Source organism: Mycobacterium sp. FW102-FHT13B02, from assembly GCF_058790275.1.
This window is the reverse complement of sequence record NZ_JBYTCM010000021.1, coordinates 1-113,336: the sequence shown is the minus strand read 5'-3', so window position 1 is coordinate 113,336 and position 113,336 is coordinate 1. Positions and strand designations below refer to the sequence as shown.

The following is a 113,336-nucleotide window of genomic DNA, read 5'->3' as shown; positions in this document are numbered from 1 at the left end:
GACAACACATCGCTGAACCGGTTGTCTACGAATTGCGTAAAGGTGGGCTTGTGCTCGATCTGTCCCGATTGGGCGAATGCTTCAGCGAGTTGCTGCTCGGAGGCGGTCACCGCATCGGTGACGGGAATGGCCAGACGCAGACTTCGTGATTGCGCCAATTCGGCGACGGCCGGGTCGATTCCGATTGCCGCAGCGTACTTTTCGTACCACTGCTGTGGATGGGCCTTGGCCCAGAGGGAGGCGCGCGCGATGCGCTGCACGAGGTCGGACAGCGCGGAATTGCGTTTGGCATCCTCGAGCGCCGCGACCGAGGCGATCCCGAATCCGTAGCCGTTGCTGACGCCCTGCGCGGTGACCAAGGTGCGGACCTTGAGTTGCTTCTGCGCGAGGGCGGTGTAGGGGTCCCAGATGGCCCAGGCATCGGCCTGTCTCTGGCTCAGCGCCGTGACGGCGTCGGCCGGCTGGAGGAACACCAGCTGGATGTCCTTGACCGACAGGTTGGCCTTCTGCAGCTGAAGCAGCAGGTGTCCGTGCGCCGAACTGCCTTTGCCGACGAGGACCTTCTTGCCGCGGAGCTCGGCCACGGAATGGATGGGAGAGTCGGCAGGTATGAGGATCTGGTCGCCGCCAGCTTCATTCGAATACGCCGCTATGACACGGATTTTCGCGCCGGCCGCCGCGCCGAAGATCGGCGGGGTGTTTCCGGTGACGGCGAAGTCGATCTTGCCCGCGGTCGCGGCTTCGACCTGCGGCGGCCCCGAGGTGAACGTCGAGAACTGGACCTTGTAGGGGACGCTGTCGAGCTCCCCGGCGGCGCGCAGTAGTGCTTCGGTGCCGCCTTTCTGGTCGCCCACCTGGAGCGTCAGCCCCGACAGGTCCGATGCCGGAACCGACTGGGGGACAGCAAGGTCACTCTTGGTGTCGCGGCTGGAAACGCAGGCCGTCAGCATGGCGCCGACGGCGAGAAGGGCTACCAGTCGGGATATTCGGGAGTGCGTCACGGTCTCTCCTGTCAGACGCCGAGCTGCGTGAGCAATTCGGCGCGGTAGTACTCGGTGCGCCGGTCGCGCTGCCCGTGCGGTTGGCGGGGGTTTTCGATGTGCAAGGTGTGGGCCACGCGTCCGTGGTCGAGCACCACGATGGTGTCCGCCAGCGCGATCGCCTCGTCGACGTCGTGAGTGACCAGCAGTACTCCGAAACTGTGTTGGCTCCATAGGGTCAGCAGCAGGCGGTGCATGGAGAGCCGGGTCAGCGCGTCGAGCGCCCCGAACGGCTCGTCGAGCAGCAGCAGTTGCGGCTCCGCCACCAGCGCGCGGGCCAGTGAGACCCGTTGTGCCTGACCACCTGACAGGGTCAGCGGCCAGGCCTCGGCCTTGTCTGCCAGCCCGACTTCGGTCAAGGCCTGATCTGCGCGGGAAAGCGATTCGGCGCGGGACAATTTTGCGCGAGTCAGGCCGTAGCGGACGTTGTCGCGAACGGATCGCCACGGGAACAGCCGGGGCTCCTGGAAGGCGACGGCCGGCGCGCCCTGTACTGTGCGCCGACCTCGGTGCTCGCCGGCCAGACCGGACAGCACTCGCAGCACCGTCGACTTTCCGGATCCGCTCCGTCCGACCAGCGCGACGATCTCGCCCCGCTTCACTCGCAGGCTGACGTCATCGAGCACCCGATTGCGGCCGTACCATTTGGACACCGAGTGCAGCTCCGCCACGAGTGGCTCGGACACGGCAGGAGACTCGACGTGGGCCTCGTAAAGCGCTGTCATGGAATGCCTTTCAGATTCGATACCGCAGCGCACGACGCTCCAGAATGCGCACCAACCCATCGGTGACGATGCCGAGCAGCGCATAGATGACGAGCCCGAAGATGATGACGTCGATGCGCAAGAAGTCGCGCGCGTTGTTGATGAGGTAACCGACACCTGAGTCGGCGTTGATCTGCTCGGCCACGATCAATGTGAGCCAGGAGATGGCCAGGGATTGACGCAGCCCGACGAGAACCTGCGGAGCGGCGCTCGGGATGACGACGGTGCGCAGCCGCTGCAATGGCGAAAAACCCAGTACGGCAGCGGTTTCGAACAACTTTGGATCGACCTGGCGGATTGCCGACGAGGTATTGAGGTAGAGCGGGAACGCCGCGCCCAATGCCACCATGAGCACCTTGGGCAGTTCGCCGATCCCGAACCAGACGATGAAGAGCGGGATCAGGCCGAGATGAGGCAGGGCGCGGACCATCTGCATCGTCGGATCCACGGTGGCGTCCGCCCACTTCGAGAAGCCCACGAGGGCGCCGAGTACGGCGCCGATGATTCCGCCGAGCAGCAGGCCTTCAGCGGCGCGGATCCCGGAGATGCGCAATGCCTCTGCGAGCTGGCCATTCCCGATCAGTTCGATCCCGGCCTCCGCAATGGTCTGTGGCGCCGGCAGAATCTCGGGATCGATGAGGCCCCACGCGCTTCCGGCCTGCCAGGCGAGCAGAACCACCAGCGGGGACAGCCAGCGGACGATATCCCAGCGCCGCGCGTGAACCCTGCTGCGCCAGTGCGGCACTGCAGGTTCGGCGGCGGGGGCCACCGGCGTTACAGCGGCTACCGGGGCCTCGCGGGTCGTCATCACGCTCCTCACGTCGTCAGCGGTCGGTCAGGCGGGTACGCCATGGCACCGAAGGTAGGGGGCCGCGGACGGGCAGCGAAGAGTTACCGTCGCCCTGATTCCACGGGAACGGGGAAGATGGCACCATCGGTAGACGTGACATCGATGGACCGGCCCATGCCGCCGATGAATGCTGACGAACGAACGACGCTGGAGCGCTGGCTGGACTTCTATCGCGCCACGCTGGCCGCCAAATGCGACGGGCTGAGTGATGAGCAGTTGCGTACCGCGTCGGTGCCGCCGTCGGAGCTGACCTTGCTTGGCCTGCTGCAGCACGTGGCGGAGGTGGAACGGAATTGGTTTCGCCGAGTGCTGGACGGCGAACAAGTACTGTCGATTTACGGGCAGCGAGACCATCCCGAGGGCCACGACGGGGGATTCGAACTATCTCCGCGGTCATCACACGGGGCCGCAATGGACATCTGGCAGAACGAGATCGCACAGGCACGCGCCAACTGCGCTACGCGTGTACTCGATGACGCGATCCCGTTCATGGGCGGCGAAGTCACTCTGCGGTGGATCTACACCCACATGATCGCCGAATATGCCCGGCATTGTGGACACGCCGACCTGATCCGTGAACGTATTGATGGGGCCGTCGGCGTTTGAAATCGAGCAGGGCTCCCAGCCGAATGTAAGTTGATCAGAGGCGCGGCCGGGAAAGCGCCTCAGAGCCGGTACATTTCGCGGGCCATGGCGGCCTCTTCGAACGACGCCTCGCGCCGCGGTGGGTAATAGTCGGCCGGGTGCTGGGGCCAGTGCGTGCGGGTCCGGATCCAGATGCCCGCGCCGCTGACTGCGGCGACGAACTCCTGCGCGTTGTGGTGGAGCCATTCCCTCAGCATTTCTGCGGGGGCCGGGACATGTGCCTGTGTCATGCCACCGACGCTATGAAGATTCCCGGTCGCCGGCATCGAGCCACGGACTGCTCTTGAAGTGATACCGCAGTAGGACTTGAGGGTCGCCCCTGGACGGACACCCGGAGATGGCGGCGCGAGGCTAGGCCTGCCTCCTGCTGACGAAATCGTTTAGTGCCGAGCTGATTTCGGCTTCGTGCAGCGAACTCTTTGTCGCGCGCACCCGTCAGTCGGCCCGCAACGCGATTCGAAGCAGTATTCACGGGGCTCCAGGGGCAGATGCGTGTCGCCGGACTGGCGGGAATTCCCGAATATATTGCTCTGATCAGGCACTTCGTCCCTTGGCTGCGAAGTTTGGGCGATCGTATTGAAACGCCCCCGAAGAGTGGCGTAGATCACTATCATGCTCCGCGGGTGCTCTAATTTCAACGGAAATGGTGCCGATGAGCGAACGGGAAACCACCGCGGATTCTGCAGCGGACGACAGGCTGGAGTGGCTGCGAAAATCGGTGGGGGAGGGGCAATCGGGGGCGGCCCGCGCGGCGTGGAGTTGGATCGTCGAGCTGTCCACGCTTGCCGACAACGACGCCGACTCGGCCGAGGCGCAGCTCGACGGGCTCTTCCGGCTGGGCAGCCCACCACTCGATCTGGACGGCCCGACCGAGGGCATCTTGGTCATGACGACGACGAATCCCGCCCTCGACACGGTGACTCGAGCCATCACCGCGCTCTGGATGCCGTGGCAGGGCAAACGCTTCGACTCCGGCAGTGGCACCGGCGACAATCGGCTGACCCGGAGCACCGGATTGGTCGGCAAACTGCTGTGGCCGCTGTACTCGATGCGCGATGCGGAGTCGGGCAAACTCGCCTTCGATTTCGCCACGTACGTCGAAGCGGGCAAGGACGACCCCGACCGCCAGGTGATGGTCATCGATTACGCCAACGTGGAATCCAATCCGCGCCTGGTGATCCGCAGCATCCGCGACGAGCTGGTGGAGCTGGTACCGGGTGTCTACCTCGGCAAGATTCTGTTCCACACCGGCGCCGACCGGTACAGCAAGATCGGATATTTCGCGCTGCGCACGCATCGCTGACGGACCCCAGATCATTCGACGACCACCTGAAACCTCGAAAAAGAAATGGTGACAACATGATTCCGTCCCAGTGGCACGAATACCCCTCGCTCCTGCTGCAGCTGAATGCGCTGTCGAAGACCCGGGACGAGTTGCGCGAGCACAACCTGTACGAGGCGTACGGCATGCGGCCGTCCACTGACCTGGGCCAGCCCACCGACGAGGTGCGCCGCGCTCGTCAGCCCGACGGCACCTGGAACGACCTCGAAGACCCGCACATGGGGGCCAAGGGCACTGGTTTCGGCCGCAACGTGCCGCTGTCCATGACCGTCACTGACGTCAAGCGTCTCCTCAAGCCGGACCCGCGCGTGATCAGCCGCAGGCTGATGGCCCGTGACGACTTCAAGCCCGCCGGCATCATCAACGCCCTCGCCGCCGCGTGGCTGCAGTTCGAGAACCACAACTGGTTCTTCCACGGCGACGGCGTCCCGGACAAGACCATCGACATCCCGCTGAGCGCGGATGACCAGTTCCCCGAAAACCCGATGAAGATCCGGTGCACCATCCCCTTGCGCGGCGAGATCGCCGATGGTTGTCCCGCACCGGTTTTCGCCAACGCGGAGACCCACTGGTGGGACGGCTCCCAGGTGTACGGCAGCGGCAAGGAACGCCAGGCCGAGATCCGAACCTTCGTCGACGGCAAGGTCAAGGTCGACCCGAGCGGCCGCCTGCCCGAGAGCGACATCCCCGGCATCGACCTCACCGGGATGAAAGAGAACTACTGGGTCGGCACCGGACTGCTGCACACCATGTTCGCGCGTGAGCACAACGCCGTGTGCGACGCACTGAAGAAGGCCTACCCCAGCTTCGACGACCAGCGCCTCTTCGAACTCGGCGTGCTCGTGGTGTCGGCGCTCATCGCCAAGATCCACACCGTCGAGTGGACGCCGTGCGTGCTGCGTCACCCCGCGCTGCAGATCGGCATGAACGCGAACTGGTATGGCGCGCTTGGGGAAACGTTCCGCGACAGGATCGGCCGGATCGGCGACAGTGAAGCCCTCTCGGGCGTCGTCGGTTCGTCGGCCGACCACCATGGCGTTGCCTTCTCACTCACCGAGGAGTTCGTCTCCGTCTACCGGATGCACCCGCTGATCCCCGACGACTGGAACTTCTTCTCGCTGGAGTCCGGTGAGCACCTGGTCAAGGCGGACTTCACCCAGCTGCAGGGCAGCTATACCCGGGGGTTCATGGACAAGATCCAGATGGGTGACATGTGGTACTCGTTCGGTCTGGCCAATGCCGGCGCGGTGTGCCTGCACAACTACCCGAACGCGCTGCGCAACCTCACCCGCGTCGACGGCCAAGTCACCGACCTCGCGACCCTCGACATCGTGCGCGACCGCGAACGAGGGGTGCCGCGGTACAACGACTTCCGTGAAGCGCTGCGGATGCCGCGCCGCAAGACCATCGACGACATCACCCCGAACAAGCAGTGGGCCCGGGAGATCAACGAGGTCTACAACGGTGAAGTCGACGCCGTCGATCTCCAGATCGGCATGCAGGCCGAGCAGCCGCCGAAGGGATTCGGGTTCTCGGACACCGCTTTCCGCATCTTCATCCTGATGGCCTCGCGCCGGCTCAAGAGCGACCGCTTCTTCACCAACGACTTCAAGCCCGAGGTGTACACCCAGGTCGGCTTCGACTGGGTGAACACCAACACCATGAAGGACGTCATGTTGCGGCACTACCCAGAACTGGAGCCGGTGATCGGTGACGTCGAGCGGGTGTTCGCGCCATGGCCGAAGCTGGGTGCGCCGGTGCCGGGGAAGAAGAACCCGGTGGTGCAACTGGCCGACTCCGTCCGCGCTTACCTGCCCTGGGGCTGACGGACAATGGCCGAGGGCTTTCCGCACGCATCCATCGTCGAAGGCGTTCGGTTCACCGCTCAGATCGGGGTGCCGAATGTCCTTCTGGGACTGTTCAACAAGAGAGAACTCCCCACCCGCATCGCGTCCGGTTTGAGTTCGGACTACTTGGGGTACCAGCTCGTCGAAGGCATGGTCCGCAGTTACGGCCCCAGTCCGTTCTATGTCCGGGTCGTCGCCGACGAGGCATTGCTGGTGCATCACCCCGACGACCTGGAGTTCGTGTTGAGTGGATCACCCGACCCGTTCGCCTCCGACCCGAAGCCCAAGCGGGACGGCATGGCGGCGTTCCAGCCCGACGCACTGACCATCTCCCGCGGTCAGCCTTGGGAGGACCGGCGCCGGTTCGCCGAAGCCGTGCTGGATACCGGGCACCCGGTACACCGATTGGCGCAGGCGTTCGTCGAGAAGGTTGCGCGCACGGTGGCGGGCCTCGGTTCCGGTGCGCTGCGGTGGTCGGACTGGAACGCCGCATTCCAGCGGTTGACGCGGTGTGTGGTCTTCGGTGACAAAGCTGCCGACGATACCCGGCTCACCTCACAGCTCGGCGAACTGATGTCCGCCGGCAACGGGATGCCAGGCGAGCCCGCGGCCGGCTATCCGGAATTCTTGGCACACATCGAGTCCTACCTGCATAACCCGGAGCCGGGCAGTCTGGCCGCGCTCATCGCGGAAACTGCCCCGCCGGAGACCGCGAGCCCCGCGAGCCAGGTCATCCACTGGCTGTTCGCGATGGGGGACACGCTGGCGGCCAACGCATTCCGGACGCTGGCGGTGCTCTCAACGCACGCGGAGAACCTGAATGAGGTCCGGGCGGAGATGGCCTCCGCCGACATCAATTCGGGGCAGGGCATCGCCTCGCTGAAGTACCTCGGCGGGTGCCTGCTCGACACCATGCGGTTGTGGCCGACCACGGGATTGTTCGGACGGGTCGCGACGCGGGATATCGAATTCCCCAGTGGCGCAGTGCTGCCCGAAGGCAAGCAGGTCCTCATCTACAACGTGTTCAACCACCGAAATCGCGACCGGATCCCCTACGCCGACCGGTTCTCACCGGGCGAGTGGGTCAGCGGGGATGCCGGAAGCGACTGGTCGTACAACTTCTTCAGCCACGGCCCGCAGGGTTGTCCGGGCGCCGGATTGTCGGTGTTCCTCGGTGAGGCGTTCCTCGCACATGTGCTGAGCGAAACCGCACCGGTGCTGCGCGGCGCTACGCTGAACCCACAGAAGTCACTGCCGCACAGTATTGATCTGTACGGAATCAGCATCGAACGCTAGATGGACCATTCGGTCGTCAACGCGACCGTGCGATGGAGGGGACCTTTGTGACGACGACCGCCGGACATCTCCGCTACGCCCTCGATGGACGTTGGCGCGAGGTGAAAGACCTTATTCGGCAAGAACTTTCCGTTGACCTGTTCAAACCGCACTACACCCCGGACACGGCGGTGGCCCGAGCCAAGGTCACCGAGCAGATGAAGTACATGGCGTCGCGCGGCGCCGCCGAGGACGCCTTCGCGAAGGGCCACGGCGGCACCGGCGATGCGGGCGCCACCATCGCCCGCATCGAGATGCTGGCCATGAGTGATCTGTCGTTGATGGTCAAGGCCGGGGTGCAGTGGGGTCTGTTCGGCGGCGCGATCGATAATCTGGGCACGGAACGTCATCACGAGGCATACGTGCGCAAGGCCATCGATCTCGATCTCGTCGGCTGCTTCGCCATGACGGAGACGGGGCACGGCAGTGACGTGCAGTCCCTGGAGACCACCGCCACGTACGATCCGGCCACCGGAGAATTCGTCATCGATTCACCGACCCGCACCTCGCGCAAGGACTACATCGGCGGTGCGGCCGAATCAGCCGAGGTGGCAGCAGTTTTCGCGCAGCTGATCACCAAGGGCGAAAATCATGGCGTGCACTGCTTCGTGGTGCCGCTGCGCGACGAGTACGGCAACGACCTGCCCGGCATCCGCACGTCGGACTGCCACTACAAGGGCGGGTTACCCGGTGTCGACAACGGCCGCATTCAGTTCGACCATGTGCGGATCCCGCGGGAGAACCTGCTCAACCGCTACGGCGACGTCGCCGAGGACGGGACCTACTCGTCCCCGATCGACAGCCCCAACCGGCGGTTCTTCACCATGCTGGGCACGCTGATCCGCGGCCGGGTGACGGTCGGCGGGAGCGCTGCGGCGGCGGCCCGTGTCGCATTGGATATCGCGACCCGGTATGCGCTGCAGCGCAGGCAGTTCGAGGCGCCGTCAGGGGCAGGCGCGAAGCGACCGGGGGATACGACACAGACCGACGAGGAAGTCCTCATCATGGACTACCTGGTGCATCAGCGTCGGCTGCTGCCGTTGATCGCGAAGTCCTATGCGCTGCAGTTCGCCCAGAACGAGCTGGTGTCGGACCTGCACGATCTGACAGCGGTCGCGGAACCCGACGGTGAGGTGCAACGCGAACTGGAGGCGCGGGCCGCGGGCCTGAAGGCCGCCGCGACGTGGCATGCCACCAAGGCCATCCAGGAGTGTCGCGAGGCCTGCGGTGGTGCCGGGTATCTGGCGGAGAACCGGTTGATCGAGCTGAAGGCCGACACCGACGTGTTCACCACCTTCGAAGGCGACAACCACGTCCTGACGCAGCTGGTGGCCAAGCACCTGCTCACCGAATATGCCGACGACATCAAGGGCATGAGCCCGTTCGAGTGGGTGAAGTTCGCCACCAGCACGGCCCGGGAGCGCGTCCGCAGGAGCACCGGCACCGAGACCATCCTGCAGAACCTCCTCGACACGCGGCAGGACAACGAGGAGGAGGGCAGCCTTTTCAACCGCGGCACCCAGGCCAAGATGTTCGAGGACCGGGCCGACTACCTGCTGTCGACAGTGGCCCGCCGCTTGCAGGCCAACTCCAAAGAGATGAGCCCCTTCGAGGCGTTCAACTCCGTGCAGGATCATGTGCTGCATGCGGCGTCGGCGCACATCGACCGCATCGTGTTCGAGTCCTTCGCCGCCGGGATCGACGCGTGCACGGATCCTGAGACCCGAGAGACCTTCGGCCTCGTGTGCGATCTGTATGCGCTGTCGGTGATCGAAGAGGACAAGGCCTGGTACATCGAGCACCGCTTCCTGTCCATGGACCGGGCCAAGGCCGTCACCGCCGGGATCAACGACCGCTGCCGCAAGCTCCGGCCGTACGCCGAGGTGCTGGTCGACGGGTTCGGGATTCCCGAGCAGCTGCGCTACGCCGAGATGCTGCATCCGGAGCGCATCCCGGAGATCTAGAAAGTCGTCCTGAAAAAGTGTCGGAATAGCGATGGCTGATTGCTCCTAGCTGGTGAACGGCGCCCACGGGGGCTCCGACCAGCCAAGGAGAACGCCATGACCGCTGTATCCGTCCGCCGCCGCTCAGCCGCTGCTGCCGCCCTGCTTGCCGCCGGAGCGATCGCCGGCGCGCTCGGCTCGGCCGGCCCGGCGAGCGCCGGTGTCAACAGGTACCTCGCCATCGCGTTCTCGCCGGCGACGGGCCAGTGGGGCTACACCCAGAGCCTGTTGGACGCGAACCAGGCCAAGTACGACGCCGTCGGGTACTGCCTCAACAAGGGCGGCACCGACTGCCGCATCGTGGTGTGGGGCGACAACGAATGCGCGGCGCTCGCAACGAGTCCCAACCCGTTCAACCACAGGCTCCTATGGGGCACCGGCGTGGCTCAGACGCAGAAGGAGGCCGAGACGAAAGCCCGGTTGTCGACGTCGTTCGGCGGCACCGTCGTCCTGTCGTTCTGCTCGCTGGGGACCGAGCACTGACAGGGGCAGGAGCCCACGAAATTGCGCGAGTGGCGGTAGCTTCGTCCACAACGAGTTGCGGACGGCGAGAGGAAACCGCCATGGATCTGAAGAAGGCGATGCTGTTCGCGGCCGCAGGCGCGGCGGCGGGGGTGCTCTTCGCGCCCGGTGCCCAGGCCGACATCTGTGACCCGTCGGTGACCGTCTGTCAGGGCGGTGAAATCAGCGGCCCGACGTCGGTGCCTGCCGCGTCGCCGTCGGTCATCGCGAGCGATGACGAGTTCCCGTTCGGCGATGACGAGTGGTACCTGTATCCCGGCACCGGCGTCATCAACCACTGGGGCGGCGGCGGACACCGGTAGCCCACGCGCTCAGTGCGCGTCGCCGGTGCTCGCGATTTTCCTGGCCAGCGCGGCAAGTTTGTCGTCCAATGGGAGTGCCGCCTTACGTAGCGGCGGACTGTCGTCGACAACCATCATCGACGCGACGGCTTGACGGAGGTCAGGCTGCTGCGATTGTCATCCTCGTCCGTCAGAAGAATCTAGGGACACGATGCAGGTCACTTTCGCAGGCTGATCGCCGAGGCTGCGCTTAGGAGTCAAATCGGTTGTGCGATTGGCGCATAAGCTCATTCTCGGCGGTTGTATTTTCGCGGCCCCAACTTGTCGTACCCCTCTGCTTTGATGGTGTTATGTCCACGACGGCAATGGCTTTCGATGTTGAGACGCCGTCGCCGTGTGAGCGTCTTGATGCGTTCGTCGTGGAGATCGGTGAGTTGATCGGTCAGCGCAACGCGATCGATGGCCGCCTGGTGGAGATTGTTGCCGAGATCGATCGCGACGCGTTGTGGGGCGCGACGGGGGCGCGGTCGCTGAGCTCGTTGGTGGCGTGGAAGACCGGGGTGTCGCCGCGTAATGCGGAGGTCATGGTGGCGGTCGCGCACCGGATCGAGGAGTTCCCGCGCTGTGGCGAGGCGATGCGTGCGGGCCGGTTGTCGCTGGATCAGGTCGGCGTCGTTGCCGAGCATGCCGCCGAGGGTTCTGATGAGCATTACGCCCAGTTCGCCGAAAGTGCCACGGTCACCCAACTACGGACTGCGGTGAAGCTCGAACCGCGCCCCGATCCCGAGCCGGAATCGAAGCCGGAATCGGAGCGGTCGATCCGCAAGACCACGCATGAGGACGGGTCGACCACATACAAGGTTCGGTTGCCGAAGTTGGAGGCCGCGAAGTTCGACGTGGCGATGGCGTCCCATCAGGATGCGTTGGTCGCGGACTGGAAACGCGACCGCGACGATGAGCAACCCTCGGAGCAGGCGGCGCCGTTCCCGAACCAGGTGGACGCGTTCATGAGCCTGGTCGAGGCCGGCTGGGACACCGACGTCGCCCTGCGCCCGCACGGGCAGCACACCACCGTGGTCGTGCACGTGGACATCGACCATGACAGTGCCGCGTTGCACATGGGGTCGGTGCTCACCGACGAGGAACGTCGACTGCTGTTGTGTGACGCGACGTGTGAGGTGTGGCTGGAGAAGCATGGTCAGCCGTTCGGTGCCGGCCGGTCCACGCGCACCATCAGTCGGCGGCTGCGTCGCGCGTTGGAACATCGGGACCGCTGCTGCCGGGTCCCGGGGTGTGGGGCGACCCGTGGTCTGCATGCGCATCACATCATTCATTGGGAGAACGGCGGGGTCACCGAGCTGCACAACCTGGTGCTGGTGTGCCCGTATCACCACCGGCTGCACCACCAGCGGGTCATCACCATCACCGGCCCGGCCGATCGGCTGGTGGTCACCGATGCCGCGGGCCGACAGCTCAGTGGAGGGTCGTTGGCGCGGCCACCGACGGCACCGTTTCCTGATGTGCGGCCGTGTCCCGGACCGACCGGGGAACGCGCCCAATGGTGGTGGTACCAACCCTTCGAACCACCACCCACAACGTCGACCAACTAGACGCGGCTTGCCCTGCAACGCCGCGGGCTAGATGCGGGCCAATGGCCACATTGGTCACTCGCACACCAACTTTGGCCCCCGATTGGCGCTTATTGACTTGGTCGCACTATTTTTTCTGAGGTGATCTCCTCAGCTGTTGGCGTCGTTGCCCGCTGGTCTGCTCCCCTCCTGGCTGTCGCGGCCGTGGCTGGCGTGGGCCTGTCCGTCGACCCGGCGCCGCGCGCCGACAACCCGGCGATCCGCCTGGTCGACGACAGCAACCCGCTGGCCGGCCGGCCCTTCTACGCCGATCCGATCTCGAAGGCCAGGGCTGCCGCGGCCCAGTCCGACCCACCCAGCCCCGAGCTCACCGCCATCGCCAACACGCCGCAGGCCTACTGGCTGGACCAGGCGTTCCCCGCATCCACCGTCGGCGGCACGGTCGCTGGGCTGGCCGGCGCCGCGAACGCCGCGGGCGCCACTCCCGTGCTGGTGCTGTATGGCATCCCGCACCGCGACTGCGGGAGCTACGCCGCGGGCGGATTCGGTTCGGCCGACAGCTACCGGGCGTGGATCGACAGCATCGCGGCGGGTCTGGGTGGCTCGCCGGCGGCGATCATCGTCGAGCCCGACGCACTCGCCATGGCCGACTGCCTCTCCGGCGGTCAGCGTCAGGAGCGCTTCGACCTGATCCGCTACGCCGTCGACACGCTGACCCGCGATCCGGCCGCAGCGGTCTACATCGACGCCGGGCACTCGCGCTGGGTGAGCGCCGAGACCATGGCGTCGCGCCTGAACGATGTCGGTGTCGCCAAGGCGCGGGGCTTCAGTCTCAACACGACGAACTACTTCACCACCGGTGAGGAGATCGGCTACGGCGAGGCCATCTCGGGCCTCACCAATGGTGCGCACTACGTCATCGACACTTCGCGCAACGGTGCCGGCCCGGCCGAGGGCGACCCGATGTACTGGTGCAACCCCGATGGCCGCGCACTGGGTGCCGCACCTACGACCGACACCGCCGGTGCGCACGCCGACGCGTACCTCTGGGTCAAGCGGGTCGGTGAGTCCGATGGGTCGTGCGGCCGCGGGGAGCCCGGTGCGGGCACCTTCGTGAAGTCGTTCGCCATCGATCTGGCTCGCAACGCGGCACATTGATTCCGCGGTGGCCTGACGGACGATTGGCCGGTCGCCTATGGAGTTACTGGCCCATCACGTATTTGACGGTGGGGCCGGTCGTCCAGCCGCCGTCGACCGCGATCTCGGCGCCGGTGACGTATGAGGCTGCGCGCGACAGCAGGTAAGTGACTGCGCCGGCGATCTCGTCGGCCTCGCCCACGCGACCCATCGGCGTGTTGGGGTAGTTGCCCTCGCCCAGCTGGATGCCGACCTCCGCCGTCATCGGCGTGTAGGTCATGCCGGGATGCACGGAGTTCACCCGGATGCGGTCGGTGCCCAGTTCGACGGCAGCGATCTTGCTCAGGCCGCGGACCGCCCATTTGGAGGCGCCATATCCGGCGGTCAAGGCCAGGCCCATCAGGCCGGCGGCCGAGGAGATGTTGACGATAGAGCCGCCACCGGCCGCGCGCATCGGCGCGATGACGGCCTGAATGCCGTTGAAGACACCGACCAGGTTGACGTCGAGCACGGTGCGGAAGTGCTCCAGCGGCTCGTGCTCGATGAACTGTCCGGTGGAGATACCGGCGTTGTTGACCAGGCCCGTGATCTTGCCGAACTCCGCGACCGTCAGCGCGACGGTCGCGTCCCACTCGCCACGATCGGTGACGTCGAGATGCGTGTAGCGCGCCGCGTTCCCGAGCTCGGTCGCCAGTTGCCGCCCCTCGTCGTCCAGCACGTCGGCGATCACGACCTTGCCGCCGCTGGCCACAATGTGCTGCGCCATCGACGCACCGAGACCGCGTGAGCCACCGGTGACGATCGCCACCACGTCCGACAAGCTATCCGAATCTGCCATCGCAGCACTCCCTTTCGACGCCTCAGGGCGCGGATCGCCATCGGGTCCGCCCGCGTGAGCAGGCAATCACATCTATTCGTCACCGGCGGGTGAGCTCCCACCCCGTGGGACTCGAATTGGTCGATGCCGGATCGGCGCCGTGATGTTGGGTAGCCAATCCGTGACTAATCTTTGACCGAAATATTGACGCGCCGTACGGATTTGGGCGATCCGCGGCCCATACCATGACCGTGTTCAACCATGCGGCCAGCGACAAAGGGGTCGGATATATGCGGGTGTTAGTACACGGCGTCCTTGCTGTGGTCGTGGTCGCCACGACCACCACTGGCGGCGCGCTCGGCATTGAGACGGCAGGCATCCGATTGCCGTTGGGCTCGATCATCGAGTCGACGCAGCCGACGCAGGGCCTTCCGGTCGGCGTCGCACATCCCGTCGTGGTGACATTCAAGCAGCCGATCACCAACCGCGCCGCCGCCGAGATGGCCTTGGACGTGACGTCGACACCTGCGATGTCCGGCAAGTTCGAATGGCTGGATAACAAAGTGGTGCAATGGGTTCCGGATGGATTCTGGCCCGCGCACAGCACCATCAAGCTGACCGTCGGTGGTCAGCCGATGGCCTTCACCACGGGTCCGGCCGTCGTCGGGACCGCCCACGTGGCGGACCACACCTTCACCGTGACGATCGACGGTCAGACGCCACCGGATATGCCGGCGCCACATCATCTTCCGCACCTCGGCGAGTCGGGCGTTCTGCTCGCGACCATGGGCCGGCCGGAGTATGAGACACCGGTTGGCAAGTACACCGTGTTGGCGAAAGACCGCAATGTGCTTATGGATTCGAGCAGCGTTGGCATTCCCGTCGATAATCCGGACGGGTACATGACGGACGTCGAGTTCGCGGTACGGATCAGCCGGCGCGGACTGTTCGTACATTCGGCGCCATGGGCCGTCGAGTCGATGGGTTTTGAGAACGTCAGCCACGGTTGTATTGGTTTGGCGCCCGCGGCAGCCGAGTGGTACTTCAACACCGTCAACATCGGCGACCCGGTCATCGTGGAGCCTTAGCCTTAGCCCTGCGTCGCAAGACAATTCGTCCTTGCCCATCCGTTGACCCTGTGTCTACGGCGGTCGTTACTCGCAAAAGTTGGCCCTCGGCGCAGGGTCAATGGGCTGGCTGGCGTTTGGGTGGTTGAGGCTGTGTCTGTGGCGGACGTTGCTCGCAGGAGTTCGCTCTCAGCGCAGGGTCAACGGGCGGAGAGCCCTCAGCGCGGGGTCACCGCGACCAGACGCATGAAGCACCCGAGCCGCGCGGGCTCGGGTGCTTCAGTGAAAGCGATTGTGCAGCTAGATGGTTCAGTTCTGCGGGCCCGGCTGGGTCGGCAGGTTGGGGGTGGGGCCGCCGGCGTCGACGGGCCGCAGGGTCCGGGCTTCCTTGCCCTCCGTGATACCGCCCATGTCCATCGGGATCGCAGCGGGCGCCGCGGCAATCGGGATGGGTGCGCCGATGGGTAGGCCCGCGGGGATGGGCGGGACGATCGGGGGCACCGCAGCCGGCACAGGCGGGACGACGGCGGGAACCGGCGGGACCGCGGCCGGGACGACCGGCGCGGCGGCCAGGGGGCCGATGATGCCCGAGGACTCGACGGCAGGGGCGGCGCAGGGTACAGCCCCGGCAGCCGCGGCGGGTGCCCCAGCTGCAGGTGCCGCGGCTCCCGCGTCGCATGAATATCCGCCAGTCTTCAGTGGGACTGCCGCGGCGCTGGGGCTCACGGCCACGGCGGTAGCGCACACCCCAGCGCTGGCAACTATTTTCACAGCGATTCGACCAAAGCTGATCATCACCGGCGTCTCCTTGAATGTGCCCTTAAATTACAGCGCCGAAAATTTGCGCAGCTGAACCGTAGGGCACCGCGAGAGGCTGGGTCTAGACATGTTTTCAATCGGATGCGTGCTCGACATGGGACTGAGCCGCGAACGTGACCGCACCGTTTCAATCGCCTCAAAGTCCTCACAGAAAGGTCTCAAGGGGCAATCGGGCGGTGCTGGAACCCGTTGCGAGGCTAGCAAACTCGACGACGCACCGCGCGAAGCCGGGCTAGCGGGCCGCGTCTCCGGCCAATAGCCTGGCCAACTCCTCCTCGGCGCGACGTTCCACGAGGAGCGGGACGAAGTCCCGAATCGTGCTGTCGGCGAACTGGTCGCGCGCGCCCGCGATGACGGTTGTCACCCGAGCCGGGGGCAGGTCCGCAAACTTGGCCGTCAGGCGGTTCTCGATTTCGGTGAATACCTGCTCTTCTGTCTTGGCGGACATGCCGTCGATCCTTCTTGGCGGCGTTGACGGCTGTCAACGCAGACGGGGTGACGTGTAGGCGAACTAACAATTAAGGGCGCCGTGTGAGGCGGCGGAAATGTCGGAGGCCCTCCTAGGGTTGTAAACGACGGCGGGCCTAGCGGCCCCGTCCGGCCGTACCCCGTTGACGAGAGGCTCGCCCATGTCCGGCACCCCGGAGTCCCGACCGCCGTTCCCGCCGTTCGATGAAGTGACGGCACTGACGAAGGTGCAAGCGGCCGAGGATGCGTGGAACACCCGCAATCCTGAATTGGTGGCCACGGCCTATACCCCGGACTCGGTATGGCGTAACCGCGACACCTTTGTGACGGGCCGCGATGCCATTGTGGATTTCCTGACGGCCAAGTGGGAACGCGAGCTCGACTATGTACTCCGCAAGAGCCTGTGGGGCTTCCGCGGGAACCGGATGGCCGTCCGATTCCAGTACGAATGGCACGACCACGGCGGGCAGTGGTGGCGCAGCTACGGCAACGAGCTGTGGGAGTTCGACGACAACGGGCTCATGCGGCGCCGCGAAGCCAGCATCAATGATCTACAGATCGCCGAATCGGAGCGGCGCTGGTTCGGCGTCCGTCCGGATTCGGAACGCGGGCCGGGTCTCGATATTCCGCTTCAGTAGCTAGCGCTGCCGCAGCGCGCTGATGCCCTCATCCAGGGCGGCCTCGAGATAGGTGAGGTCGCCGGTGGCGAGCATGATCCCGACTCCGCCCTGGATGCCGGCCAGCAGCGCGGCAGCCGCACGCTCGGGGTCGACGGCACGAGCAATCTTGTCCTGCTGCTGCATCGCGGCGATTCCTTCGGCGATGGCGCTGCGCCAAGAGTCGATCAGCTCGGTGGTGACCGCCTGCGCGCCGGTACTGGTGCGGCCGATCTCGGACATCAATACGGCAATCGGACAGTTCTGGCCCTGCCGGCGGTACCGCTCGACCACCACGTCCCGCCAGCGTTGCCAGGCCGCCCATGAGGTGAGCGAGCTCAGATGGGGCTGCTGGTCGTCGAGCACTCGCTGTGATTCGAGAGTTGCGACGGCAAGCAGCAGCTGATCTTTCCCATGCGGAAAGTAATGGAATATCTGGCTTTTCGACGTACGGGTCCGTGCCATGACGTCTTCGATGGTGGTCTGTGCGACACCGCGCTCCCGGATTTCGGCTGCGGCGCCATCGATGATCCGGGCCCGGGTGGCCTGCCCCTTGGACGTCAGTTTTTGGACTTGCAGGTCCATTTTGTCCGGTGGAGCATGTGGACTCATGAGTCCAAAAGATACGCGATTGTCTGACCGCACAGCGCTGGTCACGGGTTCCACCGGAGGCCTCGGGGTGGCGATCGCCCGCAGGCTGGCCGACGAAGGCGCGCATGTCGTGGTCAGCGGCAGGAATACCGAGCGCGGCAACGAACTGGTTGCCGCGATCCGGGCGGCCGGTGGCGGGGCGTCGTTTGTCGCCGCTGACCTGGCGGGTGGCGATGGCGCCATTCGGGTTCTTGCCGAGCGCGCCACGGAGGCAGCGGGCGGGCGGCTGGACATCCTGGTGAACAACGCCGCCACCCTGCTGATGCCGACACCTACGGGTGATATCGCTCCCGCGGTGCTGCGAGAGGCGTTCGAGGTCAACGTCTTTGCGCCATTTCTGCTCACCGGTGTGATTGCCCCTGAGATGGTTCGACACGGTGGCGGGGCCGTGGTGAACATCGGGTCGATCACCGGACTACGTGGGGCCAGCGGTTCGGCGATCTACAACTCGAACAAGGCAGCGATCCATTCGCTCACCACATCCTGGGCCGACGAGTACGGACCCTTATCGGGGTTCGGGTCAACGCGGTGGCGCCAGGGCCGATCGCGACCGAGCGGCAACAGGAATTCGTCGATCACGTCCAGCCGGTGCTCGACCGGCTGCCGTCCCGACGGATGAGCACGCCGGAGGAGGTGGCTGCCTCGGTGGCGTTCCTGGTCAGCGATGACGCCGCCAACATCCACGGTGTCGTCCTCAGCGTGGATGGCGGTTGGGCGGCGGTCTGATGCCTGGACTTCTCATCTCTGAAACAGATGCATGCCATCGAAATCTATCGTTGGACACGATGTGGATCAGCCGGTGGGATAGGTGTCGTGCGCCGCGGTGGTGAATCGTGGGCACCGTATTGAGAAGGCCTGAGAGGAACGACGACCCGTGAACGGCTTCAGCAGAAGGCAGTTCGGCTTGATGGCGACCGCAGCGGTCGGTGCGGCGTCGTTGGCGGCGTGCGGGTCGTCATCCGCGCCGCCGCCGGTCGCCAAGACGACGCCTCCGCCCGCTCCGGAGCACAACCTGAATGCGGTCAAGCAGATTCGCGCCGGCGATCTCAACGTCGGTTACGTCGAAGCGGGACCGGCGGACGGTCCACCGGTCATCCTGTTGCACGGCTGGCCGTACGACATCCACAGCTACGCAGACGTTTCCGCGCTGCTGGCCGACCAGGGCTTCCGGGTGATCGTGCCGTATCTCCGCGGCTTCGGCTCGACCCGGTTCCTGGCCGACACCACGGTCCGCAACGGCCAGCAAGCCGCGCTGGCTGCGGACGTGGTGGCCCTGATGGATGCGCTCAACATCCCGCGGGCAATCCTGGGCGGTTTCGACTGGGGTGGGCGCACGGCCAATGCTGTTGCGGCACTGTGGCCGCAGCGGGTTGCGGGTCTGGTCGCGGTGAGTGGGTACATCGTGGTCAACCTGGCGGCCAACCTGCAGCCGTTGGATCCGAACGCAGAGTTGGGTTGGTGGTACCAGTACTACTTCGCCACGCCGCGCGGTGAGCTCGGCTACCGGCAGAACACCAAGGCGTTCAATCGGCTGATCTGGTCGCAGGCGTCGCCGCGGTGGCACTTCACCGATGCGGCATACGGACTGAGCGCAGCCGCGTTTGACAATCCCGACCACGTCGCCATCGTGATCCACAACTACCGGTGGCGTCTGAGCCTCGCGGCGGGTGAAAGTCGTTACGACGCAGATGAACAACGTTTGCAGGGCAGGCCGCTGATACATGTCCCCACCATCACGATCGCCAGTGACTTCGATGGTGGGGCGAAAGATGGCGCCGGATATCGGTCGATGTACACGGGGACATATGAACACCGCGTTCTCGATGGAATTGGCCACAACGTACCGCAGGAGGCGCCCGCGCAATTCGCTGCCGCGGTGGTTGACGTGAGCCGAATGTCATCCCGCTGATCGCCCCGAGAGAGATTGTGCAACAACCTGACGAAAGGTGACATCACCGATGTCAATGGTCGACGATCCGATCACCCGTAACCCGATCTCGTCGCTATCCGGATGGCGGCTGACCTGGACACTGGTTCTCGCAATCGCAATCAGCACCACCGCGGTGGCGGTGACTGTGGGTGGTGTGGCCGGGGCCAACGAGGGCATCCGGATCACCGCGCGGACCTCGGCTGTGTTGTTCCTGCTGGCATTCACCGCCTCGTCGGCTTACCGGCTGTGGCCCAACGACATCACCAAATGGGTGCGTCGCAACCGGCGTTATCTCGGCGTCGCCTTCGCCGGGTCGCATCTGGTCCACGCGGGATTCATCGTCGCGTCCGTGATTCTGAGCAGCGCGCGCTTCAAAGCCGGCGTCGCGCGCACCCCGGAGGCCGTGTACATCCTCGACACGATTGCCTACGGATTCATCATCGCGATGACTGTCACCTCGTTCGACCGGATTGCCGACCGGATGCAGTATGCGACCTGGCGACGGCTACATGTCACCGGCAATTACGTGATCTGGTTGACCTTCTTCGTCGCGTACTGGCGTCGCGGGATCACCTACCCGCTGTTCTACGGGCCGTTCTTGCTCATTGTTTTGGCGGCCTTGGTGATTCGTTCGGTTGGCAAGGTCAAGCGCAAGTCCGCAGCGGCGGAACGCTGACGGCTATCGGCCCGCCAGGCTCCGGCTGATCACCAGTCGCTGAATCTGGTTGGTGCCCTCGAAGATCTGCATGATCTTGGCTTCCCGCATGAAGCGCTCCACGCGGTAGTCGCGGGTATAGCCGGCACCGCCCAGCACCTGGACCGCATCGGTGGTCACCTTCATGGCGGCATCGGTGGCGACCAGTTTGGCCACCGAGGCGTTGCGCGAGTACGGCAGTCCGGCATCGCGCCGGCGCGCGGCATCCAGGTAGGTGGCCCGGGCCGAGTCGACGGCGGCGGCCATGTCGGCGAGTAGGAAGCCCAGCCCTTGGTGATCGATGATCTTGCGGCCGAAGGTCGTTCGCTCCTGGGCGTAGGCCACCGCCTGATCCAGCGCGGACTGAGCCAGACCGACCGCTACGGCGGCGACACCGAGCCGGCCGGCGTCGAGCGCGCTGAAGGCGATCGGCAGGCCCTGTCCTTCGGCGCCGATACGACGCTCGGCGGGCAGGAAAACGCCGTCGTAGTGCGCCGACGTGGTGGGCACCGCGTGCAGGCCCATTTTCTCCTCGGGCCGGCCGAAGCTGAGTCCCTCGATGCCCTTCGGCACCAGGAAGCATGAAATCCCTTGCGAACCTTCGCCACTGCGGGCAAATAGGGTGTAGAAGTCGGCGAGTCCACCGTGCGTGATCCACGCCTTCGAGCCGGTGATGCGGTACCCGTCGTCGGACGGAACGGCTTTGCACGCCAGTGCGGCGGCGTCGGAGCCGGCCTGTGGTTCGGACAAGCTGTAGGCACCGACCACGTTGCCGCTCAACATCTCTGGCAGCCAGCGCTCCCGCTGCTCGTCGGTGCCGAACGTCATCAGCGGGTGGCACGACAAGCTGTGCACGCTGACCGCGATGGCGACCGACGCCCACCGGGCGGCGAGTTCCTCGAGGACCTGGAGATACACCTCATAGGGTTGGCCGCCGCCGCCCCACTCCTCGGGGTACGGCAGGCTCAGTAGCCCCGCCTCGCCCAGGGTGGGGAACACCCCGTCCGGGTACGTCTCGTCCTTCTCGTGCTTGTCGACGATCGGATCCAGCACCTTGTCCGCGATGTCGCGGGTCAGGTCGATGAGCGCGTGGGCTTCGTCGTTGGGCAAGAGGCGATCAACAGGCACCGGGTACTCCACTAATACGTCGGACAGTACTGAATTACCTGACACAGTACTGTTTGAGTAGTACTGAGTAAAGGCCGGCAGTACTATGCCGATGTGAGCGCGCGCCCGTCCCCGGCATTCGGTACCCGCCGTCGCACCGAACTGTTCGACGCCCTGATCACGTTGTTCCTCGACGAGGGGTTCGCGCACCTCACGCTCGATGACATCGCCGGGCGACTGCGGTGCTCGAAGTCGACGCTGTACACCCTCGCCGGCAGCAAGGAGCAGCTGGTCCGCGCCGCGACCGTGCAGTTTTTTCGTCAGGCCACCGACGAGGTGGAGCAGCTCGTAGCCGGCGTCGATGGCGCCCGAGCCCGGATCACCGCCTACCTGTCGGCAGTGGGGACGGTGCTGGACGCGGCGTCGGACCAGTTCATGGCAGACCTGGACGCCTTCACCCCGGCCCGCAGCGTCTACGAGAAGAACACGCAGATCGCGGCTCGTCGGGTGCAGGAGATGATCGCCGAAGGTGTCGAAAGCGGTGAATTCCGTGATGTCCATGCAGCATTCGCCGCCGATGTGGCGTCGACCATGATGGTGCGGATCCAGCAGCGCCGGGTGCGTGAGAGTACCGGACTCGACGATGCGAGTGCATATCGCGAGCTCGCGGCGATTCTCACGGCGGGAATCAACGCCTGACCCAGCCGCCTGACGTCACCACCCGACGTCGTGTTTGTTGCAACTCGATAAGCATGGCCCAATAGTCCGATCAAGATCAGTAGCCTCGTGCGGTGGACCGCAGAACCGCTCTCAAGGTGCCGCTGCTGCTGGCAGCGGGTTCTGCCATGGCCGGATTTTCCGGGTTGGCCCCGGCGTCTGCCGCGGGAACGCGCTGGACGCCCGAACGCGCCAACAGTTGGTACCAGGGGCAGGGCTGGCTGGTCGGCGGGAACTACATCACGTCCACTGCGGTCAACCAGCTGGAGATGTTCCAGTCGGGTACCTACGACCCCGGTCGCATCAGCGCCGAACTCGGTGCCGCCCGCTGGTTCGGCTTCAACACCGTTCGGGTCTTCCTGCACGATCTGCTGTGGGCACAGGACCCACAGGGCTTCTCGCAGCGCCTGACGCAGTTCGTGAGCATCGCGTCGAACCACGGCATCAAGCCGCTGTTCGTCTTCTTCGATTCGTGCTGGGACCCGCATCCGACGCTCGGCGTGCAGCGGGCGCCGACGCCGGGTGTGCACAACTCAGGCTGGGTGCAGAGCCCTGGTGCGGACCGGCTCGGTGACCCGAAGTACCGAGCCGTCCTACAGAACTACGTCACCGGGGTGCTGAATCTGTTCCGCAATGACAACCGCATCGTCGGGTGGGACCTGTGGAACGAGCCGGACAACCCGGCCAACGTCTATCGCAAGGTCGAGCGCGGCGACAAGATGCAACTCGTCGCCGACCTGCTGCCGCAGGTGTTCGCCTGGGCGCGAGCTGTCGACCCGGTGCAACCACTGACAAGCGGTGTCTGGCAGGGCAATTGGGCCAACCCCGCGCAGCGCAGCGCCATCGCGTCGATCCAGCTGGACAACTCGGACATCATCTCGTTCCACAGCTATGCCAAGCCGGCCGACTTCTCGGCCCGGATCGACGAGCTCGCACCGCTGGGCCGGCCCATCATCTGCACCGAGTACCTGGCCCGCAACCAGGGCAGTACCGTCGAGGGCATTCTGCCAATCGCCAAGCAGCGCAACGTCGGTGCGTACAGCTGGGGTCTGGTGGCGGGAAAGACCCAGACCTACTTCCCCTGGGATTCGTGGGACCACCCCTACCCAGCGGAGCCGAAGACCTGGTTCAGTGATCTGCTCTACCCCAACGGGCGGGCCTTCCGCGACAGCGAAGTGCTCACCGTACGGAAGCTGACCGGAGCAACCGGCCAGACCTAGTGCGATCAGTGGGCGAGCAGGAGAATCAGTTGTGCCTGCAGCTCACCGCAGAGGAAACCGAGCGTGGCACCGAGCACGACGACGATCCACTCGTCATCCTTGAAGGCCGGGCGCAGCAGGTTCTCGAACGAGAGCGAATCAAGCAGCATCATCTTGGTGACCATGACGTTCTCCAGATCGAGGCGGTCCCGCATGTATCCCTCGATGTAGGTGGACGTTTCGGGCAGCTTGTCGATGATCGAATCGGTGATCTGCTTCTTCATGTCCACGTATTGGCGGCCGCCGACGGACTTGATGATCTTGCCCGTGAAGCCCATCTGGGTGTCGATGGTCTGGCTGATCTCGGTGGAGATGATGTCGAAGAACCGGTCTGACGACGGACCGTTCAGCATGCTCTCCATGATGGCCTGGGGCGTAAAAATCTCCCGGGCCATCAGCGCCGCATAGCCCTCGACGACCTGGGCGCGCTCGCGCTGGAAGACGCCCTGCCACTTGATGCCCAGGAAGACGTTCTTCCGCTCGAGCGGCCGGAAGATCATCTGCAGCGCAACGTAGTCCGTGAGACCACCGGTCAGCAGGCCGAACAGCGGCAGCGACCAGTGCCAGTTGGTGATGCCGAAGACGACGGCCTGGACCAGGCCGATCAGGAAGCCGAAGAGCAGGCCGGACATGATCAGGAACTTGAACGCCGGCTTGCCGATGTCCTGGAACACCGTGTTGAGCGTGACCTTGTCACGCACCAGGTTGGTGACGACCATGTGCTTGATGTCGAAGATCTGGTCGACCTGGCCGCGGAGCTTGTCGAACATCGCGGCCATCGCCACCGGGATGCGCTTCTCGACGTTCTTGACGACGACGTCCTTGATCTGGTCAGGCGTGGCGCGCCAGATCTGCGACTGGAACGACATCATGATGGTGTCGACCATTTCCGCGGAGGTCTGTCGGAGCGGTTCGGCGAGCTCTTTGACCAGTTCGTTCGGGTCGATCTTGTCGAACATCTCCTCGGGTTTGAGAATCTCCGAGGTCAGCGAATCCACTGCCACCGCTGCCATTTTCGGTGCGCGCTTGGGAATCTGACCCTGCCAGCCGAGGTAAGGCGGGATGCCCTTGAACTCAACGGGGTAGAACATCATCTTCAGGGCCATGATCTTGGTGATCCAGCCGACGAACGCGGCGCCCAACGGGATGGTGACGTACACCCACCACGGGTAGGCGAACGCATTGGCCAAGAGATGCTCCACCTGGCTGTCTCCCATCAGTCGCGTCCGGTGAATGGCTCGACTACGTTAACCGGCGACCCGTGGGTGAAGACTAATGGGCACGTTAAATCCGCAACGAGGGATCGCGTATTTTGCTCAGTTGACCAAACGGCGCCACGAATCGTCCACAATGCGACCCTTATCTACGCATGACAACGGCCGCAAGCGGACTACCGAGCGATGGCGCTGCTAGTCGAAGACCGTCGTGCCGTTTGCTGTGTCGTACCCGATGTAGATCGAGTTCGTCAGGAACGGCTGCGCCCCGGTGTTCATCAGTGATGCGTTGTAGGCATCGGTGGTGGCCACCGGTGAGTTCGTCGACGTCGTCTTGTAGGTGTAGAGCAGGTTGCCGCTGCTGTCGTACACCGCGATGACGGTGCCGTCGGCCAGGCCGGAACCGGCAATGGTCGACGGCAGGGTGCCGGTGACACCGCCCGAGTCGATGAGCAGGTTTATCGGGGTGTTCGTCCCGTTCACGGTGACCGAACCGATGACGTTCGGCGAGCCCGACGTCGTGACCCGGGCAGGCAGCGGGTTGGGGCCGAACTGCAGTGTCCCGGCGCGTTCGTCGATGTAGATGCCGTTCTTCAGGTCGCCCGGCAGCGCGGTGGTCACCAGGCTGGGCCCCGGTCCGACCGCGTTGGTCCCGATACCGAGGACGCCGACGACACCATCGGCCGACAGGAAGTTGTTGAAGGCTGTCTGCTGCGTCGGGTCGGTGATGATGTCGACGGTGGTGGACGCGGTGACGATGCCGTTCCCGAAGTCGACCGGGGTGTTGTACTCGCTGTAGTTGTAGGTCAAACCGCCGCTGTAGGCGCCGGTGCCGCTGCCGACGGCGTTGCCGAGGCCCGTCGCCCCGACGTTGTTACCGCTGATGACCAGGCCCGACGAGCCGGTGTCGACCAAGACCGGCACCTTCTGACCGCCGTTCACCGAGATGTACACGATGGGCTCGGTGCCGGCATACATGGTCAGCGGAACCGACCCGTAGACCCGGCCGTTGACGGCGGCCTGGGAAATCAGGGACTTGACGGCCGCATCGCTGGTGCCGGAGTTCGCGGCGCCCAGTGCCCCCACGGCATAGCCGGGCAGCGCCTCATTCCAGTTCAGGGCGGCGAGGGCGAAGCCGCCCAGCCAGCCGTTGGCGTTGCTCTGGTAGAACGACATCGCGCCCGGATTGCCATTGAGGTACGAGCTCAGCTCCCAGCTGGCGATCGACAGCTGGAACTGCGTGCCCGCGGCGGCGAAGCCCGCCCACCAGTTGCCTTTACCCCACGTGTCCGCGTTCAGCTGCGCCTGCGCGGCCGAGATTTCCTGCAGCGCGGTCTGTACGTACTGCGTCGTCGTCTCGGTCTGACCCGGCTGCCAGGTTGTGGTGGGAGCCGGCGTGAGAGCTGTTGCAGGAGTGGGGGTTCCGGGCGTGGCGAGCAGGCCTTTCAGGGTCTGGCTGGTGCCGACGGCCGCGGCGGCGAGGGTCTGCTCGGTGCCCAGGGTGGCAGTGCCCAGAGCCTGGCCGATGGCGGCGAACACGGACAGGATTCCCGAGATACCGGTGCCGGTCGACGGTGTCTTCGTCGTGCTCGTGGTGTTCGTCGTGTTCGTCGTGGTGCCCGCGGTGGACGTCACGGCAGCCGCGGATACCGGGGCGGTGGTGACGGTGGGCGTGACGGCCGGTGTGGCGGCAGGCGTGATGCTCGGCAGCGGAGTCGTCGGGGCGGCGACGCGCACCGCGGCGGCGTGCGGCAACGAGGGTGTCACGACTGCGGCAACCGGCTTAATGGTGGCGGCCGCTACTGTGGCTACGGCCTTGGGCGCGGGGCTGTCGTCGGTCGCCGCGACGGGGTGCTTCGGGGTGCTCTTCGGCGTCACATTGCTGACGATGGATTCCGCTGTATTGGACGGCTTTCCATGCGAGCCCGCGGCCGGCGCGTGTTCTGTTTTGGCGTCGGCTCCGGTCGCGTCGGCATCGGTCTTGTCCTTGTGCGCCGGCGTGTCCTTGTGCGCGGGCGTGCTACTGGAGTGTGCCGAGGAATCGGAATCGGGAGCCGCGCTCGCGACCGCGGCACTGCCGAGCAGCGCCGCACTCACACCGAAGGCGGCCACTCCGGTGCCCAGCCAGGTCGATACTGCCAGCGTCCGGCGCTCCGCGCGACGATGTTTGCCAGTCATTTTGGACCTTTCTACGTTCCGCCGCATGGTCCCTCGACCCGGCAACTGCAACAGTTTGCCGAATTAGGCCACAGAAGACTGTCCGCCCGAGGTAGAAGCACTGTACTGGTAGGAAACTGACAGCGACGAGTTGGTGTCGCGCAGCTTAGAGGTCGAAGACGGTCGATCCGTTCGCGGTGCCGTAGTCGATATAAATCCTGTTGTGCAGGAACGGCATTGCACCGGTGTTCATCAGCTCGGCGTTGTAGGCGTCGGAGGTCACCACCGGCGTGTACGACGACGTCGTCGTGTAGGTGTAGAGCAGGGCGCCGTTGCTGTCGTATACCGAGATGACGGTGCCGACGGGGATCGAGCTGCCCATGATCGTCTGCGGGAGGGTGCCGGTGACACCGCCGGAGTCGATCAGCAGGTTGATCGGCGTGCTCGGCCCGTTGTTGATGCGGACAGAACCGATCACATTCGGTGATCCCGATGTGGTCACGCGGGCCGGTAGGGGGTTGGGACCGAAGGTCAGCGTCCGTCCGGCTTCGTCGATGTAGATGCCGTTCTTCAAGGCGCCCGGCAGGGCGGTGGTGACCAGGCCGGGACCGGGGCCGACCGCGTTGGTGCCGACACCGAGGACGCCTACGACGCCGTTGTTCTGCAGGAACTGGGCGAAAGCGGCCTGCTGTGTCGGGTCGGTGATGATGTTGACCGAGGTCGGTGCCGTGACGATGCCGTTACCGAAGTTCACCGCGGTGTTGTAGGTGTTGTAGTTGTAGGTCAGGCCGCCGCTGTAGGCGCCGGTGCCGGTACCCACCGCGTTACCGAGGCCGGTCTGTCCGACGTTCTTGGCGTTGACCACCAGTCCGGACGAACCGGTGTCCACCAGCACCTTGATGCTGGGCCCGCCGTTCACCGAGATGTTGACGATCGGCTCGACGCCGGCGTACATGGACAGCGGGACCGAGGCGTAGATCCGGCTGTTGGTCGTGGCGTCGACGATGACGGCCTTGATGGCGGGATTGGCCGCCCAATAGCGCGCCGCCTTCAGCGCCGCGACGGCCTTACCGGGCAGCGATTCGTTAGCCTTCAGCGCGCTCAGGGCCGTCGAGCTGGTCGGGTTCGCCGCATAGTTGTCCATCAGGGTCTGCTGGTTGGCCTGGTACTTGGTGAGGTACGAGGTGGCGATGGACAGCTGATACCTCGAATACCAGGTGTCCCAGCCGGTACCCAGGAGTGCGCGCGCCTGCTGGATTTCGGCCAGCGCGGTGTTGACATATTGATCCGCGGTGCCGGTCTGGCCCGGCTGCCACGTCTCGGTGGGGGCCGGGGTGAGAGTCGCTGCGGCACTTGTCTTTTCCGTAGTAGTCGCCAGGGCGGGCGTAACGCCCAGCAGCTTGCTCACGGTGTTGGTGGTACCGACCACCGAGCTGGCGAGGGACTCCTCGGTGGCCAGCGTGGCGGCCCCGAGGGCCTGGCCGACGGCGGCGAGCACCGACAGCAGTCCGGAGATGCCGGCTGGAGCGGTCGGCGTCGCGACGCTGCTCAACGCCTTGACGGTCGTGTTGGGAATCGAAGTGATTGCGGCCGCTGATGTTTCAGCTGCGGCGACGGAGACATGCGGGGCGGTCGCAGCCGGCGGAGCCGGTGTCGACGCCGCCGCCGGTGTTGCCGACGATGAAGAGCTCGACGCGGCCTTGGTCTGGGTTTCCGTCGGCGGCTTGACCGCGACGGCGGTCTTCAGCGGGTTCTTCGTCGACGGACCGTTGGTCACCGCCTGGGCGGCGGTCGACGGCAGCTTCGCGACGGTCCCCGCTTTCGGAGCGGATGCCGGCCGGCTGTTGCTGTCGGACTTCGTGGGGCGATTGCGCGCCGGCTTTGCGTCGTTGTCGGTGTCCGCAGCCGCGTCGGCTGAGGCGCCGGTACCCGACGTGGCTTTGGTGTCGGGTGCGGTTTTGGAATCGATCGCGTCGGCCGCAGCCGCGGTGTCCTTCTTCTTGTTGCTCTTGGTGTTTTTCTGCGCCGGCGCCTTCTTGGGCGGTGCCGAATTCGATGACGAGGCGGAGGACGAATCCGAGTCGGTCGACGGCGTTGCACTCGCGATGGCGGCGCTTCCCAACAGTGCTGCGCTGACACCGACGGCGGCCACTCCGGTGCCCAGCCACGTCGACACCGCCAAGTTTCGGGGTTGCGGGCGACGGTGTGCACCAGCCATTTCGGGTCCTCCATAGTCACGCCGCGCGGCCACGAGACCCCGGCACGTCAACCGCCGCTGCGGCATTGCCGCGTAGCAGTGTGGCAGACCGGCGTCGCGCCGCAGTACGCACAGGAAATTAACAGCTTCGAACGAATGCCGCAGTGCTTCCGGCAAAGTGTTTGCCATAGCCGTCAATAGTTTCCGGCCACTCACCAGTTGTGGCTGCCGCACTGGGCACCTTCGCCTCACCCCGGCGGGACAGGCCCGGTGAGGTGGTTCGGGCAAATCGGCCGCGGGCTAACATCCCCCGACGTAAGTTGAGGTCGCAGCACACGGTTGCTGCCGAGGCATGCATTCGAGGGGGCTGTCGTGGCTGGGCTCATCGGCACATTGGGACGTCGGGTAGCCGTTCGAGCGTTGACCGCGTTGATTCCGTTGGCGGTGGTGTGCGCGTATGCGGCGCAGTTGGTGCAGCCGGTCGTCCACACGGCGGTGACGCCAACTTCGGAGATCGTCTCCGCGCCGTCGACCATCGGCATGGCCGACTCCAGCCTGTACGGCATGTCGCAGCAGGACATCGACACCACTCTCGACATGCTGCAGACCATGGGCGTCCAAGACGTCCGGGTCTACATCCCTTGGGTGTACACGCAGCCGCTGCCCAACCAGTACAACTGGGCGCCGATCGACGCGATCATGAACGCGGCCAAGGCCCGCAACATGGGCGTGCTCGCCATGGTCAACAGCACGCCCGTGTGGGCCGGAACCGCCGGAAACTTCCCCGGCGCAAAGACTCCCGACCCTGTCGCCTACGCGAACTTCATGAGTCAGGTCGCCACCCGGTACGGCAAAACGATCTCGGCCTACGAGGTGTGGAACGAAGTCAACTGCGTCTGCTTCTACGACCCGGTCTCACCGTCGAGCTACGCCGACCTGCTGAAGGCCGCGTATCCGGCCATCAAAGCCGCCGATCCGTCGGCCACGGTCATCGCGGCCGGGCTCGGCAGTGTCTTCACGGTCAACGGAGTCACCATGAATCCGGTGGACTACATCAACGCGATGTACGCCGCCAGCGCGCAAGGCTACTTCGACGCGTTGGCGTTTCATCCCTACCACGAGACGTTGATGTTCTCCGACGGCGCGGGTGTGCCGCTCTCGCCGCTGACCCAGATTCAGAAGATCTACGACCTCATGGTGGCCAACGGTGACGCCGCCAAGAAGATCTGGATCACCGAGTACGGGGTGCCGACCAACAACGTCAGCGAGCAGACGCAAGCCGAATTCATCAAGAACCTCATCGACACCTGGCAGACCATGTCGTTCGGCGGGCCGCTCTTCATCTACACGACCCGTGACGACCAGCCCGGCAGCGGAAAGTTCGGTGTCTTCTACGCGGACTGGATCCCCAAGGAAGCCGCTTTCGTCATCGCAGAGGAAATCCTGCGGCTCAATGGCGTCGGGGGTGTCGAGGGCATCGGAGCGCGAATCCTGGCCGCGGTACGGCTGGCGGTGGGGGCTGTCGTGGACGTCATCGCCAAGGTCGGGCAGGCTGTCGTGAAGGTCGTTGACGCCGCGTGGACCGCCTTTGTCAATGTCACCAAGGCGGTGACGCAGGCAGTGGTGAACACGGTCAAATGGGTGACCAACGCCGTAGTACAAGGGGTGAAGTGGGTGGCCAACACCGCGGTCGACGTGACGAAGGCCGTGATCGCGGGCATCTCGAACGTGATCCAGAAGATCGGCGACATCATTCGGCCCCCGGCCGCAGCGGTGACTCCGACCGCGGCGCTGAAAGCGGTGGCGGCAATGAAAACGGTTGCGGTGGAGCTGGACTCGCCCACGCCGACCGCTGCGACCAAGTCGGAGCCCGTTGCTGGCGCGGCCGGCCTGAAGATCGCGCCCGCCAAGGGCGCCGAAGTGAAGGGCGCCGACGCCCCGGCCGTGGTGAAGGAACCGGTCAAGGAGCCGACGAGGGAAACCGCGACCGAGCCCGAGGTGAAGTCCACGGACGAGCAGAAGTTGCCAAACGTGGACCCCGAGGCGAAGACGCCGGGGACCAAGGACGCCGGCAAGTCTGACTCTGACGGCAAAAAGACTGCGGATAAAAAGGATTCGAAGGACCCGAAGAATTCGACGTCGGACACCCCGAAGGGCGACGAGGGCGCCAAGGGCGCCAAGCCCGGCCAGCACAAGGACGGCGACGAGAAGCCGGCGAACGGCCGGGCGCCCGACGGCACGCCCAAGGGGAAAGCGCCGAAGCCTCAGCCGAAGCCCCAGGCCAAGCCGAAACCGCAGCCGGCGACGGCGACGGCCGCCACGGGCGACTCTGCTCCGGGCGCCAAGGCCGAACAGAACTGAGCCCCGACTGGGCCACTCGCAGGTAGGTTTCGGCTCAGCGCGATTCAATCCGGGTGAACCGAAGCAATTGCGCCCCGTCGACCTGCATCTTCGGTAATTGACGTCGCTGTACCCCAATCCTGTTGCGTTGACAGCAAACTGGTGCCTTCCTAACGTCCGGGCCAAGCTCGACAACGGAAGACACTGGGAGGCAGCTTGTGGCGCAACCGCTTCAGTCGCCTTCGCGCGCCTCCGCGCCGTGGGCGCGACCCGCAGTGGCGGTCGGCGACTTCATCGTCCTCAGCGGCGAGACGTGCGCCGCCATGCTGCGCCCGCCGTATGCCTGGCGTGAACTGATCGAGCAGATCTGGTTCGTCGCCCGGGTCTCTGTCGTACCCACCGTGGTCCTGTCGATTCCCTATACGGTGCTGATCGTCTTCACACTCAACATCGTGCTGATCGAGGTCGGCGCCGGCGATCTGTCCGGTGCCGGCGCTGCGCTGGCGTCGGTGACGCAGGTGGGGCCCGTGGTGACCGCGATCGTCGTGGCCGGTGCCGGCTCGACCGCGATGTGTGCCGACCTCGGCGCGCGGACCATCCGCGAAGAAATCGACGCCATGAAAGTCATTGGCGTCAACCCCATTCCGGCGCTCGTCGTGCCGCGCGTTCTTGCCGCAACCTTCGTCGCCGCGATGCTCTATTCGATGGTGGCCGTCGTCGGCCTGGCCGGCAGCTACTTCTTCGTCGTCTATATCCAGCACGTGACCCCCGGTGCGTTCATCGCCGGGATGACGCTGCTGACCGGCCTGCCGCAGGTGATCGTTTCGCTGGTCAAGGCGTTGCTGTTCGGTCTGTCGGCCGGACTCATCGCGTGCTACAAGGGGCTGTCAGTCGGGGGTGGTCCGACGGCCGTCGGCAATGCCGTCAACGAGACCGTGGTCTTCTCCTTCATGGCGCTGTTCCTGATCAACATCCTGGCGACGGCATTCGGCGTGAAAGTTGCGCCATGACAACGGATGTGGATGCCGACCGCCCCGCCCCCCTCGGCGAACTGGCAGACCAGGCAGTTGCGGCGACCCGACGGTTGGGGGAGCAGACGGCCTTCTACGGCAGCGCTTTGGCTGCCACGGCGGACGCCGTCCGACGGTATCCCGGCGAGGTGCTTCGCCTCATCGCGGTCATGGGCATGGGCACCGGGGCACTCGCGGTCATCGGCGGCACCGTGGTCATCGTCGGGTTCCTCACGCTGTCCACCGGCGCTCTCATCGCGGTCCAGGGTTACAACACGTTGTCGAACGTCGGAATCGAAGCCCTGACGGGCTTCCTGGGGGCCTTCCTCAATGTGCGCTTCATCGCCCCGGCCACGGCCGGGGTGGCACTCGCCGCCACCATCGGTGCCGGCGCGACGGCGCAACTCGGGGCCATGCGCATCAACGAGGAGATCGACGCCCTGGAGGTGATGGGCATCCGGGTGGTCACCTACCTCGCGGCGACCCGGATCGTCGCCGGCGTGGTGGCCGTTATCCCGATCTACACCGTCGCCGTGTTGATGTCCTTCCTGGCCACCCGGTTCGGAACGACGATCATCTACGGCCAGTCGCGCGGCGTCTACGACCACTACTTCACGACATTCCTGCACCCGAACGATCTCGCCTGGTCCTTCTTCGAAGCGCTTGCCATGGCTGCCGCGGTGATGGCGGTGCACACCTACTACGGCTTCACCGCGACGGGCGGACCGGCCGGTGTCGGCGAGGCCGTCGGCCGCGCGGTGCGTACCTCGATCACCGCCGGCGTGTTCATCCTGCTCACCATCACGCTGTCCGTCTACGGGCAGTCCGGCAACTTCCACCTGGCGGGCTGACCTCCGATGGCCAAGGGAACCAACGGAACTCGGCGTGCGCAGATCGACCCGATCTGGTGGGCGCCGGTACTCGTGCTGGCGGTCGTCGTCATGACCGCGATGACGTGGCTGTTCTTCTCCGGATCGCTCAAGGGATTTGTGCCTCTGACCCTGGTGTCCGACCGGGCCGGCCTGGTGATGGAAGACGGCGCCAAGGTGAAACTCCGCGGCGTACAGATCGGCGAAGTGGAATCCATCGGCAGCCGGACAGATACTGCGGGACACGTGCTTTCGACGCTGAAACTGCGGATGTATCCGGGACCCTTCGCACAACTGCCCGGCAATGTCGAAGCCCAGATCAGGTCCAGCACCGCATTCGGCGCCAAGTATGTCGAACTCAACGTGCCTGCGGCCGGCCCCGGTGCGGGCCACCTCCGGTCAGGAGCGGTGCTGCAGTCGAAGAACGTCACCGTCGAGGTCAACACCGTGTTCGAGAACCTGCAGTCTGTGGTCCAGGTCATCGACCCGACGAAGCTCAACTCGGTGCTGTCGGCGGTGGCCGAATCGCTACGGGGCAAGGGTGAAGTCATCGGCCAGGCCATCACCGATGCGAACCAGGTGCTGCTGGCCGTGAATCCGCGCATGGACACCGTGCGCAAGGACTGGCAGTTGTTCGGTCAGACCGCTCAGGCGTATTCGACTGCGGCGCCGGACATCGTGTCCACCCTGGATTCGTTCTCGACCACCGCCACCACCATCGCCGGCCAGTCGAAAGAACTGGACGGTCTGCTGTTGTCCGCGGTCGGCTTTTCCCAGGCGGGCATCGACACCATCGGCGCCAACCAGACCACCCTGGTGCGGGCGATGGAACTGCTCAGACCGACCACCGCGCTGCTCGACACGTATTCGCCGACGTACACCTGCCTGTTCCAGGGCGCCCAGTGGTTCTTGGAGCACGGTGGCCGATATGCCATGGGCGGCAACGGAAAATCGGTGATCATGGATGCCGCGCTGCTGGCCGGCGCCGACCCCTACCGGTTCCCCGACAATCTTCCTGTCGTCAACGCCAGTGGCGGACCCGGCGGCAAGCCGAGCTGCGGTTCGTTGCCCGACGTCAGCAAGAACTTTCCGGTCAAGTATCTGGTGACCGATACCGGCTTCGGTGACGGACTGGACATGCGGCCCAACCCGGGCATCGGCTTCCCCGGCTTCGCCAACTACTTCCCGGTGACCAAGCCGCAACCGGAACCGCCGCGGATTCGGTACCCGGGTGGCCCGGCGCCGGGGCTGCCCGGTGTCGACATGGGCGAGCCCCAGCCTGCTCCGGGGACACCATGAGAAGCCGGATCCGCGGGACCGCAACCCGTGTCGTCGTCTTCATCGTGGTCAGCCTGCTCTTCATGTTCGGGCTGCTGACGGTGTTTGGGCAGTTCCGGTTCGATTCGCGGGCCTCTTACCAAGCGGTGTTCAGCAACGTATCGGGGCTGAAGGGCGGCAACTTCGTCCGCATCGCCGGCGTGGAGGTCGGCAAGGTCGAGAGCCTCAACCTGCACAAAGACGGCACCGTCACCATCGACTTCGCGATCGACAGGCAACTGACGCTCACCGAAGGCACCACGGCGACCATCCGTTACGAGAACCTGATCGGTGACCGCTACCTGGCGCTCGACGAAGGCCCCGGATCGGTGCGCAAACTCCTTCCGGGCCAGACGATCCCGTTGTCCAGGACGTCGCCCGCCCTCGACGTCGATGCGCTCATCGGCGGCTTCCGTCCGTTGTTCCGCGCGCTCGATCCGGACCAGGTCAATGCGCTGAGCGGTGAGCTGCTCCGAGTGTTCCAGGGCCAGGGCAGCACCATCTCTTCGGTGCTGGCGCAGACCTCCGCGCTCACGACGACGTTGGCCGGGCGCGATCAGCTCATCGGTGAGGTCATCACCAACCTCAACACGGTGCTGGGGACTTTCGCGGCCCGCGACACGCAGTTCGCCGACGGCTTGGACAAGCTGTCACAACTCGTCCAGGGGCTGGCCGAGCGCAAGTCAGATATCGCCACTGGGGTGGCGAACATCGATACCGCGGCACGGTCGGTCGCCGACCTGCTCGCCGTAGCCCGCGAACCGATCAAACAGACTGTGCAGCAGACGGACCGGGTCTCAGGACAGATCATGGCGGATCACGACTATGTCGACGACCTGGTGAAGACCCTGCCCGACGCGTACCAGATCCTGTCCCGCAACGGTTTGTACGGCGACTACTTCGGCTTCTACCTCTGCGACGCGCTGCTCAAGCTCAACGGAAAAGGCGGCCAACCCGTGTACGTCAAGGTCGCCGGCCAGGATTCTGGGCGGTGCACGCCGAAATGACTCGAAAGACATGGAAAATCAAGCCACTTGCCGAACGTAACCGCGTGGCAGTGGGCGCGACCGGCATCGTGCTGATCGTCGCCGTCGTCGTCGCCGCGTTCAGCTACGACAAAATCCCATTCATCAAGGGTACGTCCGACTATCAGGCGTATTTCGCCGACGCCGGCGGCATCAAGACAGGCAGCGACGTGCGAGTCTCGGGGCTGGGCGTCGGACGTGTCTCGGGAATTCACCTGGCGGCCAACAAGGTTCTGGTGGACTTCACGGTGCGCGACGGCGTCGAACTGGGCGACCGCACCGAGGCCGCCATCAAGACCGAAACCGTGCTCGGTACAAAAGTGCTAGAGCTGACGCCGCGCGGCGAACGAAACCTGAACGGTCCCATCCCGATTGAACGCACCACCTCTCCCTACGACCTACCGGCGGCGCTGGGTGACCTGACGACCACCATCAGCGGCCTGGACACGACCCAGCTGTCCTCGGCGCTCAAGACTCTGGCACAGACATTCCAGAACACCCCGCCAGACCTGAAGCTGGCGCTGGAGGGCGTGGCGCGGTTCTCCGACACGCTCGGGACCCGCGACGCGAAGCTCCGCCAGCTGCTCGCCGACGCCAACAAAGTGACGTCGGTGCTGGCCAAGCGCAGCGACCAGATCGCGCGGTTGGTAGTGAACACCGATGCGCTGTTGGGCGAGATTCTTTCGCAACGCAATTCGGTCGAGACGCTGATGGCCAATATCAGCGCCGCCACCGTGCAGCTTTCGGGGCTGGTCAACGACAATCGGACGCAACTCAAACCGGCCGTCGACAAGCTCAATGGCGTACTGGGCATCCTCGACAACCGTAAGAAGGAGCTGCAGCGCACGCTGTACCTGCTGCGCCGGTACGCCATGTCGTTCGGCGAAGTGCTGGGCGCCGGGCCGTTCTTCAAGGCGTCACTGGTCAACCTGTTCCCCGGACAGTTCGATCAGCCATTCGTCGACGCTGCGTTCTCCGATCTGGGGCTGGATCCGAACGTCCTGCTGCCGTCGCAGCTGACCGAACCCGGTGCCGGACAGCCCGGTACTCCGCCACTGCCGTCGCCGTACCCGCGCACGGGCCAGGGCGGACCGCCGAATCTGACACTGCCGGATGCGATCACCGGCAATCCGGGAGATCCGCGCTATCCCTATCGCGAGCCACTGCCCGCACCCGCGCCGGGCGGTCCGGCGCCCGGGCCGCCGGCCCAGGGGCCGGCGCCGGGTGAGGTGCCCGCGCCGACGGTCCCACCCCCGACGCCGCTGCCGCCGTCGAGCAACTCGCCCAGCGGTTCGCCGGGTGTCGTTTCGGATCCGGTTTCCCCGGTGGGAGGGAGGTGACCATGGCAGTCGAACTCGGTACGAAAGATGCGCGCGGCCGGCGGATTTGGCGAGTTGTCATCGCGGTGAGCCTGGCCGTCATCCTCGCCGTCGCAGCCACCGGACTGGCCCGATCCTGGTGGGTCACCGCGCTCCGGAGCACCTACGTCGCGTACTTCGCCAACACCAACGGCCTGTACACCGGCGACGACATCCGGATACTGGGCGTCACCGTCGGCACGGTCGAGAAGATCGAACCACAACCGCGTGCCGCCAAGGTCACCTTCTCCGTGGATTCGCAATACGCGCTGCCCGCTGACGTCCGTGCCGCGATCCTGTCGCCGTCATTGGTCAGTGCGCGGGCAATCCAGCTGGTGCCCGCCTACACCAGCGGCCCGAAGCTTGCCGCCGGCGCCACGATCGCACTGGACCGCACTGTGGTGCCTGTCGAGTGGGACGACTTCCGCCAACAACTCGAGAAACTGACCGACTCGCTGCAGCCGACCAGCCCCGGCGGCCCCAGTGCAGTAGGCGAATTCATCAACAGCGCCGCGGACAACCTGCGCGGTCAGGGCGATACCGCGCGCGAAACCGTGATCAAGCTGTCCCGGGCGATGTCGGCCCTCGGCGACCACAGCACCGACATCTTCAGTACCGTCCGGAACCTGCAGATGCTGGTGTCCGCATTGTCGTCGAGCAGCGACCTGCTCGCGGCCTTCAACACCAACATGGCAGCCATCACCACCACGCTGTCGAGCACGCCGAACAACATCGCCGACGCCACCCGCAACCTGGACACCGCGGTCAAGGACCTGCGCGGCTTCAACGCCGAGAATCGCGAAGGGCTGGGGGCCGCCTTCGACCGTCTGGGCGCGATCACCACGGCGCTCAACGACAGCCGTACCGATCTCAAACAGGTCCTGCACATCGCGCCGACGGTGTTCCAGAATTTCACCAACATCTACGACCCCGCGCAGAGCGCGATCACCGGCATCCTGGCACCGGTCAACTTCGCCGACACCGTGCAATTCCTCTGTGGCGCCATTCAGTCCGCTGCGCGGGAGAACTTCGCCCAGTCCGCCAAGCTCTGCGTCCAGTACCTCGCCCCGATCATCAAAAACCGGCAGTACAACTTCCTGCCGATCGGTGGCAACCCGTTCGTCGGTGCAACAGCCCGGCCCAACGAGGTCACCTACAGCGAGCCGCGACTGCGGCCGGGCGGCGCGCCGGCGCAGGACGCCCCGGCGCCGGGACCGCTGCCGGCAGAAGCGCCGGCGGCGAAACCGACCGACCCGAGCCAGGGGCTGGCAGGGCTCATGGTCCCGCCGCAAGGGACGCAGCCATGAAGCGCCTCATGGCCGCGACGATCATCGTCGTCAGCGTGCTGGCGCTGCCGGGATGCCAATGGCGGGGCCTGAATTCGCTGACCCTGCCTGGGACCGTCGGCGACGGACCGGGCTCGTATGTGATCCAGGCGCAGCTGCCCGACGTCGTGGTGATCCAGCAGAACACCCGGGTGCGGGTCGGCGACGTCAACGTCGGCAACGTCACCAGGATCGAGGTGCAGGACTGGCACGCGCTGGTGACCATGCGGATCAACGGCGATGTCCATCTGCCCGCCAACAGCACCGCCAAGGTCGGGCAGACCAGTCTGCTGGGGTCGATGCACATCGAGCTGCGCCCGCCGACAAATGAAGCGCCGCAGGGCCAACTCGGCAATGGCTCGGTGATCCCACTGTCGCGTGCTGCCACGTACCCGACGACCGAACAGGCTCTCGCGTCGGCGTCGATCCTCCTCAATGGCGGTGGGCTGGCCCAGCTCCAGGAGATCAACCAGACCTTCGCGAAGGCGTTGGCAGGGCGCGAGAACGACATGCGCAGCCTACTGACCCAGTTCGACACATTCATCTCCCGGCTCAACGCCCAGACCGACGACATCATCTCCGCCACAGAGAATTTGAATTCCCTCGTGGGTCAGTTCGCGGCGAATCAGCGCACCGTCGACAAGGCGCTCACCACCATCCCGCAGGCGCTGGCGGTGCTGGCTGAGCAGCGCACGAAGCTGGCCGACGCGATCGACGCCGTCGGGCGATTCAGCGCGGTCGCGTCGTCGACGGTGCAGCAGACCAAGGAGAGCCTCGTCGCGAACCTGCGGAACATGGTGCCCGTGCTGCGGTCACTGGCCGATTCGGGGCCGGCGCTGACCAAGGGCCTCGACTTTCTGACGACCTACCCGTGGGTGAAGAGCAATCTCGGCAACTGGTTTCGGGGAGACTTCGCCAACATCACGATGATCATCGACCTGACGTTGAGCAGGCTCGACAGCAGTCTGTTCACCGGAACCCGCTGGGAGGGCAATCTTACCGAACTGGAGATGCAGTGGGGCCGCACCATCGGCCAGATGCCCAGCCCGTACACCGCGGGCAATCCACTGATCGCTCCCTACCATTTCGGGGGGTACTGACATGGTGCGTCTGCGCTTGTCCCGAACCGTTTGGATCCAGCTGGCAATCCTCGGCGCCGTCACCGTAATTGCCTGCAGTGTCATGGCATTCGGCTTCGTGCACGTGCCTACCCTGCTCGGATTCGGTCGTTACACCGTGACGGTCGAGCTGCCCGAATCCGGTGGGCTGTACCCGACGTCGGTGGTCACCTACCGTGGCACGGAGATCGGCCGAGTCGGCGCGGTCGATGTCACGGCGGGCGGAGTCCGTGCGGAACTGAACCTCGACTCCTCGATCAAGGTGCCCGCCGACGTGTCGGCCGCCGTCCACAGCCGCTCGGCTGTCGGTGAACAGTTCATCGAATTGATCCCCGCCCCAGGCCAATCCGATGCCGGTCAGGCACTGCACGGGGGCGCGACCATCCCGGTGACCAAGGTGCAGCTTCCGGCCGACATCGGCAACCTGCTCGATGCCACCAACAGGGCGCTGGAAGCCATCCCGCAAGAGAATCTGCGCACCGTCGTCGATGAAGCCGACAAAGCGGTGAGCGGACTGGGCCCCGAGTTGTCTCGCATCGTCAACGGGTCCGCGTCATTGGCCATCGAGGCGGGCAAGAACGTCGACCCGATCACGCAGTTGATCGACCAGAGCCCCGCGGTGTTGAACTCCCAAGTGCAGACCGCGGATTCCATCGCGACCTGGGCGCAGCGGCTCGCCTCCATCACCGGCCAGTTCAAGGCCCAGGATGCGGCTTTCGCCGAATTGCTCAAGCTTGGAGCACCGGCTCTCGACGAGGGCCGGGCCCTGTTCGACCGGTTCGCCCCCGCATTGCCGGTGCTGCTGGCCAACATGGTCAGCCTGGGTGAAATCGCCGTTGTCTATCGGCACGACATCGAGCAACTACTGGTGTTGTTCCCACAGGGCACCGCGTTGATGTCGGCCATCGCGCTCGCTGATTCAGACCTGAAGACCCCCTATCGGGGTATCTATCTGGACTTCAAGCTCAACATGAATCTGCCGCCGCCGTGCAATACCGGTTTCTTGCCCATCAAGCAGCAACGGATACCCACCGAAGTGGACTATCCCGAGCGGCCGGCTGGTGAGCTGTACTGCCGCGTGCCGCAGGATTCCGATCTGAATGTTCGTGGCGTGCGGAATATTCCGTGCGAGAACAATCCCGCCAAGCGGGCACCGACCGTTGAACTCTGCGAGAGCAATGAGCAGTACGTACCTCTCAATGACGGATATGTCTGGAAGGGCGATCCCAACGCGACCCTGACGGGACAGGGCGTCCCGCAGTACGCGCCGGGCAGCGATCCACGACAGCGCCCTGCTGCTGCGCCGGGACCGGCGCCCCCGATGCCGCCGGTGGCCGTGGTGCCCTACGACCCCGCAACGGGCGGCTACGTGGGTCCGGACGGCAAGCCGTACACCGACTCCGACCTGGCCGCCACCACGAAAGGCAAGACATGGCAGAGCATGCTGACTCAGAACAACTAGACGGAATTGTCAATCCCGGCGACACTCTCGTCGACTCGACCACGGAATCGAAACCGTCGCTCCGGCAACGGCTACCGCGGGTCGCGCCGGTGGTTGCGCTAGGGCTGCTGCTCGTCGCCACCGTCGGTGTTCTCGCGGGCTGGCTGGGTTTCCGTGCGCACGCGGCCCAGCAGCAGCAGGCGCTGCGAAGCCTATACGTGCAGACCGCCCGCCAGGCAGCGCTGAACCTCACGACCATCAGCTACACCGAGGCGGACGCCGACATCCGGCGGATACTCGATTCGACGACCGGCGCATTCCGCGACGACTTCCAGCGCCGAGCGGAGCCGTTCGTCGCCGTGGTGAAGCAGGCCCGATCGAAATCCGAGGGCACGGTCACCGAAGCCGGCCTCGAGTCGGTGAACGGCGATGGGGCGCAGGTGCTTCTCGCGGTATCGGTGCGGACATCGTTGGCCGAGGCGCCGGCCGGCCCACCGCGAAACTGGCGCATGCGGATCAGTGTCGCGAAAGACGGCGCAGGCGCGAGAATCTCCAACGTCCAGTTCGTGTCGTGAGTAGACCGGACGGCCAGGACAACGTGAAGGACCAATCATGACAGTGGATGTCGAAGAATGCATCGTCTCGCTCGATGAGATAGCGGTCGTTGAGGCGGAACCAGCAGTAGCCCAGACTGATTCACGGAGGCCGTGGGCTCGGTGGGCCGGCGCGGCACTGGCAACCGCGGCGATGCTGCTTGCCGTCGCCGCGGGATACCTCAAATGGGAGGATGGCTCGGTGCGGCTGGCAGAAGGCGCGGCCGCCGACTCGGTGCGGGCCGCCAGTGACGGCACCGTCGCCATGCTCTCCTATCGCCCTGAAACCGTTGACACCGAACTCCAAGCCGCTGCAGACCGGCTGACGGGAGGTTTCCGTGGTGAGTACACCAAGTTGGTCGACACCGTCGTAGCGCCCGGGGCCAAGCAGAAACACATCTCCGCGGTGGCGACCGTGCCCGACGCCGCCACGGTGTCGGCTACCGAAAACCACGCCGTGGTACTGGTTTTCGTCGACCAGACCACCACCGTCGGTACGGATGCGCCCACCGGCTCGACGTCGACCGTGCGGGTGACTCTCGACAAGGTGCACGATCGATGGCTGATCTCACAGTTCGACCCGGTGTGAGGCGGGGGTTGCTGACGTTGCTCGCCACGTCAGTTGGGTTCGGATGGACGGTCGCGGTGGTTCATGCCGATCCGGTGACCTACGTCAACAGCGTGAACGCTCGTCCCGGTATCAACTTCCCGAGCAGTGACGCGGCCGTCGCCTACGGGCGCGGCGTGTGCGACAAGATCGCCGCGGGCCGCAGCTACGAGCAGATCATCGGTGATATCGAGATCGGGGTCACCTACGGCGACGAAGGCCGGGCCAATTACCTTGTCGGACAGGTCATCAACGAACTGTGCCCCGAACTGATCGGGCCGCTGCGCAACTCTGCGGCCAACTACCGTCCGGGGGCACAGTGAGTACCCGATTGGCCTGGATGACGCTGGTCCTCTTCGGCGGTGGTCTCGCGCTGCCTACGGTCGCCCATGCTGACAACTCCCGCCTGAACAACAGCGTGGTCGCCAACGTCTACACCATTCAGCATCAGGCGGGGTGCACGAACGACGTCGCAATCAGTCCACAGCTGCGGGTCGCCGCGCAGTGGCATGCGAACGACGTGCTGAACAACCGCGATCTGGACGGCGACCTCGGTTCGGACGGGTCGACGCCGCAGGCTCGGGCCCAGGCGGCGGGTTTCCGGGGCAAGGTGTTTCAGACAGTGGCGATCAACCGGTCGATCGCGATCAACAATCTGGATGTGCTCAATCAGTGGTACTACGACCCGCCGACCTACGCCATCATGGCCAACTGCGCCAACACCGTCATGGGCGTGTGGTCGGAGAACAGCCCGGATCGATCGGTCGTCGTTGCGGTGTACGGTCAGCCGGGTGCGTAGAGGCTGACCGCCTGGGTCTTGCCCTTGAGGGGGACTGCCGGTCTCGCCACGGTGTTCGCGCGCGCCGCCGGGCTCAACAGCTCCCAGGTGTGCTGGCTCAGCAGGATCGTGTCTCCGGTCTGCCGCGTCGCCGATTCCACGCGTGCGGCGACATTCACCGGATCGCCGATGACCGTGAAGTCGAACCGTCCGGAGCCACCGAGATTGCCGGCCACGACGGTGCCTGAATTCAAGCCGATCCCGACTTCGGGATCACCGTCGCGGTCGTGCAGCGCCGCGGCGATCTCGCAGGCTGCCGTCAACGCCCGGTCCGCGTGGTCCGAACAGCGCTGTGGCACACCGAAAACCGCGAGCAGGCCGTCTCCGATGAACTTGTCCACGTAGCCGCCGTGCTTGCCGACGATCGGCACCACCGCGGCGAACAACCGGTTCAGCATGGCGACCACGTCCCGGGCCGGGTGCTGTTCGGAGTAGCCGGTGAATCCGCGGACGTCCATGAACAGCGCGGTGATCTCTGCTTCCTCACCCTGAGCCAAGCGACCGTCGCCGTCGGCGAGAATGTGCTCCACGATGGCGGCATCGTGGTAGGTGACGAACGCTGTCCGAATGCGTTCTCGCTCCGCCAGGCCTTCGGTCATCGCGTTGAATCCCTTGGCCAGCAAGCCGATTTCATCGGTACTGGTGATCGGGACCCGGACGGTGAAGTCACCGTCACCGATGCGGTCGGCGGCTCGACGCAGGTCGCGCAGTGGCTCGGTCACCGATCGGGTGACCAGGAGCAGCAGCGGCGAGGCGACGGTCACCGAAATGATCAGCGACAAGCCGACGCCGATGGCGAGGGTGCCGATGGTGTGCGGCCCGACGATTCCCGCGACGATGGTGCCGGCCAGCACCGCGATCAACGGAATGGTGCCGAGCAGCCGGTACGGCAATCCGACGCGAACCCGGACCGGTCCGCCGAATTCGGTGACGTGCCGGCTGATGTCGGCGAGGACGGGGCGCATCATCTGCTCGGTGAGCAGAGATCGCAACGCGAACCAGTAGAACCGGAACAGCATGGCGCCAGGGATGAACAGCAGGAACGTGATCGGCGGTAGGTGCAGCAGGCGGATCAGTACGACGATCCACAGAAAGTTCAGCCCCGCGAGAAAAACCAACGACACCGGCCGCAGCATCGGTGCCAACGGCACTTCGGCGGCGGTGCGCCACATCTCCGCAGCATCGGCGGGGTCTGGTTCGTCGAACCACTGCTGCAGCTTGCGGAGGTGCGGCGTGATCGCCGAGAACGTCACCAGGTCGTCGATCAGATAGATGGCCGCGCCGAGGCAGGTGAGGATCAACAGATCGGTGCGGGTGAGGCCGGGGGCGAACAACCGGACGAACTGCGGTCCCAGGATCGCCCACACCGACGAGGCGACGATATAGACGAGCAGGATCGCCCGCCGCTGCAAGCGGATGCCGCCGTAGCGGTACGGCCGCGCGAGCAGGCGCAGCAGTACCAGGCGGTCGGGCGGGTCAAAGGTGGTCAAGGCATCCTCCGGCTCAGGAGTGTTCGCCCATCTTCCCGTGGCGGCCCGTGGTTTGTCCCAGATCTAGACCAGGTCGCGTAGTTCCTCGATGAGCTTGACGCGGTCGGCGGACGTCGCGCCCATGGGCACCACGTTGAGTACCGTCACCCCGGCCTCGCGGAAGGCGGCGACCCGTTCCTTCACGAACTCCCTGCTACCGATCAGCGAGATGTCCCGAACCAGTTCGTCGGGAACGACTTTCGCCGCACCATCCTTGTCGCCGGCCAGGTACAGCTCCTGAATCCGGTCGGCTTCGGCGCCGTAGCCGTACTTGGTCGCCACGTTGTGATAGAAGTTCTTGCCCTTGGCACCCATGCCGCCGATGTAGAGCGCGATGTGGGGCTTGATGAATTCGCGCATGCCCTCGACGTTGTCGCCGATGGCGAGCGCCGGCCCGGCGTAGATGTCCATGGGCGGCAGCGAGGCGTCCCGCTTGGCGTACCCGGCCTCCAAGGCGTCGCCCCAGACGTCCTTGGCCCGCTCCGGCATATAGAAGATGGGCTGCCAGCCCTCGGCGATCTCCGCGGCCAATTCCACGTTCTTCGGCCCGAGCGCGGCCAGCAACACCGGAATCCGTTCGCGTACAGGGTGGTTGATGAGCTTGAGTGACTTGCCCAGCCCCGTGCCCTGGCCCTCGGGCAGCGGGATGGTGTAGTGCTTGCCCTGGTATGCGAGTCGCTCACGGCGCCACACCTGGCGGCAGATTTCGACGACCTCGCGCGTACGCCCGATCGGGTTGTCATAGGGCACGCCGTGGAAGCCCTCGATCACCTGCGGGCCCGACGCGCCGAGGCCCAGGATGTACCGGCCTTCGGACACGTAGTCGAGGCCGGCGGCGGTCATGGCCGTCAGGGTCGGGGTGCGCGTGTAGAGCTGCAGGATGCCCGAGGCCAGTTCCACCCGCTCGGTGGCGGCGGCCAGATAGCCGAGAGCGCTGACGGCGTCGAAAGAGTACGCCTCCGGGACGAAAACGACGTCCAGGCCGGCCTTTTCGAGGTCGGCGACCTCGGCCACGACCTCCTTGAAGCCGCCGGCGTAGTTGATGCCCAGGCCGATCTTCATGCTCACTGCTCCTTCGCGGCGAGCGCTGCGATGGCTTCGGCTGCCTCAGCTTGGATTTGGGGGAACTGGGCGGCCATCGCCTCGGACAGCGCGGTGGCGCCGGACAGTGGCCGGACCATCACCATGAAGTCGTCGATCAGGCCTTCGTTGTTGACGTGGATGAAGTCGCAACCGGTGATCTTCTTGCCGCCAACCGTGGTCTCGAAAACCAATGCGTGGCTGCCCGTTTCAGGGTCGTTGATCTCACGGATGTAGCGGAAGTCCTCGAAGACCCGCAGCACGCCGCGCAGGATCGCGGCGGTGATGGGCTTGCCGGGATAGGGCTTGAAGGCGACGGGGCTGGTGAACACCACGTCGTCGGCCAAACAGGCGGCCATGGCCTCGGCGTCGGCGGCCTCGACGGCCTTGCGGAATGCCTGCATCGCATACCTCGCATAGTCAATTTGTTGATTAGGTATCGGTGACGCTAGCCGGACAAGCTCGGCATGTCTATATGTGACTAATCACTTTGTTGACTACTACACTCTCCTGCATGGCTCTGCGTGACGCCGTCTTGGCGGCCCTGCTCGACAGCGAGGCCTCGGGGTATGACCTGGCCAAGGGCTTTGACGCGTCCGTCGCCAACTTTTGGATGGCCACGCCACAGCAGCTGTACCGGGAACTGGACCGACTCGCGGCCGACGGTCTGATCGAGGCCCGCGTCGTCGAACAGGAGCGCCGGCCCAACAAGCGACTGTTCACCCTGACCGAAGCCGGGCGGGCCGCGGTGCACGCCTTCACCGAAGCGACGCCGAAGCCCTTGGCGATGCGTGACGACTTGCTGGTTCAGGTGTCCACCGTGGACAGCGGTAACGCCGCGGCGGTGTGCGCGGGCCTGCGAGACCGAATCCAGTGGTCCACCAATCAGCTCGAACTCTATGAACGCATTCGCAACCGAATCCTGGGCGGCCGCAGCGAGGTGGCGTTCCTGGCCGAGGCGGATCGGATCGGGCCCTATCTGACGTTGATGCGTGGCATCTCATTCGAGCAGGAGAACCTCCGGTGGGCGCGAGAGGCGCTCGAGGTGATCGAGCGGCGGCAGTCCCGGCGCTAGTCATGAGGCCACGGCAGTCCACCTGATGCGGTTCAGTGCCGCGCGCACGTGACTGTGGGTAGGTTGGTCTGCAGTCGGCAGGGGAGGAACGCATGCGGAGTCTGGTCAACTGCGGAGTGGCGGTGGCGGTGGCGGTGGCGGTGGCGGTGTTGGCCGCCGGCTGCGGCGGCGGGTCACCGCAGTCCGGCCCGGCGACGTCGTCGGCGAAGCCGGTGACCTCCACGGCACCCCCTCCGCCGGCGATCGTCGCTCCGGCGCAGTTGAAACCGGGCGCCTACCCGACCAAGGCGCACGAGCCCTACGGCGCTGCGGGTACCCCAGCAATCGGCGCGAGAGTCGAGTCGCAGCAGTTGGCCGGCTACGTGGTGGGACCGTGGGCGGTCGACGGCACACTCACCGATCCTTATCTGTCAACGTATTTCGTGATCGACGAGCCTGGCGGGTTGGCCCAGTTCGGACCCGAGAGCATCGCGACCGCCGCCGGCAGGCACAACTTCATCGATGGGTTCGCCTCTGCGCGGGAGTCTGCGACCAAGGCCGTCCTGATCAATGGCGTACTGCGTTTCGCCTCGCCGGCCGATGCCGCCGCCGCCGCCGGTGAGATGAATGCGGCGGCCCTCCAGCTCAAGATTCGCGGTGCCGAGCCGAAAACCGTTGCAATTCCCGACCATCCGGATGCGCTGGCGTCGACGTACGACATGGATTCCCGCGGCGCGAAGTTGACCACCGTGCGGTCGTTCACCACGCACGGCCCCTATGTCTTGATCCAGCTGGCCCAATCGACAGCAGGTGCTGATCCCGCCATGGCGTTGGTGGCCAAGACCATAGGCGCGCAGATCGGTGCGATCGATCCGTTCAAGCCGGCTGCCGACCTGGCGTCGGTGCCGGTCGATCCGACCGGACTCCTGGCGTTGACGTTGCTGACCGATTCGCCACGAAACTCCCAGAACGCCGTCTACTCCGGTACCGGGGCCTTGCACTTCCAGAGCAACCCGATCTCCTCGGCCAGAGTGTTCCAGGACAACGGCGTGACGGGGTTCGCGCGGGGGAAGACCAGCGTGTATCAGGCGAAGGACCCGGCGTCAGCGGTCAACGTGGCGAACGCCTTCGGTAAAGAGGTCTCGGTCGACGGCACCGAGACCGCCGATCCGGTGCCCGGGCTGACACTCAGCCGATGCATCTTGTTGGCCAACCCCAAGCAGTTCTATTGTGTCGCGCCCGCCGGCAACTACGCCATCGAGGCTCGCGGTGCCGAACTGAAGGATGCCCACGAACAGGTTGCCGCCCAGTACATCCTGTTGACGGCTAAGCCCTAGCCGACCCGTCCAGCGATCGGCCGGTGGCCGACTGCAGCAGACAGATGACGGTGCTGGGCAGTGGTGTGTGTCCCGTGCGGTCCATGTTCGAGTCGATCAGATAGGTGGACGTGTACCGGCTGCTCTGACCGGTGTACTGCGCCAGGCCTGCCGCGCACCGCTGGTCGGCGACACCGGCAATGGCGTCGTTGACCGCCACATTGGCGCGGAGGAAGACCTCGGCGATATGCGGTGCGGCGCAGTCCACCAGCGTCACCTCGACGACGCTGGGGTCGGTGGGCGGGGGCGTGTTCAGGCAATCGCCAACCTGCAGATCGACCCATTTGGCCTGCCGTGCATTCGGTTTGATCGGCACGATCGGCACCGGCGACGGTATCAGTGTCGCGGTGGTGGTCTCCGCGGGCGCTGCGGTGGGTGTGCTCGACGCCGGTGTCGCTGACGTGTTCGAACTACAGGCCGCCAGCAGCGACGCTGCCGCGACCTGCCACACCAGCCGACGTGGGCGAACGGTCATGGTGCGCATGATAAAGCTTCGGGGTGGCAATCACCTTGATGTTCAACGTGATTGCCACCCCGGGATCAGCTGCGGCCGGCAAAGATCACCCTGCCCGCCGGCCAGGACGGTCTGCAACACCCGGGCCAGCTCACCCGGCGGATCGGGAGGCAGGGCCTCGGCACGCCACGCGATGAAGGCGTCTGGCCTGACGAGCAGCGCACCCGAGGGTTGCAGGCCGGTCGCGGCGAGCCACGCAGCCCGGTCATCAGCTGAAATAGCTTGTACGACAACAGTGTCCGGGGCGGCCTTGGCCCACGTGCCGCTGCTGTCCGTGGTCAACAGGGTGAATCCGGTGCCGACGAGATCCAACGTGGAGACGCGTCCGCACTGCAGCCAGATGTGTGGAACCCGGGTGCCCGCCTGCCCGCGCAACTCGGTGACGAGGGCCGGGGATGCGCCGGCCGGGGCGGTGTCGGAGACGACGGCCGCGGACTGGTACTGGTAGCCCACCAGCAGGGCGAACATCGGTTGCTCTGCATCGGTTTCGAGGCGGGGATAGGAGCCGATGTCGAGAAGATCGAGTATCGGTCCGGTCAGGGATTGCCGGCTGCTGAAGGCCCCGACGGGATGGCGCTCGTCGTGATAGGTGGCGAGCAGTTCGGGACCGGCCTGGCCGTGTAGTACCGCAGCCAGTTTCCAAGCCAGGTTGTCGGCGCTCTGGACCGCGACGTTGGCCCCACCGGCCCGGAAGGGCGGCATCGCGTGGGCAGCGTCGCCGACGAAGAAAGTGCGCCCGCACGCGAACGAGTCGGCAACCCGTTGGTACGGCTGCCAGGGTGTGATGTCGATGATGTCGATGTCGATCGGCTCTCCGACCGCCGCCAGAATCAGGTCCCGGCAGTGTTGTTCGGTGAACTCGGCGGCCGACTGCCCGCGGTGTGGGAAGTAGGTGGTGATGAAGACGCACAGGTCGCCGTCCGCGGGCACGAAGATGCCGTCCACGTCAGCGTTTTTCACTTGGACGCTGGCGCCGTCACCGAGGTGTGGGACGAATCGTTGCCACGGGCCCCGGAAGTAGACGAACACCACGTAGATGGGCAGAGCATCGCGGCCGGAGGTACTGATGCCGAGGACGTCGCGAAGGTGGCTGTGCACACCGTCGGCGGCGACGAGGTAGTCACTGCGGATCGAGGTCGTCGCCCCGGAGTCGATGTCGCGCACCACGGAACTGACGCCGGTCGCATCTTGGTCGAGTGCTGCCAACTCGGTTCCGTACCGCACTTCGCCGCGATGATTCCTGATGTGGCGCACCAGGATTGGTTCCAGCCGACTCTGTGGGCAGTACTGGATGACAGGCTCGGGGCTCAGTCCGTCCAGCCCGGCGAAGATGGCGGCGATATCGATGGCAGGTAACTGCTCGGGGCTGTTCAGCGCTGGTTTGACCACCATGTCGGGGGTGGCGGCGCCGACGGCGTGCACCTCCTCGGCCAAGCCGAGCCCACGCAACACCTCCAAGGTGCGAAAACTCAGGTTCCGCGCTTTCGGATAGCGGAAGACTTCCCGCCGTTTCTCGATGACCAGGGATTCGACGCCGTGTTTGGCCAGCAGCGCGGCGGTGGCCAGTCCAGCTGCCCCGGCGCCGGCGATCAGTACGGGCGTGTGTTGGGTTGCCATCCGACCTCCCCACGTTGAATGGAACTAGGCAGTTCCATTCAACAGTGACACGGCGGGCCATCGTGCGCAAGCCCCGATTGTCAGCCCGGCGAAGCGGCGGCCAGGGGCAACACCACGTCGTCCAACACGCGGCGCACGTAGATGCGGTCGATGGGACGCCCGGAGATCATTCGCAGAATGTTGAGGCCGAGGACCGCGTCGGGCAGCAGCGTCAGGTCCCTGGTGGCTGAGATCTCGCCGCGGGCCACTGCGCGCTCCAGGACCGATCGCAGTACCTGGCGCGGCACGCTGAGCACCAGATCGTCGAGAGCCGCCGACAGGCCAGGGTCGTGCATCGCCGCCGTCGCCACGCCGACCACCACACGAAACATGTTGATTTCCTCGACGTTGTAGTCCGGAACCGCTGCCACCAGCGCGTCCAGGTCGCCGCGCAACGAGCCGGTATCGGGAGCCGGTGCCGGGCCGAGCGAGCGGCGCCAGTGCGCGATGGCCTGCGCGACCACCTCGCCCTTCGACGACCAGCGCCGGTAGATCGCCGCCTTGCCGACTCCGGCGCGGGCCGCGACGTCATCCATCGTCATCCGGTCGTAGCCCAGTTCGGTGACGACTGCCAGTGTCGCGTCGAGGATGGTGCCCTCGAGTGCCGGATTCCAGCGCCCGGCGGCACGCTTGGGCGTTCGACTGGCCGGCATGGGTGTGCTCCTCGCGTGTGTGGAACCAACTGGTTCCGCAACTGTAGAGCGCGTCCTCGGCTGTGTCAGTGATCTCTCAAGGCCCTGTCGGGCCGACATCGGCGGCCATCGCCGATACCATCGCCGTACCAGCGACCTCAGGAGGCCGGCATGCCCGAATACACCGTCGGTGACTACCTGCTGGACCGGCTGGCTGAACTCGGTGTCACCGAGATTTTCGGTGTGCCAGGTGATTTCAACCTGGAGTTGCTCGACCATGTGATCGCGCACCGGGATGTCCGGTGGGTCGGCAGTGCCAACGAACTCAACGCCGGCTACGCCGCCGACGGCTACGGCCGGCTGCGGGGCATGGCGGCGCTCATCACCACGTTCGGCGTCGGAGAGCTCTCCGCGGCCAACGCGATCGCAGGCAGCTACGCCGAGCACGTCCCGGTGGTGCACGTCGTCGGCACCCCGTCCATCGATGTCCAAGGTTCCCGCCGGGTGATCCACCACTCGCTCGGTGACGGCGACTTCGACCATTTCCTCCGCATGGCCCGCGAAATCACCTGCGCGCAAGCCAAACTCCTGCCGGCCACCGCTACCCGGGAGATCGACCGGGTGCTGTCCGAGGTGCACGAGCGCAAGCTGCCCGGCTACCTGATGCTGGCCACGGACGTCGCCCGGTTCCCGGTCGAACCCCCGACCGGGCCACTGCCGCGATACACCAGCGGCACCAGCCCGCGAGCCCTGTCGTTGTTCACCGCGGCTGCTGCCCGACTCATCGGCGACCACCAACTGACCGTGCTGGCCGACCTGCTGGTGCACCGGCTCGAAGCCGTCCCGCAACTCGAGGCGCTACTGGCGGCCGACGTCGTCCCACACGCCACCCTCATGTGGGGCAAGAGCCTGGTCGACGAGTCCGCCCCGGAATTCCTCGGCATCTACGCCGGTACCTCCAGCCAGGAGTCGGTCCGCCGGGCCATCGAAGACGCGCCGGTGCTGGTCACCGCTGGTGTGCAGTTCACCGACATGGTCAGCGCCTCGTTCACGCAACAGATCGATCCGGCCCGGACCATCGACGTCGGGCCCAACCAGAGCACCGTCGCCGGCGAAGTCTTTGCACCACTGGACATGTCGGCGGCACTCGAGGCGATCACCGGCATCCTGCAGTCGCGGCCCACCCGGTCACCGGCGGTGTCCCAGCCCAGGCCCGACGCGCCTGGCCCGGAGCTCGTGCCGGACCAGTTGCTCACCCAAAGAGCGTTGTGGGACAAGGTCTGCGGGGCGCTCACCCCGGGCAACGTCGTCTTGGCCGAGCAGGGCACGTCGTACTACGGCATGGCCCGCCACCGGCTGCCCAGCGGAGTGGCGTTCATCGGTCAGCCGCTGTGGGCGTCCATCGGCTATACGCTGCCGGCCGCGCTCGGTGCGGGATTGGCGGCGCGAGACCGTCGTCCCGTGTTGCTGATCGGCGACGGTGCCGCGCAGTTGACCATCCAGGAACTCGGCCAGTTCGGCCGCGAGGGGGTGCCCGCGGTGGTGATCCTCGTGAACAACGACGGCTACACCGTCGAACGGGCGATCCACGGTCCCACCGCGCCCTACAACGACATCGTGAGCTGGCGCTGGCGCGATATCCCGGCGGCGTTCGGCGTACGAAACTCGTTGTCCCATCGGGTGACAACCTGCGGCGAGTTGGACGCCGCGTTGGCCGATGCCACAGCGCATCCCGACGATCTCGTCTTCATCGAAGCCGTGGTGACCGCAGAGGATGTGCCGCCGCTGCTGGAGGAATTGGCCGCGGCGATCGCCAAAGCGAACGAAACTACTTAGGGCCCACGTAGGCGTCGGCCCAGGCACCGATGATGCGCCCCGCCCGCTTGGCCTGCCCGGGCCCGGTGAGCAGGTGTTCGGTGCCCTCCAACGACACGAAGCTGCGCGGGTGGCGGGCGGTCCGGAAGATCTCGCTCGCATTCTCGATGCCCACCGTGTTGTCGGTGGGTGAGTGCATGATGAGCAGCGGCAGGTGTAGTTCCTTGATCTTGGCGTGCAGCTTGGCCGCGCGGACGTCCTCCACGAAGTCGCGCTTGAGGGTCAGCTCGCGCCCGCCGACCATCCACTGCGCGCTGCCGTTCGCCAGCACGCAGTCGAGGATGTCGTCGTACTGCTTTTCCACATGCGACGGATCGATGGGGGCTCCGACGGTGACGACCGCCCGGACCCCGGGCGCCTGCCGTGCCCCCGCCAGGACCGAGGCCCCGCCGAACGAGTGGCCCACCAACAACGCCGACGGCGTGCCGCGCTCGGTCATGAACTTGCACGCCTCGATGACGTCATTGGTCTTGTGAGTGAAGGAGCCGTCGCCCCAGTGGCCCTCGGAGTCGCCCAGGCCGATGGCGTCGAAGCGGAGCATCCCGATGCCGTCGGAGGCCAGCTGCTTGCAGATGCGTGCCGCGGCGGGGGAGTCCTTGCCGAGGGTGAAGCCGTGCGAGAACACGCCCCACCCGCGCGGGGTGCCCTCGGGTAGGTCGATGATGCCGGCGAGCATGGGGCCGGTGGAACTCTGGAACTTGACGCGTTCAGCCACGCGAAGGGTTTACCACGTGCGGCAAGCCGGACGTGGCCGATTCTTTGCTGGTGGCCATCGGTAAGGTGGAGGTTTCACGGGAAACGCGACCTGCGGGTCGTAGCGGTCAGTGACGCCTGCGCCCCGTATGTAGTCCTGAGATCCGGAGCAGAGTCGTGACCCTGAACACCATCGCCTTCGAACTGGTTCCGCCCAATATTGAGCGTGGCCCCCAGTTTGCGGTCGACGAGGCGCACAAGGTGCTGCTCACCGCTGCGGCCGTCGGCCTCGAGGGCCGCATCCGGCACGTGATGATCCCCGGGATGATCGAGGAGGACGGCGACCGTCCCATCGAGATGAAGCCGAAGATGGATGTCCTCGACTTCTGGCAATTGATGAAGCCCGAGCTGCCGGGCATGCGCGGACTGTGCACCCAGGTGACGTCGTTCCTCGACGAGGACGCCCTGTCGAGGCGGCTCAAGGTTCTGCAGGACGCAGAATTCGACGGCATCGCTTTCGTCGGGGTCCCGCGCACCATGAGCGATGGCGAGGGAGCCGGCGTGGCCCCGACCGACGCGTTGACGATCTACCGCGATCAGGTCCCCAACCGCGGCGTCATCCTGATCCCGACCCGTGACGGCGAGCACGGGCGCTTCAACTTCAAGTGCGACAAGGGCGCCACCTACGGCATGACCCAGTTGCTCTACTCCGATGCGATCGTGGGCTTCCTGAAGGAGTTCGCCGCAACCACCGAGCATCGCCCCGAGATCCTGCTGTCGTTCGGCTTCGTACCGAAGATGGAGTCGAAGGTCGGCCTGATCAATTGGCTGATCCAGGACGCCGGGAATCCGTTGGTCGCCGCCGAGCAGGAGTTCGTGGCGCGGCTGGCCGGCGAGGAGCCGGCGGCCAAGCGTGCGCTGATGCTCGACCTGTACAAGCGCGTCATCGACGGCGTCGGTGAGCTCGGCTTTCCGCTGAGCATCCACCTGGAAGCCGCGTACGGGGTGTCCAAGCCGGCGTTCGAGACCTTTGCCGAGATGCTCGCTTACTGGGCGCCGGATCGGGCCTGAGTTTCGCACCGACGTCGCCCGCGCCGGCGGGATTCGCCGGGCTCTTGCTCACCCCGTGATGTCGCGGCCGATCAGTTGGCGGGCGATGACCCACTGCAGCACCTCGTTGGCGCCCTCGAAAATCTCCAGGATTTTGGCGTCGCGGTAGATCTCTTCGAGCCGGTAGCTCTCGCCGGTCGCCGATACGCGCCGGGCGAACCCATAGCCGCCATGGATTTGAAGGGCATCGCGGGCGAGATCGTTGGCCAGGCGGGTGGCGTAGGACTTCGCCATCGACGCTTCCGGCTCGCCGGACCGATCGCCGCGGTCGAGGCGGACGGCCGCCTTCTGGTACATCGAGCGCGCGGCTTCGAGCTCGGTGGCCCTCTCGGCCAACTTGTACTGCCAGTACTGCATCTCGCCGAGCTTGCGGCCGAACAGTTCTCGGCTCCGAAGCCGGGCCACCGCCAGATCGAGGGCGATCTGCGCGACACCGACCCCGGCCGCCGCGATGCCGAGGCGCCCCGCGGCCAACGACGCCAACGCCGTGGCCAGACCCCGGCCGGGCTCGCCGAGTGCGTGGTCTGACGGTACCGCGACGTTGTCGAAAACGATGTCGGCGGTGATCTGGCCGCGGTGGCCCATCTTCAGATCCGGTTCACCCACGTGGACGCCGGGGCTGTGCATGTCGACCAGCAGCATGGTCGCGTTGCCGGTGTCGCCGTCGCGGCACAGGACGCAAACCCAGTCGGCCACAGTCGAATTGGTGATCCAGCGTTTGCGTCCGTTGACGGTGAATCCAGTTGGCGTTCGGGTGGCGACGGTTTTCAGCGCAGTCGGCGTCAGATCGCTCGATGCGTCGGGTTCGGTTGTCGCGAAGGCGAAGACGGCGTCGCCGCTGATGAGGCCAGGGAGCACCTGTTCGCGGATGTGGGGCTGGGCGAACGAGAGCGCGCGGGCATTGAGGATGCACTGACCGTCGTACACGCCGGCCAAACTTGAGCTCTCGTAGGCGATTTCCTCGGTGACGATGCACGTCGCCAGCATCGGGTGCTGCAGGCCCGCGCCGAACGGCTGCTCGAACGGCACCGCGAAACAACCGGCGCCGGCAAGGCCCTTGAACGCGCTCCAGGGGAACGAGTCGACGGACTCCTCACGCTGCGCGATCTCGCGCGCCACCGGCGCCAGGTGCGTCGCAACCGCGTCGCGCGCCATCGCGCGGACGTGCTGCACGTCGTCGGGCAGGAACACGTCATGCCACATGCGATCGGCGGTCCTGGTTATGGAGTCGGTGTCCATGCGCATCCTCCTGCGAGTTGTTGCGGCAGAGCGTAGGCAAATCCGGCTAAACTAGTCAACACTGACTAGTTTATGATTCGATGATGACGCAACCCCGACGTGCGCAACGCCGCGGCATCGCGGTGCAGGAGCGCATCCTGGACGCCGCCGTCCGTGCGCTCGTCGAGCACGGCTACGCCGGGACCTCGACGCTGCGCATCCAGGAGATGGCCGAGGTCAGTCGGGGCAGCCTGTTGCACCAATTTCCTTCGCGGGACGCGCTACTCGTGGCGGCCGTCCAACACCTTGCCGAAGCGCGATTCAACGAAATGAGTACGCGGACGGCGTGGCCGGACGATCCGCACGAGCGCATTCGCGCGGCCGTGACGTCGATGTGGTCGACCTATCAGCAGGACTACTTCTGGGCGGCGACCGAGTTGTGGCTGGCCGCACGGCACAACCCCGAACTTCGGACCAGCCTCGAGCAGCAGGAACGCGTGCTCTACAAGCAGGTGCGCACGGTGACCGACGCCATGTTCGGCGCGCCGCTCAATCAACATCCGGACTACGCCCGCGTCCGGGAAACGCTCAACACCAGCATGCGTGGCGTCGCCCTGACCTACGCCTTCGATCGCCGCAACGCGTTGCGGGACCCGCATCTCCAGGACTGGGTCGCCCTCGCAGCCAAGGTGCTGGTGGGCGAGTAGACCGCCTATCCTGGGACCAGTGTCCGACCAACAGCAGCGCGAACTGCGTGATCGTCTGGATGGTCTGACCATCCGAGACGCCGCGCGGCTGGGCCGTCGGCTGAAGAACCTCCGCGGCGACAACCCGGAGAAGATCGCCGAACAGATCGCGGCGGCCGAAGGTGTCATCGCGAGCCGCCTCGCGGCCGTACCCACCATCACCTATCCCGATCTGCCGGTGACCGACCGCCGCGCCGAGATCGCCCAGGCCATCAGGGACAACCAAGTGGTGATCGTCGCCGGCGAGACCGGGTCCGGGAAAACGACGCAGCTGCCCAAGATCTGCCTGGAACTCGGCCGCGGTATTCGTGGCACCATCGGCCACACCCAGCCACGGCGGTTGGCAGCGCGGACGGTGGCACAACGCATCGCCGACGAAACGGGCACCGCGCTGGGCGGCGCCATCGGCTATACGGTGCGGTTCACCGATCAGGCCAGCGACTCCACCCTGGTCAAACTGATGACCGACGGCATTCTGCTCGCCGAGATTCAGCGGGACCGCCGGCTGCTGCGGTACGACACCCTGATCCTCGACGAGGCGCACGAACGCAGCCTCAACATCGACTTCCTGCTCGGGTATCTGCGCGAGTTGTTGCCGCGGCGCCCCGATCTGAAGGTCATCGTCACATCGGCGACCATCGAGCCGGAGCGGTTCGCCAAACACTTCGGCGGAGTCGAACATGGGCGCAGTTTCGACGCCCCGATCGTCGAAGTGTCGGGCCGCACCTATCCGGTTGAAATCCGGTACCGGCCTTTGGAAGTCCCCGTCGTGGCGGACGACACGGACGATCCCGACGACCCGGATCACGAAATCGTGCGCACCGAGACGCGGGACCAGACCGAGGCCATCGTCGACGCGGTGCGCGAACTGGAAGCCGAACCGGCCGGCGACGTGCTGGTGTTCCTGTCCGGCGAACGCGAAATCCGCGACACCGCAGAGGCATTGCGTGACGCGCTATCCGGCGACACGTTCCCGACGGAGATCCTGCCGCTGTACGCCCGGCTGCCCACCGCCGACCAGCAGAAGGTCTTCAACGCCAAACCTGGGGGCCCGCGCCGGATTGTGCTGGCAACCAATGTCGCCGAGACATCCCTGACCGTGCCGGGCATCCGGTACGTCGTCGACCCGGGCACCGCGCGCATCTCGCGGTACAGCCGGCGCACCAAGGTGCAGCGGCTGCCGATCGAACCGATCTCGCAGGCGTCGGCGGCGCAGCGGTCGGGCCGGTCGGGACGTACCGCGCCCGGTGTGTGTATCAGGTTGTACTCGGAAGAGGATTTCGCGGCGCGGCCGCGCTACACCGATCCGGAAATCCTGCGCACCAACCTCGGCGCGGTCATCCTGCAGATGGCAGCCCTGGGACTGGGTGACATGGAGGGGCCCGCGGCGTTTCCATTTTTAGATCCGCCGGACGCGCGCAGCATCCGCGACGGCATCCAATTGCTCCAGGAACTGGGCGCTTTCGATGCCAAGGGCGCCATCACCGACGTCGGACGTCGGTTGGCCCGGCTGCCGTTGGACCCGCGCGTCGGCCGGATGATCCTGCAGGCCGACACCGAAGGCTGCGTGCGCGAAGTTCTGATCCTGGCTGCCGCACTGTCGATCCCCGATCCTCGGGAGCGGCCGTCGGACCGGGAAGAGGCCGCCCGGCAGAAGCACGCGCGATTCGCAGACGAACATTCGGACTTCGTGTCCTACCTGAACCTGTGGAACTACCTGCGTGAGCAGCGGAACCAGTTGTCCGGCAGTGCCTTCCGCCGGATGTGCCGCGACGAGTTCCTGCACTATCTCCGGATTCGGGAATGGCAGGACCTGGTTGGCCAATTGCGCAGCATCGCCGCGGATCTCGGCATCCGCGAGTCGGGCGACGACGCCGATGCGCTGCGTGTCCACACCGCACTGGCCGCGGGTCTGCTGTCGCACATCGGCTTGCGCGAGGGCGAGACGCGCGACTATCAGGGCGCCCGGAACTCGAGGTTCGTGCTGGCGCCGGGTTCGGTGCTGACCAAGAAGCCGCCGCGGTGGATCGTCGTCGCCGATCTGGTGGAGACCAGCCGGCTGTTCGGCCGCATCGCCGCCCGCATCGAACCCGAGACCGTTGAGCGGGTCGCCGGAGATCTGTTGCAGCGCACCTTCAGTGAGCCGCACTGGGATGCCCGCCGCGGCGCCGTCATGGCGTTCGAACGGGTGACGCTCTATGGCTTGCCGCTGGTGCCACGCCGGCGGGTCGGGTACGCACAGGTTGACCCCGTGGTCGCGCGTGAGCTGTTCATCCGACACGCGTTGGTCGAGGGCGACTGGCAGACCCGGCACCACTTCTTCCGGGACAACACCCGACTGCGGGCCGAACTGGAAGAGCTGGAAGAGCGCGCGCGGCGCCGCGACCTCCTCGCCGGCGACGACGAGGTCTACGCCTTCTACGACCAGCGGGTACCCGAAAGTGCGGTGTCGGCACGGCATTTCGACGCCTGGTGGAAAAAGCAGCGGCACATGATGCCGGACCTGCTGACCATGACGCGCGACGACCTGCTGCGCACGGACACCGACACTGATCAGCCCGACACCTGGCAGACCGGTGACCTGTCCCTGCCGTTGAGCTACCGGTTCGAGCCCGGCGCCGCCGATGACGGTGTGACAGTGCACGTTCCGGTCGAGGTGCTGGCCAGGCTCGGCGGCGACGGATTCGCGTGGCAGGTACCCGCGCTGCGCGAGGAGCTGGTCACGGCGCTGATCAAGTCCCTGCCCAAGGAGCTGCGTCGCAATTTCGTGCCCGCACCCGATACGGCGCGGGCGGTGTTGCCGGATCTCGATCCCGGAGACGGCTCGCTACTGGAGGAGCTGCAGCGTGAACTACGCAGGCGCAGCGGCATTCTGGTACCGATCGATACCTTCGACCTGAGCAAGATTCCGGACCACCTGCGGGTCACCTTCGCGGTCGAGAAAGGCGGGGCCGAGGTGGCGCGCGGCAAGGACCTGGGCGCGCTGCACGACAAGCTGGCCGGCTCCGTACGCCAGGCGGTCGCCGGAGCGGTCGCGGGCGATCTGCAGCGCACCGCCATGTTGGCCTGGCCCGATGACCTCGCGGAGCTGCCCCGCACCGTGGAGAGTTCGTCCGGTGGTCACACCGTGCGTGGATTCCCGGCGTTCGTGGATACCGGTGCAGCGGTAGATATCCGGGTGTTCCCGACAGTGGCGGAGCAGGCCGCGGCCATGGGGCCGGGGCTGCGGCGGTTGCTGAGGCTCGCTGCGCCGTCACCGGTCAAGGCTGCCGAGCGCGGGCTCAATCCCCGGGCGCGCCTCGCGCTGTCGACCAATCCGGACGGCAGCTTGGCGGCGCTGCTCGAAGACTGCGCCGACGCCGCGGTGCGGGTGTTGGCGCCCAAGCCTGTGTGGACCGCTGCTGAATTCGGGTCATTGCGGGCCGCTGTCGCGGCCAAGCTGGTACCGACGACACTCGACGTGGTCGGCCGCGTCGAGCGCGTGCTGACCGCGGCACATGCGGCACAGGTTGCGTTGCCCGACAGGCCTTCTGCGCTCCAGGCCGATGCGGTCGCTGACATTCGCGCGCAGTTGGGCCGCCTGTTGCCTGTCGGGTTCGTCGCAACGACGGGGGTGGCCCACTTGGCCGACCTGACCCGATACCTGACCGCGGTAGGCCGACGTTTAGAGCGACTGCCCCAAGCACTTGCCGCCGACCGCGAACGAATGGACCGCGTCCATGCCGTCGAAGACGCGTACGACGAACTACGGCAGGCGCTTTCACCGCTGCGCTGCCAAGGTGAAGACGTCCGGGACATCGCCCGGCAGATCGAGGAGCTGCGCGTCAGCCTCTGGGCCCAGCAGCTGGGTACCCCGCGGCCGGTCAGCGAGCAACGAATCTACCGGGCCATCGACGCCATCATCCCGTGATTTGTGCACGAATCGCTCAGGACGGAGAGGTGGGGGCGTCGGCGATCTTCACCAGCTGGACTTCGGGACGGTCCGGTACCTGATCCGTCAGGAACCAGCGGAACGCCAGGTTGCCCTGCGGATAGTCCAGCGTGGTAAGCGAATTCGGGTGCGCGTTGGTACCCCGAGACAGCACGACGGTGACGGTGCCATCCGAGTTGGGCACCGCACTGTAGCCGTTGAGTGAGCTGCGGGCGTCGCTGGCGCCCGGCGTGGCCATGAACTGGTTCCACACCACCAGGTTCCAGAAGCGACAGGCCGGCGGACGGTGCGTGATGACCAGAGCTTCGTCGTCGGCCAGGACGAAGCTGCCATAGGAATAGCATGCGTCGCGTGCCGACCAGCCGAAGTTGGCGTCCGGCACCTGGTAGGGCGCGGCGAATTCGTTGGCCAGATGGGCGGTTTCATGTCCGAGGCTGGCCTCATCGACCGCCCGGGTGCCGACCGGCATCGGCATGATGGCGAACAGTGTGCGGATCCAGGTGGCGCTGGACCGTAGCGCGGCAGCGGTCGCGGCGTCACTGTGCCGGAACGGTTCTGGTGGATCTAGCGCCTCGATGTGCCAGGTGACAGGACGTCCCGTTGTCGGGTCGGCCTGGTAGTCGCGGGTCAGGAAGACGGCCGCCTCGGGCAGGGGGCCGAGCTCGAAGGAGAAGTTGCCGTCGGCATCGAATTCGATGTCGGTGTCGCGGATTATCGCCACGACGTGGTTGGACCAGGCTCCGGGGGAGGGCTCGTTGTACGCGGTCAGCGAGAGATAGACACTGTCGCCCTTGTTGCCGAAGATCCGGTATTTGCGCTCCGGGTCGACCGGACACATGTGGTAGTACGCGTCGGTGTTGTCGCCGCCCCAGCGGCGGTCGTGCCGCGTCGGGGTGTTGACCGCGACGAACTGTGGCCGCCCCGGCTCCGGGAACAGGTAGCAGTCCAGGGCCACGCCGAGTCCGGTCGCGAGCATCCGGTAACCGTCCGCGATCTGCCTGTCGTCGGTGACCGCACGGGGGCCCTCCAGGAAGGACTTGTCGAGGTCTCGGAGAGTGTCGAGGAGTTCCCGCCATGCGGCAGCGGATTCGGTCATGCGCCAATACCTTTCAGAATCATTGTGGTGTTGCGGTCGATCCAGTCGTCGTCGGGGGTATCGCTGCGGGTGAGGGCGGCGAGCAAGGCGATGCCGGTGATGGTCTCGGTGAGGTCGGCGGCGGTGACGCCGGAACGGAGTTCGCCGCGTGCGGCAGCGGCATCGAGGCGGGCGTGTAACTCGGGGCCCAGTGCGTCGGCGAAGCGTTCGAGGAGGGCGCTGTGCAGGGTGGCGTCAGCGGTCATCTCGCCAAGCAGTCCCGGCAGTGCGGCGCGGGCCGCCGGGGTGCTGAGGACCGCGATGGTGCCGCGGACCATCGCCCGCACGTCGCCGGCCAGTGATCCGGTGTCCGGCAGGTCCGTGGCGATGCCGGCCGGGAACACGGCCTCGTGGACCAAGTGAGCCTTGCTCGGCCAGCGCCGGTAGATCGCCGGCTTGCTGGTGCCGGCCTGCTGGGCGATGGCGTCCACCGACAGTGCGGCATAACCGACCTCGCCGAGCAGTTCGGCGGTGGCGGCCAGGGCTGCGTTGTCGATGCGCGAATCACGGGGGCGTCCAAGTTCTTTCACCATTACGAAACTCATAGTAACATAATTAGTGTGACTGACACCACAGACGTTGTGCGGCTCGACGACCTGGCCGCTCCCACCTTCACGGCCGAGGCGCAGCAGCTCCGCGACATGATGGCGATGATGGCGGCGGACTGTCCCCTCGACGCGGACGCGCTGCACGCCAAGGCAAGCGCCGACACGGGTCTCGATGACTTCGGTGCCGACGACTACCGGGAACGCCTGGACGTGCTGCTGGGCGCGCTGCGGCAGATCGACGGTTTCAACGGCCCCGGCGTCGTCAACTTCTACGGCCAGCTGCTGCAGCTCTTGAAGAACCGGCTGCTGCTCACTGATTTGTTGAAGCGGCATCCCGAGATTCAAGACATCGAATTGCTGCCGCCAGTCGTGATTGTCGGGTTGCCCCGCACCGGGACAACTCACCTGCACAATCTGCTGGCTGCCGCCGGGACCTTCCGGACGCTGCCATATTGGGAGGCGGTGGAGCCGTTCCCCCTGCCATCCGAGGTCGGCGTGGAGCCGGACCCCCGGCGGACCCGGATGGATGTCGCGGTCAACGTGATGAACATCGTCATCCCGCATTTTCCGCTGATGCACGAGATGACCACCGACCATGTGCACGAGGAAATCCAGTTGCTGGCCAACGACTTCTCCACGATGTACTTCGAGACGTTGGCGGACGTGCCGGCGTGGCGTGACTACTACGAGTCGCACGATCAGACGCCGCATTACCGGCACATGGTGACCCAGCTCAAAGCCTTGCAGTTCCTGCGCGGCGGCCGCCGCTGGTTGCTCAAGTCGCCACAGCATCTCGAACAGCTACCGGTGCTGAACGCCGAATTGCCCGGCGTGGTCGGTGTTTTCACGCACCGCGATCCGGTTCCGGTGGTGCTTTCGATGATCGCGATGATCACCTACTCGGCACGCATGCACCGCAGCCCGGTTCCGGTCGAGCACATCGCGGCCTACTGGGTGCAGCGGCTGGAGCACATGCTCGCCGGACTGGTCCGTGATCGCGAGATCATCGGCCGGGATCGGTCCATCGACATCCGCTTCGACGACTTCATGGCCGACGATCTCGGCACGGCGGAGAGCGTGTTCGCCCTTGCGGAGGAACCGCTTTCGGACACTGAGCGCAGTGCGATGGCGGACTATCTGGCCGGCCACCAGCGCGGCCGGCTGGGCCGGGTGGAGACGTCGTGCGCGATGTTCGGACTCGACCCGGACGACCTGAAAGCCCGTTTTGCGCCCTACACGCGGCGGTTCTTGAGCTAGGGCTGCTCCATGGTCGCCGGGTCGGCCAACGGCACCACGAGATGTGACGCGTGCACGCCCCCTTGGGAAAGCCGGTAGGTTCCGCCTGCCAGCGCCGTCCGCTGCGGTCGGGTCGGCACCAGATGCGGGAAGTCGTAGGTCGTCAGCGTCAGCCGCAACCGGTGGCCCGGGGCGAGGAGCGCGGCCGTGGGGAAAACCTCGATGTCGTAGCGGGTCAGCTCGCCGGGCACGACGGGCTCGGCCGCCGATTTGGTGCTGAGGTGCTGCGGCCGGAGCGCGGCGCCGTCGGGCAACAGCCAGCTGGCCTCGGGATCGAGCGCCCGGTGCGAACCGAGTAGCGCCCCTTGCGTCAGCGGACGACTGATGCCCTCCAGGGAGAGGTCGTCGAGGTGTGCGACCCATAGGGTTTCACTGCGGTCGGCGGTGGCGAAGATGGTCAGCCCGACGGGCCCGGCCAGCAACTGCGCGGTGGCGAACGCCTCGCTGGTGTAGGTCAGCGCGTCGCGCTGCAGCCGGGTGTTGTCCTGGTCGTACCGGACGCTGCGGCCCGTCTGCGAGACCATGAAACTGCCCATGCCGAGGCTCCACTGCTCCAGGCTGCGCCCGGAAACCGGTCCGCGAGACAGGTATTGCAGCGTGGCGGTCGACTCCTGCGCGGACGGCGTGGTATGCAGGCCGCCGCCCAGGCCGAGATAGAGGCGGGTCGGCGTGGCTTCGGGGAACGGATAGGCATTGGTGCGGAACCACTTTGAACTCCCGATGGCCTGGAAGCGCACGGGCTGACCGGTGACGGACGCGGTCTCATCGTCTTTGAGCCAACGGTTGAACCAGCGCAACTGCAGAGCTTGCAGATGCTGCCCGTCGAGATCCGAGACGTGGTACCAGGGGCCGGCCATCAGCTGGAACTTGTCGGAGACGGGCTGGTCGGCCGTCATGGCAGCGCCGGCGGGACGGCCGGCGAAGGTGTTCTGCAGCGCGGCGTAGTTCAGTGGCGCACCCCGCTGGAACGCGTCATGCCATCCGGCCACCAGAAACACCGCGATGCCGTTCTCGACGATCTTCGGCAGCACGTCGGCCGGACGCATGGTGTCCCAGAACGCGCCGTCAAAGGCGGTGTCACCGCCGGCCATCGCGTCTTTGATCAGGCCCTTGAAGTAGCTGCGCTGATCACGGCCGCGTTGCCGCACGGCGGAAATGCCGCCGGCTCTTGGCCTTTCATGACCGCCGCGATGTGCGAACTCCAGTGCCGGGTTGACCACGTTCAGCAGCGAGTACGTGGCCCCATAGGCGCGCACCGTACGCATATGCGGGACGCCGCCCATGGTGACGACGTCGCGATAGAAGTCGTTGGCTGCCATCGCCGGGAAGATCGCCTTCAGCGGCGAGCCAGGGCCCACCGCAGCCGCCGTCATGAGTTGGTTGATGGCCAGGTAGGAAATCCCGAACATGCCGACGCGGCCATTCGAATTGGGCAGGGAAGCAGCCCAATTCACCAGGTCGACGCCGTCCTGAACCTGCTCGGACCCCAGCATTGCGAAGGAACCGCCCGACACGCCGGTGCCCCGCACGTCGACCATTACCTCGATGTAGCCACGACGGATCAGATACGGCGTTGCGCCGCCGCCGATCTGGGCGGCCGGTGGGGGCGCCTTCTTGCCGTAGGGCGTCATCGACAGCAGCACGGGGAAGGGACCGGTGGCGGGCTCGCCGGTCGCGAGGTCGGTCGGGTAATGGATATCGACCCGCAGCGAGATGCCGTCGCTCATCGGTACGGCCACGTTGTGGTGGACACCGACGCCGTACTGCGCAGGCGGGGCTTCCCAGGGCGGCAGTAGTGGCGATGGGCTGGTCTTTCGCGTGCGGGCGGCGGCCCAACCCGCTATCGCCTTGATCCGTGCGCCCATCCCTGGTGTCTCGACATTCGTCTCCACGCCTCGACCGTACGCCGAACCCGAAAGAAGTTATTGCTTCGTGACGGAAACGTGTCTGGGTGCTCGGCGGTGTTCCCAGGGTTGGTCCGTAGCATCCGATCAGTGACCAGTAGTCCGTGTGAAAGAACTGACGAGGCCAAGGGCGTCGGCTGCATCTCGCGCCGGCGCATGCTGAGAATGGCTGCGGCAGCACCGGTTCTGGTCGGCATGCCTGCTGTGGTGTCCTCGCTCACCGCGCCGATGGCGAAGGCGGCCGGCCTCTCGGGTGCCGTCGTGTTCCTCGACCCCGGTCACAACGGGGCCAATGACGCGTCGATCACCAAGCAGGTGCCCACCGGCCGGGGCGGTACCAAGGATTGCCAGACCAGTGGAACGTCCACGGCTGCGGGTTTCCCCGAACACTCGTTCACCTGGAACGTGGTGCTGCTGATGCAGCAGCAATTGGCGAATGCCGGGGTTCAGGTGCACCTGTCCCGCAGCAACGACAATGCCTTGGGGCCGTGTGTCGATCAGCGGGCGGAAATGGCGAATTCCCTGCGACCGAATGCGGTCGTCTCGGTCCACGCCGACGGCGGCCCTGCCGGCGGCCACGGTTTTCACGTCAACTACTCGGCGCCACCGTTGAATCAGGTCCAGGCCGGGCCATCGGTGAAGTTCGCCCAGATCATGCGCGACCGGATGGTGGCAGCGGGGCTGACACCGGCGACCTACATCGGTAGCAACGGCCTCTACGGCCGGGCCGACCTGACGGGCCTGAACCTCGCTCAGTACCCGTCGATTCTGGTCGAGTGCGGCAACATGAAGAACGCGCAGGAGGCCGCCGCGATGGCCACCATGGAGGGGTGGCAGACCTACGCGAATGCCATCTGCCAGGGCATCGCCGCGTTCATCCAGGGCAGCTAGAGCTCGGCCAGCGCGATCCCGGTGACGCCCGGGCCCAGTCGCGCCAGCTCGCGGTCGGTCCCGCCGGCGAGATCGACCACCCGGATGCCGCCGGAGCGCAGTTCGCTCACGTAGTACGTCGTGTACTCGGGCGTGGCCAGGCCGATTGCTTCCTGATACCCGCGGGACAGGATCGTGTGCGCCCCGACCACGGGCCGGACCTGACCGCGATTGAGCGTGTTGCCGTCCGGCTCGGCGCCGCGGTCCGTCCAGACCAGGTTCCCGGAATTGTCCAGATCGAGGTCGATGGGCTCGGGCAGGTCCTGCCACAGCAGCTCGATGTCATGGCGGTCGGCGGCCGTCTGCCCAGACGGAATTTCGGTGCCGCACCGGAAGATTCGGCCCTGGCCGCCATCGGGCGCGCCCTTCTGTGTCCAATAGACCAGCTTGTTGACCGGGTCGACGGCGATGCCTACGCAGTGATTGCGCGGATCCTGCTCGTCGGTACCCGCCACCACCAGCGTCTCGAGGCGGGAACCGTCCAACCGGCACCGCAGCACCTGCATGCCTTCGCGGTCGCACCAGTAGAGCAACCCCGCGTCGAAATCTGCGGTCAGCTGCTTGCCCGTGGTGAACGCACCCCGCGGGACGATGGTCCGTCGGTCCGATCCGTCCAGATTCACGCGCTCCAGCGATCCGTTGCGGGTGAAGAACGTCGAGAAGGCACCGCGTCCGGAGTCCGGGTCGGGCGTCCCCATGTTGGTCCAGTAGATATGGCCTTCAGCCTGGTCGACGACGATCCCGTCGGGCGTCTCGTCGACGTCGGTCACCAGCGTCCGCACGCGAGAACCGTCGAGGGACACAGCAAGGATCTCGCGCTTGGCGATGTGCAGCACCAGCAGTTCGGTCACGACGCTCCCCGTTCGGACGGCTCGACGCAGACGCTACTGAAATGTTTTTCCGGCGGCTAGCGTTGCTTCGACCCGTGAAATCATTGGAGGCTGACTGTGCACATTGATCTGACCGGCAAAACCGCACTGGTCACCGGGTCCACTCAAGGCATCGGACTGGCCATCGCCGAGGGGCTGGGTGCCAGCGGTGCGCGCGTGGCCGTGAACGGGCGCAGCGAGGAACGCGTGCAGGCGGCCGTCGCCGAGCTGGCCGGCAAGGGCATAGCCAACGTCATCGGCGTCGCCGCGGACGTCACCACCGCCGAAGGCGTATCGCAACTCACACAACAACTTCCGGATGTCGACATCCTTGTGAACAATCTCGGCATCTTCGGATCGGTCCCGGCCCGGGAGATCACCGACGAGCAGTGGCGCACCTACTTCGAGGTGAACGTGCTGTCGGCCGTACGGCTTATTCGTACCTATCTGCCCGGGATGACCGAACGTGGCTGGGGCCGCATGATCCAGATCGCCAGTGACTCGGCGATCGTCATTCCGGAAGAGATGATCCACTACGGCACGTCGAAGACCGCGCTGCTGGCGGTGACCCGCGGCTTCGCCAAGGACGCGGCCGGTACGGGCGTGACGGTGAACTCGGTGATCGCCGGGCCGACCCACACGGGAGGTGTCGAAGACTTCGTCTATCAGCTGGTCGACAAGAACTTGCCGTGGGACGAGGCGCAGCGGGAGTTCATGATCAAGTACCGACCACAATCGTTGCTGCGCAGACTGATTGAGCCCGAGGAGATCGCGAACATGGTGGTCTATCTCAGTTCGCCACAGTCCTCGGCAACCACCGGCGCCGCGGTGCGCGCCGACGGTGGCTACGTCGACTCGATCCTGCCCTGACTTGCGCAAGCGCATCGTCATCGCCGGGCTGGGGGACAGCGGCATCCTCGCCGCTGTCCGCCTGGCGCCGCACGCGGACGTCGTCGGCATCTCGGTCAAGGACGGCCTGGTCAGCGGTCAGGAACTCGGCATGCGCATCTCGCGGCCGGACGCCTGGGCGCGGGACTATTTCATCGGTTACCGACGGTTTCGTGGCCTGGATCGCGTGCGAATCATGCACGGCGCCTTGACGAGTGCCGACCTCGATGCCCGCACCGTCACTGTCGTGACGGCCGACGGAACCGAGACCGCCGAGCCATTCGATGTGCTGGTGATCTCGACCGGAACCACCAATGGATTCTGGCGCCGGCCGACGCTGCAGACGGCAGATGACGTCGCCGCGGATTTGAAGGACACCCACGAGCGGCTGGCCGGTGCACAGCGCATCGCCGTGGTGGGCGGCGGCGCCACCGCGGTGAGCAGCGCCGGGAACTTAGCCCGCACCTGGCCGGACAAGGTGATCGACTTGTATTTTCCCGGTGCCCGGATACTTCCGGGATATCACGTGGGAACTCAGGTACGCGTCGCGCAGCGGCTGGCGGAGTTGGGCGTCCGGCAGCACCTCGGCCACCGCGCGATCCTGCCTCCCGGCGGTGACGAGATAACGACCGGCCCAATCGAATTCAGCACCGGGCAACCGGACGCTGTAGTCGATGCGGCGCTGTGGGCGGTCGGGCGTGTGCAGCCGAACACCGGATGGCTGCCGCCCGAGATACTCGACGCCGACGGCTTCGTCCGGGTCACGCCGGCACTGACGGTGCCCGGGTACCCGGCTGTCTTCGCGGTCGGCGACGTTGCGGCCACTGATCCGCTGCGGACATCAGCACGTAACGGTGGTGGCGCACTCGTGGCCCGAAACATCTTGGCGCAGATGAAGTCTCGGAAGTTGCGCCGCTACCGGCCGCCGGCTGTGCGTTGGGGTTCGGTGCTCGGCCCGCAGCCCGACGGGCTGGAGGTGTTCACCCCGTGGGGGCAGGCGGTCCGGTTCCCGGCGTGGACGGTCGACCGGGTGCTGCAGCGGTTCGTCGTGCGCCGCCAGCTGTACCGGGGTGTGCGGGATTGACGGCCGGGGCCTACTGCCGTTGAGCCTGTAGGTACGGCGCCCGCTACTCGCGCTTTTGCGCCCTCACTTCAGGGTCAACGGAACTCACCAGGTATCGACAAAGCCGCGGCGCGGGGGCAGCCCTGCGGGCTCGGCCGTCGCCAGCGTCGCGGCGATCAGGGACCGGGTTTCTGCGGGGTCGATGACGTCGTCGATCTCGAACATGGACGCCGCATTGAGCGCCGCGGCATTGGCTTGCGCGGCCGCCGTAGCGTCCCGCACCGCTTGCTCGCGGGCGTCGTCGTCGGCGATGGCTTCGAGTTCCTTGCGCAGCCCGAGTCGTACCGCGCCCTCGAGTCCCATAGGTCCGAGATGTGCCCCCGGCCACGCCACCGTCAGCAGCGGTTCATGCAGGCTGCCACCGCACATCGCCTGTGCGCCAAGGCCGTAACCGCGACGGAGGATCACCGCGATGAGCGGGACCCGCAATGCCGCACCGGCGACCAACAGCCGCGACCCGCGGCGCACCAGTGCTTCGGCCTCGGCTGCGGGGCCCACCATGAAGCCCGGGCAGTCGACCAGAGACACCACGGGAATCCCGAAAGCGTCGCAGAGTTGCAGGAACCGGGCCGCCTTGTCGGATGCCGCGGCAGTGATGGCGCCGGCCATGACCATGGTGTTGTTGGCCAGAATCCCGACCGGCCGGCCCTCGATGCGGGCCAGCGCGGTCACCAATTCGGGCGCGAACTTCTGCCGCAAAAAGGTGACGGAGCCTTCGTCGGCGAGCGTCTCGATGATCGGTGCGACGTGGTAGGCCCGCCGGGCGCGCTCGGGAACAATTGTGCGCAAGGCGTTTTGGTCTGGTGCGGTGCCGGGTGTGGTTGGTCCGTGGAAATAGCCGAGCAGTTGCCGGGCCACTGACACTGCCGCGGCCTCGTCCGCTACCACCACGTCGACCACGCCGTTGGGTGCCTGCACCGAGAGCGGGCCGACGGCATCGGGTGCAATGTCACCGAGGCCGCCGCCGGCGATCATCGCCGGACCACCCATGCCGATCGAGGTGTCCTCGGTCGCGACGATCAAATCCGAACAGCCCGCGATCACGGCATTGCCCGCGAAACAGCGGCCCTTGACCACCGCGATCCGCGGCACCACGCCGGACAAGCCGGCCCACAACGCGAAGGCGCGGACGTCCAGTGACGACACCGTGGGATGGTCGGTGTCGCCGGGGCGCCCACCGCCGCCCTCGGCGAAGAACACCGTCGGCAACTTCATCCGCTCGATCAGTTCGAACAGCCGATCCTTCTTGAGGTGCCCGAGCGCGCCCTGCGTGCCGGCGAGCACGGTGTAGTCGTAGGACAGCACCGCGCAGGGCCGGCCGTCGACGTGGGCGGTGCCGGCCACGAGGCCGTCGGCCGGGGTGCGGGCGATCAGGTCGTCGAGCTCCCGGCGCGCCCGCTGTGCGGCGATCGCGAAGCGCCCGTATTCGACGAAGCTGCCGGCATCGACCAGGTCCTGGATGTTCTCCCGAGCCGTCCGCCCGCCGGCGTCATGCCGCCGCTGTACGGCGTCCGGCCGGGCGGCGTCCTCGGTCAGCGCACGGCGGCGCAGGAGCTCGGTGTGGTCGTCGCGCAACGCTTCGTCGGGCATGAGGACAGCCTGCCAGGCGTCGCGGGTGGCGGTGCGGCATGATCGGTCCATGCAATCGACCGCAACCACCACCGTTGCCCGCCCGATCGACGTGGTCTGGGCGACCCTGATCGACCACGAAGGCATGGCGAACTGGGGCCCGGGCATCAGCGTGACCATCGACCAGCCCGGCACCCCGGCGCCGAATGGCCTGGGCGCCGTCCGGCGTATTTCGGCGCCCGGACCGGCTCCGGCGATCGTCGAAGAGGTCGTGACGTTCGACGCGCCCCATGTGTTCGGCTACAAGGCCCGTTCCGGCGTGCCGTTCCCGGGCTACTCGGGTGAGGTGCGCCTGACCGCCGAGGGCTCGGGCACCCGCATCGACTACACGCTGAACTCGACCGCGTCCTTCCCTCCGGTGAAGCTGGCGCTGACGGCCATCAACCAGGTCCTGCTGCGACTGTTCGCCAAGGCCGCGTCGAAGGCCTGAGTTACGAGGTAACCGGGAGCTGCTCGGCGATCGCGTCGAGCAGCGCCGGGTACCGGTTCGCCTCGGGATGACCGCCGGGCTTGCCGCTGCTGACCACCGCGGCGGCAAGGTTCCGGGCCGGGTCGGCCCATACTGCGATGTTGGTCAGCCCGGTGTGGCCGAAGGCCTCGGGAGCGCCCCGGCCGAACGGGCCGAATCGCTTGGAGCCCAACATGTATCCCGTGCCCCAGCGCATCGGCTGGAGCCCGACGGCGATGTCGGGGCGCAACCGTCGGCACGGGGCGGTCGCTGCGCGCAGAGTTTCCGCACGTAGCACCCGAACGCCGTCGAGTTCCCCGCCGCGACAGAGCATCTCGGCGAAGCGGGACAGTTCGACGGCGTTGGAGACCGTGCTCGACGACGGCACCACACTGGTCAGGAAGTCCGGCGTGTTGCTGAACGGGATGATCTGGTTCGGGGTTCCGCCGACAGCTTTCTTGAACGCCGCCGCCATCGGTGCGGGCAGCGGCTTGCCGGTGACGTGGCTCGGCGCGACCAGCGGAACGTCTTCCGGCGCAACGCCGTAATTGGTCCAGCGGAATCCCAGCGGGTGGAGGATCTCGGTGGCCAGGATGTCGCGGATGCTGCGACCCGTTGCGGCCGAGACGATTTCGCGGATCAGCGGTCCCCAGGTGAGGCCGTGGTACATGTGCATCAGGCCCGGCCGGTAGATCGGCCGCAGATTCCCGAGCATCTCGCGGGCGTATTCACTGTCGTTCATCCGCTTGAGGTCGGGCCGCGGCCCGGTGGCCAGCGGAACCCCGGCGCTGTGGGTGACGACGTGCCGCACGGTGGTGCGGTCCTTGCCGTGGCTGGTGTACGTCGGCAGGTAGTCGCAGACGCGGGCGTCCAGGTCGAGCTCGCCGCGCTCGACGAGCATGTGCACCACGGTCGTGCTGATCGCCTTCGCGGCTGAATACACGCAGAACGGGGTGTCGACGCCGACCGGGATCTTCTCGGCGTCAACCGGATCGTCGGGCCCGTTGCCCCAGCCATGACCGATGGCGCGGTTGAGCACCACCCGGCCGTTCTGCCGCAGACAGACCTGGATTGCCGGGTGCATGCCGGCGGCGTACCAGTGTCGCGCCGTCTGCCAAATCCGTTCCACCGCTTGCGGATCGACGTCGGTGTGGTCTTCTGTGCCGGTGGCCGTCACCGAGTCCAGGTCGGCGGGGAGCCGGATGCGGCCGGTCTGGGGTTCCGTCATGCGTCCTTCCGATGCAGCACAGCCGCGAGGTGGTGGCGCAACGGGACGCCCACGGCGGCCATCCGGACGTTGTAGCTCAACGTGTCTCCGTCGAGCCGGTACCAACGACGAAGGGCGTCAACCTCTTTCGCGGAGTCGGTGCGTCCGATGTCAGTGGTGGACAGGTCCAGCACGAACTCGCCGTCGGTGCTGAGGGTGCCCTGCAGGGTCTCGGTGATGCCGGTGGGATGCGCCAGCACCCACTCGATGCGACCGGGCGCGGGGGCCCGAAGGTAGCCGGTCTCGGCGTGCAGGGGACGGCCGTCCTCAGCGGCGCGGGTCTTCTGGCTGTAGGCCAGGAATGGCTTGCCGACGTGGCTGAACGTGACCTCTTCGAGGTAGTCGAACGAGGCGATGGTCGGGTACTCGCCGGAGCCGGTGCCGGCCCAGGTGCCCAGCAGCGGGGCCAGGACCGCGATGTCAGGGTGCAGATCAGGCATATCGGCTACTTCGTTCCGACGGTCAGCAGGTCGGACACGACGAGCGTCCACGCCGGCCGCTTCACCCGGTGCTGCTCAGACACGGTGAAGCCGGCGCCCTCGAACAGCTTTTTCATCTCTGCGGGCGACGGGTTGTGGGCGGGGTTCAGAATGTGTGACGACAACACGTGAAATGGCAGCACCTGCCGTGGGCTGATGGTGGTGACGGCCGCGATCCCGCCGGGCTTGAGCACGCGGTGGAACTCCCGCAGGGCCGCCGGTTGGTCGAACCAGTGGAACGCCGACGTCGTGACCACGGCGTCCAGCGCACCGTCGTTGAACGGCAGCTCCTCGGCGGGCGCGGTGACCCAGTTGACCTTTGAGGACCGGGCCTTGGCCTGGGCCAACATGCCCTCGGACATGTCCACGCCGGTGACCACGGCATGGAGCTCGCGTTCGATCCGGTCGGCGAAAATGCCGGTCCCGCAGCCAATATCGGCGACGGTCAGGGCGCCGTGCGCGCGGAGCTGCGCGAGCACCTCGTCCTGCGCGGGCTGGTAGACGATGCGCTGGAGTACCTGGGTGTCATAGGCGGGGGCGGCGAAGCCCCAGAATCGGGTGACGGTGTCGTTGAATCCCCGGCGTTGAACCATGAACGTAAGCCTAGGCGTCGCCGCAGCTCGGACGCGGATAGCTACGCTGCCGCCTTATGAGTTCCTGGATCGCCCAACTTCTGGACTTCGCGCGCGACGGTGACACCTTCATCGCACCGCAGCCGACGGAGGGGCCCGGACGGTCCTTGTTCGGTGGGCTGATCGCCGCGCAGGCGCTCGGTGCGGCCGGTCGTACCGTCGAGCCCGACAAGCTGCCGCAGTCGCTGCACCTCTACTTCGTCCGCGGTGGCCAATACGGGGTCGACGTGGAGTTTCACGTGGAACGGACCAGGGACGGCCGGTCCTTCGACACCCGTCGCGTCACCGCGCGGCAGCACGGCAAGACGATCCTGGAGATGATCGCGTCGTTCCATGTGGCCGAGCCCGGCGCCGACTGGCAGCGTCCCGAAGTGGTGGGTCTCGAGTTCGACGCCGCCGTGCCGAAGGCGCCGAACCTGGCTGCCGCCGACCATTTCGATATCCGGGTGCGGCCGGAAGACGCCGGCGCGTTCGCCGTGCCGCCGTTCTGGATTCGCACCAGAGACCAGATCGAGGACGATGCGCTGATCCGGGCCGCCGCGCTGACCTTCATGTCGGACTTCGGCCCGGTGCCCGTCGCGCGGCCCGACGGAACGGATCTGCACGACGGATTCGCGGCGAGCCTGGACCACGCGGTGTGGTTCCACCGGCCGTTCGTCCCGCACGACTGGCACCGCTACGAGGTCACCCGGCTGAACAACACCGACTCCCGAGGGCTGGTCACCGGAGCCCTGTACGACACTGGTGGGGTGCTGATCGCCAGCACCAGCCAGGAAGCCCTGTGGCGGCTGTAGCCCGGAAGATCACTCAATGACCGTCCCGACGCCGACCTGCTACCGGCATCCCAGCCGACCGACGTACGTGAGCTGCAGCCGGTGCGGCCGTCCCATCTGCCCGGACTGCATGACGTCGGCTGCGGTCGGCCAGCAGTGCCCGGAGTGCGTCAATGAGGGCAAGCAGTCGGTGCGGCAAGCCCGGACCCATTTCGGCGGCCGGATCTCCAAGGGCTCGCTCGTGACCTACGCGCTGATCGCGGTCAACGTGGTGATGTTCGTGCTTCAGCACACCTCGGTGCAGATGCAGCAGGATCTGGTGCTGTGGCCGCCCGGGGTTGCCGTCTACGGGCAGTACTACCGCTTGGTGACATCTGCCTTCCTGCACTACGGCCTGGCGCACATCCTCTTCAACATGTGGGCGCTGTGGGCGGTGGGTCCGCAGTTGGAGCAATGGCTGGGCCGGCTTCGCTTCGGGATCTTGTACGCGCTCAGTGGCCTCGGTGGGGCGGTCCTGGTGTACTTGCTGTCACCGCTGAATTCGGGTACCGCCGGTGCCTCGGGCGCGATCTTCGGCTTGTTCGGCGCGACGTTCGTCCTCTTCCGGCGGCTGCAGCTTCAGGTCCGCGGTATCGCGTTGCTCATCGTCATCAATCTGGTGATCACCTTCGTGGTGCCTGCTGTCAGCTCGCAGGCGATCAGTTGGCAGGGTCACGTCGGCGGGTTGGTCACCGGCACCTTGGTGGCAGCAGTTTTCGCCTATGTGCCTTCGCGGCAACGGCTCCTGGCGCTGATCTCGGTGACCACGGTGTTGCTCGTACTGTTCGTGGGCTTGGTGTTGCTGCGGACGCAGCAGCTACAGACGATGTACGGGATGATCCCGAGTTAGGGGCGCAGCGCCATCTCCCGGGCGTTCTTGATCGCGGTGGCGACCTGCCGCTGTTGCTGGACGGTCAGGCCGGTCACGCGCCGGGACCGGATCTTGCCGCGTTCGGAGATGAACTGCCGCAGTATGGCGGTGTCCTTGTAGTCGAGGCGCTCGATCCCGAGCTTGGTGAACATGTTCGTGGTGGGCCGTTTCGCTTCGAGCGGCCGCCGAACGGTCTTGCGCTGTGCCATCACCAGCTCGCTTTCCGGATGCCGGGCAGTTGTCCTTCGTGCGCCAGTTCCCGCACCCGGACGCGGGACAGCCCGAACTTGCGCAAGTGGCCCCGCGGACGGCCGTCGACCACGTCCCGGTTGCGCACCCGCACCGCGCTGGCATCACGCGGCTGACGGGCCAGTTCCCGCATGGCCGCGGCCTGTTCGTCGGCGGTACTCAACGGGGACTTGATGATTGCCTTGAGTTCGGTCCGGCGCTCGGCAAAGCGCGCGACGGTCAGCCGGCGCTGCTCGTTCTTGGCGATCTTCGATTTCTTGGCCATGGCGGCTCAGCGCTCCTCTCGGAAGTCGACGTGCTTGCGGATGATCGGGTCGTACTTGCGCAGCACCAGCCGATCGGGATCGTTGCGCCGGTTCTTGCGGGTGACGTAGGTGTAGCCGGTGCCCGCGGTGGACTTCAGCTTCACCACGGGGCGGATATCGGTGCGGGACATCTAGATTCGCACCCCGTCCCGACGCAGCCGGGCCACGACGGCTTCGATGCCGTCCCGGTCGATCACCTTGATGCCCTTGGCGCTGACCTGGAGCCGGATTTGCCGGCCCTCCGAGGGCAGGTAGTAGGTCTTGCTCTGGATGTTCGGGTTCCACCGACGCGAGGTGCGCCGGTTGGAGTGGGAAACCGTGTTGCCGAAGCCGGGTTTGCGCCCGGTCACCTGGCAGTGCGCTGACATGTCTTCCGCCCTATCGTTAATGAAAATCGTTTTCGACAAGTGCCGGTCGCCACTGTAGCGTGGCGGCGACAGAATTGAAAATGATTATCGATAAGGAGTGGCGATGCGGACGCCGGTGATCGTCGTGGCTGGTCAGGGACCGACCGGATACGTGACCGAGGAACTGTTGAAGGGACCGGGCACGGTGCTCGTGGAGCATCAGTTCGACGGTCACGTCGTGCGCCGTCGCACCGTCACCGCACCGCACGGCATCGTCAACGAGACCGAAACGGCGCTGGAACTGGCTCACGGCTGCGTGTCCTGCACCGTCCGGGGCGACCTGCTGATCTACCTGCGCCTGCTGCACCGGCGCGACGACGTCCACCGAATCGTGGTGCACCTGGAACCGTGGATGGAGCCCGAGCCGATCTGCTGGGCCATCAACCATGTACGCGTCCACGTCGGTCCCGGATACATCGACGGCCCGGCCGCCCGGGACGTGGCGATTGCCGGCGTGGTGACGTGCGTCGAAGCCGCCGACTGGCTCACCGACGCGCTGGGCGACGACGAACTGCCCGACGGCCGGACCGTCGCCCAGGTGGCGGTGGGGCAGGCTGAGTTCGCCGACGTCATCGTGGTGACCCACGCCGAACCCGTGCTACTGGCGGTCTGTCGCCGGCTGGCACCGCGAGCGCAGCTGGTCACCGAGCCCGACATGGTCGAGGACGCGTTGCGCACCTTGCGGCCCGATGCCCGGCTGGGCCGCGGCGACGAACCGCACGGACCGCTGCTCGCCGGGCAGCCCAGCCTCAATGCTGAAGGGCCCGTTCAGATTGTCGAGTTCAACGCGCGGCGGCCGTTTCACCCCGAACGTCTGCACGACGCCATCGATCATCTCCTGGACGGCGTGATCCGGACGCGTGGCCGGATGTGGCTGGCCAACAGGGCTGATCACGTCATGTGGCTGGAGTCGGCGGGCGGTGGCCTGCGGGTGAGCAACGCCGGCCGGTGGGTCGCCGCCATGACGGTCAGCGAAGCGGCCTACCTGGACCTCGAACGCCGGGCCCTGGCTGACCTGATGTGGGACAAGGACTTCGGCGACCGGCACACCGCGATGACGATGCTGGTGTGCGGTGCCCGCCCCGCTGACGTCACCGCTGCGCTGGGCGGCGCCTTGCTGACCGACGAGGAATTCGCCGCGCGCGGCGCCTGGTCCGGCTACCCGGACCCGTTCGGGGACTGGCACCAGGAGCCGTGCACCGCCGGCGACGTGACCGTCGTCAGTGACGGCACTGATCACGGCGCGGCGTGAGTTGTTCGGGACTCGATATCCAAACGCCTTGGTAACGAGGCGATCACACCGCGCGTTGGTCGGCCGAGCCGGCGCGCCCCGGCGTTAGTTTTCACTACGTGTTGGCGACTCTGGTTGGCAAGAATTTCGGCGCGAAACTGCGCCGGCTCGCGGTGGCGGCCGTCGCTGCCCTGGCGGTCCCGGCAATGGCGATGCCCGCGGCACTGCCGCAGGCGCACGCTGCCGCGAAAGCGGTTGAGGTGCTCAATATTCCGTCGCCGGCGATGGGACGTGACATCAAGGTCGAGTTCCAGGGCGGCGGACCGCACGCGGTGTACCTGCTCGACGGACTGCGCGCCCAGGACGACCAGAGCGGTTGGGACATCAACACCGCCGCGTTCGAGTGGTACTACCAGTCGGGCATCTCGATGGTGATGCCCGTCGGCGGTCAGTCCAGCTTCTATAGCGACTGGTACCAGCCGGCCACCAACAACAACGGCGTCATCACCTACAAGTGGGAGACGTTCCTGACCCAGGAGCTGCCGGCCTGGCTGGCCGCGAACCGGGGCGTGCAGCCGGCCGGCAACGCCGTAGTCGGTCTGTCGATGTCGGGTGGTTCCGCGCTGACGCTGGCCATCTGGCACCCGGCGCAGTTCATCTTCGCGGGCTCGCTGTCGGGCTTCCTCAACCCCTCGCAAGGCCTGTGGCCGACCCTGATCGGCTTCGCGATGAAGGACGCCGGCGGGTACAACCCGACCCAGATGTGGGGCATCGCCAGCGATCCGGCCTGGCGGCGCAATGACCCGACCGTCAACGTGCAGCAGCTGGTGGCCAACAACACCGCCATCTGGGTGTACTGCGGCAACGGCATGCCGTCCGACCTCGATACGCCGGGCGACATGGGCATTCTGTACAGCGCGCAGTTCCTGGAGAACCTCACGATCAGCTCCAACAGGGACTTCCAGAAGCTGTACCAGCAGGCCGGTGGCCGCAACGCGGTCTTCAACTTCCCGCAGGACGGCACCCACAGTTGGGGCTACTGGGGCCAGCAGCTGCAGGCCATGAAGCCGGACCTGCTGCGCGTGCTCGGTGTCGGCGCTCCGGTACCGCCGCCGGCCGCCCCGGCTCCGGCTCCGGCTCCCGCACCTGCGGTGGCTCCGGTCGCGGTGCCGGCACCGGCTCCTGTCGCTGCCGCGGTCCCGGTCGCGGTGCCTGCTGCGGTTCCGGCCGCCGTCCCGGCTCCTGTCGCACCTGCTCCGGCCACCACCGGTGGCCTGGTGCTCGCGCCGACGGGCTAAATCCGCAAGACTCGGGGGTCGGAAACGACACCTGAAAGGGCGGGCAGCCGTGCAGACCACGATCATCTACGGGCCGGGCGACATTCGACTCGAGGAGCGCCCCGATCCGCAGATTCAGTCACCGGGAGACGCAGTGGTCCGGGTGGTGCGGACCTGCGTGTGCGGTTCGGACCTGTGGCCGTACCGCGGCGTCGCGCCGACGACTGCACCGCACCCGATCGGGCATGAATTCATCGGGATCGTGGAAGCCGTTGGCGCCGAGGTGAAGAACGTGCGCGTCGGGGATTTCGTGATCTCGCCGTTCACCGACAGCGACGGCACGTGCGTGCACTGCCGCAACGGGATCACCACCTCGTGCGTGAATTTCGGGGTCTGGGGCGGGGCCACCCGATCCGGTGAACCGCTCGACGGGGCGCAGGGACAGTACGTCCGCGTGCCCTTCGCCGACGGCACCCTGTTCACGGTGCCGGAAGCGCCCGACGCCGCGCTGTACCCGCACCTGCTGACCCTCGCCGACGTCATGTCCACCGGGCATCATGCCGCACGGGCCGGGAACGTCCACCCCGGCGCCACGGTGGTGGTCGTCGGCGACGGCGCCGTCGGGCTGTGTGCGGTGCTGGCATCGAAACGCCTCGGTGCGGAACGGATCATCGCGATGTCTCGGCACGAAGACCGGCAGAATCTGGCCCGCGCCTTCGGGGCGACGGACATCGTTGCCGAACGTGGCGATGAGGGGATCGCGGCCATCGAGGAAATGTTGGGCGGGATCGGTGCGGACTCGGTGCTGGAGTGCGTCGGCACCAAGGATTCGATGCGCCAGGCGCTCGGCGCGGTCCGTCCCGGTGGCCATCTGGGGTTCGTCGGCGTGCCCGCCGGCGCACCCGAGTTGCCGATGCGCCAACTGTTCAACACGAACATCCACGTCGCGGGCGGCATGGCGACCGTCCGGCCCTACCTCGACGAGCTGCTGCCGGACGTGTTGTCCGGGGCCATCGAGCCCGGCCGGGTTTTCGACCTGGCCCTACCGCTCGCACAGGTCGCCGACGCGTACACCGCGATGGATCAGCGCACGGCCATCAAGGTGCTGCTCGAGCCCTGATTGCCGGCGCGTGGGCCACAGGCAGGTGGCCGGTGCCTCCAATGTCATTGCCAGACTTGGCTCGTAGCGTTTGCGTTGAAGGCGTCTCCGGGGCGATGGAGGGACGAGCGATGCGCATCAACATCAAAACAGCCGGGCTGGTGATCGGCGGTGCGGCAGTTGTCGCGGCGGCCGCGCTGGCCGTCGGTCATGACGGCGGTGTCTCCGACGGCGGTATCACCTTGGCCAAGAACGGGGTCGCGGTCAGTTCGCAGTTTCCGTTCACTTCTCCGCCGCCGGCGAATGTCCGCGCCGGCGGATATGACTCGGGCCTCACCACGACGACCAATCCGCCCTAGGCGGGCAGGACCAGGTGGTCCGCGCCCCCGACGTACACGGTGTCACGCAGGTCGCGACCCCTGGCGGCGGTGGTGATGGCGGTGGCGAATTCCTCGATGGTCGGCAGCGGTCCTTGGCTGCGGCGTGCGCCGACGGCCTCGGGATCTCGGCGTTCGTAAAGGCGGGCGATGATGGTGCCTTCGATCATGTCGCCCGACACGACGGTGAATCCGATTCGGCACCGGTCGAATTCGGGTCGTAGCGCACGTAGCGCGTTCTCGCCGGCCCTCTTGCTGGCGGCGATGGGTCCGTATCTGTCGGGCACCGGCAGGTGCGGGTAGCAGTGGGCCTCGTGGCTGGTGACGAAGACGATCTGAGCGCCGGCGGGCATCAGGGGGAGTGCCAAGTCGACCAGTCGCAGCTGGGCATCGCGGTTCAGCCGCATCGCGTAGTCGGGTGCGGCGCCGAACTCCAGACCACCGGACGCATTGAGCACCAAGATGTCCAGGCGCCCGAAGCGGCTGTCGATCCGGTCGATCATTTCTTTGGTCGCGGCGGCGTCGGACACGTCGGCGCCGATGGCGGACGCCTGTCCGCCGGCTGCGCGGATGCCATCCACGATGGTGCTGGCACGCTTGGCCTTCTCTCGGTAGTTCACCAGGACGTGGGTGCCGGGTCCGGCCAGCTGCCCGGCCACGGCGGCTCCGATGCCGCGGGACGCGCCGGTGACGAGAGCGATCCTTGGGTGCATGAGACCGACCGTACCTCAAAAATAAGAAAGATAAGAGAAATTTAAGGTAACGGTAAGTGTGTCGGTCAGCCCGTCTCGAGGCGGGAGGGGCGGTCGCGATGGGCGGCCGCGCGCTCGCGAGTGGGACAGATAGTCCCGCTCGACTACCCTTTGGGCGTGATGTTTCCGGTGAGATCTGTGGCGCGATACGCGGCCACGCTGATCGGACGTCTCCGTTGATTCAACACGGACTCGTGGTGCTGTTCGCCCTGTGCGCGGCCGTGTGCGCTGCCGTTGGCATCGTGGTCCGGCAGCGCGCGACCATCGATGTGCCGCCTGAACACGGCGTCAGCGTCGTCATGCTGTCGACGCTGCTGAGCCGCCGCCTGTGGTGGGCCGGCACCGGCGCGGCAGTCGCCGGCTACGTCTTCCAGGCGCTGGCGTTGGCGCACGGGTCTCTGCTGTTGGTGCAGCCTCTGCTGGTCTCGGCACTGCTGTTCGCGCTGCCGCTCAGTGCCCATCAGGCGCACCGCCGGGTGACCCGCGGTGAGTGGCTGTGGGCCGGACTGCTGACCGTTGGGCTGGCGGGATTCGTCGTGCTGGCCCGGCCCGAACGCGATGAACACCTGGCCTCGCCAGGGGTGATCGTGCTGGTGGCCGCGGTGTGCGCCGCGCTCATCGTCGGGTGCGTGGTGCTGGCGCTGCGATGCAGCGGCTGGGCGCGCGCTGTCCTGTTGGCTGTCGGTGTCGGCGTGCTGTTCGGCGTCGTCGCCGTGGTCACCAAGATCTTCATGGCGATCCTCCAGCACCGGGGCTGGCTGGGCCTGCTCACGACGCCGGCGCCGTACCTGCTCATCATCTTGGGCGCGGTGGCGACCGTGCTGCAGCAGTCCGCATTCCACGCCGGTGCGCTGCAGACGTCGGTTCCGACCATGCTCGTGCTGGAGCCGGTGGTGGCCGTCGTACTCGGTGCACTGGTGCTCGGAGAGGGCTTCGACACGACCGGAGTCGAAGCCGTGGCGCTGGTCGCCTCCATCGGTGCCATGGCGGCGGCGACCATCGCCCTGGGCCGGGACGAAGGCGCGTACGAAACGCAGGCGGGCACGAAGGTGGTTCCGCCGATCACTCCGCAACCGGTGCAGCCCACCTCGGAGCGCTGAGCCGAGCAGTGCGGTTCGTCACAGACCCGGCTAGGCATATCTTTAGTTTTGCTAACGTTGTATTTGGCGACGCTGGTCGAACTGATAGTGATGAGGTACTTATGGCGAACGAACAGACCGCACTTCCTGACGAGCTGACGCAGCGCGTCGCCGACCTCTGCGCCACCGACCCTCAACTTGCCGCCGCGCTGCCCCTCCCCGGGGTCGCCGCCGCCCTCGGAGAGCCCGGCATCCGGCTGCCCGAGATGATCCGCGCCGTCATGGCGGCCTACGCCGACCGGCCCGCGCTCGGACAGCGCGCCGTCGAATACGTGACCGACGACGCCGGCCGCACCGTCTCCCGCCTCCTGCCGCGCTACGACACCGTCAGCTTCGGCGAGGCCTGGCGCCAGATCCAGGCCGTGGACAACGCGCTGCTCACCGGCACAGACGACAACGTCCCCGGCGGCGGTCAGCCAATCGTCGCCGCTGGCGACAGGGTCGCCATGCTCGGCTTCACGAGTGCCGAATACACGATCATCGATACGGCCCTGGCCCGCGCCGGCGTCGTCGCCGTTCCGCTGCAGACCAGTGCGCCCGCCGATCAGCTGCGCCCGATCCTCGATGAGACCGAGCCGCGGGCGCTGTTCGCCGACGTGAAGTTCCTGGACGACGCCGTGGAATTGGTATCCGGCGCGAGCGCCGCGCTGACCCGGGTGGTCGTGTTCGACCACCACGCCCAGGTCGACGATGAGCGCGAGGCCGTCGAGCGGGCCGCGACCCGGTTGGCCGAGCGCGGCGTGGTGGTCGAGACTTTCGCCGAGATGGTGGCACGCGGGACCGCGCTTCCGGCCGTCGAGCCCGCCTGGTCCGCCGACCCAGACCCACTGCTGGTGCTGATCTACACCTCTGGCAGCACCGGCACCCCCAAGGGCGCCATGTATCCCGAGCGGCTCGTCACCAACGCCTGGCGGACCGGCTTGGTGAGCCAGCAGCCCACGTTGCCCTCGATCGTCCTGAGCTTCCTGCCGATGAGCCACATGATGGGTCGCGGCACCGTCTACCGCACCTTGGCCAACGGCGGCACCGTGTACTTCGCTGCGAAGAGTGACCTGTCGACCCTGCTGGAGGACATCGCGCTGGTCCGGCCGACGCAGATGACCTTCGTGCCCCGGGTCTGGGAGATGATCCACCAAGAAGTGCAGAGCGAGGTCGACCGCCGGGCGCTCGACGGCGTCTCCGAGCAGCAGGTGCTGGACGAACGGAGCGTCAGCCTGATCGGTGGGCGACAGCTCGTTGCCATGACGGGGTCGGCACCGATCTCGCCCGAGCTGAAGGCCTGGGTGCAGAAGTTCCTCGGGCTGGAGCTGATGGAGGCCTACGGCTCGACCGAGGCCGGCGGCGTCATGGTCAGCGGCCACCTGAGCCGGCCGCCGGTCCTCGACTACAAGCTGGTCGATGTGCCAGAGCTCGGCTACCTCTCGACCGACCGCCCGTATCCGCGTGGCGAATTGCTCTTGAAGTCAACCGATTTGATCCCGGGCTACTACAAGCGGCCCGACGTGACCGCCGACGTGTTCGACGTGGACGGCTTCTACCGCACCGGCGACATCGTCGCCGAACTCGGCCCCGACCACCTGCAATATCTGGATCGCCGCAACAACGTGCTGAAGCTGGCGCAGGGCGAGTTCGTGACGGTGTCCAAGCTGGAAGCCGCTTTCGGCACCAACCCGCTGATTCGCCAGATCTACGTGTACGGCAACAGTTCTCGCTCCTACCTGCTGGCGGTGATCGTGCCGTCGGCTGAGGCCCTGGCCGGGGTTTCCGGCCCGGAAGCCTTGCGTCCCGAGCTGGCCGACGCGCTGCAGGCAGTGGCCCGCGAGTCTGGACTGCAGTCGTACGAGATTCCCCGCGACTTCATCATCGAGACCGAGCCGTTCTCGCTCGAGAACGGGCTGCTGACGGGTGTGCGCAAGCTGGCCTGGCCGAAGCTGAAGGCCCGGTACGGCGCCGAACTGGAGCAGCTGTACGCCGAACTGGCTGAAGGGCAGGCGGCTGAGTTGCGGGCGTTGCGGTCCCTGCGCACGTCCGACGCGCCGGTGCTCGAGACCGTGCTGCGTGCTGTCGGAGCGACCCTGGGCGCGGCCGGCTCGGACCTGACGGGCGATGCCCACTTCACCGACCTGGGTGGAGATTCGTTGTCGGCGTTGACCTTCGGCAACCTGCTGGAGGAGATTTTCGAGGTCGAGGTGCCGGTCGGCGTGATCGTCAGCCCGGCCACCGACCTGGCGGGCGTGGCGGCCTACATCGAAGGGGAGCGCGCGCCCGGTAGCAAGCGGCCGACGTTCTCCACGGTGCACGGCAAGAACGCCACCGAGGCGCGCGCCGCGGACCTGACACTGGACAAGTTCATCGACGCCGCGACGCTGGCCGCCGCGCCGTCGCTGCCCGGCCCAGCGTCCGAGGTTCGGACTGTATTGCTCACGGGCGCAACCGGATTCCTGGGCCGCTATCTGGCGCTGGAGTGGCTCGAGCGCATGGACCTGGTCGACGGCAAGGTCATCTGCCTGGTCCGTGGCAAGTCCGACGCCGACGCCCACGCCCGGTTGGACGCAACGTTCGACAGTGGCGACCCGAAGCTGCTGGCCCACTATCGGTCGCTGTCCGACCACCTCGAGGTCATCGCCGGCGACAAGGGTGAAGCCAACCTTGGCCTGCCGCACGAGGTTTGGCAACGACTGGCCGACACCGTCGATGTCATCGTCGACCCGGCCGCGCTGGTGAACCACGTGCTGCCGTACAGCGAACTGTTCGGCCCGAACGCCCTGGGCACCGCCGAGCTGATCCGCATCGCCCTGACCACCCGGATCAAGCCGTTCGCCTACGTCTCGACCATCGCGGTCGGCGGCGGCGTCGCGCCCGGCGAGTTCCTCGAAGCCGCAGATGTGCGCGTGATGAGCGCCGTGCGGTCGGTGGATGACAGTTACGCGAACGGCTACGGCAATAGCAAGTGGGCCGGCGAGGTCCTGTTGCGTGAGGCCAATGACCTTTGCGGCCTGCCGGTTTCGGTGTTCCGCTGCGACATGATCCTGGCCGGCACCACGTATGCGGGCCAGCTGAACCTGCCCGACATGTTCACCCGCATGATGTTCTCGCTGGTGGCCACCGGCATCGCGCCGAAGTCGTTCTACGAGCTGGACGCCTCCGGTCAGCGCCAGCGTGCCCACTACGACGGGCTACCGGTCGAGTTCGTCTCCGAGTCCATCTCGACGCTGGCGGTGCAGGTCGCGGCCGGCGAGTCCGACTCGACGTTCGAGACGTACCACGTGATGAACCCGTACGACGACGGTATCGGCATGGACGAGTTCGTCGACTGGCTCATCGAAGCCGGCTATTCCATTGCCCGCGTTGATGATTACGCCGACTGGCTGGACCGGTTCGAGACGGGTCTGCGCGGCCTGCCGGACCGGCAGCGCCAGGCGTCACTGCTGCCGCTGCTGCACAACTACCAGCAGCCCAGCTACCCGGTGCGGGGGTCCATTGCCCCGGTCGAGCGGTTCCGGGCTGCGGTGCAGAACGCGAAAATCGGTGCGGACAAGGACATTCCGCACATCGGTGCCCCGGTGATCGTCAAGTACATCACCGACCTGGAGTTGCTGGGTCTGCTCTGACTTGGTGATTTGTGCACGATTTGGTGCGGTCACCGCACCAAATCGTGCACAAATCACAGGGAACTGGCAGGAAGTCGCCGGAACAACGGTGGCCGCGCCAGCGTCATTCAATTAGTGGGCATGCAACGGGGCGTACCCATTCGAGATTTCGATTTTTTCGTGAGGTTTCTTCATGTCGATTGACCATGCCGACAGTGCCTCTGACGGGCTCGCCCGCCGGATCGCCGAACTATCCGCCAATGATCCGCAGTTCGCCGCGGCCGTCCCGATCGAGTCGGTGGCTCGGTCGGTCGAAAAGCCCGGTATGCGACTTCCCGAGATCGTCAAGACCGTTCTGGAGGGTTACGCCGACCGGACCGCGCTGGGGCAGCGTGCGGTCGAGTTCGTCACCGAGAACGGCCGCACCGTCAGCCGGCTGCTGCCGAAGTACGACACCATCACCTACGGCGAACTGTGGGAACGCGTCCGCGCCGTCGCCGCCGCGCTGCACGCAGACGGCGTGAAGACCGGCGACCGCGTCGCGATCCTCGGCTTCACCAGCATCGACTACACCGTCATCGACACCGCCCTCGGACAGATCGGCGCCGTGTCGGTTCCGCTGCAGACCAGCTCGGCGGCGTCGTCGCTGCTGCCGATCGTCGCCGAGACCGAACCGGTACTGATCGCCGTGAGCGCGGGCTATGTCGCCGACGCCGTCGAACTCGCCGTCGGTGGCCCGGCCCCGGCCCGGTTCGTGGTGTTCGACCACCACGCCGAGGTCGACGACGAGCGCGAGGCCATCCAACGGGCCCAGGCGGCATTCTCCGCGGCCGGCTTGAACGTCACGGTCGAGACGTTCGGCGACGTGCTCGCCCGCGGCCGTGAGCTGCCCTCGGTGCCCGTGCCGGTTTCCGACGAGGCCGACCCGCTGGCCCTGCTGATCTACACCTCCGGCTCGACCGGCGCGCCCAAGGGCGCGATGTACCCGGAGAGCAACATGACGAGCTTCTGGCGGCGCGCCAGCTCGGCATGGTTCGGACCGAGCGAGGCCTCGATCAACCTGGCCTTCATGCCGATGAGCCACGTCATGGGCCGCGGCATCCTGTACTCCACCCTGGCCAACGGCGGCATCGTCTACTTCGCCGCCAAGAGTGACCTGTCCACTCTGCTCGAGGATTTCGCACTGGCGCGCCCCACCGAACTGAACCTGGTGCCCCGCGTCTGGGAGATGCTGTACCTGGAGTTCCAGAGCCGCGTCGACAAGCTGGTTCCGGCCGGCGCCGGCGAGGCCGAGCGCGACGACGTCGAGCAGCAGGTGATGGCCGACATGCGGCAGAACCTGATCGGTGGCCGCTACATCAAGGCGATGACCGGATCGGCGCCCATCACCGATGAACTAAAGGCGTGGGTCGAGAAGTTCCTCGGCATCCACTTGTTGGAGGGCTACGGCTCCACCGAGGCCGGCATGGTCTTCTTCGACGGTGTCATCCAGCGTCCGCCGACGCTCGACTACAAGCTGGTCGACGTGCCCGACCTGGGCTACTTCCTGACCGACCAGCCGTACCCGCGCGGTGAACTGCTGGTGAAGACCGAGTACCTGTTCCCGGGCTATTACAAGCGGCCCGAGGTCACCGCGAGCGTCTTCGACGAGGACGGTTTCTACCGCACCGGCGACGTGGTCGCCGAGATCGGTCCGGACCAGATCCAGTACGTCGACCGCCGCAACAACGTGCTGAAGCTGGCGCAGGGTGAGTTCGTCACCCTGGCCAAGCTGGAGGCGGCATTCAGCAACAACAGCCCGCTGGTGCGGCAAATCTACGTCTACGGCAACAGCGCCCAGCCGTACCTGCTGGCGGTGGTGGTCCCGACCGAAGACGCCTTGGCTCGTTGGGATTCCGCGGAATTGAAGCAGCAGATCAGCGATTCACTGCAGGACGTGGCGAAGGCGTCTGAGCTGCAGTCCTACGAGATTCCCCGCGACTTCATCATCGAGACCGAACCGTTCTCGCTGGAGAACGGACTGTTGACGGGTATCCGCAAGCTGGCGTGGCCCAAGCTGAAGGCCCATTACGGTCCGGCCCTGGAAGACCTGTACGCCAGCCTGGCCGCGGGCCAGGCCGACGAGCTGCGCGCGCTGCGCCAGAACGGCGCCGACGGCCCGGCCCTGCCGACCGTCATTCGTGCGGCCGGCGCCCTGCTCGGTGCGTCCGGCGAGGTCTCGGCCGATGCGCACTTCACCGACCTCGGTGGAGACTCGTTGTCCGCGTTGACCTTCGGCAACCTGCTGGAGGAGATCTTCGGCGTCGAGGTGCAGGTCGGCATCATCGTCAGCCCGGCCAACGACCTGGCGGCCCTGGCGGCGTACATCGAGAACGAGCGCAGCGGTGGGGCCAAGCGGCCGAGCTTCACCTCGGTGCACGGCAAGAACGCCGTCGAGGTGCGCGCCGCGGACCTGACACTGGACAAGTTCATCGACGCCGCGACGTTGGCCGCCGCGCCGTCGCTGCCGGGTCCGGCGTCCGAGGTCCGGACTGTATTGCTCACGGGCGCAACCGGATTCCTGGGCCGCTATCTAGCGCTGGAGTGGCTCGAGCGCATGGACCTGGTCGACGGCAAGGTGATCGCCCTGGTGCGCGCCAAGTCCGACGACGAGGCCCGGGCGCGTTTGGATGCGACCTTCGATTCCGGTGATCCGAAGCTGCTGGCGCACTACCAGGCGCTCGCCGCCGACCACCTCGAGGTCATCGCCGGCGACAAGGGCGATGAGAATCTCGGTCTGCCGCAGGCGGTTTGGCAGTGGTTGGCGGACGAGGTCGACGTGATCGTGGACCCGGCCGCGCTGGTGAACCACGTGCTGCCGTACAGCGAACTGTTCGGTCCCAATGCGCTGGGCACTGCCGAGCTGATCCGCATCGCCTTGACCACCCGGCAGAAGTCGTACATCTACGTCTCCACTATTGGTGTCGGTGATCAGCTGAAGCCGGGCACATTCACCGAAGAAGCGGACGTCCGGGTGATGAGCCCGGTGCGCGCGGTGCACGACGGCTACGCGAACGGTTACGGCAACAGCAAGTGGGCCGGCGAGGTGCTGTTGCGTGAGGCCAATGATCTTTGCGGCCTGCCGGTTTCGGTGTTCCGCTGCGACATGATCCTGGCCGATACGTCGTACGCGGGGCAGCTGAACGTGCCCGACATGTTCACCCGCATGATGTTCTCGCTGGTGGCCACCGGTATTGCCCCGAAGTCCTTCTACGAGCTGGACGCCGAGGGCAAGCGGCAGGCCGCGCACTACGACGGGCTGCCCGTCGAGTTCATCGCCGAGGCCGTCGACACCCTGGGCATACGGCCCGCCGGTGAGTTCGTCACCTACCACGTGATGAACCCGCACTCCGACGGCCTGGGCATGGACGAGTTCGTCGACTGGCTCATCGAAGCCGGCTATTCCATTGCCCGCGTTGATGATTACGCGGAATGGCTGGCCCGCTTCGAGACCACGCTGCGCGGCTTGCCGGACCGGCAGCGTCAGGCGTCACTGCTGCCGCTGCTGCACAACTACCAGAAGCCGGAGCACCCGCACAACGGGTCCATCGCCCCGGTCGTGGTGTTCCGCGAGGCGGTGCAGGAGGCAAAGCTGGGCCCGGACAAGGACATTCCGCATGTGACTGCGCCGGTGATCGTCAAGTACATCACCGATCTGCAGCTGCTCGGCCTGCTCTGACCCGGGATTTGTGCACGGTTTTCCGCGGCTGCCGCGGAAAACCGTGCACAAATCGCTGACTACGGGGCGATCAGGACACCGGCATCGGATGCGGCCTGCTGCAGTTCGAAGATGTCCAGGCTGCCCCAGTCGTTGATCGACCCGGTGTAGGAGCCCAGCCACGGCACCACACCGGGATCCGGTGCCACGCCGAGGTTGTAGGCCTGCATACCGGGCAAGTGGTGCTCCAAGAAGTTGCCGAGGATGTCGACGGCGAAGACGATGTCGTTGATCGGGTTCGGGCCCCACAGCGTGGAAGCGTTGAGCAGCGGGTTCACGGCATTCGGGTCGCCGATCATCACGATGTTGCCGTAGTGCGGCTTGCTGCCGCCGGTGGGGTCGTAAGCCGGCATGAACGGTTGCAGCCCCGGGAGATCGGTGGAGAAGTACGCCGCGGTGTCGCCGTAGGTCTCCACGTTGACGAAATTCTGTGCTGCGCTGTTGTTGCCGGGCACCGACGTATTCAGGCCGGGACCTTCGAAGCCGATACCGCCGAGGCCCGTCTTCTGGGCGACGAACTGCGCTTCCCAACCCCCCAATGAGTGGCCGGTGACGAAGATGTCGTCGGCGGTGTAGCCCTGCGCGATGGCCGCGGCCTGGACCGTCCGCTCGAACGCCAGCGAGTCCCAGAACGCCTGCGGCGTGGTGTGGGTGAAGATGATCTGCATGTCCGTGAAGATCTGCGACAGCGCGATCAGCGGATGGAACAGCAGATTGGTGCCGCCCGTCGTGCCCTGGTAGGCGACGATGATCTTCCCCTCGGGTGTCACCCAGGCCTTGCCGACGGCGCCAGACAGTGGGTTGAACGTCTGCATCTGAAAACCGTTGACGGTGAACGGTTTCAGGTCACCGGGCTGGCTGCCGAGGACGTAGGCGTCGGCTGCGGCGTTCAGGAACTGGGACACCGTCGGGGTGTCTCCGCTGGCGGGACCGGTGTAGGTGAGCTCCGGTACCACGGGCGCCGAGGTGGGGGTCTTGCTCAGCCCGAGCATGTCCTCGATGCGCCGGAATCCCGCGAACAGCGCCTCGGAAACGGGTGACCAGTTGAACGGGCTCTTCGGGCCGCTCTGCGAGACCGTCAGGTCCAGCGCCTGCAGCACCGTGTTGATGATGCGACCGGGCAGCTGGATGATCTGAGCGATCGGGTTCAGCGGCTGCGGTGGCGTCGGCGTCGTCAGAGTGCCGACGGTGTTGGTGGTGGCGGCGGCGAGAGCGGCCGGCCGGGTGGTCGGCGCGGGCGTGGTGGCGGGTGCGGGGGCGGCGTTCGTCGCGGCCGGCGGCGCGGCGGCAGTAGGTGCGGCGGCTGTGGTGTCCTTGGCGGGGGCGCTCGCGGTGGCCGGCTTGAGCTTCGGCGACTTCGTGGCATCGCCGGCCGGTTTGACCAGATCCGATCCCTTTTGCGTGACGACGGGTTTCACCGGTTTGGTCGCGGGCTTGGCATCCGGCTCGACGCCCGGCTTCGTGGCGGGCTTCGGGTCGGGCTTCGAGTCGGGCTTGGCATCCGGCTTGACGTCGGTGGCCGAGGTGCCGGTGTCCTGCTTGGCGCTGGACTTGTCAGAGTCGCTGGCGTCTTTGTTGGAGTCCTTGCCGGCCATCTTGTCCTTGTTGGCCGGCTTCGGTGTGGGCTTGGGCGGCGCGTCTTTTCTCGGCGCACTTGCGTGCGCGGCACTCGACTGCGACGACGACGTGCCCGGCGAACCGGTGGTCCCGGTATCGGCCCACGCGACGTTTTGACTGGTCGCGGCCGCGATACCCATGGCCGCGGCGATCACCGCCAGGCGGTAGCGACCGGGTTTACGCAGACGGAGCCGCGACTGTGTCCCCACCGGTGTCCCCTTTGACATCCCTGGTGCCCGCCCGCGCGCGCACGAATCTGACGACACTATGACATCAGGTGATGTCAGTCACGATCAGGTTTGCCAAAGTCGTGGATCACTTCGGCGGGGTCAGCGCACCCGCGCCGCCACCGCCTCCGGCATCGGTTCATACCGGGCAAAGGACCGGGTGAACGACCCGGCTCCGTGCGACAACGACCGCAGTTCGATCGGGTACCGGGTCAGTTCGATCTCCGGAATCTCGGCGTCGATGCCGGTGCAGGAATCGCCTGCCGTATCGGTGCCCAGCACGCGACCTCGCCGCCCGGACAGGTCACTCATCACCGCGCCCACCATTTCGTCGGGCACCACGATGTGCACGCTGTCGATGGGTTCGAGCAGGTTCACCGAAGCGGCGGCGGCCGCCTCGCGCAGCGCCAGGCCGCCCGCGAGCTGGAAGGCGTAGTCCGACGAATCCACGCTGTGCGCCTTGCCGTCCAGCAGCGTCACGCGGATGTCGACCATCGGGTACCCACAGATGCCCCGGTCCATCTGCGCGCGAACACCTTTCTCCACGCTCGGGATGAACTGGCGCGGCACCGCGCCGCCCACCACCTTGTCGACGAACTCGAATCCGGCTCCTTCGGACAGCGGCTCGACGGTGATGTCACACACCGCGAACTGCCCGTGTCCGCCGGATTGTTTGACGTGCCGTCCGTGCCCTTTTGCGTTGCCGCCGAACGTCTCCCGCAGCGGTACCCGCAGCTCTGTGGTGTCGACCGCGACGCCGAACCGCCGCGATAGCGCGTCGAGCACCACCGCGGAGTGGGCTTCGCCCATGCACCACAACACGATCTGGTGGGTCTGTGGGTTCTGCTCGATGCGCAGCGTCGGATCCTCGGCGGACAGCCGGGCCAGCCCCACCGACAGCTTGTCCTCGTCGGTCTTGGCGTGCGGCACGACCGCCATCGGGAGCAACGGCGCCGGCATGGTCCAGGGTCGGCAGACCAGCGGGGATGCCTTGTCCGACAGGGTATCCCCGGTCTCGGCGCAGGTCAGTCGCGCGATCGCGCAGATGTCGCCGGCGATCACCTCGGCGGCCGGACGCTGCTTGCGGCCCAGCGGAAAAGACAGGGCGCCGACGCGCTCGTCTTCGTCGTGGTCCTCGTGTTCGGCACACCCTGCGGCCGAATCGACGAATGAATTGAAATGGCCCGACACGTGAACCGTCGTGTCGGGCCTGATGGTGCCGGAGAACACCCGGACCAGACTGACCTTGCCGACGTACGGGTCTGACGTCGTCTTCACCACCTCTGCCAGCAGTGGTGCGTCGGGATCGCAGGCGGGCGCGGGCGTTTCCACGCCGGCCGGGGTGAACACCTGCGGTGGCACATGCTCTGGGGGAGAGGGGAATCCGCGGACGATGACGTCGAGAAGTTCGGCGGCGCCGATCCCGGTCGTGCTGCACACCGGGATCACCGGGAAGAAGGAACCGCGGGCCACCGCTCGCTCGAGGTCGGCAACCAGCACCGCGTTGTCGATCTGCTCGCCGCCCAGGTAGCGCTCCATCAGAGTCTCGTCCTCGGACTCTTCGATGATGCCCTCGATCAGCGTCGCGTCGTCCGCGAGCAGCGAGACCAGCCCGTCCCCTTCCGGCAGATACAGCGGAATCACCTTGTCCCCGAAGGACTCCTGCGCGGACGCCACCGCGCCGGCGAACGTGGCGCGCGCGTGATCCAGCTTGGTCACCACCACGGCGCGCGGCATGCCGACGTCAGCGCATTCCCGCCACAACGCCTTGGTGGCAGCATCCACCGTGTCGTTGGCGGCCATCACGAACAAGGCACAGTCGGCAGCCCGTAGCCCGGCCCGCAACTCGCCGACGAAATCGGCGTAGCCCGGGGTGTCCAGGACATTGACCTTCACCGACCCGTGCTGCAGGGACGCCAAGGCCAACCCCACCGACCGCTGCTGTTCGACTTCTGCCGGCTCGTGGTCGCAGACGGTGGTGCCGTCGAGCACCGACCCCGCCCGCGTCAGCACGCCCGCATGGAGCAGCAGGGCCTCGACCAGAGTGGTCTTACCGGACCCAGATGGCCCGACCAGAACCACATTTCGGATCGACGCCGGACTGTCCGCGCAGGGTGCGGCGCCAGATGAGTTATTCGACTTGTCCGCCATGGCGTGCCCCTATCGACGACTCACGTCCACCATGCTCCTGACGCGAGGTCCGGCACAAGGCTCAATGCACTTGCCGCATTCTCCCCCGCAAGCGGGAGGTGCCCCCACATCGCGGCTCGTACCTCGCCGCTTGATCGTCATGCGGCTCAAGCGTGCCAGGAACTCCATCGGGTGATCGCCACCCGGATCACCGGGCCGTCCAGGGCCACCCGGTCGTACTGGTGGTACTTGGCCCGCAGCAATGAGTAGCCGATGGCCATCTCGTCGCCGCTCGGATGCACCGTGGCGATGCCGTCGGCCCGGGCCCACCAGAGGTGGGACCAGTCGTCGTCGTATTGCTCGGCCAGCAGGCTCACGCGCGGGTTGGCCGCGATGTTGTCCAGCCGCCGCAGATGTTGCGTCGACTTCCGTTTGGCGTCCACAGCCGTATAGAGCAGGTCGCCGCTGACCGCGAAGACCACGGGGACCACATGCGGCTGGCCCTCGCCGGACACCGTGGCCAGCACCGCGACGGGCGCGGCGGAGAAGAGGGCGGCGGGATCAGACATCAGCGGTGGTGCGGGTTCGGGGCGACGCTCATGGGCATCCGGGTCACGTTGATCTCCGGTCCGCGCGCCGTCGGGGTGGCCGACTCAGCCGGGGCATGCCCGGCAGGCGGCGCCGCTGCGGGCGGTGGCTCGGCCGGGGGTGGCGGGGGCGGGGGCACCGCAGTGGTGGTCGACGAGGTGAGCGGCGTGCCCGTCGTCGTTGTCGTGGTGGTCGTCGTTGTCGATGGCTCCACCGGCGTCGGCTGATCAGAACTGGAGTCCCGGCGCGTGGCCAGGACTACCAGCGAGACCACGAGGGCGACCACCGCCACCGCCACCGCGATAAGCAGCAGCCGCGCGTCTTTCCTCCGATACCAGGGCGGCGGCGGCTGACGGAAGCGCCAGGTGTCGGTGTTGAAGGCGTCGAAGGTGTCGCCCGTCGGCTCCGGCTCGGGGATGGCGAACGAGCCGGTCGTCGGGCCGGCAAACGGTCCGGTGCCATGCGGGCCCGGGTCGACCGCGCGGAACGGATCAGTGTCCGGGTCGCCGCCGGCCGCCTCGACGGACGATTCCAGCACTCCACCCGGTGATGGATCGCGCTCTGCGTCGTCGCTGTCAGCCACCTTCCAGATGCTAGGGGTGGCTCGCGCCAATTGCTCGGTATCGGCGCGCGTGTCCGCGCTTTAGACGTCCTTGACCGGTTCGATGCCGAGATCGCGGTAGCTGACCAGCGCGGCAAACGGCACGCCGCGCTTGGCGAAACGCTCGGTGGCGATGTCGCCCCGGTCGACCATCGGGATGACTCCGGTGACCACGGCGCCGACGGAGGTGACGCGCTCGTAGGCGATCTCCGTGGAGCCGCCGGTGCTGATCACGTCGTCGACCAGCAGCACCCGCATCCCGGGTTCGATGCGGGTGCCCTCGATCCACTGCTCACGCCCGCGCGACTTCTGTTCCTTGCGCACCGAGAACCAAGCCTTGCCGGTGACCATCGCGACACCGTGCGCCAGCGGGTCGGCGCCCATGGTCAGGCCGCCGACGGCGTCGAACTCGATGCCGCGCAGCGCGGCCAGTTCTGCCACCGCCTTGCTGACGACCGTGAGGCTGACGCCGTTGTCGATGGCGAACTTGCCGTCGATGTAGTCGTGGCTCAGCTGTCCGCTGGCCAGCCGGAACGGCTCCTCACGGCGTTCGTAGCCGCGGGTGCGGATCAGGTCGAAGGCGGCTTCCCAGCTTGCGGGGCGATCAGACATGGTGCGAATGCTATGCCTGCCGGGACAGCCGTGCCAATTCGGCCGTCGCCGAACGCAATTCGTCGATGGACTGCAGCGGCTCGGCGTATCCGATGCGGGTGTAGGCCATGCCTCGGGCGGTATTGACCCGCAAATCCAGGCCGTAGCGGTCGGCGCCGGTGCAGGTGGCCGACTCGGTGTCGGGGTATCCGCCCAGCACCCTGGCCATCGCCGCGAGCGAGTCCGCATGGTCGGCGTTGAGGTGCGCGATGGCCCCGGCCGCCGACGGCGTCACCGGATCTGGTTGGGCCGCTGCGTAATCCGCGCCCGTCGTCGAATCCATGCGGCCGTAGCCACCGACCCACCGGACCCGGTCGACGTGCAGCACCCACAGGGCGAAATCGCTGTAGTCGATGTAATACTTCGCGGCCGGGACCGCGGCCACGTGGGCGGTCCGCGCCGCGTCGCGCTGGTCATCGGAGGGTTGCGCCACCCGTCCGGCCAGGGTCACCCGGCCACCGGCCAACGGGTCCTTGTCGGTACTCGCCGCGATGATCGAGATGCTGGCCCGCTGATCACCGGCCAGATTGCGGCCGTGTTCGGCCAGATTCGAGACGCACAGCACCGGCGCGCCGTCCAACAGTCCATACGTGACCATCGACGCCCACGGGCCGCCGTCGGCCGTCAGCGTGGCCAGGGTTCCGGTGTTGGTCGAGGCCGCGATGGTGCGGGCTTCCTCGGCGGCCGACGGTCGCGTCGGATTGACGATTGCGGCCAGCGGCGGCGGGATCGTCGGGGCATCACCTGGGTCACCATGATCGCGCGTCGCCACGTTTGCACCCTACTCAGTCGCGGGTACGTTAGTGATCGATGGATGCCTCGGGCGGTGGTGTGGAACATCCAAGCGCCGCGGACTTCGGACATGCGCGGGTCCTCCCTGAGGACCGCACCTGGTTCAAGCGTGCGGTTTTCTATGAGGTGTTGGTCCGCGCCTTCTACGACTCAGACGCTGACGGCTCAGGTGACCTTCGAGGTCTGACCGAGCGACTCGACTACTTGAAATGGCTTGGTGTCGACTGTATTTGGTTGCCACCTTTCTACGACTCGCCCTTGCGTGACGGCGGCTACGACATCCGCGACTTCTACAAGGTGCTGCCCGAGTTCGGCACCGTCGACGACTTCGTCGCCCTGCTGGACGCCGCGCACCGGCGCGGAATCCGCGTCATCACCGACCTGGTGATGAACCACACCTCGGACACCCACGCATGGTTCCAGGAATCCCGCCGCGACCCCACCGGGCCCTACGGCGACTACTACGTGTGGAGCGACACCAGCGAGAAGTACCAGGACGCGCGCGTCATCTTCGTCGACACCGAGGAGTCCAACTGGACGTTTGACGCAGTCCGGAAACAGTTTTATTGGCACCGGTTCTTCTCGCACCAGCCCGACCTGAACTACGACAACCCAGCCGTGCAGGAAGCGATGATCGACGTGCTCCGCTTCTGGCTGAGCCTGGGCATCGACGGGTTCCGGCTGGACGCGGTGCCGTACCTGTTCGAGCGCGAGGGCACCAACTGCGAGAACCTGCCCGAGACGCATGCCTTCCTCAAGCGCTGCCGCAAGGTGATCGACGACGAGTTCCCCGGCCGGGTCCTGCTGGCCGAGGCCAATCAGTGGCCCGCCGACGTCGTCGAGTACTTCGGCGACCCCGATACCGGCGGCGACGAATGCCACATGGCCTTCCATTTCCCGCTCATGCCAAGGATTTTCATGGCGGTCCGCCGGGAGTCCCGCTTCCCGATCTCGGAGATCCTGGGCCAGACCCCACCGATACCTGACCTGGCGCAGTGGGGCATCTTCCTGCGTAATCACGACGAGCTGACCCTGGAGATGGTCACCGACGACGAGCGCGACTACATGTACTCGGAGTACGCCAAGGATCCCCGGATGAAGGCCAACGTCGGCATCCGTCGCCGCCTGGCCCCGCTGCTGGAGAACGACCGCAACCAGACCGAACTGTTCACCGCGCTGCTGCTGTCGCTCCCCGGGTCCCCGGTGCTGTACTACGGCGACGAGATCGGCATGGGCGACATCATCTGGCTGGGCGACCGCGACGGGGTCCGGACCCCGATGCAATGGTCGCCCGACCGCAATGCCGGGTTCTCGACCGCCAACCCCGGCCGGCTGTACGTGCCGCCGAGCCAGGACCCGGTCTACGGCTATCAGGCGGTGAACGTCGAGGCCCAGCGCGACACGTCGAATTCCCTGCTCAACTGGACGCGCACCATGCTCGCGGTGCGGCGGCGGCATGACGCGTTCGCCGTCGGCTCGTTCAGGGAACTCGGCGGGTCCAACCCGTCGGCGCTGACGTACGTGCGCGAGCACGCCGACGATGGTGAAGTGGACACTGTTCTCTGCGTCAACAATCTGTCGCGTTTTCCCCAACCGATCGAACTGAACCTGCAGCATTGGAACGGCTACACCCCGGTTGAACTGACCGGGCGAGTCGAGTTTCCCCGCATCGGGGACCTGCCGTACCTGTTGACGCTGCCCGGGCATGGTTTCTACTGGTTCTCGTTGCGCGCGCCTGTCGGTGAGGAGCCGTGATGGATCCAGAGTTGATCGAATACCTGACCCAGCAACGCTGGTACGCCGGCCGCAACCGCGAACTGACCGGCGTCGAACCGGCGCTGACGGTGTCCCTACGTGCCGACGTCGACCTGGTGCTGCTCGACGTCAGCTATGCCGACGGCCCCGGCGAGCGGTACCAGGTGCTGCTGCGCCACGACGACGGCGAGGTCGGTGATGCGCTGAGTGACCCTGAAGTCGCGCACCTGCTGCTGCGCCTGATCGCCGAGTCCGCGACGATCGGTCCGGTCTCGTTCGCCGCGGAACCCGATGCCGAGCTGCCGGCGGGCGAGACGTCGCGCGTGATGGGCGCCGAACAGAGCAACACCAGCGTCGTGTTCGACGAAGCCGCGATTCTCAAGGTGTTCCGCCGGGTGACGCCCGGGGTGAATCCAGACATCGAGCTGACGCGGGTGCTGAGCCGGGCAGGCAACCCTCACGTGGCGCCGTTGCTGGGCACGATGTCGCTGGCAGGAGGCCCGGAGACCGCGCTGGGCATGCTGGCCCGCTTCGCCGACAACGCCGCCGAGGGCTGGAACATGGCCGTCGCCAGTACCCGCGACCTGTACGCCGAAGGTGACCTGTACGCCGACGAGGTCGGCGGCGACTTCGCCGGGGAGTCGGAGCGGCTGGGGCAGGCCGTCGCGGCGGTGCACGCCACGCTGGCTGCCGAGCTGGGCACGGCCCCGGCGCTGTTCCCGGTGGAGACGATGCTCGAGCGGCTGGCAGCGGTGGCCGCGTCGGTGCCGCAGGTCCGCGAGTTCGCCGCAGCCATCGAGGGCCGCTACCGCGCGCTCGAGGGCCAGCCGATCACGGTGCAACGGATTCACGGCGATCTGCATCTGGGGCAGGTATTGAGAACCCCCGAGACCTGGCTGCTCATCGACTTCGAAGGCGAACCCGGGCAGGACCTGGATCAGCGCCGGGCGCCGGATTCCCCGCTGCGCGACGTCGCGGGCATCCTGCGGTCCTATCAGTACGCGGCATTCCAGCGGCTGACCGAGGGTGGCGGCAACGAGCAGCGCCGCAAGCAGCTCGCCGCGCGCGCCCGCGAGTGGGCCGACCGCAACCGGACCGCGTTCTGCGCGGGTTACGCGGAGGGCGGCGGTACCGATCCTGATGCTGAACTGCTCGCCGCCTACGAACTCGACAAAGCGGTGTACGAAGCCGGGTACGAGGCTCGGCACCGGCCGCACTGGCTGGACCTGCCGCTGGGGGCGATCGCGAACATCGTCAGCGGTTAGGTGCACTAACCGCTGACGATGGCCGTCAGGCCATGGACTTCACGACCGCCTGAGCCGGCTTCGGGGTCCAGTCGGTGCGGTAGACGCCGATGGATTCTTCGGGGTTGGCGCTGCCGGTGACGCGGTCGCGCGTGGTGTAGATGTACGCCGGGCCGGCGTACGGCAGGGTGCGCCACGTGGCCAGGAAGTCGCGGATGTAGTCGGCCTGGGTGGCCTCGTCGACGGCAGAGTTGGGCTCGCCGTACTCGGTGGCCCAGACCTTCTTGCCGCCGTCGCCGTTGGCGGCCATGGCCTGGTGGATGCCGTCGGTCTGGCTCATCGGCGAGTTGGGCACTCCGGCGCCGGCCGAGAACTTGAGGTTGTAGTGGTAGGGGTGGAAGGACACCGCGTCCAGGGAACCGGCGGCGCCGGCGGCGTACATCTGCTGGACGAAGGCCACCGGGTCCAGGGTCAGCGAGCCGAACGACACCACCGCGCCGACCACACCGCCGATCACGACGGCGCCGCGGTCGGCGGCCTTGATCTTCGGGTAGGAGGCCTTGAGCATCGCCGCGTAGACGGCAGGCTCGGGACCCTGCGGACCGGAGGTCCAGGACATCACGGCGTTGGGTTCGTTCCAGATCTCGTAGGCATCCACGCGGCCCCGGTAGTGGGCGGCGACCGCACCGGCGAAGTCGCCGTACACCGCGGCGGAGGCCGGCGGGCTGCTGATCGGGATGGCGCCGGGCGCCACCGCCCAGGCCGGCGTGGCGACGATGGCACCGACCACCGACATGTGGCGGGCATTGGCCGCACCGACGACGGTGTCGACCTGGCCCCAGTTGAAGCTGCCCTGGGTGCCCTCGATACCGGCCCACGGAATGATGATGCGGACGGTACGCACGCCCGTCGCGGACATCAGGTCGAAGGTGTGGTTGATGTCGTCGGCGTTCATGCCGTAGACGTCGGAATCGGCGAAGCCGACACTGCTGGCCGACTGGCTGATGCCCGTCGGGATGAACGGAATGGTGGCCGGGTTATTGGCCAGGGTTTCGGTGGTGGCGGCGGAGACTGCCGCGACGGTGAAGATGGTCGCAGCGATCTTGAGGGCGTTGCGCAACGTTCGTTCCAATCTGTGGCCTGATCTGCCGATTGGCTCGAACCTAACAGCTATTCAGGCCGCGGCAGGCAGGACTGCGCGATACAGCTTGGGGTCGACGATCATGTCGACACGGCCGAAGCGGGCGCACGTCAGTGCCAGTACTCGATCGAACTGCCGCCGATCGTGGGTATCGGCGGCCAACGCGTAGACCCGATCGGCGGGAAAGCCGTGGGTGATACGCACCAGCGAGCCGGGCTGCCGGGCGGTCACCACCACCCGGTGGCCGTCTGCCAGCAGGCTGTGGGCGGTGGCCAGTCCGGCGTCGGTGCCGGCGTCGAGGACGAGCGCGACGATGCTGTGCTTCATGACCACGAGTCAACCCGCGCCGCCTAGGCGCCGGATGAGAATCGATTAGGTGCTAGAACAGCGTCGCTCAGCGCACCAGCCGGCGCAGCAGGGCCGATGCCGCGGCGATGCCGACCACTGCTGCCACGGCCAGAACAGCGATGTCCAGCAGGGTGTTGCCCGGGGTGCCCAGCAGCAGCGAGCGCAGGGCATTCACTTCGTAGGACAGCGGATTCACCGCGGAAAGCGTATGCAGCCAGCCCGGCATGATGTCCACCGGATACAGCGCGTTGGACGCGAAGAACAGCGGCATGGTGATGGCCTGGCCGATGCCCATCAAGCGGTCGCGGTTGCGGACCAGTCCCGCCAAAGTCATTGACAGGCAGGAGAAGAACGCCGACCCCAGCATCACCACGACCATCGCGGCCAGGATGCGCAGTGGGTTGAAACTGAGATGGATGCCCATCAGCAGGGCGATCACCAGGACGCCGATCACCTGGGCTATCGATCGGACTCCCGCCGCGAAGGCCTTGCCGGTGATGAGCGCCGACGCGGGTGACGGGGTGACCATCAGTTTGGCCAGGATGCCGGCGTCGCGGTCCCAGACGATCTGGATGCCGTAGAAGATCGAGATGAACAGCGCCGACTGGGCGATGATGCCGGGCGCCAGGAATGACAGATACGGGACGTTGCCGGTGTTGATGACGTGCAACCGGGAGAAGGTCTGGCCGAAGATCAACAGCCACAGGGCGGGCTGAATCGTCCGGGTGACCAGCTCGGTGCGGTCATAACGTAGCTTCTGCAGTTCGACGAGCGCGAAAGCGCCCATCCGGCGGGCGAGGCCACCGATGCGCTTGACGCCCCGGGGCGCGATGACCAGTTCGACATCAACCGACACGGCGGGCCGTCCTCCTTCCGGCGCGGATGTCCTGCAAGGACTGGCGCTCGTCGTCCGCGGACAGGTCGGAGCCGGCGTAGTGCCGGAAGACGTCCTCGAGCGTGGCCGACGGGCCGCGTGCCGCCTTCAGGTCGGTGGGGGAGCCGACGGTCTGCAGGGTGCCGCGGTGCATGAGGGCGACCCGGTCGCACAGCGCATCGGCTTCTTCCATGTAGTGGGTGGTCAGCAGGACCGTCATACCGAACTCCTGCTGCATGTTCGCCACTTGGGTCCAGACACTGTCGCGGGCAATGGGATCCAGACCGACGGTGGGTTCATCGAGGATCAGCAGCGACGGCCGGTTCACCAGCGCCTGCGCCAGTTCCAGGCGCCGGACCATGCCGCCGGAGTACGCCTTGGCGGGGCGGTCGGCGACGTCGAGCAGCTGCATGGCGTCGAGCGCATCGTCGACTCGCGCTCGGCGTCCGCGGCGCGGCACGTCGTACAGGCGGGCGAACAGATCGACGTTCTGACGTCCGGTGAGGGCTGACTCGATCGAAAGTTGTTGCGGCACATACCCGAGGTTCTGCCGGATATCCATGGTGTAGCGCCCCGCGTCGAGGCCGAAGATGCGTACCTGTCCCTGCTGCACCGGGGTCAAGGTGGTGAGCAGCCGTACCAGGGTGGTCTTGCCGGCGCCGTTGGGGCCGAGAAGTCCCATGGTTTCACCCACACCGACGGTGAGACTGAGGTCGGCGACCGCGGTGAAATCGCCGTAGTGGTGCGTGACGTGGTCGCATTCGATGGCGGGGGTACTCATGGCCGGCCCTCCTCGAGCATCCGGGTCATTTCCGCCAGCACCTTCAAACCCTTTGCCAGATCGTCGATTTGCTCGCCGCTGAGCTGTTTCAGTACGACGTCGAGGGCGGCCCGGCGGGAAGTCCTGGTCTGATCGGCGAGCTGCTGGGCGGGTTCGGTCAGCCGGAGCCGGCCGATGCGTCGATCTTCGGGGTCGGGGCTGCGGACGAGCAGCCCGTCGGCGGCCAGCTTGGAGACCAGGGTCGACGCGGTATTGGCCGCCAGGCCGAGTTCCTGCGCGGCTTCCCGTACCGAGATGCCCGGCTGGCGGCCGACCAGTCGGAGCAGTTCCGCCTGCGATTGGGTGACGCCGGCGAAACTGCCTCCGGCGGTCCGGCGCAGCTGCCGGCGGAAGCGACCGACGGTGTGGAAAAGGTCGATGGTGAGGTCGGCTGTCAGGCCTGAGCGGGCGGGCACACCCTCACAATAGCTCTGTTGCAGAGGTATTGCACGGCCGTGGTTTACTCGGGCGGTGTTTCCCGAGTACCGCACGCTGCTGACCGCGTTCGACGGCGGTGTGGTGACGGTGACGCTGAACCGGCCGGAGCGGCGCAACGCTTTTGGTGACGGAATGCGGGAGGAACTCGCCGACGCCTACACCCGCGGCAACGAGGCCGACGATGTCCGGGCCATCGTGCTGACCGGGGCGCCACCGGCGTTCTGCGCCGGGGCCGACCTGGCCGCCGGCGACCAGACGTTCGCCGCGCCGGGCCCGGAGTTCAGTGCGGCCGGTGTCCCGGTGCCGGCGTGGTCGTTGAGCAAGCCGGTGATCGCGGCGGTCAACGGGCACGCGATCGGTTTGGGGCTGACCTTGGCGCTGCAGTGCGATATCCGGATTTTCGCCGCCGACGCACGCTATGGCGTCGTGCAGGTGCGCCGTGGCGTGGTGGGGGATGCGTACTCGCATTGGGCGCTGCCGCGACTGGTCGGAATTGCGCGGTCCGCCGAAATTCTTTTGACCGGGACGACATTCGACGGATATCGCGCTGTCGAGCTGGGTATTGCGAGCCGGGTACTGCCCGCCGACGAGGTGCTGCCGGCTGCGCTGGCCGTCGCCCACGACATCGCGGACAACACCGCGCCGATGTCGGTGGCCGCCAGCAAGCGACTGCTCTGGGATTCGTTCGAACTGTCACGCGACGAAGTCGGCGAGCGGGAGACCGCGATTCACCGCGCAGTGATGGCGCACGAAGATGCCAAGGAAGGCGTACGGGCGCTGCAGGCCGGGCGCCCGCCGCAGTGGTCAGGCCGGCCGGTGGATCCGACGCGCTAGGGGTGAGCCGAGCGACGGGAATGCTTCAGGCCACCGTCACGCCGGAATCCTTCAGCGCGGCAACGGCATTCGCAGCGCCTTCGGCCGAAACCCCGGCGGTGTAGTCGAGCAGGACCCGGGTGCGGAACCCGGCCTTCGTGGCGTCGGCTGCCGTTGCTTTGACGCAGTAGTCGGTCGCGATGCCCACTATGTCGACCTCGTCGACGCCCCGGGCACGCAGCCAGTCCACCAGCTTGGTCCCGTGCTCGTCGGCTCCCTCGAACCCGCTGTACGCCGCGGTGTACCGGCCTTTGCGGAACACCGCTTCGAACGTCGAGGTGTCCAGTTCGGGGTGGAACTGCTCGCCCGGGGTGCCCGCTACGCAGTGCGGCGGCCAGGAGTCCAGGAAGTCGGGTTCGCCGGAGAAGTGGTCACCCGGGTCGACGTGATGGTCGGCCGTGGCCACCACGTGCTGATACTCGCGCCGGGCCAGTAGGCCGGTGATCGCGCGCGCCACGGCGTCGCCGCCGGACACCGCGAGGGAACCGCCCTCGCAGAAGTCGTTCTGCACGTCGACGACGATCAACGCCCGCATGTGCCCACGGTAGACCGGTTGCTGCGCATCGCCCGTTGCCGTAGCGTCCGGACACGTGTCTGAACAGGCGCTTGAGCCCACCCGGCGCCGTTTGACGGCCAAACAGGCCGATACGGTCGATCGGCTGAGTCGTGCCGCCCTCGACTTGCTGCGCCGCGAGGGTTTCGCAGGTCTGACGGTCCGGCGGGTCGCGGCCGATGCGGGCGTGGGGGCGGCAACCGCCTACACCTACTTCTCGTCCAAGGAGCACCTGGTCGCCGAGGTGTTCTGGCGCCGGTTGGCATCCTCGCCGCCGGCCGATCACGACTCGGCAGACCCCGCGACTCGGGTGACCGAGGTGCTGCGGCACATCGCGCTACTGGTCATCGACGAACCGGAGTTCGCCGGGGCGGTGACCAACGCGCTACTCGGGCGCGATCCGGATGTGGAGGTGCTGCGCCAGCGCATCGCCCGCGACATCCGCTCCCGGCTGTCGGCGGCACTCGGCCCGGACGTGGACGAGGACGTCATCGAATCGCTGGAAATGCTCTATTCGGGCGCACTAGTCCGCGCGGGCATGGGCTTCACGTCGTACGACGACATCGCTGAGCGGCTGGAGAAGTCAGCCCGGCTGATGCTGCGCTGACGACCGTGCACCGAGGATCGCCAGCGCGGCGGTGAGCGCCGGTTCGGTGAGCTGGTCGATGTCGCGGCCGTCCTCGACGATCAGCGCGGTGAGCTCGCGAAGGCCGCCGAGCAGGATCAGGGCCACCGGCCGGCTGATCGGGGACAGGCCGGCCCGCTGAAACCCCGCACCGCTCGTGAGGTCCACGACCATGTCGGTGAGCTGCTCCATGGCATGACGATTCAGCGGTTGTGCCGCGTCGCCGAGGGCCGGCGCTTCCCGGATCCAGCTCAGTGTGATCGCGGGCCGGGACGCGATGTGCGCGACGTATGCGTCGACCGCACTGCGTACCTGCTGCGCCCACTCGGCGTCGGGATGGATGGCCGCGCGGATCCGGGCGATGAGGTCCTCGTTGTTGGCGCGGAGCAGCTCGACGAAACACTCTTCCTTGCTGGCGAATTGGTCATAGAACGTGCGCTTGGAGGTCTTGGCGTTGCGGACGATGTCGGCGACGGTGGTGTCGCGATAACCCCGGGTGGCCAGCGAGGTGGCCAGCCCGTCGAGCAGCCGCCCGCGGAACGGCTGCGCAGCCGATTGCGCCGAGTTGACCTCGCCGTCTGCCATCTCTCTCCCAGAACCCTTGCCTAGCCGTGGTACCAGCCGGTACCGTACCCGATAACCCCGCGGTACACCGTGGTACCGCGTAATAAGTGGCTTGGAGCGTCCCATGACCGAGACCGTCACCGCTGAACTTGCCGAGCGTGCTCCGGCGATCCACCTGCCACCGGCGACCGGGGTTCCCAAAATCCTGCAGGGCTTCGCCTTCGCGACCAACCGGCGCAAGTTCGTCAACCGCATGGTGCCGCGGCTCGGGCCGGTCTTCACCTGTGACGCACCGGTTTTCGGCCGCGCGGTCATGGTGACGGACCCGCAGCTGGCCAAACAGGTGTTCGCCGCGAACCCCGCTGACGTCGGCAACATCCAGCCGAACCTGTCCCGCGTGCTCGGCCGCGGATCGGTGTTCGCGCTCGACGGCGCCGAGCACCGGCTGCGCCGCAAGCTGCTGACCCCGCCGTTCCACGGGAAGAGCGTCAAGAACTACGAGCGCATCTTCGAAGAGGAGACGCTGCGCGCGGCGGCATCCTGGCCGGAGGGTAAGCCGTTTCCCACGCTCGAACCGATGATGCACATCACCCTCAACGCCATCCTGCGCGCGGTGTTCGGGGCCGACGGTCGCCACCTCGACGAACTGCGGCGCATCATCCCGCCGTGGGTCACCCTGGGGTCGCGACTCGCCGTGCTGCCCATGCCGAAGCGCACCTACGGCCGCTTGACGCCGTGGGGCCGGCTTGCCGAATACCGGCGGCAGTACGACGAGGTCGTCGGCCGGCTGATCGACACGGTCGCCGCCGACCCCGATCTCGAGAACCGGGACGACGTCCTGGCGCTACTGCTGCGCAGCACGTACGAAGACGGCACGGCCATGTCCCGCAGTGACATTGCGGACGAACTGCTGACCCTGCTGGCGGCCGGCCACGAAACCACCGCGGCCACCATGGCGTGGGTCTTCGAGCGAATCTCCCGTCATCCGGAGGTGTTGCGCCGGCTCGAAGACGAGGTCGCGGCCGGCGAGACGGACGAGTACCGGCAGGCCGTCCTGCTGGAGGTGCAGCGCATCCGCACCATCATCGACTTCGCCGGCAGGCATGTGTACGCCCCGACCTTCCAGCTCGGTGAATGGGTGATCCCGCGTGGCTTCTCGGTCATCATCGCCATCGACCACATGCACGAGGATGCAAAGGAATTCGCTGATCCAGAGCGGTTCGACCCGGAGCGCTTCGTCGGCCGCCGGCCGCCGCTGGCGTTCCTGCCGTTCGGCGGTGGCACCCGGCGCTGCGTCGGGGCGGTGTTCGCGCAGGTCGAGATGGACGTCGTGCTCCGGACGGTGCTGCGCCACTTCGCGATTCAGGTCAACACTGCTCCGGGGGAGGAGGTCTTCTCGCGCGGTGTCGCGTACACGCCGAAGGACGGCGGTCGCGTGACGCTGCGCCGTCGCGTCAACCCGCTGTAGGTTCATGCTGTGACCGAACGGATTTCGCAGTACCGGAACGACGGACTGATCTTCGATGTCGTCGACTCCGGCCCCATCGACGGCGACGTCGTGGTGTTGTTGCACGGCTTTCCGCAGACCGCCGAGTCCTGGTCAGCGGTTTCGGAGCTGTTGCACGCCAAAGGCTTTCGAACGTTGGTGCCCAACCAGCGCGGCTATTCGGCCGGTGCCCGGCCGCGTGGCCGGCGGCAGTACACGATTCCGAAACTGACCGATGACGTCGCCGCGCTGATCGAGCTGGTCGGTGCGCCGGTGCACCTGGTCGGGCACGACTGGGGTGCGGCGATCGCCTGGGCGCTGACTGCGAGACGGCCGGAGCTGGTGCGCACGCTGACCGCGGTCTCGGTGCCGCACATCGGCGCTTTCCTGAAGGCAATGGTCGTCGGGACGCAGGCGCTGCACTCCTACTACATGCTGATCTTCCAGTTGCCCTGGCTCGGCGAACGATTCGCGAAGTTGATGATGCCGCACAGCGGCATGACCCCCGCATCGCTGGCCGTCACACGCTCGGCGGTATTCGACAGCGGCGCGCTGACGACCGCGCTCAACTGGTACCGCGCCATGCCGTTCGTGGCACCGAAATCGGTGTTCACGCCGGTGACCCGGCCCACCACCTACATCTGGAGCGACGGCGACATCGCGCTCGGCCGCAAGGGGGCGCTGCTGACCGAGCAGTACGTCCACGCGCCATATCGGTTCGAGATCGTCGCAGGCGCGAACCACTGGCTGCCGGACCAGCACCCCGAGCTGGTCGCCAGGCTGATCACCGAGCGCGCCGCTACAGCGTGATTTGTGCACGAAAATCCGCGGCTGCCGCGGGTAATCGTCCACAAATCACTGGCGTTTGGGCAGTTTCCAGCCCGGCCGCGGGAAGTGGCAGGTATAGCCGTTGGGGATGCGCTGCAGATAGTCCTGGTGCTCGGGCTCTGCCTCCCAGAAATCAACAGCCGGCGTCACCTCGGTGACGACCTTGCCGGGCCATAGCCCCGAGGCGTCGACGTCGGCGATGGTGTCTTCGGCGATCCGCTTCTGCTCGTCGTCGGTATAGAAGATCGCCGAGCGGTAGCTGGTCCCGACGTCGTTGCCCTGCCGGTTGACGGTCGACGGGTCGTGGATCTGGAAGAAGAACTCCAGCAGCGCGCGGAAATCGGTCTGAGTCGGGTCAAATTCGATTTCGACCGCTTCGGCGTGGCCCGGGTGGTTGCGATACGTCGGGTGGTCGTTCTTTCCGCCGGTGTAGCCGACCCGCGTGGTCAGCACACCCGGCTGCTTGCGGATCAGGTCCTGCATCCCCCAGAAGCAGCCGCCGGCCAAGATCGCGGTCGCAGTGTCGGTCATGTACGCCTCCTCGCTTTGACTCCAGAGAACCGAACTCCCGGCGCCTGCGCAAGTGCTCGACAAACGTCGCTAGAACGTGTTCTAGTTTTCCTGTGACGGGCAACACTTTCAGCCGCGCGGAGCTCATCGCGGCCTTCGAGGTCTTCGAGCAGACCGTGGATCGCGCCGCCCAGACGCGCGACTGGGATCCGTGGACCGACCACTACACCGAGGACGTGCTGTACATCGAGCACGCCATGGGCACCATGCACGGGCGCGAAGAGGTGCGGCCTTGGATCTGGAACACCATGGAGAATTTCCCCGGCAGCTACATGACGTCGTTTCCGTCGCTGTGGAGGGTGTACGACGAGGCGACCGGCCGTGTCATCTGCGAGCTGGACAACCCGATGCGCGATCCCGGTGACGGCACCATCATCGGCGCCACCAACATCTCGATCGTGACGTATGCGGGTGACGGTCTGTGGAGCAAGCAGGAAGACATCTACAACCCCATGAAGTTCCTCGAGACCACCATGGCGTGGTGCAAGAAGGCGGAAGCGCTGGGCACGCTGCCCGACGTGGCCGAGGAATGGATGCGCAAGTTCGGCGGTAGGGGGCAGCGGTGACCGCGCTCGTCATCGGGGCCAACGGCTACCTCGGCTCGCACGTGGCCCGGCAGCTCGTGGCGGCGGGGGAAGACGTGCGGGTCATGGTGCGGGCCGGCGCCAACACCATCGGCATCGACGACCTCGCCGTCACCCGCTACGAAGGCGACATCTGGGACAACGACACCCTGCGTGCCGCGATGACCGGAGCCGACGTCGTCTACTACTGCGTGGTCGACACCCGCGGGTGGCTCCGGGACCCCTCGCCGTTGTTCCGCACCAACGTCGAGGGCACCCGCAACGTGCTGGACGTCGCGGTGGAACCCGAAATCGCTTCGGGCCTCAAGAAATTCGTCTTCACCAGTAGCTACGCCACGGTGGGGCGCAAGCGCGGGTTCGTCTCCACCGAAGAGGACGTCGCCGACGAACGCACGTTGCCGCCATATGTGCGGTCGCGGGTGCAAGCCGAGAAGCTGGTGCTCGCATATGCCCGCGAGCGCGGGCTGCCGGCGGTCGCGATGTGCGTGTCCACCACGTATGGCGGAACAGACTGGGGCCGCACCCCGCACGGCGCGATCATCGCCGGCGCCGCGTTCGGGAAACTGCCGTTCGTGATGAGCGGCATCGAACTCGAAGCGGTCGACGTCAATGACGCTGCGCGAGCACTGATCCTGGCGGCCGACAGGGGCAGGCCCGGTGAGCGATACCTGATCTCCGACAAGATGATCAGCAATGCCGAGGTGGCACGGATTGCCGCGGCTGAGGCGGGTGTACCGGCTCCGGCTAAGGCGCTGTCGCTGCCGGTGACCTACGCGCTGGCCACCATGGGCACCATCAAAGGCCGGCTCAGAGGCACCGACGAACACATGTCGCTGGCGTCGCTGCGGCTGATGCGTTCGGAGGCGCCGGTTGACTGCACCAAGGCGCGGACCGAATTGGGCTGGGAGCCAAGGCCGGTGGAGGACGCGGTGCGGGAGGCGGCGCGGTTCTGGATCGGCCTGCGAAAGGCTCGCCAAGCCCAGAAATCCACGGGCTGAACAACGCGCCGTACGGCGTTAAGTCATGGCGCGACAGCGCCGGCCACGGTTAGCGTCGACAGCATGACGGATAGATTGCAGGTGGACCTGACCGGGGCGCCGCAGACCATGCTGGCCACGCTGTACGGCAAGGCGCTCGACGCCGACCTGCCGAACTCGGTGCTGCATGACACCTATGCCAGGGACATCGTCGCCGCTATCGACTACGACTGGTCGCGCACGACGATGACGGCCGCCAGGTCGCCGGGGGTCACTCTCCGGTCCGCCTATTTCGACATGACCACCCGGCAGTTCCTGGCCGTGCACCCGGAAGCCGTTGTGCTGCATCTGGGTTGCGGGCTGGACAGCCGGTACTACCGGCTGGATCCGGGGCCGGGTGTCGACTGGTATGACATCGACTACCCAGAGGTCGCGGACCTGCGCCGGCGGCTGTATCCCACCCGCGAGCACTGCCACATCGTGTCCGCGTCGGTCACCGACCCGGCCTGGCTGGCCGACATCCCGGCGGACCGGCCGGTGCTGATGCTCGCCGAGGGCCTCACCATGTACCTGAGCGAGGCCGACGGGCAGGCCCTGCTGCGCCGTATCGTGTCGCATTTCCCGTGCGGGGAACTGCAATTCGACGCCTTCAGCCGGCTGGGCGTGAAGCTCCAGTGGACGAACTCGGTCGTCCGCCGTTCCGGCGCGACCCTGCAATGGGCCATGGACAACCCCGACGACGTCCTGTCGGCGGTACCGGGTCTGCGGCTGCTGTCGTGGGTGTCGGCTTTCGACGGCGGCGGCTACGACCGGCTGCCGATGGGGCTGCGCCTGATGGCCGCCGTCATGCGCGCCGTACCCGGCATGCGTTATATGTCGCAGTACCACCGGTATTCGTGGGGCTGACCGTTACGCGGCTTCGGCGCGGGCCTTCAGGCGCTCGAGTGTCAACCGGATGTGCTCGGCGTTGGCCGCATCGCGGTCGCTGATACCGGTGAGCAAGCCCGCGGTGAGCTTCAACAAGCCCGGTCGGTTGTCCCACGTGGACTCAGTGACCTGACAGCCGCCCGCAGTCTCGGTGATGTCGTAGCGCCAGTGCGCGATGGGCACGATCGAGGACTTCACAGCGAAGCCGAACGTCTTGCCCGGCTCGGCCTCGGTGACGGTGCAGCTGGTGGTCCAGGTCTTCGAGCCGTTGCGGTTGTATCCCTTGAAGACCGATCCGGGAGTGGCCGCAGACCCCTTCTGCCACTCCATCGTGTGGGCCTCCTCGGCCAGCGACGCCAGCGTGGGCAGATCGGTGAGCAACGCATATACAGCTGACGGGCTGGCGGCGATGTCGATGGCGGCGGTGACGGAGGCGGGGCCCTGTGCGGTCATGGGGCGATCGTAAACACAGGCTGGAGCGGGGGCCAGAAAATTTTGCATAGTTCAGACACAGCTAATTCCTAATTTCGGGGGTAACCGTTGAGGGGCCCTCGTGCGATAAACCGCATGGCGGCACCTTCCAACGAAGGAGTTGAGTTGATATGAGCATCAAGAAATTAGTGATAGCGACCGCACTCACCGGCGGGGTGAGCGCGGCAATTGCGGGATTTGGCGTCAATATTGCACAGGCGCAGCCAGGGTTCTGCCCACCTGGGCAGACGTGTAACGGGCCGGGCGGTCCAGGGCCGGGGGGTCCGCACAATGGGCCTCAGGGCGGGCCTCAGGGCGGGCCTCAGGGCGGGCCTCAGGGCGGCCCACATGGCCCGCAGGGTGGCCAGGATTGGCACCCGCCGGGCGGCCCGCCACCGGGTGACCCCGGGGACCACGGCAACTGGAACCCGCCGGGTGGACCGGGCGACCATGACAACAACGATTGGCATCCCGGCCCGGGTGACTGGCACCCCCGGCCCGGTGACCCGGGCCCGGGTGACTGGCACTGGCGCGGCGCGCCGCCGCCGTGGGGCAACGGCCCCGCGCCGTGGGGCTGGGGACCGCCACCCCGGCCGATGATCAATTGGGTCGCGCCGCCACCGTGGGCGCCGCCGCCTCCGCCGTTCGACTACTGGGGCCAGCAGGTGTTCCCGGTGTTCGACCCGGGATTCAACGCGTGGGGCTTCTGGTTCTTCGGCATCTGGATTCCGCTGTAATCATCCGTCGATAGTCGCCGTCTGATTGCTGGGCCTGCCGTCGGTGGCAGGCCCAGCGTCAGCTCGGGAATCGACACAGCAGGCCAGGCGTTGGCCAGATATGAGCGAACGTCCTGTGTTGCAACCCGGTCCTGCGCATCCCATCACCATTACGCCCACGCGCGGGCGCGTCACCGTCACGGTCAACGGCGGCGTGGTTGCCGAATCGACCGAAGCACTCACTTTGCAAGAGTCGAACTACCCCGCGGTGCAATATCTTCCGCTTGCGGATGTCGACCAGTCGGTGCTCACCCGGAGCACGACCGCAAGCTACTGCCCGTACAAGGGCGACGCGGCGTACTACCACGTCGGTGATGTCGAAGACGTCATCTGGACCTACGAACAGCCGTACCCCGCGGTGGCGGAAATCGCGGGCCGGGTCGCGTTCTATCCAGACAAAGCCGAGATCGTGGTGCAGCCCGCCTAACCTGGACCCGTGCCCACTGCCAGCCTGGTCCTGGACGGTCCGGCCGGCCTCGGGCTGACGTTGTCGCCGCTGCGGCGCGGTGGGACCGACCCGACCTTCCGTACCGTCGACGGCGTCATCTGGCGCACCAGCCTGATGCGCACCGGCGGGGTGACCGCGCGGCTCACTTCGTCGCAGCTGAACACCGTCGACTGCGAGGCGTGGGGTGACGGTGCCGCCGAATTCTTGGACCGGTTGCCAGGGTTGGTCGGCGCCGAAGACGACACCACCGGATTCGCGCCCACCGAGCCGACCATTGCCGAGGCCTGGCGGCGGGTTCCCCACCTGCGCTTGTGCCGCACCGGCCGCGTGCTGGCGGCGCTGGTCCCGGCGATCCTCGAACAGCGGGTGCACGGCATCGATGCGTGGAGTGCGTTCCGGAAGCTGACCACGCGGTATGGCGCGCCCCCGCCCGGCCCGGCGCCGGTGGGGATGCGTCTGCCCCCGACGGCCGACGTCTGGCGGCGGGTGCCGTCGTGGGAGTTTCACCGGGCCAATGTGGACCCTGGCCGGGCCCGGACTCTGGTCGGGTGTGCGCAGCGGGCCGACGCACTGGAGCGGCTGACGCCGGATACGGCGACGGCGGCGTTGATGTCGTTGCCGGGTGTCGGGGTGTGGACGGCAGCCGAGACCGTGCAGAAAGCGTTCGGCGACGCCGACGCCCTTTCGGTGGGCGACTACCACCTGGCCAAGATGGTCGGCTGGACCCTGTTGGGCCACCCGATCGACGACGCCGCGATGGTCGAACTGCTGGAACCACTGCGGCCGCACCGGCACCGGGCCGTGCGGCTGCTCGAGGTCAGTGGCCTGGCGCGCAACCCGAGATTCGGTGCGCGCCAGGCGATCCCGAACCTGAAGGAACTCTAGGCGTCGAGTGGCCGACCTCGGGAACTGACGCGATCGAGCTTGGCTTCCCGTGCGGCTCGGCGCGCTCTGGGCCGAGCTAGAGGGACTTTCCGACCAGTGCGGCGAGGTCGGCGATGCGGTTGGAGTAGCCCCATTCGTTGTCGTACCACGAGACGACCTTGGCGTG

110 protein-coding genes and 1 pseudogene (1 of these 111 running past the window's edge) are annotated in these 113,336 nt (G+C 66.6%); 62 read left to right on the top strand and 49 right to left on the bottom strand.

What is annotated here, in order from left to right; translation table 11 throughout:
* From AC3WTE_RS26595 to AC3WTE_RS26585, 3 genes are all read right to left on the bottom strand, one after another.
* A protein-coding gene (locus AC3WTE_RS26595) for an ABC transporter substrate-binding protein (RefSeq protein ID WP_492442410.1) crosses the window boundary here: on the bottom strand, positions 1-950 show its 5' portion. Its footprint begins 25 nt before the window's first position; the window shows 950 of its 975 coding nt (coding positions 1-950); the start codon lies at positions 948-950; its stop codon lies off the left edge, out of view.
* A gap of 62 nt (positions 951-1,012) precedes the next feature.
* Positions 1,013-1,765 (bottom strand): ABC transporter ATP-binding protein, encoded by a 753-nt coding sequence (locus AC3WTE_RS26590; protein WP_492442374.1) that lies wholly within the window; start codon positions 1,763-1,765, stop codon positions 1,013-1,015.
* A 10-nt stretch (positions 1,766-1,775) separates the two neighbouring features.
* Entirely contained in the window at positions 1,776-2,612 is an 837-nt protein-coding gene (locus AC3WTE_RS26585; protein WP_492442372.1) for an ABC transporter permease, read from the bottom strand.
* A 117-nt stretch (positions 2,613-2,729) separates the two neighbouring features.
* On the opposite strand from AC3WTE_RS26585, the gene AC3WTE_RS26580 reads away from it, so the two are divergent.
* A complete protein-coding gene (locus AC3WTE_RS26580) occupies positions 2,730-3,260 on the top strand; it encodes a DinB family protein (protein ID WP_492442370.1) in 531 nt (176 codons plus the stop codon).
* Between the two features lie 59 nt (positions 3,261-3,319).
* Here AC3WTE_RS26580 and AC3WTE_RS26575 read toward each other — a convergent pair whose 3' ends face one another.
* The gene (locus AC3WTE_RS26575) at positions 3,320-3,529 is read right to left on the bottom strand and encodes a hypothetical protein (RefSeq protein WP_492442368.1); all 210 of its coding nucleotides are present in this window, start codon (positions 3,527-3,529) and stop codon (positions 3,320-3,322) included.
* A 422-nt stretch (positions 3,530-3,951) separates the two neighbouring features.
* Here AC3WTE_RS26575 and AC3WTE_RS26570 point away from each other — a divergent pair, with 422 nt between their 5' ends.
* The 8 genes from AC3WTE_RS26570 (at position 3,952) to AC3WTE_RS26535 (ending at position 13,376) form a co-directional block, all read left to right on the top strand.
* Positions 3,952-4,602 (top strand): hypothetical protein, encoded by a 651-nt coding sequence (locus AC3WTE_RS26570; RefSeq protein ID WP_492442367.1) that lies wholly within the window; start codon positions 3,952-3,954, stop codon positions 4,600-4,602.
* A 56-nt stretch (positions 4,603-4,658) separates the two neighbouring features.
* Positions 4,659-6,467, top strand: a complete 1,809-nt coding sequence (locus AC3WTE_RS26565; RefSeq protein WP_492442365.1) for a peroxidase family protein — start codon at positions 4,659-4,661, stop codon at positions 6,465-6,467.
* Between the two features lie 6 nt (positions 6,468-6,473).
* Complete coding sequence (locus AC3WTE_RS26560; protein ID WP_492442363.1) at positions 6,474-7,784, top strand: cytochrome P450; 1,311 nt, start codon at positions 6,474-6,476, stop codon at positions 7,782-7,784.
* Positions 7,785-7,831: 47 nt separating this feature from the next.
* Positions 7,832-9,787: an acyl-CoA dehydrogenase family protein gene (locus tag AC3WTE_RS26555; protein ID WP_492442361.1), complete on the top strand. Its 1,956-nt coding sequence runs from the start codon at positions 7,832-7,834 to the stop codon at positions 9,785-9,787.
* Positions 9,788-9,883: 96 nt separating this feature from the next.
* The gene (locus AC3WTE_RS26550; RefSeq protein ID WP_492442360.1) at positions 9,884-10,309 is read left to right on the top strand and encodes a DUF4189 domain-containing protein; all 426 of its coding nucleotides are present in this window, start codon (positions 9,884-9,886) and stop codon (positions 10,307-10,309) included.
* A gap of 80 nt (positions 10,310-10,389) precedes the next feature.
* Complete coding sequence (locus tag AC3WTE_RS26545; protein ID WP_492442358.1) at positions 10,390-10,650, top strand: hypothetical protein; 261 nt, start codon at positions 10,390-10,392, stop codon at positions 10,648-10,650.
* A 329-nt stretch (positions 10,651-10,979) separates the two neighbouring features.
* On the top strand, positions 10,980-12,239 hold the full coding sequence (locus AC3WTE_RS26540) for an HNH endonuclease signature motif containing protein (protein ID WP_492442356.1): 1,260 nt from the start codon (positions 10,980-10,982) through the stop codon (positions 12,237-12,239).
* 120 nt (positions 12,240-12,359) lie between these two features.
* Entirely contained in the window at positions 12,360-13,376 is a 1,017-nt protein-coding gene (locus tag AC3WTE_RS26535; protein ID WP_492442354.1) for a glycoside hydrolase family 6 protein, read from the top strand.
* Between the two features lie 43 nt (positions 13,377-13,419).
* Here the strand turns inward: AC3WTE_RS26535 and AC3WTE_RS26530 are convergent, their stop codons facing one another.
* Positions 13,420-14,193, bottom strand: a complete 774-nt coding sequence (locus AC3WTE_RS26530) for a glucose 1-dehydrogenase (RefSeq protein ID WP_492442353.1) — start codon at positions 14,191-14,193, stop codon at positions 13,420-13,422.
* 269 nt (positions 14,194-14,462) lie between these two features.
* Between AC3WTE_RS26530 and AC3WTE_RS26525 the strand changes: the two genes are divergently transcribed.
* The gene (locus AC3WTE_RS26525; protein WP_492442351.1) at positions 14,463-15,260 is read left to right on the top strand and encodes a L,D-transpeptidase; all 798 of its coding nucleotides are present in this window, start codon (positions 14,463-14,465) and stop codon (positions 15,258-15,260) included.
* Positions 15,261-15,548: 288 nt separating this feature from the next.
* Here AC3WTE_RS26525 and AC3WTE_RS26520 read toward each other — a convergent pair whose 3' ends face one another.
* The gene (locus tag AC3WTE_RS26520; protein ID WP_492442349.1) at positions 15,549-15,965 is read right to left on the bottom strand and encodes a hypothetical protein; all 417 of its coding nucleotides are present in this window, start codon (positions 15,963-15,965) and stop codon (positions 15,549-15,551) included.
* Between the two features lie 325 nt (positions 15,966-16,290).
* The gene (locus AC3WTE_RS26515; RefSeq protein WP_492442347.1) at positions 16,291-16,506 is read right to left on the bottom strand and encodes a three-helix bundle dimerization domain-containing protein; all 216 of its coding nucleotides are present in this window, start codon (positions 16,504-16,506) and stop codon (positions 16,291-16,293) included.
* 181 nt (positions 16,507-16,687) lie between these two features.
* On the opposite strand from AC3WTE_RS26515, the gene AC3WTE_RS26510 reads away from it, so the two are divergent.
* Entirely contained in the window at positions 16,688-17,164 is a 477-nt protein-coding gene (locus tag AC3WTE_RS26510; protein WP_492442345.1) for a nuclear transport factor 2 family protein, read from the top strand.
* Here AC3WTE_RS26510 and AC3WTE_RS26505 read toward each other — a convergent pair whose 3' ends face one another.
* Positions 17,165-17,767, bottom strand: coding sequence for a TetR/AcrR family transcriptional regulator (locus AC3WTE_RS26505; RefSeq protein WP_492442408.1), 603 nt, complete (start codon positions 17,765-17,767; stop codon positions 17,165-17,167).
* Between the two features lie 25 nt (positions 17,768-17,792).
* Between AC3WTE_RS26505 and AC3WTE_RS26500 the strand changes: the two are divergent.
* The 3 genes and pseudogenes from AC3WTE_RS26500 to AC3WTE_RS26490 all read left to right on the top strand — a co-directional run bounded on the left by AC3WTE_RS26500 (position 17,793) and on the right by AC3WTE_RS26490 (position 20,439).
* Positions 17,793-18,559 (top strand): annotated as a pseudogene (locus AC3WTE_RS26500) (SDR family NAD(P)-dependent oxidoreductase).
* Positions 18,560-18,740: 181 nt separating this feature from the next.
* Entirely contained in the window at positions 18,741-19,742 is a 1,002-nt protein-coding gene (locus AC3WTE_RS26495) for an alpha/beta fold hydrolase (RefSeq protein ID WP_492442343.1), read from the top strand.
* 49 nt (positions 19,743-19,791) lie between these two features.
* On the top strand, positions 19,792-20,439 hold the full coding sequence (locus tag AC3WTE_RS26490; RefSeq protein ID WP_492442342.1) for a hypothetical protein: 648 nt from the start codon (positions 19,792-19,794) through the stop codon (positions 20,437-20,439).
* Between the two features lie 3 nt (positions 20,440-20,442).
* Here the strand turns inward: AC3WTE_RS26490 and AC3WTE_RS26485 are convergent, their stop codons facing one another.
* The gene (locus AC3WTE_RS26485; protein ID WP_492442340.1) at positions 20,443-21,585 is read right to left on the bottom strand and encodes an acyl-CoA dehydrogenase family protein; all 1,143 of its coding nucleotides are present in this window, start codon (positions 21,583-21,585) and stop codon (positions 20,443-20,445) included.
* A 93-nt stretch (positions 21,586-21,678) separates the two neighbouring features.
* Here AC3WTE_RS26485 and AC3WTE_RS26480 point away from each other — a divergent pair, with 93 nt between their 5' ends.
* Both AC3WTE_RS26480 and AC3WTE_RS26475 read left to right on the top strand, forming a co-directional pair.
* Positions 21,679-22,263 (top strand): TetR/AcrR family transcriptional regulator, encoded by a 585-nt coding sequence (locus tag AC3WTE_RS26480; RefSeq protein ID WP_492442338.1) that lies wholly within the window; start codon positions 21,679-21,681, stop codon positions 22,261-22,263.
* A gap of 92 nt (positions 22,264-22,355) precedes the next feature.
* Positions 22,356-23,501: a cellulase family glycosylhydrolase gene (locus AC3WTE_RS26475; protein WP_492442337.1), complete on the top strand. Its 1,146-nt coding sequence runs from the start codon at positions 22,356-22,358 to the stop codon at positions 23,499-23,501.
* Positions 23,502-23,506: 5 nt separating this feature from the next.
* Here AC3WTE_RS26475 and AC3WTE_RS26470 read toward each other — a convergent pair whose 3' ends face one another.
* From AC3WTE_RS26470 to AC3WTE_RS26460, 3 genes are all read right to left on the bottom strand, one after another.
* Positions 23,507-24,742: a DUF445 domain-containing protein gene (locus tag AC3WTE_RS26470; RefSeq protein WP_492442335.1), complete on the bottom strand. Its 1,236-nt coding sequence runs from the start codon at positions 24,740-24,742 to the stop codon at positions 23,507-23,509.
* Positions 24,743-24,949: 207 nt separating this feature from the next.
* Positions 24,950-26,932: a PecA family PE domain-processing aspartic protease gene (locus AC3WTE_RS26465; protein WP_492442333.1), complete on the bottom strand. Its 1,983-nt coding sequence runs from the start codon at positions 26,930-26,932 to the stop codon at positions 24,950-24,952.
* 145 nt (positions 26,933-27,077) lie between these two features.
* Complete coding sequence (locus AC3WTE_RS26460; RefSeq protein WP_492442332.1) at positions 27,078-28,463, bottom strand: PecA family PE domain-processing aspartic protease; 1,386 nt, start codon at positions 28,461-28,463, stop codon at positions 27,078-27,080.
* Here AC3WTE_RS26460 and AC3WTE_RS26455 point away from each other — a divergent pair.
* The 14 genes from AC3WTE_RS26455 to AC3WTE_RS26390 all read left to right on the top strand — a co-directional run bounded on the left by AC3WTE_RS26455 (position 28,426) and on the right by AC3WTE_RS26390 (position 42,910).
* Positions 28,426-29,145 (top strand): hypothetical protein, encoded by a 720-nt coding sequence (locus AC3WTE_RS26455; RefSeq protein ID WP_492442330.1) that lies wholly within the window; start codon positions 28,426-28,428, stop codon positions 29,143-29,145. The two genes, AC3WTE_RS26460 and AC3WTE_RS26455, sit on opposite strands and share 38 nt — an antisense overlap.
* A 335-nt stretch (positions 29,146-29,480) precedes the next feature.
* Entirely contained in the window at positions 29,481-31,469 is a 1,989-nt protein-coding gene (locus AC3WTE_RS26450) for a glycoside hydrolase family protein (RefSeq protein ID WP_492442328.1), read from the top strand.
* A gap of 302 nt (positions 31,470-31,771) precedes the next feature.
* Positions 31,772-32,458 (top strand): MlaE family ABC transporter permease, encoded by a 687-nt coding sequence (locus tag AC3WTE_RS26445; RefSeq protein WP_234884465.1) that lies wholly within the window; start codon positions 31,772-31,774, stop codon positions 32,456-32,458.
* A complete protein-coding gene (locus AC3WTE_RS26440; protein WP_492442326.1) occupies positions 32,455-33,309 on the top strand; it encodes an ABC transporter permease in 855 nt (284 codons plus the stop codon). Before AC3WTE_RS26445 ends, AC3WTE_RS26440 begins: the two co-directional genes overlap by 4 nt.
* A gap of 6 nt (positions 33,310-33,315) precedes the next feature.
* Positions 33,316-34,626, top strand: coding sequence for an MCE family protein (locus AC3WTE_RS26435; protein ID WP_492442324.1), 1,311 nt, complete (start codon positions 33,316-33,318; stop codon positions 34,624-34,626).
* Positions 34,623-35,651, top strand: coding sequence for an MCE family protein (locus tag AC3WTE_RS26430; RefSeq protein ID WP_492442322.1), 1,029 nt, complete (start codon positions 34,623-34,625; stop codon positions 35,649-35,651). The genes AC3WTE_RS26435 and AC3WTE_RS26430 overlap by 4 nt, the downstream gene beginning before the upstream one ends.
* A 17-nt stretch (positions 35,652-35,668) precedes the next feature.
* The gene (locus AC3WTE_RS26425; RefSeq protein ID WP_492442406.1) at positions 35,669-37,009 is read left to right on the top strand and encodes an MCE family protein; all 1,341 of its coding nucleotides are present in this window, start codon (positions 35,669-35,671) and stop codon (positions 37,007-37,009) included.
* Positions 37,010-37,011: 2 nt separating this feature from the next.
* On the top strand, positions 37,012-38,334 hold the full coding sequence (locus AC3WTE_RS26420; protein WP_492442320.1) for an MCE family protein: 1,323 nt from the start codon (positions 37,012-37,014) through the stop codon (positions 38,332-38,334).
* Positions 38,331-39,452, top strand: coding sequence for an MCE family protein (locus tag AC3WTE_RS26415; protein WP_492442318.1), 1,122 nt, complete (start codon positions 38,331-38,333; stop codon positions 39,450-39,452). Before AC3WTE_RS26420 ends, AC3WTE_RS26415 begins: the two co-directional genes overlap by 4 nt.
* 1 nt (position 39,453) lies before the next feature.
* Positions 39,454-40,932 carry an MCE family protein gene (locus AC3WTE_RS26410; RefSeq protein WP_492442317.1) on the top strand — a complete coding sequence of 493 codons (1,479 nt, stop codon included), beginning with the start codon at positions 39,454-39,456 and terminating at the stop codon, positions 40,930-40,932.
* Positions 40,902-41,486, top strand: coding sequence for an Rv1363c family protein (locus tag AC3WTE_RS26405; RefSeq protein WP_492442315.1), 585 nt, complete (start codon positions 40,902-40,904; stop codon positions 41,484-41,486). Before AC3WTE_RS26410 ends, AC3WTE_RS26405 begins: the two co-directional genes overlap by 31 nt.
* A 37-nt stretch (positions 41,487-41,523) precedes the next feature.
* Positions 41,524-42,093, top strand: a complete 570-nt coding sequence (locus tag AC3WTE_RS26400) for an Rv1363c family protein (RefSeq protein ID WP_492442313.1) — start codon at positions 41,524-41,526, stop codon at positions 42,091-42,093.
* Positions 42,063-42,434 carry a DUF732 domain-containing protein gene (locus tag AC3WTE_RS26395; protein WP_492442311.1) on the top strand — a complete coding sequence of 124 codons (372 nt, stop codon included), beginning with the start codon at positions 42,063-42,065 and terminating at the stop codon, positions 42,432-42,434. Before AC3WTE_RS26400 ends, AC3WTE_RS26395 begins: the two co-directional genes overlap by 31 nt.
* The gene (locus AC3WTE_RS26390; protein ID WP_492442309.1) at positions 42,431-42,910 is read left to right on the top strand and encodes a CAP domain-containing protein; all 480 of its coding nucleotides are present in this window, start codon (positions 42,431-42,433) and stop codon (positions 42,908-42,910) included. The genes AC3WTE_RS26395 and AC3WTE_RS26390 overlap by 4 nt, the downstream gene beginning before the upstream one ends.
* Here the strand turns inward: AC3WTE_RS26390 and AC3WTE_RS26385 are convergent.
* From AC3WTE_RS26385 to AC3WTE_RS26375, 3 genes are all read right to left on the bottom strand, one after another.
* Complete coding sequence (locus AC3WTE_RS26385; RefSeq protein WP_492442307.1) at positions 42,895-44,439, bottom strand: adenylate/guanylate cyclase domain-containing protein; 1,545 nt, start codon at positions 44,437-44,439, stop codon at positions 42,895-42,897. The two genes, AC3WTE_RS26390 and AC3WTE_RS26385, sit on opposite strands and share 16 nt — an antisense overlap.
* A gap of 63 nt (positions 44,440-44,502) precedes the next feature.
* Positions 44,503-45,540, bottom strand: a complete 1,038-nt coding sequence (locus AC3WTE_RS26380) for an LLM class F420-dependent oxidoreductase (protein ID WP_492442305.1) — start codon at positions 45,538-45,540, stop codon at positions 44,503-44,505.
* 2 nt (positions 45,541-45,542) lie between these two features.
* Positions 45,543-45,962 carry a nuclear transport factor 2 family protein gene (locus tag AC3WTE_RS26375; RefSeq protein WP_492442303.1) on the bottom strand — a complete coding sequence of 140 codons (420 nt, stop codon included), beginning with the start codon at positions 45,960-45,962 and terminating at the stop codon, positions 45,543-45,545.
* 110 nt (positions 45,963-46,072) lie between these two features.
* Between AC3WTE_RS26375 and AC3WTE_RS26370 the strand changes: the two genes are divergently transcribed.
* Both AC3WTE_RS26370 and AC3WTE_RS26365 read left to right on the top strand, forming a co-directional pair.
* Positions 46,073-46,633 carry a PadR family transcriptional regulator gene (locus AC3WTE_RS26370; protein WP_492442301.1) on the top strand — a complete coding sequence of 187 codons (561 nt, stop codon included), beginning with the start codon at positions 46,073-46,075 and terminating at the stop codon, positions 46,631-46,633.
* Positions 46,634-46,725: 92 nt separating this feature from the next.
* On the top strand, positions 46,726-47,949 hold the full coding sequence (locus tag AC3WTE_RS26365; protein ID WP_492442300.1) for a DUF7373 family lipoprotein: 1,224 nt from the start codon (positions 46,726-46,728) through the stop codon (positions 47,947-47,949).
* Here AC3WTE_RS26365 and AC3WTE_RS26360 read toward each other — a convergent pair.
* From AC3WTE_RS26360 to AC3WTE_RS26350, 3 genes are all read right to left on the bottom strand, one after another.
* Entirely contained in the window at positions 47,939-48,463 is a 525-nt protein-coding gene (locus tag AC3WTE_RS26360) for a hypothetical protein (protein WP_492442298.1), read from the bottom strand. The genes AC3WTE_RS26365 and AC3WTE_RS26360 overlap by 11 nt on opposite strands.
* A 42-nt stretch (positions 48,464-48,505) precedes the next feature.
* A complete protein-coding gene (locus AC3WTE_RS26355) occupies positions 48,506-50,119 on the bottom strand; it encodes an FAD-dependent monooxygenase (RefSeq protein ID WP_492442296.1) in 1,614 nt (537 codons plus the stop codon).
* Between the two features lie 80 nt (positions 50,120-50,199).
* The gene (locus AC3WTE_RS26350) at positions 50,200-50,811 is read right to left on the bottom strand and encodes a TetR/AcrR family transcriptional regulator (RefSeq protein WP_492442294.1); all 612 of its coding nucleotides are present in this window, start codon (positions 50,809-50,811) and stop codon (positions 50,200-50,202) included.
* A gap of 150 nt (positions 50,812-50,961) precedes the next feature.
* Between AC3WTE_RS26350 and AC3WTE_RS26345 the strand changes: the two genes are divergently transcribed.
* Positions 50,962-52,626: an alpha-keto acid decarboxylase family protein gene (locus tag AC3WTE_RS26345; RefSeq protein WP_492442292.1), complete on the top strand. Its 1,665-nt coding sequence runs from the start codon at positions 50,962-50,964 to the stop codon at positions 52,624-52,626.
* On the opposite strand, the gene AC3WTE_RS26340 is transcribed toward AC3WTE_RS26345, so the two are convergent.
* Positions 52,619-53,380 carry an alpha/beta hydrolase family protein gene (locus AC3WTE_RS26340; protein ID WP_492442291.1) on the bottom strand — a complete coding sequence of 254 codons (762 nt, stop codon included), beginning with the start codon at positions 53,378-53,380 and terminating at the stop codon, positions 52,619-52,621. The genes AC3WTE_RS26345 and AC3WTE_RS26340 overlap by 8 nt on opposite strands.
* A gap of 155 nt (positions 53,381-53,535) precedes the next feature.
* Here AC3WTE_RS26340 and AC3WTE_RS26335 point away from each other — a divergent pair, with 155 nt between their 5' ends.
* Complete coding sequence (locus tag AC3WTE_RS26335; protein ID WP_492442289.1) at positions 53,536-54,429, top strand: mycobacterial-type methylenetetrahydrofolate reductase; 894 nt, start codon at positions 53,536-53,538, stop codon at positions 54,427-54,429.
* A gap of 48 nt (positions 54,430-54,477) precedes the next feature.
* Here AC3WTE_RS26335 and AC3WTE_RS26330 read toward each other — a convergent pair whose 3' ends face one another.
* A complete protein-coding gene (locus tag AC3WTE_RS26330) occupies positions 54,478-55,707 on the bottom strand; it encodes an acyl-CoA dehydrogenase family protein (protein ID WP_492442287.1) in 1,230 nt (409 codons plus the stop codon).
* An 83-nt stretch (positions 55,708-55,790) separates the two neighbouring features.
* Between AC3WTE_RS26330 and AC3WTE_RS26325 the strand changes: the two genes are divergently transcribed.
* Positions 55,791-56,393 carry a TetR/AcrR family transcriptional regulator gene (locus AC3WTE_RS26325; protein WP_492442285.1) on the top strand — a complete coding sequence of 201 codons (603 nt, stop codon included), beginning with the start codon at positions 55,791-55,793 and terminating at the stop codon, positions 56,391-56,393.
* A 19-nt stretch (positions 56,394-56,412) separates the two neighbouring features.
* Positions 56,413-60,342: an ATP-dependent RNA helicase HrpA gene (hrpA, locus tag AC3WTE_RS26320; RefSeq protein WP_492442283.1), complete on the top strand. Its 3,930-nt coding sequence runs from the start codon at positions 56,413-56,415 to the stop codon at positions 60,340-60,342.
* Between the two features lie 16 nt (positions 60,343-60,358).
* Here hrpA and AC3WTE_RS26315 read toward each other — a convergent pair whose 3' ends face one another.
* The gene (locus tag AC3WTE_RS26315) at positions 60,359-61,459 is read right to left on the bottom strand and encodes a DUF1214 domain-containing protein (protein ID WP_492442281.1); all 1,101 of its coding nucleotides are present in this window, start codon (positions 61,457-61,459) and stop codon (positions 60,359-60,361) included.
* Complete coding sequence (locus AC3WTE_RS26310) at positions 61,456-62,031, bottom strand: TetR/AcrR family transcriptional regulator (protein WP_492442404.1); 576 nt, start codon at positions 62,029-62,031, stop codon at positions 61,456-61,458. The genes AC3WTE_RS26315 and AC3WTE_RS26310 overlap by 4 nt, the downstream gene beginning before the upstream one ends.
* Positions 62,032-62,139: 108 nt before the next feature.
* On the opposite strand from AC3WTE_RS26310, the gene AC3WTE_RS26305 reads away from it, so the two are divergent.
* Positions 62,140-63,303 carry a sulfotransferase family protein gene (locus AC3WTE_RS26305; RefSeq protein ID WP_492442402.1) on the top strand — a complete coding sequence of 388 codons (1,164 nt, stop codon included), beginning with the start codon at positions 62,140-62,142 and terminating at the stop codon, positions 63,301-63,303.
* Here AC3WTE_RS26305 and AC3WTE_RS26300 read toward each other — a convergent pair.
* Positions 63,300-65,069, bottom strand: coding sequence for a CocE/NonD family hydrolase (locus tag AC3WTE_RS26300; RefSeq protein WP_492442400.1), 1,770 nt, complete (start codon positions 65,067-65,069; stop codon positions 63,300-63,302). The two genes, AC3WTE_RS26305 and AC3WTE_RS26300, sit on opposite strands and share 4 nt — an antisense overlap.
* A 333-nt stretch (positions 65,070-65,402) precedes the next feature.
* Between AC3WTE_RS26300 and AC3WTE_RS26295 the strand changes: the two genes are divergently transcribed.
* The gene (locus tag AC3WTE_RS26295; protein WP_492442398.1) at positions 65,403-66,137 is read left to right on the top strand and encodes an Rv3717 family N-acetylmuramoyl-L-alanine amidase; all 735 of its coding nucleotides are present in this window, start codon (positions 65,403-65,405) and stop codon (positions 66,135-66,137) included.
* Here AC3WTE_RS26295 and AC3WTE_RS26290 read toward each other — a convergent pair.
* Complete coding sequence (locus AC3WTE_RS26290; RefSeq protein WP_492442279.1) at positions 66,134-67,027, bottom strand: hypothetical protein; 894 nt, start codon at positions 67,025-67,027, stop codon at positions 66,134-66,136. The genes AC3WTE_RS26295 and AC3WTE_RS26290 overlap by 4 nt on opposite strands.
* Before the next feature lie 96 nt (positions 67,028-67,123).
* Here AC3WTE_RS26290 and AC3WTE_RS26285 point away from each other — a divergent pair, with 96 nt between their 5' ends.
* On the top strand, positions 67,124-67,915 hold the full coding sequence (locus AC3WTE_RS26285) for an SDR family NAD(P)-dependent oxidoreductase (protein WP_459367557.1): 792 nt from the start codon (positions 67,124-67,126) through the stop codon (positions 67,913-67,915).
* Between the two features lies 1 nt (position 67,916).
* The gene (locus AC3WTE_RS26280; RefSeq protein WP_492442277.1) at positions 67,917-69,017 is read left to right on the top strand and encodes an FAD-dependent oxidoreductase; all 1,101 of its coding nucleotides are present in this window, start codon (positions 67,917-67,919) and stop codon (positions 69,015-69,017) included.
* 84 nt (positions 69,018-69,101) lie between these two features.
* Here the strand turns inward: AC3WTE_RS26280 and AC3WTE_RS26275 are convergent, their stop codons facing one another.
* Positions 69,102-70,646 (bottom strand): acyl-CoA carboxylase subunit beta, encoded by a 1,545-nt coding sequence (locus AC3WTE_RS26275; protein ID WP_492442396.1) that lies wholly within the window; start codon positions 70,644-70,646, stop codon positions 69,102-69,104.
* Positions 70,647-70,695: 49 nt separating this feature from the next.
* On the opposite strand from AC3WTE_RS26275, the gene AC3WTE_RS26270 reads away from it, so the two are divergent.
* Complete coding sequence (locus AC3WTE_RS26270; RefSeq protein WP_459367554.1) at positions 70,696-71,115, top strand: SRPBCC family protein; 420 nt, start codon at positions 70,696-70,698, stop codon at positions 71,113-71,115.
* 1 nt (position 71,116) lies between these two features.
* Here the strand turns inward: AC3WTE_RS26270 and lipE are convergent, their stop codons facing one another.
* The 3 genes from lipE to AC3WTE_RS26255 are packed head-to-tail and all read right to left on the bottom strand — an operon-like array spanning position 71,117 to position 73,472.
* On the bottom strand, positions 71,117-72,361 hold the full coding sequence (gene lipE / locus AC3WTE_RS26265; protein ID WP_492442275.1) for a lipase LipE: 1,245 nt from the start codon (positions 72,359-72,361) through the stop codon (positions 71,117-71,119).
* Positions 72,358-72,840 carry a peroxynitrite isomerase gene (locus AC3WTE_RS26260; RefSeq protein ID WP_492442273.1) on the bottom strand — a complete coding sequence of 161 codons (483 nt, stop codon included), beginning with the start codon at positions 72,838-72,840 and terminating at the stop codon, positions 72,358-72,360. Before AC3WTE_RS26260 ends, lipE begins: the two co-directional genes overlap by 4 nt.
* Positions 72,841-72,845: 5 nt before the next feature.
* Positions 72,846-73,472, bottom strand: coding sequence for a class I SAM-dependent methyltransferase (locus AC3WTE_RS26255; RefSeq protein ID WP_492442271.1), 627 nt, complete (start codon positions 73,470-73,472; stop codon positions 72,846-72,848).
* A gap of 56 nt (positions 73,473-73,528) precedes the next feature.
* Here AC3WTE_RS26255 and AC3WTE_RS26250 point away from each other — a divergent pair, with 56 nt between their 5' ends.
* Complete coding sequence (locus tag AC3WTE_RS26250) at positions 73,529-74,305, top strand: acyl-CoA thioesterase (RefSeq protein ID WP_492442269.1); 777 nt, start codon at positions 73,529-73,531, stop codon at positions 74,303-74,305.
* Positions 74,306-74,321: 16 nt separating this feature from the next.
* Positions 74,322-75,173 carry a rhomboid family intramembrane serine protease gene (locus AC3WTE_RS26245; protein ID WP_492442267.1) on the top strand — a complete coding sequence of 284 codons (852 nt, stop codon included), beginning with the start codon at positions 74,322-74,324 and terminating at the stop codon, positions 75,171-75,173.
* Here the strand turns inward: AC3WTE_RS26245 and rpsR are convergent.
* From rpsR to rpmB, 4 genes are read right to left on the bottom strand one after another with little or no spacing between them, the layout of a single operon-like run.
* Complete coding sequence (gene rpsR / locus AC3WTE_RS26240; protein ID WP_492442265.1) at positions 75,170-75,403, bottom strand: 30S ribosomal protein S18; 234 nt, start codon at positions 75,401-75,403, stop codon at positions 75,170-75,172. The genes AC3WTE_RS26245 and rpsR overlap by 4 nt on opposite strands.
* On the bottom strand, positions 75,403-75,708 hold the full coding sequence (gene rpsN, locus AC3WTE_RS26235; protein WP_492442263.1) for a 30S ribosomal protein S14: 306 nt from the start codon (positions 75,706-75,708) through the stop codon (positions 75,403-75,405). Before rpsN ends, rpsR begins: the two co-directional genes overlap by 1 nt.
* Before the next feature lie 6 nt (positions 75,709-75,714).
* Positions 75,715-75,879: a 50S ribosomal protein L33 gene (gene rpmG / locus AC3WTE_RS26230; RefSeq protein WP_043402332.1), complete on the bottom strand. Its 165-nt coding sequence runs from the start codon at positions 75,877-75,879 to the stop codon at positions 75,715-75,717.
* Complete coding sequence (rpmB, locus tag AC3WTE_RS26225; protein WP_492442261.1) at positions 75,880-76,116, bottom strand: 50S ribosomal protein L28; 237 nt, start codon at positions 76,114-76,116, stop codon at positions 75,880-75,882.
* Positions 76,117-76,219: 103 nt separating this feature from the next.
* Between rpmB and mrf the strand changes: the two genes are divergently transcribed.
* The 4 genes from mrf to AC3WTE_RS26205 all read left to right on the top strand — a co-directional run bounded on the left by mrf (position 76,220) and on the right by AC3WTE_RS26205 (position 80,121).
* Positions 76,220-77,407 carry a ribosome hibernation factor-recruiting GTPase MRF gene (mrf, locus tag AC3WTE_RS26220; RefSeq protein WP_492442259.1) on the top strand — a complete coding sequence of 396 codons (1,188 nt, stop codon included), beginning with the start codon at positions 76,220-76,222 and terminating at the stop codon, positions 77,405-77,407.
* 185 nt (positions 77,408-77,592) lie between these two features.
* On the top strand, positions 77,593-78,684 hold the full coding sequence (locus tag AC3WTE_RS26215; protein ID WP_492442394.1) for an esterase family protein: 1,092 nt from the start codon (positions 77,593-77,595) through the stop codon (positions 78,682-78,684).
* A 49-nt stretch (positions 78,685-78,733) separates the two neighbouring features.
* Positions 78,734-79,783, top strand: coding sequence for a zinc-dependent alcohol dehydrogenase family protein (locus AC3WTE_RS26210; protein ID WP_459367544.1), 1,050 nt, complete (start codon positions 78,734-78,736; stop codon positions 79,781-79,783).
* Positions 79,784-79,893: 110 nt separating this feature from the next.
* Positions 79,894-80,121 carry a hypothetical protein gene (locus AC3WTE_RS26205; RefSeq protein ID WP_492442257.1) on the top strand — a complete coding sequence of 76 codons (228 nt, stop codon included), beginning with the start codon at positions 79,894-79,896 and terminating at the stop codon, positions 80,119-80,121.
* Here the strand turns inward: AC3WTE_RS26205 and AC3WTE_RS26200 are convergent.
* On the bottom strand, positions 80,118-80,852 hold the full coding sequence (locus AC3WTE_RS26200; protein WP_492442255.1) for an SDR family oxidoreductase: 735 nt from the start codon (positions 80,850-80,852) through the stop codon (positions 80,118-80,120). The genes AC3WTE_RS26205 and AC3WTE_RS26200 overlap by 4 nt on opposite strands.
* A gap of 215 nt (positions 80,853-81,067) precedes the next feature.
* Here AC3WTE_RS26200 and AC3WTE_RS26195 point away from each other — a divergent pair, with 215 nt between their 5' ends.
* The 3 genes from AC3WTE_RS26195 to car (AC3WTE_RS26185) all read left to right on the top strand — a co-directional run bounded on the left by AC3WTE_RS26195 (position 81,068) and on the right by car (AC3WTE_RS26185) (position 89,338).
* Positions 81,068-81,991 carry a DMT family transporter gene (locus AC3WTE_RS26195; protein WP_492442253.1) on the top strand — a complete coding sequence of 308 codons (924 nt, stop codon included), beginning with the start codon at positions 81,068-81,070 and terminating at the stop codon, positions 81,989-81,991.
* 101 nt (positions 81,992-82,092) lie between these two features.
* Positions 82,093-85,641, top strand: a complete 3,549-nt coding sequence (gene car, locus AC3WTE_RS26190) for a carboxylic acid reductase (RefSeq protein WP_492442251.1) — start codon at positions 82,093-82,095, stop codon at positions 85,639-85,641.
* A gap of 172 nt (positions 85,642-85,813) precedes the next feature.
* Positions 85,814-89,338, top strand: coding sequence for a carboxylic acid reductase (gene car / locus AC3WTE_RS26185; protein WP_492442249.1), 3,525 nt, complete (start codon positions 85,814-85,816; stop codon positions 89,336-89,338).
* 59 nt (positions 89,339-89,397) lie between these two features.
* Here the strand turns inward: car (AC3WTE_RS26185) and AC3WTE_RS26180 are convergent, their stop codons facing one another.
* The 6 genes from AC3WTE_RS26180 to AC3WTE_RS26155 form a co-directional block, all read right to left on the bottom strand.
* Positions 89,398-91,203 carry a hypothetical protein gene (locus AC3WTE_RS26180; protein ID WP_492442248.1) on the bottom strand — a complete coding sequence of 602 codons (1,806 nt, stop codon included), beginning with the start codon at positions 91,201-91,203 and terminating at the stop codon, positions 89,398-89,400.
* A gap of 120 nt (positions 91,204-91,323) precedes the next feature.
* Positions 91,324-93,372, bottom strand: coding sequence for an elongation factor G (locus AC3WTE_RS26175; protein WP_492442247.1), 2,049 nt, complete (start codon positions 93,370-93,372; stop codon positions 91,324-91,326).
* 146 nt (positions 93,373-93,518) lie between these two features.
* Positions 93,519-93,920, bottom strand: coding sequence for a TIGR03668 family PPOX class F420-dependent oxidoreductase (locus AC3WTE_RS26170; protein ID WP_459367490.1), 402 nt, complete (start codon positions 93,918-93,920; stop codon positions 93,519-93,521).
* The gene (locus tag AC3WTE_RS26165) at positions 93,920-94,522 is read right to left on the bottom strand and encodes a hypothetical protein (RefSeq protein WP_492442245.1); all 603 of its coding nucleotides are present in this window, start codon (positions 94,520-94,522) and stop codon (positions 93,920-93,922) included. The genes AC3WTE_RS26170 and AC3WTE_RS26165 overlap by 1 nt, the downstream gene beginning before the upstream one ends.
* 60 nt (positions 94,523-94,582) lie before the next feature.
* Positions 94,583-95,152 (bottom strand): orotate phosphoribosyltransferase, encoded by a 570-nt coding sequence (locus tag AC3WTE_RS26160; RefSeq protein ID WP_138233152.1) that lies wholly within the window; start codon positions 95,150-95,152, stop codon positions 94,583-94,585.
* A 10-nt stretch (positions 95,153-95,162) separates the two neighbouring features.
* Positions 95,163-95,963 (bottom strand): HugZ family pyridoxamine 5'-phosphate oxidase, encoded by an 801-nt coding sequence (locus AC3WTE_RS26155; protein ID WP_492442243.1) that lies wholly within the window; start codon positions 95,961-95,963, stop codon positions 95,163-95,165.
* 38 nt (positions 95,964-96,001) lie between these two features.
* On the opposite strand from AC3WTE_RS26155, the gene treS reads away from it, so the two are divergent.
* Both treS and AC3WTE_RS26145 read left to right on the top strand, forming a co-directional pair.
* Positions 96,002-97,738, top strand: coding sequence for a maltose alpha-D-glucosyltransferase (gene treS / locus AC3WTE_RS26150; RefSeq protein ID WP_492442241.1), 1,737 nt, complete (start codon positions 96,002-96,004; stop codon positions 97,736-97,738).
* Positions 97,738-99,003 carry a maltokinase N-terminal cap-like domain-containing protein gene (locus tag AC3WTE_RS26145; RefSeq protein ID WP_492442239.1) on the top strand — a complete coding sequence of 422 codons (1,266 nt, stop codon included), beginning with the start codon at positions 97,738-97,740 and terminating at the stop codon, positions 99,001-99,003. The genes treS and AC3WTE_RS26145 overlap by 1 nt, the downstream gene beginning before the upstream one ends.
* Before the next feature lie 25 nt (positions 99,004-99,028).
* Here AC3WTE_RS26145 and AC3WTE_RS26140 read toward each other — a convergent pair whose 3' ends face one another.
* From AC3WTE_RS26140 to AC3WTE_RS26120, 5 genes are all read right to left on the bottom strand, one after another.
* Positions 99,029-100,102 (bottom strand): cellulase family glycosylhydrolase, encoded by a 1,074-nt coding sequence (locus AC3WTE_RS26140; protein ID WP_492442237.1) that lies wholly within the window; start codon positions 100,100-100,102, stop codon positions 99,029-99,031.
* Between the two features lie 54 nt (positions 100,103-100,156).
* A complete protein-coding gene (locus AC3WTE_RS26135; RefSeq protein WP_492442235.1) occupies positions 100,157-100,450 on the bottom strand; it encodes an SDR family NAD(P)-dependent oxidoreductase in 294 nt (97 codons plus the stop codon).
* Between the two features lie 67 nt (positions 100,451-100,517).
* Complete coding sequence (locus tag AC3WTE_RS26130) at positions 100,518-101,258, bottom strand: ABC transporter permease (protein ID WP_492442392.1); 741 nt, start codon at positions 101,256-101,258, stop codon at positions 100,518-100,520.
* Positions 101,259-101,316: 58 nt separating this feature from the next.
* Positions 101,317-102,126 (bottom strand): ATP-binding cassette domain-containing protein, encoded by an 810-nt coding sequence (locus tag AC3WTE_RS26125; RefSeq protein WP_492442233.1) that lies wholly within the window; start codon positions 102,124-102,126, stop codon positions 101,317-101,319.
* Positions 102,123-102,581 carry a MarR family winged helix-turn-helix transcriptional regulator gene (locus AC3WTE_RS26120; RefSeq protein WP_492442232.1) on the bottom strand — a complete coding sequence of 153 codons (459 nt, stop codon included), beginning with the start codon at positions 102,579-102,581 and terminating at the stop codon, positions 102,123-102,125. The genes AC3WTE_RS26125 and AC3WTE_RS26120 overlap by 4 nt, the downstream gene beginning before the upstream one ends.
* Before the next feature lie 55 nt (positions 102,582-102,636).
* On the opposite strand from AC3WTE_RS26120, the gene AC3WTE_RS26115 reads away from it, so the two are divergent.
* Positions 102,637-103,437: an enoyl-CoA hydratase/isomerase family protein gene (locus AC3WTE_RS26115; protein WP_492442230.1), complete on the top strand. Its 801-nt coding sequence runs from the start codon at positions 102,637-102,639 to the stop codon at positions 103,435-103,437.
* Between the two features lie 25 nt (positions 103,438-103,462).
* On the opposite strand, the gene AC3WTE_RS26110 is transcribed toward AC3WTE_RS26115, so the two are convergent.
* Complete coding sequence (locus AC3WTE_RS26110) at positions 103,463-104,011, bottom strand: isochorismatase family protein (protein WP_492442228.1); 549 nt, start codon at positions 104,009-104,011, stop codon at positions 103,463-103,465.
* A 55-nt stretch (positions 104,012-104,066) separates the two neighbouring features.
* Between AC3WTE_RS26110 and AC3WTE_RS26105 the strand changes: the two genes are divergently transcribed.
* On the top strand, positions 104,067-104,636 hold the full coding sequence (locus AC3WTE_RS26105; RefSeq protein WP_492442226.1) for a TetR/AcrR family transcriptional regulator: 570 nt from the start codon (positions 104,067-104,069) through the stop codon (positions 104,634-104,636).
* Here AC3WTE_RS26105 and AC3WTE_RS26100 read toward each other — a convergent pair.
* On the bottom strand, positions 104,613-105,239 hold the full coding sequence (locus AC3WTE_RS26100; RefSeq protein ID WP_492442224.1) for a TetR/AcrR family transcriptional regulator: 627 nt from the start codon (positions 105,237-105,239) through the stop codon (positions 104,613-104,615). The genes AC3WTE_RS26105 and AC3WTE_RS26100 overlap by 24 nt on opposite strands.
* Before the next feature lie 103 nt (positions 105,240-105,342).
* Between AC3WTE_RS26100 and AC3WTE_RS26095 the strand changes: the two genes are divergently transcribed.
* Both AC3WTE_RS26095 and AC3WTE_RS26090 read left to right on the top strand, forming a co-directional pair.
* Positions 105,343-106,686, top strand: a complete 1,344-nt coding sequence (locus tag AC3WTE_RS26095) for a cytochrome P450 (RefSeq protein WP_492442223.1) — start codon at positions 105,343-105,345, stop codon at positions 106,684-106,686.
* 9 nt (positions 106,687-106,695) lie between these two features.
* Entirely contained in the window at positions 106,696-107,514 is an 819-nt protein-coding gene (locus AC3WTE_RS26090; RefSeq protein ID WP_492442222.1) for an alpha/beta fold hydrolase, read from the top strand.
* Positions 107,515-107,559: 45 nt separating this feature from the next.
* On the opposite strand, the gene msrA is transcribed toward AC3WTE_RS26090, so the two are convergent.
* On the bottom strand, positions 107,560-108,063 hold the full coding sequence (gene msrA / locus AC3WTE_RS26085; RefSeq protein ID WP_492442220.1) for a peptide-methionine (S)-S-oxide reductase MsrA: 504 nt from the start codon (positions 108,061-108,063) through the stop codon (positions 107,560-107,562).
* A 92-nt stretch (positions 108,064-108,155) separates the two neighbouring features.
* Between msrA and AC3WTE_RS26080 the strand changes: the two genes are divergently transcribed.
* The 3 genes from AC3WTE_RS26080 to AC3WTE_RS26070 all read left to right on the top strand — a co-directional run bounded on the left by AC3WTE_RS26080 (position 108,156) and on the right by AC3WTE_RS26070 (position 110,569).
* Positions 108,156-108,668, top strand: coding sequence for a nuclear transport factor 2 family protein (locus AC3WTE_RS26080; RefSeq protein WP_492442219.1), 513 nt, complete (start codon positions 108,156-108,158; stop codon positions 108,666-108,668).
* The gene (locus AC3WTE_RS26075; protein WP_492442217.1) at positions 108,665-109,684 is read left to right on the top strand and encodes an NAD-dependent epimerase/dehydratase family protein; all 1,020 of its coding nucleotides are present in this window, start codon (positions 108,665-108,667) and stop codon (positions 109,682-109,684) included. The genes AC3WTE_RS26080 and AC3WTE_RS26075 overlap by 4 nt, the downstream gene beginning before the upstream one ends.
* A gap of 63 nt (positions 109,685-109,747) precedes the next feature.
* Positions 109,748-110,569, top strand: a complete 822-nt coding sequence (locus tag AC3WTE_RS26070) for a class I SAM-dependent methyltransferase (RefSeq protein ID WP_492442215.1) — start codon at positions 109,748-109,750, stop codon at positions 110,567-110,569.
* Between the two features lie 3 nt (positions 110,570-110,572).
* Here the strand turns inward: AC3WTE_RS26070 and AC3WTE_RS26065 are convergent, their stop codons facing one another.
* The gene (locus tag AC3WTE_RS26065) at positions 110,573-111,043 is read right to left on the bottom strand and encodes an SRPBCC family protein (RefSeq protein ID WP_459367471.1); all 471 of its coding nucleotides are present in this window, start codon (positions 111,041-111,043) and stop codon (positions 110,573-110,575) included.
* 149 nt (positions 111,044-111,192) lie between these two features.
* Between AC3WTE_RS26065 and AC3WTE_RS26060 the strand changes: the two genes are divergently transcribed.
* The 3 genes from AC3WTE_RS26060 to AC3WTE_RS26050 all read left to right on the top strand — a co-directional run bounded on the left by AC3WTE_RS26060 (position 111,193) and on the right by AC3WTE_RS26050 (position 113,170).
* Positions 111,193-111,798, top strand: a complete 606-nt coding sequence (locus tag AC3WTE_RS26060) for a chitin-binding protein (protein WP_492442213.1) — start codon at positions 111,193-111,195, stop codon at positions 111,796-111,798.
* Between the two features lie 100 nt (positions 111,799-111,898).
* Entirely contained in the window at positions 111,899-112,264 is a 366-nt protein-coding gene (locus AC3WTE_RS26055; RefSeq protein ID WP_492442211.1) for a DUF427 domain-containing protein, read from the top strand.
* Between the two features lie 9 nt (positions 112,265-112,273).
* Complete coding sequence (locus AC3WTE_RS26050; RefSeq protein WP_492442209.1) at positions 112,274-113,170, top strand: DNA-3-methyladenine glycosylase family protein; 897 nt, start codon at positions 112,274-112,276, stop codon at positions 113,168-113,170.
* A gap of 76 nt (positions 113,171-113,246) precedes the next feature.
* Here the strand turns inward: AC3WTE_RS26050 and AC3WTE_RS26045 are convergent.
* Positions 113,247-113,336, bottom strand: a 90-nt coding sequence (locus AC3WTE_RS26045) for a hypothetical protein (RefSeq protein ID WP_492442390.1), incomplete at its 5' end; no start/stop codon positions are given.

Bases quoted from the DNA above. Each gene is read 5' to 3' on its own strand.
- AC3WTE_RS26070 (WP_492442215.1), top strand. From the start codon at position 109,748: ATGACGGATAGATTGCAGGTGGACCTGACCGGGGCGCCGCAGACCATG.
- AC3WTE_RS26525 (WP_492442351.1), top strand. From the start codon at position 14,463: ATGCGGGTGTTAGTACACGGCGTCCTTGCTGTGGTCGTGGTCGCCACG.
- AC3WTE_RS26270 (WP_459367554.1), top strand. From the start codon at position 70,696: ATGCAATCGACCGCAACCACCACCGTTGCCCGCCCGATCGACGTGGTC.
- AC3WTE_RS26435 (WP_492442324.1), top strand. From the start codon at position 33,316: ATGGCCAAGGGAACCAACGGAACTCGGCGTGCGCAGATCGACCCGATC.
- AC3WTE_RS26130 (WP_492442392.1), bottom strand. From the start codon at position 101,258: ATGGGCGCTTTCGCGCTCGTCGAACTGCAGAAGCTACGTTATGACCGC.
- AC3WTE_RS26430 (WP_492442322.1), top strand. From the start codon at position 34,623: ATGAGAAGCCGGATCCGCGGGACCGCAACCCGTGTCGTCGTCTTCATC.
- AC3WTE_RS26100 (WP_492442224.1), bottom strand. From the start codon at position 105,239: ATGGCAGACGGCGAGGTCAACTCGGCGCAATCGGCTGCGCAGCCGTTC.
- AC3WTE_RS26360 (WP_492442298.1), bottom strand. From the start codon at position 48,463: ATGACCGTTCGCCCACGTCGGCTGGTGTGGCAGGTCGCGGCAGCGTCG.
- AC3WTE_RS26315 (WP_492442281.1), bottom strand. From the start codon at position 61,459: ATGACCGAATCCGCTGCCGCATGGCGGGAACTCCTCGACACTCTCCGA.
- AC3WTE_RS26490 (WP_492442342.1), top strand. From the start codon at position 19,792: ATGTCAATGGTCGACGATCCGATCACCCGTAACCCGATCTCGTCGCTA.
- AC3WTE_RS26420 (WP_492442320.1), top strand. From the start codon at position 37,012: ATGGCAGTCGAACTCGGTACGAAAGATGCGCGCGGCCGGCGGATTTGG.
- AC3WTE_RS26135 (WP_492442235.1), bottom strand. From the start codon at position 100,450: ATGAAGCACAGCATCGTCGCGCTCGTCCTCGACGCCGGCACCGACGCC.
- AC3WTE_RS26175 (WP_492442247.1), bottom strand. From the start codon at position 93,372: ATGGCGGACAAGTCGAATAACTCATCTGGCGCCGCACCCTGCGCGGAC.
- AC3WTE_RS26355 (WP_492442296.1), bottom strand. From the start codon at position 50,119: ATGGCAACCCAACACACGCCCGTACTGATCGCCGGCGCCGGGGCAGCT.
- AC3WTE_RS26370 (WP_492442301.1), top strand. From the start codon at position 46,073: ATGGCTCTGCGTGACGCCGTCTTGGCGGCCCTGCTCGACAGCGAGGCC.
- AC3WTE_RS26365 (WP_492442300.1), top strand. From the start codon at position 46,726: ATGCGGAGTCTGGTCAACTGCGGAGTGGCGGTGGCGGTGGCGGTGGCG.
- AC3WTE_RS26200 (WP_492442255.1), bottom strand. From the start codon at position 80,852: ATGCACCCAAGGATCGCTCTCGTCACCGGCGCGTCCCGCGGCATCGGA.
- AC3WTE_RS26455 (WP_492442330.1), top strand. From the start codon at position 28,426: ATGCCGGCTGGAGCGGTCGGCGTCGCGACGCTGCTCAACGCCTTGACG.
- lipE (WP_492442275.1), bottom strand. From the start codon at position 72,361: ATGACGGAACCCCAGACCGGCCGCATCCGGCTCCCCGCCGACCTGGAC.
- AC3WTE_RS26325 (WP_492442285.1), top strand. From the start codon at position 55,791: ATGACGCAACCCCGACGTGCGCAACGCCGCGGCATCGCGGTGCAGGAG.
- AC3WTE_RS26410 (WP_492442317.1), top strand. From the start codon at position 39,454: ATGGTGCGTCTGCGCTTGTCCCGAACCGTTTGGATCCAGCTGGCAATC.
- AC3WTE_RS26305 (WP_492442402.1), top strand. From the start codon at position 62,140: ATGATGGCGATGATGGCGGCGGACTGTCCCCTCGACGCGGACGCGCTG.
- AC3WTE_RS26585 (WP_492442372.1), bottom strand. From the start codon at position 2,612: ATGACGACCCGCGAGGCCCCGGTAGCCGCTGTAACGCCGGTGGCCCCC.
- mrf (WP_492442259.1), top strand. From the start codon at position 76,220: ATGCGGACGCCGGTGATCGTCGTGGCTGGTCAGGGACCGACCGGATAC.
- AC3WTE_RS26510 (WP_492442345.1), top strand. From the start codon at position 16,688: ATGTCCGGCACCCCGGAGTCCCGACCGCCGTTCCCGCCGTTCGATGAA.
- AC3WTE_RS26560 (WP_492442363.1), top strand. From the start codon at position 6,474: ATGGCCGAGGGCTTTCCGCACGCATCCATCGTCGAAGGCGTTCGGTTC.
- AC3WTE_RS26505 (WP_492442408.1), bottom strand. From the start codon at position 17,767: ATGGACCTGCAAGTCCAAAAACTGACGTCCAAGGGGCAGGCCACCCGG.
- AC3WTE_RS26065 (WP_459367471.1), bottom strand. From the start codon at position 111,043: ATGACCGCACAGGGCCCCGCCTCCGTCACCGCCGCCATCGACATCGCC.
- AC3WTE_RS26095 (WP_492442223.1), top strand. From the start codon at position 105,343: ATGACCGAGACCGTCACCGCTGAACTTGCCGAGCGTGCTCCGGCGATC.
- AC3WTE_RS26255 (WP_492442271.1), bottom strand. From the start codon at position 73,472: ATGGTTCAACGCCGGGGATTCAACGACACCGTCACCCGATTCTGGGGC.
- AC3WTE_RS26405 (WP_492442315.1), top strand. From the start codon at position 40,902: ATGGCAGAGCATGCTGACTCAGAACAACTAGACGGAATTGTCAATCCC.
- AC3WTE_RS26415 (WP_492442318.1), top strand. From the start codon at position 38,331: ATGAAGCGCCTCATGGCCGCGACGATCATCGTCGTCAGCGTGCTGGCG.
- AC3WTE_RS26160 (WP_138233152.1), bottom strand. From the start codon at position 95,152: ATGTCTGATCGCCCCGCAAGCTGGGAAGCCGCCTTCGACCTGATCCGC.
- AC3WTE_RS26145 (WP_492442239.1), top strand. From the start codon at position 97,738: ATGGATCCAGAGTTGATCGAATACCTGACCCAGCAACGCTGGTACGCC.
- rpmG (WP_043402332.1), bottom strand. From the start codon at position 75,879: ATGTCCCGCACCGATATCCGCCCCGTGGTGAAGCTGAAGTCCACCGCG.
- msrA (WP_492442220.1), bottom strand. From the start codon at position 108,063: ATGACCGACACTGCGACCGCGATCTTGGCCGGCGGCTGCTTCTGGGGG.
- AC3WTE_RS26465 (WP_492442333.1), bottom strand. From the start codon at position 26,932: ATGACTGGCAAACATCGTCGCGCGGAGCGCCGGACGCTGGCAGTATCG.
- AC3WTE_RS26215 (WP_492442394.1), top strand. From the start codon at position 77,593: ATGGCGATGCCCGCGGCACTGCCGCAGGCGCACGCTGCCGCGAAAGCG.
- AC3WTE_RS26515 (WP_492442347.1), bottom strand. From the start codon at position 16,506: ATGTCCGCCAAGACAGAAGAGCAGGTATTCACCGAAATCGAGAACCGC.
- AC3WTE_RS26395 (WP_492442311.1), top strand. From the start codon at position 42,063: ATGGCTGATCTCACAGTTCGACCCGGTGTGAGGCGGGGGTTGCTGACG.
- AC3WTE_RS26400 (WP_492442313.1), top strand. From the start codon at position 41,524: ATGACAGTGGATGTCGAAGAATGCATCGTCTCGCTCGATGAGATAGCG.
- AC3WTE_RS26540 (WP_492442356.1), top strand. From the start codon at position 10,980: ATGTCCACGACGGCAATGGCTTTCGATGTTGAGACGCCGTCGCCGTGT.
- AC3WTE_RS26445 (WP_234884465.1), top strand. From the start codon at position 31,772: ATGCTGCGCCCGCCGTATGCCTGGCGTGAACTGATCGAGCAGATCTGG.
- AC3WTE_RS26205 (WP_492442257.1), top strand. From the start codon at position 79,894: ATGCGCATCAACATCAAAACAGCCGGGCTGGTGATCGGCGGTGCGGCA.
- AC3WTE_RS26380 (WP_492442305.1), bottom strand. From the start codon at position 45,540: ATGAAGATCGGCCTGGGCATCAACTACGCCGGCGGCTTCAAGGAGGTC.
- AC3WTE_RS26345 (WP_492442292.1), top strand. From the start codon at position 50,962: ATGCCCGAATACACCGTCGGTGACTACCTGCTGGACCGGCTGGCTGAA.
- rpsR (WP_492442265.1), bottom strand. From the start codon at position 75,403: ATGGCACAGCGCAAGACCGTTCGGCGGCCGCTCGAAGCGAAACGGCCC.
- AC3WTE_RS26495 (WP_492442343.1), top strand. From the start codon at position 18,741: ATGGCGACCGCAGCGGTCGGTGCGGCGTCGTTGGCGGCGTGCGGGTCG.
- AC3WTE_RS26245 (WP_492442267.1), top strand. From the start codon at position 74,322: ATGACCGTCCCGACGCCGACCTGCTACCGGCATCCCAGCCGACCGACG.
- AC3WTE_RS26250 (WP_492442269.1), top strand. From the start codon at position 73,529: ATGAGTTCCTGGATCGCCCAACTTCTGGACTTCGCGCGCGACGGTGAC.
- AC3WTE_RS26300 (WP_492442400.1), bottom strand. From the start codon at position 65,069: ATGAGCGACGGCATCTCGCTGCGGGTCGATATCCATTACCCGACCGAC.
- AC3WTE_RS26275 (WP_492442396.1), bottom strand. From the start codon at position 70,646: ATGCCCGACGAAGCGTTGCGCGACGACCACACCGAGCTCCTGCGCCGC.
- AC3WTE_RS26580 (WP_492442370.1), top strand. From the start codon at position 2,730: ATGGCACCATCGGTAGACGTGACATCGATGGACCGGCCCATGCCGCCG.
- AC3WTE_RS26260 (WP_492442273.1), bottom strand. From the start codon at position 72,840: ATGCCTGATCTGCACCCTGACATCGCGGTCCTGGCCCCGCTGCTGGGC.
- AC3WTE_RS26125 (WP_492442233.1), bottom strand. From the start codon at position 102,126: ATGAGTACCCCCGCCATCGAATGCGACCACGTCACGCACCACTACGGC.
- AC3WTE_RS26310 (WP_492442404.1), bottom strand. From the start codon at position 62,031: ATGGTGAAAGAACTTGGACGCCCCCGTGATTCGCGCATCGACAACGCA.
- AC3WTE_RS26565 (WP_492442365.1), top strand. From the start codon at position 4,659: ATGATTCCGTCCCAGTGGCACGAATACCCCTCGCTCCTGCTGCAGCTG.
- AC3WTE_RS26375 (WP_492442303.1), bottom strand. From the start codon at position 45,962: ATGCAGGCATTCCGCAAGGCCGTCGAGGCCGCCGACGCCGAGGCCATG.
- AC3WTE_RS26550 (WP_492442360.1), top strand. From the start codon at position 9,884: ATGACCGCTGTATCCGTCCGCCGCCGCTCAGCCGCTGCTGCCGCCCTG.
- AC3WTE_RS26440 (WP_492442326.1), top strand. From the start codon at position 32,455: ATGACAACGGATGTGGATGCCGACCGCCCCGCCCCCCTCGGCGAACTG.
- AC3WTE_RS26330 (WP_492442287.1), bottom strand. From the start codon at position 55,707: ATGGACACCGACTCCATAACCAGGACCGCCGATCGCATGTGGCATGAC.
- car (WP_492442251.1), top strand. From the start codon at position 82,093: ATGGCGAACGAACAGACCGCACTTCCTGACGAGCTGACGCAGCGCGTC.
- AC3WTE_RS26110 (WP_492442228.1), bottom strand. From the start codon at position 104,011: ATGCGGGCGTTGATCGTCGTCGACGTGCAGAACGACTTCTGCGAGGGC.
- AC3WTE_RS26530 (WP_492442353.1), bottom strand. From the start codon at position 14,193: ATGGCAGATTCGGATAGCTTGTCGGACGTGGTGGCGATCGTCACCGGT.
- car (WP_492442249.1), top strand. From the start codon at position 85,814: ATGTCGATTGACCATGCCGACAGTGCCTCTGACGGGCTCGCCCGCCGG.
- AC3WTE_RS26055 (WP_492442211.1), top strand. From the start codon at position 111,899: ATGAGCGAACGTCCTGTGTTGCAACCCGGTCCTGCGCATCCCATCACC.
- rpsN (WP_492442263.1), bottom strand. From the start codon at position 75,708: ATGGCCAAGAAATCGAAGATCGCCAAGAACGAGCAGCGCCGGCTGACC.
- AC3WTE_RS26590 (WP_492442374.1), bottom strand. From the start codon at position 1,765: ATGACAGCGCTTTACGAGGCCCACGTCGAGTCTCCTGCCGTGTCCGAG.
- rpmB (WP_492442261.1), bottom strand. From the start codon at position 76,116: ATGTCAGCGCACTGCCAGGTGACCGGGCGCAAACCCGGCTTCGGCAAC.
- AC3WTE_RS26295 (WP_492442398.1), top strand. From the start codon at position 65,403: ATGCTGAGAATGGCTGCGGCAGCACCGGTTCTGGTCGGCATGCCTGCT.
- AC3WTE_RS26060 (WP_492442213.1), top strand. From the start codon at position 111,193: ATGAGCATCAAGAAATTAGTGATAGCGACCGCACTCACCGGCGGGGTG.
- AC3WTE_RS26575 (WP_492442368.1), bottom strand. From the start codon at position 3,529: ATGACACAGGCACATGTCCCGGCCCCCGCAGAAATGCTGAGGGAATGG.
- AC3WTE_RS26350 (WP_492442294.1), bottom strand. From the start codon at position 50,811: ATGCCGGCCAGTCGAACGCCCAAGCGTGCCGCCGGGCGCTGGAATCCG.
- treS (WP_492442241.1), top strand. From the start codon at position 96,002: ATGGATGCCTCGGGCGGTGGTGTGGAACATCCAAGCGCCGCGGACTTC.
- AC3WTE_RS26545 (WP_492442358.1), top strand. From the start codon at position 10,390: ATGGATCTGAAGAAGGCGATGCTGTTCGCGGCCGCAGGCGCGGCGGCG.
- AC3WTE_RS26170 (WP_459367490.1), bottom strand. From the start codon at position 93,920: ATGTCTGATCCCGCCGCCCTCTTCTCCGCCGCGCCCGTCGCGGTGCTG.
- AC3WTE_RS26570 (WP_492442367.1), top strand. From the start codon at position 3,952: ATGAGCGAACGGGAAACCACCGCGGATTCTGCAGCGGACGACAGGCTG.